142 protein-coding genes and 1 tRNA gene (2 of these 143 cut by a window edge) are annotated in these 111,077 nt (G+C 30.8%); 69 read left to right on the top strand and 74 right to left on the bottom strand.

The window, feature by feature from the left end; translation table 11 throughout:
• Positions 1–1,411, top strand: the 3' portion of a protein-coding gene (locus tag BS621_RS06010; protein ID WP_077142169.1) for a DEAD/DEAH box helicase. The gene continues 1,316 nt to the left of window position 1, outside the view; only the last 1,411 of its 2,727 coding nucleotides appear in the window; its start codon lies beyond the left edge, outside the window; it ends in the stop codon at positions 1,409–1,411.
• Positions 1,412–1,421: 10 nt separating this feature from the next.
• Here BS621_RS06010 and BS621_RS06015 read toward each other — a convergent pair whose 3' ends face one another.
• Together BS621_RS06015 and purB are read right to left on the bottom strand one after the other, a co-directional pair.
• Entirely contained in the window at positions 1,422–2,807 is a 1,386-nt protein-coding gene (locus BS621_RS06015; protein WP_077142170.1) for a class II fumarate hydratase, read from the bottom strand.
• A 48-nt stretch (positions 2,808–2,855) separates the two neighbouring features.
• Entirely contained in the window at positions 2,856–4,151 is a 1,296-nt protein-coding gene (gene purB / locus BS621_RS06020; RefSeq protein ID WP_077142171.1) for an adenylosuccinate lyase, read from the bottom strand.
• A gap of 280 nt (positions 4,152–4,431) precedes the next feature.
• Here purB and BS621_RS06025 point away from each other — a divergent pair, with 280 nt between their 5' ends.
• Entirely contained in the window at positions 4,432–5,244 is an 813-nt protein-coding gene (locus BS621_RS06025) for a TlyA family RNA methyltransferase (protein WP_077142172.1), read from the top strand.
• A gap of 1 nt (position 5,245) precedes the next feature.
• Here the strand turns inward: BS621_RS06025 and BS621_RS06030 are convergent, their stop codons facing one another.
• Both BS621_RS06030 and BS621_RS06035 read right to left on the bottom strand, forming a co-directional pair.
• Entirely contained in the window at positions 5,246–5,584 is a 339-nt protein-coding gene (locus BS621_RS06030) for a P-II family nitrogen regulator (protein WP_011377098.1), read from the bottom strand.
• A gap of 24 nt (positions 5,585–5,608) precedes the next feature.
• Entirely contained in the window at positions 5,609–5,854 is a 246-nt protein-coding gene (locus tag BS621_RS06035) for a hypothetical protein (protein ID WP_077142173.1), read from the bottom strand.
• Between the two features lie 189 nt (positions 5,855–6,043).
• On the opposite strand from BS621_RS06035, the gene queF reads away from it, so the two are divergent.
• Positions 6,044–6,454: a preQ(1) synthase gene (queF, locus tag BS621_RS06040; protein WP_025889331.1), complete on the top strand. Its 411-nt coding sequence runs from the start codon at positions 6,044–6,046 to the stop codon at positions 6,452–6,454.
• Here queF and BS621_RS06045 read toward each other — a convergent pair.
• From BS621_RS06045 to BS621_RS06055, 3 genes are all read right to left on the bottom strand, one after another.
• A complete protein-coding gene (locus BS621_RS06045) occupies positions 6,451–7,737 on the bottom strand; it encodes a cytochrome c biogenesis protein ResB (RefSeq protein WP_077142174.1) in 1,287 nt (428 codons plus the stop codon). The two genes, queF and BS621_RS06045, sit on opposite strands and share 4 nt — an antisense overlap.
• Positions 7,738–8,394 (bottom strand): cytochrome c biogenesis CcdA family protein, encoded by a 657-nt coding sequence (locus BS621_RS06050; protein ID WP_077142175.1) that lies wholly within the window; start codon positions 8,392–8,394, stop codon positions 7,738–7,740. It abuts the gene before it with no gap.
• 82 nt (positions 8,395–8,476) lie between these two features.
• Complete coding sequence (locus tag BS621_RS06055) at positions 8,477–9,712, bottom strand: FtsW/RodA/SpoVE family cell cycle protein (RefSeq protein ID WP_077142176.1); 1,236 nt, start codon at positions 9,710–9,712, stop codon at positions 8,477–8,479.
• Positions 9,713–9,979: 267 nt separating this feature from the next.
• On the opposite strand from BS621_RS06055, the gene BS621_RS06060 reads away from it, so the two are divergent.
• The 11 genes from BS621_RS06060 to BS621_RS06110 all read left to right on the top strand — a co-directional run bounded on the left by BS621_RS06060 (position 9,980) and on the right by BS621_RS06110 (position 17,334).
• Positions 9,980–10,456 (top strand): ATP synthase, encoded by a 477-nt coding sequence (locus BS621_RS06060; RefSeq protein WP_025933969.1) that lies wholly within the window; start codon positions 9,980–9,982, stop codon positions 10,454–10,456.
• A 24-nt stretch (positions 10,457–10,480) separates the two neighbouring features.
• A complete protein-coding gene (gene atpB / locus BS621_RS06065) occupies positions 10,481–11,206 on the top strand; it encodes a F0F1 ATP synthase subunit A (protein WP_011863567.1) in 726 nt (241 codons plus the stop codon).
• A 164-nt stretch (positions 11,207–11,370) separates the two neighbouring features.
• Complete coding sequence (gene atpE, locus BS621_RS06070) at positions 11,371–11,616, top strand: ATP synthase F0 subunit C (protein ID WP_002805169.1); 246 nt, start codon at positions 11,371–11,373, stop codon at positions 11,614–11,616.
• A 68-nt stretch (positions 11,617–11,684) separates the two neighbouring features.
• Positions 11,685–12,146, top strand: coding sequence for a F0F1 ATP synthase subunit B' (locus BS621_RS06075; RefSeq protein WP_025933968.1), 462 nt, complete (start codon positions 11,685–11,687; stop codon positions 12,144–12,146).
• Positions 12,143–12,655, top strand: coding sequence for a F0F1 ATP synthase subunit B (locus tag BS621_RS06080; protein ID WP_077142177.1), 513 nt, complete (start codon positions 12,143–12,145; stop codon positions 12,653–12,655). Before BS621_RS06075 ends, BS621_RS06080 begins: the two co-directional genes overlap by 4 nt.
• Positions 12,655–13,197, top strand: coding sequence for an ATP synthase F1 subunit delta (gene atpH / locus BS621_RS06085; protein WP_025930851.1), 543 nt, complete (start codon positions 12,655–12,657; stop codon positions 13,195–13,197). The genes BS621_RS06080 and atpH overlap by 1 nt, the downstream gene beginning before the upstream one ends.
• 30 nt (positions 13,198–13,227) lie before the next feature.
• Positions 13,228–14,745, top strand: coding sequence for a F0F1 ATP synthase subunit alpha (gene atpA / locus BS621_RS06090; protein WP_011863563.1), 1,518 nt, complete (start codon positions 13,228–13,230; stop codon positions 14,743–14,745).
• A gap of 18 nt (positions 14,746–14,763) precedes the next feature.
• Positions 14,764–15,714, top strand: coding sequence for a F0F1 ATP synthase subunit gamma (locus tag BS621_RS06095; RefSeq protein WP_077142178.1), 951 nt, complete (start codon positions 14,764–14,766; stop codon positions 15,712–15,714).
• Positions 15,715–15,730: 16 nt separating this feature from the next.
• Positions 15,731–16,057, top strand: coding sequence for a 2Fe-2S iron-sulfur cluster-binding protein (locus tag BS621_RS06100; protein ID WP_077142179.1), 327 nt, complete (start codon positions 15,731–15,733; stop codon positions 16,055–16,057).
• Complete coding sequence (locus tag BS621_RS06105; RefSeq protein ID WP_077142180.1) at positions 16,054–16,245, top strand: hypothetical protein; 192 nt, start codon at positions 16,054–16,056, stop codon at positions 16,243–16,245. Before BS621_RS06100 ends, BS621_RS06105 begins: the two co-directional genes overlap by 4 nt.
• Positions 16,246–16,272: 27 nt before the next feature.
• A complete protein-coding gene (locus BS621_RS06110; protein WP_077142181.1) occupies positions 16,273–17,334 on the top strand; it encodes a DUF3326 domain-containing protein in 1,062 nt (353 codons plus the stop codon).
• Here the strand turns inward: BS621_RS06110 and BS621_RS06115 are convergent.
• From BS621_RS06115 to BS621_RS06130, 4 genes are read right to left on the bottom strand one after another with little or no spacing between them, the layout of a single operon-like run.
• Positions 17,328–19,025, bottom strand: a complete 1,698-nt coding sequence (locus BS621_RS06115) for an NAD+ synthase (RefSeq protein ID WP_077142182.1) — start codon at positions 19,023–19,025, stop codon at positions 17,328–17,330. The two genes, BS621_RS06110 and BS621_RS06115, sit on opposite strands and share 7 nt — an antisense overlap.
• On the bottom strand, positions 19,022–19,600 hold the full coding sequence (locus tag BS621_RS06120) for a nicotinate-nucleotide adenylyltransferase (RefSeq protein ID WP_077142183.1): 579 nt from the start codon (positions 19,598–19,600) through the stop codon (positions 19,022–19,024). Before BS621_RS06120 ends, BS621_RS06115 begins: the two co-directional genes overlap by 4 nt.
• Before the next feature lie 8 nt (positions 19,601–19,608).
• A complete protein-coding gene (locus tag BS621_RS06125) occupies positions 19,609–20,850 on the bottom strand; it encodes a GTP-binding protein (protein WP_077142184.1) in 1,242 nt (413 codons plus the stop codon).
• Complete coding sequence (locus BS621_RS06130; RefSeq protein WP_077142185.1) at positions 20,847–21,830, bottom strand: CNNM domain-containing protein; 984 nt, start codon at positions 21,828–21,830, stop codon at positions 20,847–20,849. The genes BS621_RS06125 and BS621_RS06130 overlap by 4 nt, the downstream gene beginning before the upstream one ends.
• 74 nt (positions 21,831–21,904) lie before the next feature.
• Here BS621_RS06130 and BS621_RS06135 point away from each other — a divergent pair, with 74 nt between their 5' ends.
• The 3 genes from BS621_RS06135 (at position 21,905) to BS621_RS06140 (ending at position 24,026) form a co-directional block, all read left to right on the top strand.
• Complete coding sequence (locus tag BS621_RS06135) at positions 21,905–23,230, top strand: aminopeptidase P N-terminal domain-containing protein (protein ID WP_077142186.1); 1,326 nt, start codon at positions 21,905–21,907, stop codon at positions 23,228–23,230.
• A gap of 54 nt (positions 23,231–23,284) precedes the next feature.
• The gene (locus BS621_RS09450; RefSeq protein WP_198025652.1) at positions 23,285–23,443 is read left to right on the top strand and encodes a hypothetical protein; all 159 of its coding nucleotides are present in this window, start codon (positions 23,285–23,287) and stop codon (positions 23,441–23,443) included.
• 106 nt (positions 23,444–23,549) lie between these two features.
• Complete coding sequence (locus BS621_RS06140) at positions 23,550–24,026, top strand: 30S ribosomal protein PSRP-3 (RefSeq protein ID WP_077142187.1); 477 nt, start codon at positions 23,550–23,552, stop codon at positions 24,024–24,026.
• A 3-nt stretch (positions 24,027–24,029) separates the two neighbouring features.
• Here BS621_RS06140 and atpC read toward each other — a convergent pair whose 3' ends face one another.
• Positions 24,030–24,434 (bottom strand): ATP synthase F1 subunit epsilon, encoded by a 405-nt coding sequence (atpC, locus tag BS621_RS06145; RefSeq protein WP_025933956.1) that lies wholly within the window; start codon positions 24,432–24,434, stop codon positions 24,030–24,032.
• A gap of 38 nt (positions 24,435–24,472) precedes the next feature.
• A complete protein-coding gene (gene atpD / locus BS621_RS06150) occupies positions 24,473–25,933 on the bottom strand; it encodes a F0F1 ATP synthase subunit beta (protein ID WP_011863550.1) in 1,461 nt (486 codons plus the stop codon).
• Between the two features lie 218 nt (positions 25,934–26,151).
• Here atpD and groES point away from each other — a divergent pair, with 218 nt between their 5' ends.
• Both groES and groL read left to right on the top strand, forming a co-directional pair.
• Positions 26,152–26,463 (top strand): co-chaperone GroES, encoded by a 312-nt coding sequence (gene groES / locus BS621_RS06155; RefSeq protein WP_002806275.1) that lies wholly within the window; start codon positions 26,152–26,154, stop codon positions 26,461–26,463.
• Between the two features lie 51 nt (positions 26,464–26,514).
• Positions 26,515–28,152, top strand: a complete 1,638-nt coding sequence (groL, locus tag BS621_RS06160) for a chaperonin GroEL (protein ID WP_077142188.1) — start codon at positions 26,515–26,517, stop codon at positions 28,150–28,152.
• Positions 28,153–28,219: 67 nt separating this feature from the next.
• Here groL and secG read toward each other — a convergent pair whose 3' ends face one another.
• Entirely contained in the window at positions 28,220–28,447 is a 228-nt protein-coding gene (gene secG / locus BS621_RS06165) for a preprotein translocase subunit SecG (RefSeq protein WP_011863548.1), read from the bottom strand.
• Positions 28,448–28,470: 23 nt separating this feature from the next.
• Entirely contained in the window at positions 28,471–30,093 is a 1,623-nt protein-coding gene (gpmI, locus tag BS621_RS06170; RefSeq protein WP_077142189.1) for a 2,3-bisphosphoglycerate-independent phosphoglycerate mutase, read from the bottom strand.
• Between the two features lie 137 nt (positions 30,094–30,230).
• Between gpmI and pyrR the strand changes: the two genes are divergently transcribed.
• Positions 30,231–30,767 carry a bifunctional pyr operon transcriptional regulator/uracil phosphoribosyltransferase PyrR gene (gene pyrR, locus BS621_RS06175; protein WP_077142190.1) on the top strand — a complete coding sequence of 179 codons (537 nt, stop codon included), beginning with the start codon at positions 30,231–30,233 and terminating at the stop codon, positions 30,765–30,767.
• Positions 30,768–30,774: 7 nt separating this feature from the next.
• Here pyrR and BS621_RS06180 read toward each other — a convergent pair whose 3' ends face one another.
• Entirely contained in the window at positions 30,775–32,343 is a 1,569-nt protein-coding gene (locus BS621_RS06180; protein ID WP_077142191.1) for an Hsp70 family protein, read from the bottom strand.
• Positions 32,344–32,439: 96 nt separating this feature from the next.
• Between BS621_RS06180 and BS621_RS06185 the strand changes: the two genes are divergently transcribed.
• The 3 genes from BS621_RS06185 (at position 32,440) to BS621_RS06195 (ending at position 33,615) form a co-directional block, all read left to right on the top strand.
• A complete protein-coding gene (locus BS621_RS06185) occupies positions 32,440–32,676 on the top strand; it encodes a DNA-directed RNA polymerase subunit omega (RefSeq protein ID WP_025894961.1) in 237 nt (78 codons plus the stop codon).
• Positions 32,677–32,678: 2 nt separating this feature from the next.
• Positions 32,679–33,050 (top strand): DUF1818 family protein, encoded by a 372-nt coding sequence (locus BS621_RS06190; protein WP_077142192.1) that lies wholly within the window; start codon positions 32,679–32,681, stop codon positions 33,048–33,050.
• Between the two features lie 313 nt (positions 33,051–33,363).
• A complete protein-coding gene (locus BS621_RS06195) occupies positions 33,364–33,615 on the top strand; it encodes a DUF2811 domain-containing protein (protein ID WP_077142193.1) in 252 nt (83 codons plus the stop codon).
• 7 nt (positions 33,616–33,622) lie between these two features.
• Here BS621_RS06195 and BS621_RS06200 read toward each other — a convergent pair whose 3' ends face one another.
• From BS621_RS06200 to BS621_RS06255, 13 genes are all read right to left on the bottom strand, one after another.
• Positions 33,623–34,081 (bottom strand): EVE domain-containing protein, encoded by a 459-nt coding sequence (locus tag BS621_RS06200; protein WP_077142194.1) that lies wholly within the window; start codon positions 34,079–34,081, stop codon positions 33,623–33,625.
• A gap of 334 nt (positions 34,082–34,415) precedes the next feature.
• On the bottom strand, positions 34,416–34,643 hold the full coding sequence (locus BS621_RS06205; RefSeq protein ID WP_072014707.1) for a hypothetical protein: 228 nt from the start codon (positions 34,641–34,643) through the stop codon (positions 34,416–34,418).
• A 61-nt stretch (positions 34,644–34,704) separates the two neighbouring features.
• Positions 34,705–35,025 (bottom strand): hypothetical protein, encoded by a 321-nt coding sequence (locus tag BS621_RS06210; RefSeq protein WP_077142195.1) that lies wholly within the window; start codon positions 35,023–35,025, stop codon positions 34,705–34,707.
• 365 nt (positions 35,026–35,390) lie between these two features.
• Positions 35,391–35,723 carry a hypothetical protein gene (locus tag BS621_RS06215; protein ID WP_225866690.1) on the bottom strand — a complete coding sequence of 111 codons (333 nt, stop codon included), beginning with the start codon at positions 35,721–35,723 and terminating at the stop codon, positions 35,391–35,393.
• A 2-nt stretch (positions 35,724–35,725) separates the two neighbouring features.
• Positions 35,726–35,905 carry a hypothetical protein gene (locus BS621_RS06220; RefSeq protein ID WP_077142196.1) on the bottom strand — a complete coding sequence of 60 codons (180 nt, stop codon included), beginning with the start codon at positions 35,903–35,905 and terminating at the stop codon, positions 35,726–35,728.
• A 42-nt stretch (positions 35,906–35,947) separates the two neighbouring features.
• The gene (hsdR, locus tag BS621_RS06225; protein ID WP_077142197.1) at positions 35,948–38,278 is read right to left on the bottom strand and encodes an EcoAI/FtnUII family type I restriction enzme subunit R; all 2,331 of its coding nucleotides are present in this window, start codon (positions 38,276–38,278) and stop codon (positions 35,948–35,950) included.
• Positions 38,279–38,283: 5 nt separating this feature from the next.
• Entirely contained in the window at positions 38,284–39,471 is a 1,188-nt protein-coding gene (locus BS621_RS06230; protein WP_077142198.1) for a restriction endonuclease subunit S, read from the bottom strand.
• A complete protein-coding gene (locus BS621_RS06235) occupies positions 39,471–40,925 on the bottom strand; it encodes a class I SAM-dependent DNA methyltransferase (RefSeq protein ID WP_077142199.1) in 1,455 nt (484 codons plus the stop codon). Before BS621_RS06235 ends, BS621_RS06230 begins: the two co-directional genes overlap by 1 nt.
• A 141-nt stretch (positions 40,926–41,066) precedes the next feature.
• The gene (locus tag BS621_RS06240; protein ID WP_077142200.1) at positions 41,067–42,653 is read right to left on the bottom strand and encodes a hypothetical protein; all 1,587 of its coding nucleotides are present in this window, start codon (positions 42,651–42,653) and stop codon (positions 41,067–41,069) included.
• 523 nt (positions 42,654–43,176) lie between these two features.
• Positions 43,177–43,602: a hypothetical protein gene (locus BS621_RS06245; RefSeq protein ID WP_077142201.1), complete on the bottom strand. Its 426-nt coding sequence runs from the start codon at positions 43,600–43,602 to the stop codon at positions 43,177–43,179.
• Positions 43,599–43,754, bottom strand: coding sequence for a hypothetical protein (locus BS621_RS09455; protein ID WP_198025651.1), 156 nt, complete (start codon positions 43,752–43,754; stop codon positions 43,599–43,601). The genes BS621_RS06245 and BS621_RS09455 overlap by 4 nt, the downstream gene beginning before the upstream one ends.
• Before the next feature lie 229 nt (positions 43,755–43,983).
• Positions 43,984–44,412 carry a cupin domain-containing protein gene (locus BS621_RS06250; RefSeq protein WP_077142202.1) on the bottom strand — a complete coding sequence of 143 codons (429 nt, stop codon included), beginning with the start codon at positions 44,410–44,412 and terminating at the stop codon, positions 43,984–43,986.
• A 182-nt stretch (positions 44,413–44,594) separates the two neighbouring features.
• A complete protein-coding gene (locus BS621_RS06255; RefSeq protein WP_077142203.1) occupies positions 44,595–45,314 on the bottom strand; it encodes a dienelactone hydrolase family protein in 720 nt (239 codons plus the stop codon).
• 319 nt (positions 45,315–45,633) lie between these two features.
• On the opposite strand from BS621_RS06255, the gene BS621_RS06260 reads away from it, so the two are divergent.
• The gene (locus tag BS621_RS06260; protein WP_025882229.1) at positions 45,634–45,942 is read left to right on the top strand and encodes a hypothetical protein; all 309 of its coding nucleotides are present in this window, start codon (positions 45,634–45,636) and stop codon (positions 45,940–45,942) included.
• A gap of 27 nt (positions 45,943–45,969) precedes the next feature.
• Here BS621_RS06260 and BS621_RS09460 read toward each other — a convergent pair whose 3' ends face one another.
• Positions 45,970–46,140 (bottom strand): hypothetical protein, encoded by a 171-nt coding sequence (locus BS621_RS09460; RefSeq protein ID WP_198025650.1) that lies wholly within the window; start codon positions 46,138–46,140, stop codon positions 45,970–45,972.
• A 297-nt stretch (positions 46,141–46,437) separates the two neighbouring features.
• Between BS621_RS09460 and BS621_RS09465 the strand changes: the two genes are divergently transcribed.
• From BS621_RS09465 to BS621_RS06300, 10 genes are all read left to right on the top strand, one after another.
• Positions 46,438–46,608 carry a hypothetical protein gene (locus BS621_RS09465; RefSeq protein ID WP_198025649.1) on the top strand — a complete coding sequence of 57 codons (171 nt, stop codon included), beginning with the start codon at positions 46,438–46,440 and terminating at the stop codon, positions 46,606–46,608.
• 71 nt (positions 46,609–46,679) lie between these two features.
• Complete coding sequence (locus tag BS621_RS09675) at positions 46,680–46,838, top strand: hypothetical protein (protein ID WP_156860742.1); 159 nt, start codon at positions 46,680–46,682, stop codon at positions 46,836–46,838.
• Positions 46,839–47,620: 782 nt separating this feature from the next.
• Positions 47,621–48,754 (top strand): agmatinase, encoded by a 1,134-nt coding sequence (gene speB, locus BS621_RS06265; protein WP_079337231.1) that lies wholly within the window; start codon positions 47,621–47,623, stop codon positions 48,752–48,754.
• Positions 48,755–48,760: 6 nt separating this feature from the next.
• A complete protein-coding gene (locus BS621_RS06270) occupies positions 48,761–49,117 on the top strand; it encodes a hydrogenase maturation nickel metallochaperone HypA/HybF (RefSeq protein WP_025972507.1) in 357 nt (118 codons plus the stop codon).
• Positions 49,118–49,157: 40 nt separating this feature from the next.
• The gene (gene hypB, locus BS621_RS06275) at positions 49,158–49,841 is read left to right on the top strand and encodes a hydrogenase nickel incorporation protein HypB (RefSeq protein WP_077142204.1); all 684 of its coding nucleotides are present in this window, start codon (positions 49,158–49,160) and stop codon (positions 49,839–49,841) included.
• 101 nt (positions 49,842–49,942) lie between these two features.
• Positions 49,943–50,941: an ABC transporter substrate-binding protein gene (locus BS621_RS06280; protein WP_077142205.1), complete on the top strand. Its 999-nt coding sequence runs from the start codon at positions 49,943–49,945 to the stop codon at positions 50,939–50,941.
• 16 nt (positions 50,942–50,957) lie between these two features.
• The gene (locus BS621_RS06285; RefSeq protein WP_083703284.1) at positions 50,958–51,776 is read left to right on the top strand and encodes an ABC transporter permease; all 819 of its coding nucleotides are present in this window, start codon (positions 50,958–50,960) and stop codon (positions 51,774–51,776) included.
• Positions 51,777–52,538 (top strand): ABC transporter ATP-binding protein, encoded by a 762-nt coding sequence (locus tag BS621_RS06290; protein ID WP_077142206.1) that lies wholly within the window; start codon positions 51,777–51,779, stop codon positions 52,536–52,538. It abuts the gene before it with no gap.
• A gap of 3 nt (positions 52,539–52,541) precedes the next feature.
• Entirely contained in the window at positions 52,542–53,564 is a 1,023-nt protein-coding gene (locus BS621_RS06295; RefSeq protein WP_077142207.1) for an aromatic ring-hydroxylating oxygenase subunit alpha, read from the top strand.
• 115 nt (positions 53,565–53,679) lie between these two features.
• Positions 53,680–53,997 (top strand): hypothetical protein, encoded by a 318-nt coding sequence (locus BS621_RS06300; RefSeq protein WP_025940904.1) that lies wholly within the window; start codon positions 53,680–53,682, stop codon positions 53,995–53,997.
• Positions 53,998–54,025: 28 nt separating this feature from the next.
• Here BS621_RS06300 and BS621_RS06305 read toward each other — a convergent pair whose 3' ends face one another.
• The 9 genes from BS621_RS06305 to BS621_RS06330 all read right to left on the bottom strand — a co-directional run bounded on the left by BS621_RS06305 (position 54,026) and on the right by BS621_RS06330 (position 59,846).
• Positions 54,026–54,880 (bottom strand): LOG family protein, encoded by an 855-nt coding sequence (locus tag BS621_RS06305; protein ID WP_077142208.1) that lies wholly within the window; start codon positions 54,878–54,880, stop codon positions 54,026–54,028.
• 1 nt (position 54,881) lies between these two features.
• Complete coding sequence (locus BS621_RS06310; protein ID WP_077142209.1) at positions 54,882–55,400, bottom strand: hemagglutinin; 519 nt, start codon at positions 55,398–55,400, stop codon at positions 54,882–54,884.
• 79 nt (positions 55,401–55,479) lie between these two features.
• Positions 55,480–55,626 carry a hypothetical protein gene (locus BS621_RS09470; RefSeq protein ID WP_198025648.1) on the bottom strand — a complete coding sequence of 49 codons (147 nt, stop codon included), beginning with the start codon at positions 55,624–55,626 and terminating at the stop codon, positions 55,480–55,482.
• A 202-nt stretch (positions 55,627–55,828) separates the two neighbouring features.
• A complete protein-coding gene (locus BS621_RS06315; protein ID WP_077142210.1) occupies positions 55,829–56,086 on the bottom strand; it encodes a hypothetical protein in 258 nt (85 codons plus the stop codon).
• 354 nt (positions 56,087–56,440) lie between these two features.
• On the bottom strand, positions 56,441–56,581 hold the full coding sequence (locus BS621_RS09475) for a hypothetical protein (RefSeq protein ID WP_002806251.1): 141 nt from the start codon (positions 56,579–56,581) through the stop codon (positions 56,441–56,443).
• A 264-nt stretch (positions 56,582–56,845) separates the two neighbouring features.
• A complete protein-coding gene (locus BS621_RS09480; protein ID WP_198025647.1) occupies positions 56,846–57,001 on the bottom strand; it encodes a hypothetical protein in 156 nt (51 codons plus the stop codon).
• Positions 57,002–57,077: 76 nt separating this feature from the next.
• On the bottom strand, positions 57,078–57,281 hold the full coding sequence (locus BS621_RS06320) for a hypothetical protein (protein ID WP_077142211.1): 204 nt from the start codon (positions 57,279–57,281) through the stop codon (positions 57,078–57,080).
• A gap of 326 nt (positions 57,282–57,607) precedes the next feature.
• Positions 57,608–57,817 (bottom strand): hypothetical protein, encoded by a 210-nt coding sequence (locus BS621_RS06325; RefSeq protein WP_077142212.1) that lies wholly within the window; start codon positions 57,815–57,817, stop codon positions 57,608–57,610.
• A 1,642-nt stretch (positions 57,818–59,459) separates the two neighbouring features.
• A complete protein-coding gene (locus tag BS621_RS06330) occupies positions 59,460–59,846 on the bottom strand; it encodes a DUF3804 family protein (RefSeq protein WP_077142213.1) in 387 nt (128 codons plus the stop codon).
• A gap of 288 nt (positions 59,847–60,134) precedes the next feature.
• On the opposite strand from BS621_RS06330, the gene BS621_RS06335 reads away from it, so the two are divergent.
• Entirely contained in the window at positions 60,135–60,329 is a 195-nt protein-coding gene (locus tag BS621_RS06335) for a hypothetical protein (protein WP_077142214.1), read from the top strand.
• 30 nt (positions 60,330–60,359) lie between these two features.
• On the opposite strand, the gene BS621_RS06340 is transcribed toward BS621_RS06335, so the two are convergent.
• The gene (locus tag BS621_RS06340; RefSeq protein ID WP_077142215.1) at positions 60,360–60,740 is read right to left on the bottom strand and encodes a DoxX family protein; all 381 of its coding nucleotides are present in this window, start codon (positions 60,738–60,740) and stop codon (positions 60,360–60,362) included.
• 197 nt (positions 60,741–60,937) lie between these two features.
• On the opposite strand from BS621_RS06340, the gene BS621_RS06345 reads away from it, so the two are divergent.
• The 3 genes from BS621_RS06345 to BS621_RS06355 all read left to right on the top strand — a co-directional run bounded on the left by BS621_RS06345 (position 60,938) and on the right by BS621_RS06355 (position 63,261).
• Positions 60,938–61,414, top strand: a complete 477-nt coding sequence (locus BS621_RS06345; protein WP_077142216.1) for a carbon storage regulator CsrA — start codon at positions 60,938–60,940, stop codon at positions 61,412–61,414.
• A gap of 1,034 nt (positions 61,415–62,448) precedes the next feature.
• Positions 62,449–62,592, top strand: coding sequence for a hypothetical protein (locus BS621_RS09485; RefSeq protein ID WP_198025646.1), 144 nt, complete (start codon positions 62,449–62,451; stop codon positions 62,590–62,592).
• 84 nt (positions 62,593–62,676) lie between these two features.
• A complete protein-coding gene (locus tag BS621_RS06355) occupies positions 62,677–63,261 on the top strand; it encodes a DUF1543 domain-containing protein (RefSeq protein WP_077142218.1) in 585 nt (194 codons plus the stop codon).
• 72 nt (positions 63,262–63,333) lie between these two features.
• On the opposite strand, the gene BS621_RS06360 is transcribed toward BS621_RS06355, so the two are convergent.
• Positions 63,334–64,539 (bottom strand): LptF/LptG family permease, encoded by a 1,206-nt coding sequence (locus tag BS621_RS06360; RefSeq protein ID WP_077142219.1) that lies wholly within the window; start codon positions 64,537–64,539, stop codon positions 63,334–63,336.
• A gap of 992 nt (positions 64,540–65,531) precedes the next feature.
• Here BS621_RS06360 and BS621_RS06365 point away from each other — a divergent pair.
• Entirely contained in the window at positions 65,532–65,738 is a 207-nt protein-coding gene (locus BS621_RS06365) for a high light inducible protein (RefSeq protein WP_025900842.1), read from the top strand.
• A gap of 432 nt (positions 65,739–66,170) precedes the next feature.
• Here the strand turns inward: BS621_RS06365 and BS621_RS06370 are convergent, their stop codons facing one another.
• Together BS621_RS06370 and BS621_RS06375 are read right to left on the bottom strand one after the other, a co-directional pair.
• Positions 66,171–66,311 (bottom strand): high light inducible protein, encoded by a 141-nt coding sequence (locus BS621_RS06370; protein ID WP_011863505.1) that lies wholly within the window; start codon positions 66,309–66,311, stop codon positions 66,171–66,173.
• Positions 66,311–66,418, bottom strand: a complete 108-nt coding sequence (locus BS621_RS06375) for a high light inducible protein (protein WP_011132751.1) — start codon at positions 66,416–66,418, stop codon at positions 66,311–66,313. Before BS621_RS06375 ends, BS621_RS06370 begins: the two co-directional genes overlap by 1 nt.
• A gap of 582 nt (positions 66,419–67,000) precedes the next feature.
• Here BS621_RS06375 and BS621_RS06380 point away from each other — a divergent pair.
• Positions 67,001–67,618 (top strand): DUF938 domain-containing protein, encoded by a 618-nt coding sequence (locus BS621_RS06380; protein ID WP_083703265.1) that lies wholly within the window; start codon positions 67,001–67,003, stop codon positions 67,616–67,618.
• A 51-nt stretch (positions 67,619–67,669) separates the two neighbouring features.
• Here the strand turns inward: BS621_RS06380 and BS621_RS09490 are convergent, their stop codons facing one another.
• The 3 genes from BS621_RS09490 to BS621_RS09705 form a co-directional block, all read right to left on the bottom strand.
• Positions 67,670–67,831: a hypothetical protein gene (locus tag BS621_RS09490; protein WP_198025645.1), complete on the bottom strand. Its 162-nt coding sequence runs from the start codon at positions 67,829–67,831 to the stop codon at positions 67,670–67,672.
• 107 nt (positions 67,832–67,938) lie between these two features.
• Positions 67,939–69,117, bottom strand: coding sequence for a fatty acid desaturase (locus BS621_RS06385; protein WP_077142221.1), 1,179 nt, complete (start codon positions 69,115–69,117; stop codon positions 67,939–67,941).
• Between the two features lie 220 nt (positions 69,118–69,337).
• On the bottom strand, positions 69,338–69,469 hold the full coding sequence (locus BS621_RS09705) for a hypothetical protein (protein WP_257008834.1): 132 nt from the start codon (positions 69,467–69,469) through the stop codon (positions 69,338–69,340).
• A gap of 189 nt (positions 69,470–69,658) precedes the next feature.
• On the opposite strand from BS621_RS09705, the gene BS621_RS09495 reads away from it, so the two are divergent.
• Complete coding sequence (locus BS621_RS09495; protein WP_198025644.1) at positions 69,659–69,799, top strand: hypothetical protein; 141 nt, start codon at positions 69,659–69,661, stop codon at positions 69,797–69,799.
• Positions 69,800–69,930: 131 nt separating this feature from the next.
• Here BS621_RS09495 and BS621_RS09500 read toward each other — a convergent pair whose 3' ends face one another.
• Positions 69,931–70,083, bottom strand: a complete 153-nt coding sequence (locus BS621_RS09500) for a hypothetical protein (protein ID WP_198025643.1) — start codon at positions 70,081–70,083, stop codon at positions 69,931–69,933.
• Between the two features lie 440 nt (positions 70,084–70,523).
• On the opposite strand from BS621_RS09500, the gene BS621_RS09505 reads away from it, so the two are divergent.
• Positions 70,524–70,676, top strand: a complete 153-nt coding sequence (locus BS621_RS09505; protein WP_198025642.1) for a hypothetical protein — start codon at positions 70,524–70,526, stop codon at positions 70,674–70,676.
• A gap of 3 nt (positions 70,677–70,679) precedes the next feature.
• Here BS621_RS09505 and BS621_RS06390 read toward each other — a convergent pair whose 3' ends face one another.
• From BS621_RS06390 to BS621_RS06395, 3 genes are all read right to left on the bottom strand, one after another.
• Complete coding sequence (locus BS621_RS06390) at positions 70,680–71,786, bottom strand: fatty acid desaturase (RefSeq protein ID WP_077142222.1); 1,107 nt, start codon at positions 71,784–71,786, stop codon at positions 70,680–70,682.
• An 80-nt stretch (positions 71,787–71,866) separates the two neighbouring features.
• The gene (locus tag BS621_RS09510) at positions 71,867–72,022 is read right to left on the bottom strand and encodes a hypothetical protein (protein ID WP_011863497.1); all 156 of its coding nucleotides are present in this window, start codon (positions 72,020–72,022) and stop codon (positions 71,867–71,869) included.
• Between the two features lie 85 nt (positions 72,023–72,107).
• A complete protein-coding gene (locus BS621_RS06395) occupies positions 72,108–72,326 on the bottom strand; it encodes a hypothetical protein (protein ID WP_025956955.1) in 219 nt (72 codons plus the stop codon).
• Positions 72,327–72,535: 209 nt separating this feature from the next.
• On the opposite strand from BS621_RS06395, the gene BS621_RS06400 reads away from it, so the two are divergent.
• Positions 72,536–72,859: a hypothetical protein gene (locus BS621_RS06400; RefSeq protein WP_025956954.1), complete on the top strand. Its 324-nt coding sequence runs from the start codon at positions 72,536–72,538 to the stop codon at positions 72,857–72,859.
• 3 nt (positions 72,860–72,862) lie between these two features.
• Here the strand turns inward: BS621_RS06400 and BS621_RS06405 are convergent, their stop codons facing one another.
• From BS621_RS06405 to BS621_RS06410, 3 genes are all read right to left on the bottom strand, one after another.
• Positions 72,863–73,198 carry a DUF805 domain-containing protein gene (locus BS621_RS06405; RefSeq protein ID WP_077142223.1) on the bottom strand — a complete coding sequence of 112 codons (336 nt, stop codon included), beginning with the start codon at positions 73,196–73,198 and terminating at the stop codon, positions 72,863–72,865.
• A 65-nt stretch (positions 73,199–73,263) separates the two neighbouring features.
• Entirely contained in the window at positions 73,264–73,431 is a 168-nt protein-coding gene (locus BS621_RS09515; RefSeq protein ID WP_198025641.1) for a hypothetical protein, read from the bottom strand.
• Between the two features lie 471 nt (positions 73,432–73,902).
• Entirely contained in the window at positions 73,903–74,085 is a 183-nt protein-coding gene (locus BS621_RS06410) for a hypothetical protein (protein WP_025952046.1), read from the bottom strand.
• Between the two features lie 285 nt (positions 74,086–74,370).
• On the opposite strand from BS621_RS06410, the gene BS621_RS09710 reads away from it, so the two are divergent.
• On the top strand, positions 74,371–74,502 hold the full coding sequence (locus BS621_RS09710; RefSeq protein WP_257008698.1) for a hypothetical protein: 132 nt from the start codon (positions 74,371–74,373) through the stop codon (positions 74,500–74,502).
• Between the two features lie 63 nt (positions 74,503–74,565).
• Here BS621_RS09710 and BS621_RS09520 read toward each other — a convergent pair whose 3' ends face one another.
• Together BS621_RS09520 and BS621_RS06420 are read right to left on the bottom strand one after the other, a co-directional pair.
• Entirely contained in the window at positions 74,566–74,736 is a 171-nt protein-coding gene (locus BS621_RS09520; RefSeq protein WP_011863490.1) for a hypothetical protein, read from the bottom strand.
• A 90-nt stretch (positions 74,737–74,826) separates the two neighbouring features.
• Positions 74,827–75,102 (bottom strand): cupin domain-containing protein, encoded by a 276-nt coding sequence (locus BS621_RS06420; protein WP_025923478.1) that lies wholly within the window; start codon positions 75,100–75,102, stop codon positions 74,827–74,829.
• Positions 75,103–75,221: 119 nt separating this feature from the next.
• Between BS621_RS06420 and BS621_RS09715 the strand changes: the two genes are divergently transcribed.
• Positions 75,222–75,356 (top strand): hypothetical protein, encoded by a 135-nt coding sequence (locus tag BS621_RS09715; RefSeq protein WP_012008254.1) that lies wholly within the window; start codon positions 75,222–75,224, stop codon positions 75,354–75,356.
• A gap of 195 nt (positions 75,357–75,551) precedes the next feature.
• Here BS621_RS09715 and BS621_RS06425 read toward each other — a convergent pair whose 3' ends face one another.
• Both BS621_RS06425 and BS621_RS06430 read right to left on the bottom strand, forming a co-directional pair.
• Complete coding sequence (locus BS621_RS06425) at positions 75,552–76,424, bottom strand: EamA family transporter (protein WP_077142224.1); 873 nt, start codon at positions 76,422–76,424, stop codon at positions 75,552–75,554.
• A gap of 138 nt (positions 76,425–76,562) precedes the next feature.
• Positions 76,563–76,799 (bottom strand): hypothetical protein, encoded by a 237-nt coding sequence (locus BS621_RS06430; RefSeq protein WP_025954851.1) that lies wholly within the window; start codon positions 76,797–76,799, stop codon positions 76,563–76,565.
• 185 nt (positions 76,800–76,984) lie between these two features.
• Between BS621_RS06430 and BS621_RS06435 the strand changes: the two genes are divergently transcribed.
• The 6 genes from BS621_RS06435 to BS621_RS06455 all read left to right on the top strand — a co-directional run bounded on the left by BS621_RS06435 (position 76,985) and on the right by BS621_RS06455 (position 81,229).
• The gene (locus tag BS621_RS06435) at positions 76,985–78,229 is read left to right on the top strand and encodes an NAD(P)/FAD-dependent oxidoreductase (protein ID WP_025952042.1); all 1,245 of its coding nucleotides are present in this window, start codon (positions 76,985–76,987) and stop codon (positions 78,227–78,229) included.
• Positions 78,230–78,348: 119 nt separating this feature from the next.
• Positions 78,349–79,098 carry a GAF domain-containing protein gene (locus BS621_RS06440; RefSeq protein ID WP_025922563.1) on the top strand — a complete coding sequence of 250 codons (750 nt, stop codon included), beginning with the start codon at positions 78,349–78,351 and terminating at the stop codon, positions 79,096–79,098.
• An 88-nt stretch (positions 79,099–79,186) separates the two neighbouring features.
• The gene (locus BS621_RS06445; protein ID WP_025952041.1) at positions 79,187–79,672 is read left to right on the top strand and encodes a DUF2214 family protein; all 486 of its coding nucleotides are present in this window, start codon (positions 79,187–79,189) and stop codon (positions 79,670–79,672) included.
• The gene (locus tag BS621_RS06450; protein WP_077142225.1) at positions 79,669–80,205 is read left to right on the top strand and encodes a DUF1643 domain-containing protein; all 537 of its coding nucleotides are present in this window, start codon (positions 79,669–79,671) and stop codon (positions 80,203–80,205) included. Before BS621_RS06445 ends, BS621_RS06450 begins: the two co-directional genes overlap by 4 nt.
• Before the next feature lie 82 nt (positions 80,206–80,287).
• Positions 80,288–80,416 (top strand): hypothetical protein, encoded by a 129-nt coding sequence (locus BS621_RS09720; RefSeq protein ID WP_011863480.1) that lies wholly within the window; start codon positions 80,288–80,290, stop codon positions 80,414–80,416.
• Positions 80,417–80,497: 81 nt separating this feature from the next.
• Entirely contained in the window at positions 80,498–81,229 is a 732-nt protein-coding gene (locus tag BS621_RS06455) for a pirin family protein (protein WP_077142226.1), read from the top strand.
• Positions 81,230–81,243: 14 nt separating this feature from the next.
• On the opposite strand, the gene BS621_RS06460 is transcribed toward BS621_RS06455, so the two are convergent.
• Positions 81,244–81,558: an MATH domain-containing protein gene (locus tag BS621_RS06460; RefSeq protein ID WP_077142227.1), complete on the bottom strand. Its 315-nt coding sequence runs from the start codon at positions 81,556–81,558 to the stop codon at positions 81,244–81,246.
• An 85-nt stretch (positions 81,559–81,643) separates the two neighbouring features.
• Entirely contained in the window at positions 81,644–83,074 is a 1,431-nt protein-coding gene (gene murD / locus BS621_RS06465) for a UDP-N-acetylmuramoyl-L-alanine--D-glutamate ligase (protein ID WP_077142681.1), read from the bottom strand.
• Between the two features lie 100 nt (positions 83,075–83,174).
• Here murD and BS621_RS06470 point away from each other — a divergent pair, with 100 nt between their 5' ends.
• Positions 83,175–83,441 (top strand): hypothetical protein, encoded by a 267-nt coding sequence (locus tag BS621_RS06470; RefSeq protein WP_025900824.1) that lies wholly within the window; start codon positions 83,175–83,177, stop codon positions 83,439–83,441.
• On the opposite strand, the gene BS621_RS06475 is transcribed toward BS621_RS06470, so the two are convergent.
• Both BS621_RS06475 and BS621_RS06480 read right to left on the bottom strand, forming a co-directional pair.
• Positions 83,436–84,365 (bottom strand): oxidoreductase, encoded by a 930-nt coding sequence (locus BS621_RS06475; RefSeq protein WP_025923470.1) that lies wholly within the window; start codon positions 84,363–84,365, stop codon positions 83,436–83,438. The two genes, BS621_RS06470 and BS621_RS06475, sit on opposite strands and share 6 nt — an antisense overlap.
• Before the next feature lie 107 nt (positions 84,366–84,472).
• Positions 84,473–85,222, bottom strand: a complete 750-nt coding sequence (locus tag BS621_RS06480; RefSeq protein ID WP_077142228.1) for an NAD-dependent DNA ligase — start codon at positions 85,220–85,222, stop codon at positions 84,473–84,475.
• Positions 85,223–85,497: 275 nt separating this feature from the next.
• Here BS621_RS06480 and BS621_RS06485 point away from each other — a divergent pair, with 275 nt between their 5' ends.
• Together BS621_RS06485 and BS621_RS06490 are read left to right on the top strand one after the other, a co-directional pair.
• Positions 85,498–86,646: an FAD-binding domain-containing protein gene (locus BS621_RS06485; protein ID WP_077142229.1), complete on the top strand. Its 1,149-nt coding sequence runs from the start codon at positions 85,498–85,500 to the stop codon at positions 86,644–86,646.
• Positions 86,647–86,791: 145 nt separating this feature from the next.
• Positions 86,792–87,343, top strand: a complete 552-nt coding sequence (locus BS621_RS06490; RefSeq protein ID WP_077142230.1) for a DoxX family protein — start codon at positions 86,792–86,794, stop codon at positions 87,341–87,343.
• Here BS621_RS06490 and BS621_RS09525 read toward each other — a convergent pair.
• From BS621_RS09525 to BS621_RS06515, 6 genes are all read right to left on the bottom strand, one after another.
• Positions 87,335–87,508 (bottom strand): hypothetical protein, encoded by a 174-nt coding sequence (locus BS621_RS09525; protein ID WP_198025640.1) that lies wholly within the window; start codon positions 87,506–87,508, stop codon positions 87,335–87,337. The genes BS621_RS06490 and BS621_RS09525 overlap by 9 nt on opposite strands.
• A 74-nt stretch (positions 87,509–87,582) precedes the next feature.
• On the bottom strand, positions 87,583–88,134 hold the full coding sequence (locus BS621_RS06495) for a pyridoxamine 5'-phosphate oxidase family protein (RefSeq protein ID WP_077142231.1): 552 nt from the start codon (positions 88,132–88,134) through the stop codon (positions 87,583–87,585).
• Entirely contained in the window at positions 88,127–88,744 is a 618-nt protein-coding gene (locus tag BS621_RS06500; protein WP_077142232.1) for a DUF1295 domain-containing protein, read from the bottom strand. The genes BS621_RS06495 and BS621_RS06500 overlap by 8 nt, the downstream gene beginning before the upstream one ends.
• 67 nt (positions 88,745–88,811) lie before the next feature.
• A tRNA-Val gene (locus tag BS621_RS06505) sits at positions 88,812–88,883 on the bottom strand.
• Between the two features lie 49 nt (positions 88,884–88,932).
• A complete protein-coding gene (locus tag BS621_RS06510; protein ID WP_011863468.1) occupies positions 88,933–89,724 on the bottom strand; it encodes a photosystem II S4 domain protein in 792 nt (263 codons plus the stop codon).
• Complete coding sequence (locus BS621_RS06515) at positions 89,725–90,291, bottom strand: hypothetical protein (RefSeq protein WP_032520207.1); 567 nt, start codon at positions 90,289–90,291, stop codon at positions 89,725–89,727.
• 99 nt (positions 90,292–90,390) lie between these two features.
• Between BS621_RS06515 and serA the strand changes: the two genes are divergently transcribed.
• From serA to BS621_RS06535, 4 genes are all read left to right on the top strand, one after another.
• Entirely contained in the window at positions 90,391–91,977 is a 1,587-nt protein-coding gene (gene serA / locus BS621_RS06520) for a phosphoglycerate dehydrogenase (protein ID WP_077142233.1), read from the top strand.
• Positions 91,978–91,995: 18 nt separating this feature from the next.
• Complete coding sequence (prmA, locus tag BS621_RS06525) at positions 91,996–92,907, top strand: 50S ribosomal protein L11 methyltransferase (RefSeq protein WP_032520209.1); 912 nt, start codon at positions 91,996–91,998, stop codon at positions 92,905–92,907.
• 134 nt (positions 92,908–93,041) lie between these two features.
• Positions 93,042–93,341 (top strand): ferredoxin, encoded by a 300-nt coding sequence (locus tag BS621_RS06530; protein WP_011376994.1) that lies wholly within the window; start codon positions 93,042–93,044, stop codon positions 93,339–93,341.
• An 80-nt stretch (positions 93,342–93,421) separates the two neighbouring features.
• The gene (locus BS621_RS06535; RefSeq protein ID WP_077142234.1) at positions 93,422–93,790 is read left to right on the top strand and encodes a hypothetical protein; all 369 of its coding nucleotides are present in this window, start codon (positions 93,422–93,424) and stop codon (positions 93,788–93,790) included.
• Positions 93,791–93,799: 9 nt separating this feature from the next.
• Here BS621_RS06535 and BS621_RS06540 read toward each other — a convergent pair whose 3' ends face one another.
• Both BS621_RS06540 and rnz read right to left on the bottom strand, forming a co-directional pair.
• Positions 93,800–94,360 carry a pentapeptide repeat-containing protein gene (locus BS621_RS06540; RefSeq protein WP_011863463.1) on the bottom strand — a complete coding sequence of 187 codons (561 nt, stop codon included), beginning with the start codon at positions 94,358–94,360 and terminating at the stop codon, positions 93,800–93,802.
• A 74-nt stretch (positions 94,361–94,434) separates the two neighbouring features.
• Positions 94,435–95,373 (bottom strand): ribonuclease Z, encoded by a 939-nt coding sequence (gene rnz, locus BS621_RS06545; protein ID WP_011863462.1) that lies wholly within the window; start codon positions 95,371–95,373, stop codon positions 94,435–94,437.
• 88 nt (positions 95,374–95,461) lie between these two features.
• On the opposite strand from rnz, the gene BS621_RS06550 reads away from it, so the two are divergent.
• Positions 95,462–96,637, top strand: a complete 1,176-nt coding sequence (locus BS621_RS06550; protein ID WP_011863461.1) for a SpoIID/LytB domain-containing protein — start codon at positions 95,462–95,464, stop codon at positions 96,635–96,637.
• 3 nt (positions 96,638–96,640) lie between these two features.
• On the opposite strand, the gene truB is transcribed toward BS621_RS06550, so the two are convergent.
• Positions 96,641–97,558, bottom strand: coding sequence for a tRNA pseudouridine(55) synthase TruB (gene truB / locus BS621_RS06555; protein WP_077142235.1), 918 nt, complete (start codon positions 97,556–97,558; stop codon positions 96,641–96,643).
• Between the two features lie 142 nt (positions 97,559–97,700).
• Here truB and BS621_RS06560 point away from each other — a divergent pair, with 142 nt between their 5' ends.
• Positions 97,701–98,375: a class I SAM-dependent methyltransferase gene (locus tag BS621_RS06560; RefSeq protein ID WP_083703285.1), complete on the top strand. Its 675-nt coding sequence runs from the start codon at positions 97,701–97,703 to the stop codon at positions 98,373–98,375.
• Here BS621_RS06560 and rpmA read toward each other — a convergent pair.
• Together rpmA and rplU are read right to left on the bottom strand one after the other, a co-directional pair.
• A complete protein-coding gene (gene rpmA / locus BS621_RS06565; protein WP_011863458.1) occupies positions 98,368–98,628 on the bottom strand; it encodes a 50S ribosomal protein L27 in 261 nt (86 codons plus the stop codon). The two genes, BS621_RS06560 and rpmA, sit on opposite strands and share 8 nt — an antisense overlap.
• A gap of 9 nt (positions 98,629–98,637) precedes the next feature.
• Entirely contained in the window at positions 98,638–99,078 is a 441-nt protein-coding gene (gene rplU / locus BS621_RS06570) for a 50S ribosomal protein L21 (RefSeq protein WP_077142237.1), read from the bottom strand.
• A 142-nt stretch (positions 99,079–99,220) separates the two neighbouring features.
• On the opposite strand from rplU, the gene kaiB reads away from it, so the two are divergent.
• On the top strand, positions 99,221–99,538 hold the full coding sequence (gene kaiB, locus BS621_RS06575) for a circadian clock protein KaiB (RefSeq protein WP_002807968.1): 318 nt from the start codon (positions 99,221–99,223) through the stop codon (positions 99,536–99,538).
• A 59-nt stretch (positions 99,539–99,597) separates the two neighbouring features.
• Positions 99,598–101,127, top strand: coding sequence for a circadian clock protein KaiC (kaiC, locus tag BS621_RS06580; RefSeq protein ID WP_077142238.1), 1,530 nt, complete (start codon positions 99,598–99,600; stop codon positions 101,125–101,127).
• On the opposite strand, the gene BS621_RS06585 is transcribed toward kaiC, so the two are convergent.
• Complete coding sequence (locus BS621_RS06585) at positions 101,124–103,190, bottom strand: HAMP domain-containing sensor histidine kinase (protein WP_077142239.1); 2,067 nt, start codon at positions 103,188–103,190, stop codon at positions 101,124–101,126. The two genes, kaiC and BS621_RS06585, sit on opposite strands and share 4 nt — an antisense overlap.
• Positions 103,191–103,194: 4 nt before the next feature.
• Positions 103,195–104,526, bottom strand: a complete 1,332-nt coding sequence (gene purD / locus BS621_RS06590; protein WP_077142240.1) for a phosphoribosylamine--glycine ligase — start codon at positions 104,524–104,526, stop codon at positions 103,195–103,197.
• 132 nt (positions 104,527–104,658) lie between these two features.
• Between purD and purC the strand changes: the two genes are divergently transcribed.
• The 7 genes in view from purC to msrA are tightly spaced (at most 36 nt apart) and all read left to right on the top strand, a layout consistent with a single transcriptional unit that may run on beyond the window.
• Positions 104,659–105,396, top strand: coding sequence for a phosphoribosylaminoimidazolesuccinocarboxamide synthase (gene purC, locus BS621_RS06595; protein WP_077142241.1), 738 nt, complete (start codon positions 104,659–104,661; stop codon positions 105,394–105,396).
• A 36-nt stretch (positions 105,397–105,432) separates the two neighbouring features.
• Positions 105,433–107,571, top strand: coding sequence for a BamA/TamA family outer membrane protein (locus BS621_RS06600; RefSeq protein WP_077142242.1), 2,139 nt, complete (start codon positions 105,433–105,435; stop codon positions 107,569–107,571).
• Positions 107,572–108,408, top strand: a complete 837-nt coding sequence (gene lpxC / locus BS621_RS06605; RefSeq protein WP_077142243.1) for a UDP-3-O-acyl-N-acetylglucosamine deacetylase — start codon at positions 107,572–107,574, stop codon at positions 108,406–108,408. It abuts the gene before it with no gap.
• Between the two features lie 17 nt (positions 108,409–108,425).
• Entirely contained in the window at positions 108,426–108,884 is a 459-nt protein-coding gene (gene fabZ, locus BS621_RS06610) for a 3-hydroxyacyl-ACP dehydratase FabZ (RefSeq protein ID WP_077142244.1), read from the top strand.
• A 4-nt stretch (positions 108,885–108,888) separates the two neighbouring features.
• On the top strand, positions 108,889–109,731 hold the full coding sequence (gene lpxA / locus BS621_RS06615) for an acyl-ACP--UDP-N-acetylglucosamine O-acyltransferase (RefSeq protein ID WP_077142245.1): 843 nt from the start codon (positions 108,889–108,891) through the stop codon (positions 109,729–109,731).
• Complete coding sequence (gene lpxB / locus BS621_RS06620) at positions 109,728–110,906, top strand: lipid-A-disaccharide synthase (RefSeq protein ID WP_077142246.1); 1,179 nt, start codon at positions 109,728–109,730, stop codon at positions 110,904–110,906. The genes lpxA and lpxB overlap by 4 nt, the downstream gene beginning before the upstream one ends.
• A gap of 16 nt (positions 110,907–110,922) precedes the next feature.
• On the top strand, positions 110,923–111,077 hold the 5' end (the start) of the coding sequence (msrA, locus tag BS621_RS06625; RefSeq protein WP_077142247.1) for a peptide-methionine (S)-S-oxide reductase MsrA. Its footprint extends 448 nt past the window's final position; 155 of the gene's 603 nt are visible here — the first part of the coding sequence; its start codon is at positions 110,923–110,925; its stop codon lies off the right edge, out of view.

Consider the following 111,077-nt stretch of genomic DNA (forward strand, 5'->3'; position numbering starts at 1 on the left):
TTTACAAAGTTATACTTTAGCGAAGTCCAAAGAATTAATTAAAAGAAGTTTTGGTAGTTTTTTATATTTAGGTGAATCATCAGGTGAGAATATAATTCTTGAAAATTTAGATCAGGATTTAATTGAGTTAAAAAAAATTACATCTAACGTTTCGTGGAAAGATTTTGATGCATACGAAAAGTTAAAAAATCGTCTTAAAGAAGAGAGAAGACTCTTGAAAATTTTAGAAAAACAATCAGCAGAAAAATTATCAGAAGAGATAACCAATGCACTTCCATATATAAAAGATGGAAGCTTAATTTCAATTAAAGCTCCCCAAATTAAAAGAAAAATTGTTCCAGGATTAATTTGTAAGAAAATATATGAATCCCAAAAAATTAAGAGTTTATTGTGTTTGACAATTGATAATTTATTTATTCTTATAAAACCGTCATACATAGTAAGTATTTTTAATGATTTGGATGTAATTGATGTCTTAGGACTTGAAGTGCCAAAGATGTATTTTTCTGGAGAGGTATTTAGGGGAGATGATATGTCGATGTGTTATGCGGATCGAATTTTAGAAGTTTCTAAAAAAAATGATTTACAAACTCCACAATATGATTTGACAACGGAAGTTTTGGCCCAAAAGCAACAAATTAATAATTTAGAAGAAACGGTTACTGATCATCCTGCACACAGATTTGGAGACTCCAAGAAATTAAAGAAATATAGAAAAAGAATTATTGATGTTGAACAAGAAATAAATATTAGAAAAAAACTTCTTGAGGATAAAGAAAATCACAACTGGAGAACTTTTACTGATTTGATTAAAATTTTGAATCATTTTGGTTGTTTAAATGATTATGAATTGACAGAAGTTGGACAAACAGTTGGTGCAATAAGAAGTGAAAATGAATTATGGATTGGTCTTGTATTAGTTAGTGGTTATTTAGACGATTTAGATCCTCCTGAGTTAGCTGCAATTATTCAAGCTATATGTGTTGATGTAAGGAGGCCTAATCTTTGGTGTAATTTCAAGCCTTCTCTAAAGGTAATAGATGTTTTTAATGAATTAGATGGTTTAAGAAAATTAGTCTCTTTTCAACAAACTAAGTTTAATATTGAAATTCCTATCTATTTAGAAACAGAATTGACTGGAATTATTTCTGAATGGGCAAGAGGAAAAAAATGGAAAGATTTGGTTTTTAATACTTCACTGGACGAAGGTGATGTAGTGAGGATTATTAGAAGATCAATTGATGTCCTTTCTCAAGTGCAATACTGTATTGGTGTTAGTAATAAATTAAAAACGAAAGCTAAGCTAGCATTAAAAGCTATCAATCGTTTTCCTGTTTCTGAATCTAATGATCTTATAAAAGTCTCTGAAGATATTAATCCTGCAACAAAAAGAATTGACAATAATTTTTAAATTTTTTTAATCAAATCATTGAATTGAAATTCATTGCTTCATCAAATTCATCTTCGTTTAAATAACCTAATTTAATTGTTGCCTCTTTTAAATTTAATGATTCTTTGAAGGCAAGGTTTGCAATTTCAGCTGCTTTTTCATAACCAACTTTTGGCACTATGGCTGTAACCAACATTAGTGAATTTTCTAAATTTAACTTCATTCTATTTTGATTAGGTTCCATCCCATCAACTAATTTTATTCTGAAGTTTTCTATTACATTTTTAAGTAATTTTAAACTTGTGAGAATATTAAATCCAATAAGAGGCTTATATTCATTCATCTGTAAAGTGCCGCTAGAATTTGCCATTGAGACTGCATATTCAAGACCCATTATCTGTGTACAAACCATTGATAAGGCTTCGCATTGAGTTGGATTAATTTTACCCGGCATAATAGAACTTCCAGGTTCATTTTTAGGAATAATTAGTTCATATATTCCTGATCTTGGACCAGAAGATAGAATTTTTATATCATTTGAAATTTTAAATAATGCACCTGCTAATATTTTTATCTGACTCATTACTTGAGCAAGACGATCATGCGAGGCCATGATAGAAAAGTTATTTTTTGATTTATAGAACATTAGATTAGTATCATAGGAAATTGATTTTATAGACTCTTCACAAAATCCTTTTGGACAATTAATCCCTGTACCAACCGCAGTTCCTCCTAGAGGTAAGAAATACAATTCATTCAGACTTATAATAATTGCATTCTCAGCATCTTTAAGTTGCTCTGACCATCCTGATATTTCTTGCCCAAAAGTAAGGGGAACTGCATCTTGAAAATGGGTTCTTCCTATCTTTATAAGGTCTTTCCATTCTTCACTTTTTTTATCAAGGACCTTAGTAAGTTCTCTGATCGTTGGAACTAAATTTTTGATTATTTCATTAACAACAGATATTTGAATAGCAGCAGGGAAAGTGTCATTTGTTGACTGAGATTTATTTACATCATCATTCGGATGAATTGGTTGATGACTACCAAGCTCTGAATTAGTTTTTAAAGCTGCAATATTTGAAATTACCTCATTAACATTCATATTTGTTTGCGTGCCACTACCTGTTTGCCAAACCTTTAAGGGAAACTGTGAATCGTGAAGCCCATCAAGTATTTCCGTACATGCCTCCACAATCAAATCTTTTTTCTTTTTATCTATTAAACCTAAATTGAAATTCGCAATTGAAGCAGCTTTTTTTATGAGGGTCAGTGAATAAATTAACTCAATTGGAATTAATTCTTCTCCAATAGAAAAATTTATTATCGATCTTTGTGTTTGAGCACCCCACAAAGCTTCCATGGGAACCTCTATTGTTCCCATACTATCTTTTTCAATCCTAAAGTTTTTGGTCATTATTCCTCTGAAAACACTGGTTTAACTTGGATAAGGTTTTCAGTAACCCTAGATACCTAACTTCTCCCATATTACACTTAAATTATTGAGATGAATTGAAGGATTAAAACATTCTTCTAAGTCACTTTGATCAATAAAATCCATAATTTCATTATCTCTCTCTATATTTTGTTTGAAATTCCCATTCTGAGTATTCCAGGCCAGATGCGCATTCTTTTGTACTAAGCTATAAGCTTTTTCTCTAGACAAGCCCTTCTCTACAAGCAAAAGTAAAACTTTCTGACTAAATATTACACCACCATATATATTTAAATTTTTGAGCATATTTTTTGGATAAACTTCTAAATTGCTCACTATATCTTGCATTTCCCTGAGCATAAAATGCAAGCAGATTGATACATCAGGTAGCATGATACGTTCATTTGAACTATGGCTTATATCTCTTTCGTGCCAAAGTGGAACATTTTCAAGTGCTGTTAAGACGTAACTCCTCAAAATTCTTGCTAAACCACTTACTCTTTCACTTCGAATAGGATTTCTTTTATGAGGCATGGCAGAACTTCCTTTTTGCCCTTTTGTAAAGCCCTCCTCAACTTCTAAAACATCAGTTCTTTGTAAATTTCTTATTTCAGTTGAGAATCTATCTAGAGAAGCACCAACTAGTGCAATAGTTTGAACATATTCTGCATGTCTATCTCTCGATATAACCTGCGTGCTTGCTGTATCAGGTTTTAAGCCGAGTAAATCACAAGTTATTTGTTCTACTTTAGGATTCGTATTAGCGTAAGTTCCCATTGCACCACTTATTTGTCCAATTGCTACAGAATCTTTCAGAGTTAACAATCTTTTTTTATTCCTAATTATTTCTGCTAACCATCCAGCAAGTTTAAAACCGAAGGAAATTGGCTCCCCATGAATTGCATGAGATCTACCAATCATTAATGTATTTTTATGCTTCCTTGCTAAAAATCTGATTTCATTTTCTAGGTTCTCAATTTCTTCTAATAACAATTCGCAAGAATCTTTTAACTGAAGAGATAAGCCAGTATCAAGTACATCACTACTGGTCATACCAACATGAATATATCTTCCAGAATCTCCTACAAATTCATTAACGCTTGTAAGAAATGCTATGACATCATGTTTAACTTCTTTCTCAATTTCTGTAATTCTAGTTTCATCAAACTTTGCATTTGAACGTATCTCTTTCATAGCATTCTCAGGAATTTTTCCCAGGGAAAAATTTGCTTCACATGCAGCTATCTCAACCTTAAGCCAACTCTGGAATTTTGCGCTATCAGTCCAGATTTTCCCCATTTCGGGTAATGTGTAACGCTCGATCACAATTTTTATTAATTATCAATTTAAACTTTATAACCAAAATCGAATTATTGCTTTATACCTTAAAGATGTACTTGCCATTGAACATATTTGCCTGGTTTTTATTTTCTTATGTAACATTTTTCTGGCTAATTAAGAAAGCTTAAACATAAAAATGTTTGCATTTATTCCTATCCTAAATAATGGGTAATTTTTTAGTTCTTATTTAAAATTGGAAGGTATTAAAGAATTTAGATCTTAATCTTGTAGAAGTTCATTTTTCAGTCCTTTTATTGATTAATAGATGATTAAAAAAAGTAGATTAGACCTTTATCTTCTAAATAATGGTTTATGTGAAACTCGTCAAAAAGCCCAAGGTTTAATTCTTGCGGGTAAGGTTAGAGATATTAATGGAAAAGTATGGGATAAACCTGGACAACAAGTATTAATTGGATCTGAATTTTTTATTGATTCCGAACCTATGTTTGTATCAAGGGGCGGCGAAAAATTATTGGAGGCATTTAAAAAACTTGAAATTAAAGTAAAAGATAAAATATGTATTGACGCAGGAATCTCTACTGGGGGATTTACTGATTGCTTATTGCAACAAGGAGCAAAGTTAGTTTATGGGATAGATGTTGGTTATGGCCAGACTGCATGGAAGATTAGAAATAATCCAAAGGTCATACTTTTTGAAAGAACCAATATTCGCAATTTAAAACCTAAGGATCTTTTATCTAGAAGTAATGAATTACCAAATTTTGTTGTTGCTGATTTGTCTTTTATTTCATTAAAGTTAGTTTTTAAATCTATTGGTAATTTATTAGAAGGTGATTGTATTGAGGGAATATTTTTAATTAAACCCCAATTTGAGGTAGGTAAAGATAAAGTCAGTAAAGGAGGTGTTGTTCGCAATCCTAAATTCCATACTGAGGCTATACAGTCTGTTATCTATGCTGCTAAGAATTTCCAATGGAATATAAAGAATTTGATAGCTTCTCCGCTGGTAGGTCCTGCTGGGAATCATGAATATTTAGCTTGGATGAAATTAGGAAGTCAATCAAATAAAAGTATTAATAGTGAATATATACAAAATTTAGTAAAAGAAACTCTTTAAATTAAAGAGCTTCTTCGTCTTTGTCGCCAGTTCTAATTCTTACAACTGAATCAATTGATGTGATGAATATTTTTCCGTCTCCTATCTCTCCAGTTTTTGCTGCTTCAGCAATCGCATCTATCACTGAATTAACCTTTTCATCTTCTACTACAACTTCTACTTTGAGTTTTTGAAGGAATTCAACAGTAAATTCGGAACCTCTATATCTTTCAACTTGTCCTTTTTGCCTTCCAAAACCTCTAACTTCACTAACTGTCATTCCAACAATGCCGGAATTTACTAATGCAATTTTTACATCCTCCAGTTTAAATGGACGTATGATTGCTTCAATTTTCTTCATGATTAAAGATTGAACATTCCTATTTTAATTGTTTTTTGGGAAAACATCCAACATTGAAATATCAGACAAACATTCAACATTAAGGCCTGCATTCTTGGCGTCTTCAATTAATAGTTGGGAATTTTCTTCAGAAATTATTACTGTACTATTTGACAGCGCTTCCCACTGATCATTCTCAAAGTGTGTTTGAAGCCATAACATTCCAATTGCAGTTTTGGGTTGAAGGGATTTATTTAATTTGTTATCAATTGTTATCAAACAAATGTCCATTAATTTTCCATTGAACTAAACACATATAAACCTTTCGACTGACATTGTGAATGTTACTATTGATACAAAAATAAGATTTAACATCTTTTGACTTAGTCAATCGTAATACTTAGATTTGTTGATACTTTTGCGAATTTTTATCTTTATATATAGTTTTTATATAGGTTTAGTAAAAAAGTTCTACTAAAAATGAGTACAGCTAAATTAGAAGATTCGACTCAAAGACCGCTATATGGTGAAAGAATTATTGAAGAATCAAAAATAATTTGTTTCGATAATCCAAATAAGAAAAGAATTTATGAAATTTCTATTCAGTTACCTGAATTTACATGTAAGTGCCCCTTTTCTGGTTATCCAGATTTTGCAAAGCTAAATATTATTTATCAACCTAATTTGAAAGTCTATGAGTTGAAGTCTTTAAAACTTTACATTAATAATTTTAGAGACATAAAAATATCACATGAGGAAGTTGTGAATAGAATTATGGATGATTTAGTGAATGAAGGTTCACCTCACTGGATACATTTAAATGCTGCATTTAACCCCAGAGGGAATGTTTCTATGCAGTTAGATATTTTTAGTGGGCAGAAAAGAAATTAAAAATTTTTTATTTCGTCTGATAATTTAAAAAATTCTTTTTTAAAACCAACTAGATTTTTATTACTAAGGCCTCCAATAGATAACTTTTGTGATTCTTTATTTACCAGAATCCATAATTGGTTTGTTGGTATAAGACTTATTATTGTTCCAAAAATTATTAAGATAAAAGAAAAGTAAATAAATGGTATAGACGGATCATTTTTAATTATTAATCCACTGCTAGGGATTATTTTTTTAAGAGATACTTTTGAAGAGTTAACTTCTAAAGGATCGTCATTGATATAGAGATTATTCCCGGAAAAATTTTCTATATTCGAAATTTTAAGTGGACCATTTTCATTATCTATTGTTAATAGGAAATTTTTTTTTGTCTCCGATCCTAATTCAACTAAAACTCCCCAAACTTGATTACCGATTTCTGGAATCTCTTTTAATTGTAATTGATAAAGGAGATTATCTATTTCTAAAACAACATTTGATATTGCCCAATCTGCTTGATAAATCGTTAATCCTTTAAACCTGATTGGGTGATTAACTTTGGTTGTTTTCATTTCATCTAAATTTAAATCTTCAGAAGAAAAATTTAATTTTGAAATAAACTGTTTGGGCACTCCATCACTTTCACGTTCTATAGAAAAATCGACTAATTTTACATTGGCTTTTGAGTTTGTGCTCTCATTAACAAGATCTAAAGTTTCTCCTGGCAGTAAATATTGTTCTTTTGATTGACTTGTAAAACTTCCATATGCTGAACCTATAAGTAAAACTATTAATCCGATATGTACAACTAAAGGGCCGATTTTTCCAATTAACCCCTTTCTTGCAGAAATATGACTATTAAATTTGTATGTTTTCCATCCTTTTTTTTTAAGTAATAAATCTACTTTTGATATATGTTCTCCATCTTGATTGATTGGATGACTTGTCGTTAGTTGCAGTTTTCTAAATTTTTTTTCGCTCTTATATTCAATCCATTTTAATGAAGCTTTTAATGAAGGAATTTGCCTCCTGAAACTACAAGCTGCCAGTGAAATGCAAAGAAGAATTAATGTAAATAAAAACCAAAAGCTTGTATATATGTGATCCAATTGAAGTTTTAAGACTTTTTCTCCATCTAAAAATCCAAAAATGGGAGCTCTATCGAAATTATCAATATAGAATTTATTATTACTACCTTGAGGAATAAAAGTACCTATTCCACTTGTAATAGCAATGAAGATTATCAGCGATATAGCGAATCTTAAACTTGATATTTTTAAAATTAGATTCTTAAAAATAATCATTTAAATCCAATTTGAAAATAAATTTAATAACCCTAGGGAAAGTAAAAATATCCCACTTAAAGTCGGAATTATTTGACTAAATTTTCTAAGAGCTAAAAATTGCTTTAAGTTTTCTGCAGTAGCTCCTGCAATGATTAATGGGGTTACTTGGCCTATCCCAAAGAAAAATAAAAAAATAATAGATATTAGCGGGTTTTTAGCTTGCGATACCCAAGCCAAAAGAGTTGCTAAAACTGGAGTAATGCAAGGTGAAGAAGCTAGTCCAAATGTAGTTCCTATGGCAAAAGGCGCTATAAATGTTGGTATTTTATCTTCAATTATTTTTATATCAGGTCCATTCGGAAACTGAAACTTGAGAATTCCTAATAAATTTAAACCCATTATTATTGCTATTAGGGCAACAAATGAATTGTAATAAGATGGAATTTGCCCATATATTTTTCCTAAGAATCCACTCGCAGCCCCCAGTGCAACAAGCGAAAATACTACACCTCCTGAAAAACTAATAAGTTTAAATTTATTTTTCTCTGTTCCGCCTATATAAGCAATTGTCACTGGTAGTAATGATAATGAACATGGCCCAAGACTTGTTAAAAGTCCCGCGCTGAAAACCAAAAATATAGTAAATAGACCAGGACTATTAAGACCATTCTGCATAAGCAGATTACCCTTTTGAGATAATTCTGAAATAACTAAATTAAATGATTCGATAGCTTGAATTTAATCCTTTAAATTCTAACTAATTAAGAGTCTTTCGTGTACTAATCATACCAATGAATCCTGTTGACTCTAATGAACATCTAACTAACATCCCTGCAATAAAAAAAGACGCTATTAATGAATTGCCACCATAACTAATGAAAGGTAGTGGTAACCCTGTAGTAGGCATTGAACCTGTTGCTACAGCAATATGCATTATTGATTGACCTGTCAACAACACACCACATCCGATAGCAACTAATTTTGTATAGTTGTTCCTGCACTTAAGACTAATTCTTAGGCTTATATAAGAAAATACTGCTAAAAATCCTAAGAATAAAGTACACCCCAACAAACCAAATTCTTCCGCAAAAATGGCAAAAATAAAATCTGTATACATGAACGGCAGATACTGTAATTTTTGTATCGACAGTCCAAAACCTTGGCCAAATAGACCACCTGAACCTATAGCTAATAAACTTTGAATCAATTGAAATCCATTTTCTTGTTGATCTTTCCAAGGATTTATAAATGAAGTAACTCTCAGTTTTTGATATTCGTTATTAAGGATGCTGATGCATCCAGTAGTTAATCCTATTGAAGCAAATGAGCAAAGAGAGCTAAGTTTTACTCCTCCACATAAACCCATTACCCAAAGAAGAATTCCAGTTAATGATGCAGTACTTAAATTAGGCTGTTTAAGTATTAATAAAATTAAAAAACCAAAGGTTATAATTGAAATTAATTTTTTATCATTCTTTACTAGATTCCAATGTGCGAAAAGATTAGAAGCTTCTAGAATTAGAAAAGGTTTAATTAATTCAGATGGCTGCAGACGTAAATTGCCAAGCACTAGCCATCTTGAAGATCCATTAACTGTAATTCCAGTAAGATTGGTAAGGAAAATCAAAAAGAATAAAATATAAAAAATAATTCTTGAAAACTTTAATAGATTTCTAATGTTTGTATTTAGTACGAAATAAAATAAACCAATTCCTGGAATTGTCCAAATGATTTGTTTTTTTAAGAAGTAAGCCCAATTTCCCATTTCCCTACTAGCTACCCACCAACTTGATGATCCTAGTATGCATATTCCTAATATTGACCAAATTCCAACGATGACAATGAGGATTTTTGCTTCATAAGGCCATATCGCCCAAGGTAATGGAAATATATACTCTGTTAAATTGCTGAAATTTTTTTTGTCATTAGAACTAAAGGTTTTTTTTCTTTTAGCAATTCTTTTATATTTTATTTTTTCTTGACTTATCTCCAATTTTTTATATGTATATTTACTATTGAGCCGTTTAATTGAGATTTTGCCAAGTCTTTTATTAACGTTTTAAAGTGTTAACGCAATTATAAATATGACTTTTCATAAATTTTATTTTTGAAGAATCAAGTAAAAAAAAGGTCTACAGATTCATAATAAATCTTAAGAATTAATTTTTTATAAAAAAAAACTAGCTAAAGGTCACCTCTCCGTGATAGATTCCGTGAGTTTATATACTTACTTAAAACCATTCAAAGGGGTTTCTAAACTATGTTCACATCAGTGGACTCAAATAGAAAAAAACTTGAGCATCCTTCTAACGAGAATGTTCAATTTCCTCAATCCCTGAATAATTCGATCATCAAAGAAAGTAAATCTGGCATTGCCAATCAAATAGATCATTTGCTTTCCCAAAATGATGAATACACAAAATTGCAATTAACAATTTTTGGAATTACTTTTATTGTTTCTATTTTATTAGCATCAATAACTGGAATTTTTCTAGGTTTTACTTTTGGTTTTAGTATTTTTATAGGAGCAATAGCCGGCATTTTTTACCTACGTTTGCTTGCCAAAAGTATAGGGAAACTTGGTAAAGAATCATCAGGTGTATCAAAATTGCAACTATTAGTTCCAGTTTGCCTCTTTATTTTTGCAAGCAAGCTAGGATCTTTAGATATTTTTCCTGCGATGATAGGTTTTTTCATTTATAAGCCTTCACTCATTCTTTATTTTTCTCGTTCTTAAGTAAATTTTTTTTATTCAAAACAAATGTTTTTTAATTCCTTGCTAACAAATTTTGCAGCATTAGAAGTTGGTCAACATCTTTATTGGCAAATTGGAAATATCAGACTTCATGGGCAGGTATTTTTAACATCTTGGATTTTATTAGGAGCGTTATTAGTTTTTATTTCTTTAGGAACTAAAAAAATGGAAAATGATCCTAAAGGCCTTCAAAACCTGCTTGAGTTTCTATGGGATTACATAAGAGATCTTGCTAGGACGCAAATAGGTGAAAAAGTATATAGAGATTGGATGCCATTTATAGGTACTTTATTTTTATTCGTCTTTGTTAGTAATTGGGGAGGAGCTTTAATTCCTTGGAGATTGATTAAGTTACCAAGTGGAGAATTAGGAGCACCTACTGCAGATATTAATACAACTATAGCCTTGGCTTTATTGGTTTCACTTTCTTATTTCTATGCAGGTTTAAGCAATAAGGGTTGGAGATACTTCGAATATTATGTTCACCCAACTCCGATTATGCTTCCTTTCAAAATTCTAGAGGACTTTACGAAACCTTTATCACTCTCTTTCAGGCTATTTGGAAATATCTTGGCTGATGAACTTGTTGTTGGTGTTCTAGTCTTTTTAGTTCCGCTAATTCTCCCAATACCTGTTATGTTCCTAGGATTATTTACTAGTGCAATTCAGGCATTGATTTTTGCAACTTTGGCGGCCTATTACATAGGAGAAGCTGTTGAAGAACATCATTAGCTGTCTTCCAATACATTCAGACGCTTTTACAAAGGGTCTGTAATCTGGCAAAATATCTAATCGCGTAGGTCTGAAAAAATCAGACCCATTCTTAAAACAAAGGATGTCCAAGCGTGTATGACAACAAAGATTATCACAAGTATTAAGCTCTTTATTTCAAAATTATGGATTCGATTACTTCCGCTGCATCAGTTGTAGCTGCTGGTTTAGCAGTTGGTCTAGGTGCTATTGGCCCAGGTCTTGGACAAGGTAACGCAGCTCAAGGTGCTGTTGAGGGTATTGCCCGTCAGCCAGAAGCTGAAGGTAAAATCAGAGGAACTCTTCTTTTATCTTTCGCTTTCATGGAGTCATTAACAATTTACGGATTAGTTGTGGCTTTGGTACTACTTTTTGCGAATCCTTTTTCCTAAAAGTTAATATTGCTTCTAATCCTTATTAGCAATATTTAAATTTAATTTTTTAACTTCAACTAAAACATATGTTGGCCTTTAATTTTTTTGGTGCTACAGAAGGTGGATTATTTGATATAAATGCCACTTTGCCACTAATGGCGATACAAGTAGTTGCACTTACTTACATATTAAACTCTCTATTTTTTAAGCCTGTTGGCAATGTTGTAGAAAAAAGAGAAAAGTTTGTAAGTAATAATATTATTGAGGCCAAAAATAAACTTTCTGAGGTTGAAAAATTAGAAGCTGATTTATTAGCTCAGCTTCAAAGTGCTCGTACAGAAGCTCAAAGAATTGTGAGCGAAGCTGAAAATGAGTCTGACAAGCTTTATAAAGAAGCACTAGAACTTGCTAACAATGAAGCAAATGCTTCAAAAGAAAAAGCAAGACTAGAAATTGAAAGTCAGACGTCTGCTGCTCGTGATCAACTTTCTAAACAGGCTGATGATCTAAGCGAACTTATTGTTAATAGATTGATTCTAGAAAAATGAATTTAACTCTTTTAGCTACAGAAGGTTTTGGATTGAACTTCAATTTATTCGAAACTAATATCCTTAATTGGGCTGTAGTAGTTTTCGGCCTTTATAAATTTTTGCCTGGTTTCCTAGGTAAAATGCTTCAAAAAAGAAGAGAAGGAATCCTTCTTGAATTAAAAGATGCTGAAGAGCGATTATTAAATGCAAATCAAGCTTTAGAAAAAGCGAAGAAAGATTTATTTTCAGCAGAAGAAAAAGCTTCTCAAATAAAAGCAGATTCCCTTAAAAGATCTGAATCAATCAGAATGGAAAGTGAGAAAAAAGCTATAGAGGAGATGGCACGAATTAAACAAAGTGCAATTTCTGATGAGAGCTCTGAAGCATCCAGAGCAATTTCTCAACTTCGAAAAGAAGCTGTTGAACTGGCAATTAAGAAAGCCTTAGATTCTCTCCCAAATCGACTTGATAAAACAACACAAGAAAATTTGGTAACTCAATCAATTAATAATATTGAGGTGAACTAATGCCACTTTTAAATTCAGTTACTACACCATACGCAGAGGCATTACTTCAAGTTGTGAATGAAAATTCGCAAACTGAAGAGATGGTTTCTGAGGTTAAACAACTCTTGGAATTAATAAATGATTCCCCTGAATTGGAGAAGGCACTATCCTCCCCCATTTTAGAGACAGATGCTAAGAAGAAAATCATTATTGAAATTTTTTCAAATAAGGTTAATTCTTCTTTACTGAATTTCTTAAAATTATTAGCCGATAGGCAAAGAATTGGAATCCTTACTTCAATTCTTGATAGGTTTTTAGAGATTTACCGAGAGAATAGTAATATTGCTTTGGCAACTGTTACTTCTGCAGTCGAGCTTACTGATGAACAGAAAGGTTTAATTACCAAAAAGATCATCAATATTGCTGGTACAGAAAAATTAGAACTTGTAACTAAAATTGACCCATCACTTATTGGTGGTTTCGTCGCCAGTGTAGGATCAAAAGTAATTGATGCTTCTCTTGCTTCACAAATAAGAAAACTTGGCTTATCTCTTTCCAAGTAACTTTTAAATCAACCTTAAATTCTTAAATCCATGGTATCTATACGCCCTGATGAAATCAGTTCAATCTTAAAACAACAAATAACTGATTACGACCAATCTGTAAGTGTTAGCAATGTAGGAACTGTTCTGCAAATCGGTGATGGCATTGCAAGAATATATGGCTTAGATCAGGTCATGGCAGGTGAGTTATTAGAATTTGAGGATGGTACCGAAGGTATAGCTTTAAATCTTGAAGACGATAATGTTGGAGCCGTTTTAATGGGTGAGGCACTTGGTGTCCAAGAAGGAAGTAACGTTAAGTCCACAGGAAAAATCGCATCTGTTCCGGTTGGTGAGGCAATGCAGGGGAGAGTTGTTAATCCTCTCGGACAACCAATAGATGGGAAAGGAGAAATTCCAACAAGTGATACTAGATTGATTGAAGAAATGGCTCCTGGAATAATCAAGAGAAGATCAGTGCATGAACCAATGCAAACAGGTATCACATCTATTGATGCAATGATTCCTGTTGGAAGAGGTCAAAGAGAATTAATTATTGGTGATAGACAAACTGGAAAATCTGCGATTGCTATTGACACAATAATCAACCAAAAAGGTCAAGACGTAGTCTGTGTTTACGTAGCTATTGGTCAGAAGTCAGCATCAGTAGCAAACATCGTAGAGGTTTTAAGAGAGAGAGGAGCCCTAGACTATACAGTCGTAGTAAGTGCAGGTGCCTCAGAACCAGCTGCTTTACAGTACTTAGCACCTTATACCGGTGCAGCAATTGCTGAACATTTTATGTATCAGGGTAAAGCAACACTTGTTATTTATGATGATCTAACGAAACAAGCTCAGGCTTATAGACAAATGTCTCTTCTTTTAAAAAGACCACCAGGAAGAGAGGCTTATCCAGGAGATGTTTTCTACCTACACAGTAGATTGTTAGAAAGAGCAGCAAAACTTTCTGATGCTATGGGAGGGGGATCTATGACAGCTCTTCCAATTATTGAAACTCAGGCAGGGGACGTTTCTGCTTACATCCCAACTAATGTTATTTCAATTACAGATGGACAAATATTCTTGAGTGCAGATTTATTTAACTCAGGATTAAGACCAGCTATTAATGTTGGTATTTCTGTTAGCCGAGTTGGAGGAGCCGCTCAGACAAAAGCAATTAAAAAAATTGCAGGAACTTTAAAATTAGAACTCGCACAGTTTGATGAACTAGCTGCTTTTTCTCAATTTGCATCTGATCTTGATGAAGCAACACAGCAACAACTTGAACGAGGCAAAAGACTAAGAGAGTTATTAAAGCAACCTCAATTCTCTCCACTGAATCTTGCAGAACAAGTTGCAGTTGTTTATGCAGGAGTTAAAGGTCTTATAGATGAAGTTCCTGTTGAAGACGTTACTAAATTTGCAACTGAACTTAGGGAATACCTAAAGTTAAATAAAGCGGAATTTATAGAAGAGATTCTTAAAGAAAAGAAATTAAATGATGGATTAGAGGCGACGCTAAAAGAGGTGATAAATGAAGTTAAATCATCAATGCTTGCCACAGTTTAAATTTATTTAGGAGATACCATGGCAAATCTTAAAGAGATTAGAGATCGAATAGTTTCCGTTAAAAATACGAGAAAAATAACGGAGGCCATGAGACTTGTTGCAGCTGCGAAAGTTAGGAGAGCTCAAGATCAAGTTCTTAAGAGTAGACCTTTTGCAGATAAACTTGCACGAGTTTTAGAAAATATTCAATCTAGAGTACAATTTGAGGCTGTAGACTCTCCTCTTTTATCAAAGAGAGAAGTAAAGAGTATAACCTTGGTATGCATAACTGCTGATAGAGGTTTATGCGGTGGCTACAACACGAATATTATAAAAAAGGTAGAAATAAGATACGCAGAATTAGTCAAACAAGGGTATGAGCCAAATTTAATTTTGGTAGGGAAGAAAGCTATTGGTTATTTTCAAAATAGAAAGGATAGATATGTAATTAAAAGTACTTTTAAAGAATTAGAACAGGTACCCACAGTCAAGGACTCTGAAGGAGTTACAAATGAGATTTTAGCTCAGTTCCTTTCAGAAAATTCTGATAGGGTGGAAATTATATACACGAAATTCATCACTTTAGTTAGCTGCGCTCCTGTCGTTCAAACACTATTACCACTTGACCCTCAAGGAATTGCTGAGGAAAACGATGAAATTTTTAGGTTGACTACAAAAGATAGTAAGTTACTTGTTGAAAAATCAAATATTGAAAAAAGTGAATCAGAGAAGTTGCCATCAGATATTGTTTTTGAACAAAGTCCTGATCAACTTTTAGATTCGTTATTACCATTATATTTACAGAATCAGGTATTAAGAGCTCTCCAAGAGTCGGCAGCTTCAGAACTCGCTTGCAGGATGACTGCTATGAATAATGCAAGTGATAATGCTAAAGAATTAGCAAGTACTTTGAATCTAACCTATAACAAAGCTAGACAAGCAGCTATTACACAAGAAATATTGGAAGTTGTAGGAGGTTCTGCAGTTTAGCAATAAGATTTAGGATATGCCTGAATACAATATCAAAGTTCAATTTGAGCAACAGACCTTTAGTTTCTCATGTTCTGAAGATCAAGATATTATTTCAGCGGCAAAAATGAATGGAATAGATTTACCAAGTAGTTGTTGTTCAGGAGTTTGTACAGATTGTGCATCCATGATATTGGAAGGATCCGTAGATCAAGAAGATGCTATGGGATTAAATGATGATTTGAGGGAAAAGGGCTTCGCACTTTTGTGTGTTGCATACCCCAAGTCAGATTTGAATATTGTTATTGGTAAAGAAGTCGAAGATGATTTATATAATGATCAATTTGGTAAATATCAAAAATGAAATTAAATTCAGTTGATTATCATTTAGATTGGCCAGTTTCAATAAAATTGAAAAATTTAAGGGAATTCATCATTACAAATTTAGAAAAAAAAGGAGATTTAATCCGATGGTCAATTGTTGATATTCAAGATTCTATTGACTCTTTTGGAACAAAAAAACTTAAAATTAAAGCTGTCTTTGCTAACTAAAAAATATAAATTGAAATATTTTTAATAATGGAAAATTCACCAACAATATTCATTGTTCCAACTGGTATTGGTTGTGAAGTAGGAGGTTTTGCTGGGGATGCGCTTCCTACAGCTAAATTATTAGCATCTGCAAGTGGATGTTTAATTACTCATCCAAATGTTATGAATGGCGGTACTCTTTCTGAAAAAGATAAAAATATTTTTTATGTTGAGGGTTATAGTTTAGACCGATTTGCTAAAGGAGAAATCGCCTTAAAAAGAGTAAAGCAGCAGAAAATTGGGATAATTTTTGATTCAGCCATTGAAAAAGAAATATTAGTAAGACATTTACAAGTTGCTGATGCATGTGTTTCTACTTTAGGGATTAATGTTCATTCTTATGTGATTACAAAAAAGCCATTAAACATAGTTATTGATTCTGATTATTCAAAAATCAGTGGTGGCATAATTGAAAATCCTGATACACTAATTGATGCTGGAAAATGTTTAATAGAAAAAGGAGTTACGGCGATAGCAATTGTGGCAAAATTTCCAGATGATCTAGATTCTTTAGAAACAAATATCTATCGAGAGGGGAAAGGGGTTGATCCTATTGCTGGAGTCGAAGCAGTTATAAGTCATTTAATAAGCAAATTTTTAAAAGTTCCCTGTGCTCACGCACCTGCTTTACATCCAATTGAATTGAATGAAAATTTAGATCCTCGTGCAGCGGCAGAAGAAATAGGATACACTTTTTTACCATCAGTACTAATTGGGTTAAGCAATGCACCTGACATTGTTGAATTGCCGGCTAAAAATGAATCAATCTCACTACACCCTGATCAGATTGAATCTATTGTTGTTCCTAATGGTGCATTAGGTGGAGAAGCAGTATTAGCAGGGATTGAAAAAGGTTTAAATATTATCTCTGTAAAAAATCAAAATACATTAAAAGTGACAAATGAGTTTTTAAATTATTCCAATCTTTTTGAAGTTGATAATTATTTAGAAGCTGCAGGCATAATTCTTGCTATCAAAAAAGGTATCAACCTTAATTCAGTTAAACGGCCTTTAAAAAAAATCCAACAGTGTTCTTATGGTGATCAATAAGATATTGCTATAGGAACTCTCCAGTCACTTCCTAATGATTGACTGCTTAGTTTTAGGATTGGAGGAGCCTGCTTTCTTTTAAATTCCGCTTTTTTTATGAGTGAGATAATTTTTAAAATTAAATCTTTTTTATAACCATCTTCTTCTAGTTGTTCTAAATCTTTTTTCTCTTCAATAATTCCTTTAAGAATATTATCTAAAATAGAATAGGGTGGCAGAGAATCAGTATCTAATTGATCAGGGCCTAATTCGGCACTTGGAGCTTTCGTACGTATATTGTCTCCAATTATATTAAAACTAGTTTCTAACATATATAACTTTCTACTATTAATTGAATCTTCACTATCAAGCCAATTGCATAATTTATAAACATTAGTTTTATATAAATCCCCAATTACAGATAATCCCCCATTCATATCACCATAAAGTGTGCAATATCCTACGGCCAGTTCTGATTTATTGCCTGTTGAGAGTAACAAATGCTTTTCTTGATTTGCTAAAGCCATAAGAAGTGTGCCTCTTATCCTTGACTGAATATTTTGATTTGTTATTTCAGCCATCTCAAAAGATAAGTTTTTTATAAATGATTCTTCAAAAGAGGTCATCAAGTTTTCAATTGGAATGGTCTTTAAACTTATCTTTAATCTTCTTGCTAAATCTTTTGCATCACTCTTTGAATGAGATGAGCTCCACTTAGAGGGCATTGAAACGCAATAAACATTATCACTTCCTAGAGCCGCTGTAGCAATTGCTGAGACAAGTGCTGAATCAATACCACCACTTAATCCAACTAAAGCTGTTTTAAATCCACATTTTTTTGCATAATCTTTAACACCAAGGACTAATGCATCAAAAATTGATGACATTTCGGAGTTTTCAAATTCATTTTTTTCAGTTTTTGTTTGCTCAATTGCCCAGCTGGAGAGATCTTCCGAAAAAGATTTTAATTGCTTAATTTTAGATCCATTCTTATCAAGAATAAAACTATTTCCATCAAAAATTAAATTATCATTTGCTCCAATCTGATTGACATAAATCAGCGGTACTTGAAGATATTGTGCAGCAAAACTGGAAACTTTGGATCTTAGCTCTAATTTTTTCAGAGTAAATGGTGAGGCTGATAAATTTACTAAAATATCAACTTTTTTTTTCTTTAAATCAAAAATAGGATTCTTTTTATGAATTCCTCTACCTTCTATATTTTTGTTGACCCATAGATCCTCACATATAGTAAAGCCAAGTCGCCAAGTTTTGTTTTTGATTTGTTTAATCAATACGGAAACTTTTTCTTCTGATCTAAAGTATCTTTTCTCATCAAATACTTCATAGGTGGGAAGAATAATTTTACGAGCAATTATTTTCCACTCACCGTGCTCAAGCAATGCAATAGAATTATAAAGATTTGGGAAAAAAGAATCATTTATTATCTCAGCTATTCCTACTGTGATACACAAGTTTCCATATTTTTTATTAATATCAAGGGCTAATTGGTCAAGAATTTGATATTGATTTTTGATTAAATTTTTTTTTAGAAGTAGGTCTTTTGCTGGATATCCCCATAGTGATAACTCTGGCGTAAGAACTAAATCAGCAGAAGTTGAGCTAGCTTTCGAAGCAATATTAAGTATTTTTTTTGCATTGCCTTCTAAATCTCCAACAACTGGATTTATTTGGGCAAGTAAAAATTTCATTCAACTAATTTGATGGATTCATATAGATTATTCTTTTTAACTATATCTATTAACGACGACGGTAAATTAGAACAATTAAAATTTAATCTAAATTTAGAACTGGAAATGTTTGGGGTTTTGATGGTTGAAATCTTAAATTTCACTCTATAAGTTTCTAACATTTTAAGAGTATTTGATTCAACAGGATATCCCTCTCTTAAAATTATAAAAAAACTTACCTCTAAAATAATTTTGTCGAAATTTTTCCAGTAGAAAATATCTTTAATTAAATCACTCCCTATAACAAAATCTAAATTATGAAATTTATAAATTTCTTTACATTTTTTGATTGACTCTACTGCCCATTGGCTACTAATTCTTTGATTAAATAAAATTTTCGGATTATCTAAATCATCAATAAGAGTTTTTAATAAATGGCTACGAATTGAGATATCCTCTATGTGCTTTTTTTTGGGGTTATTGCTCACATAGCTAATGGTAAAAGCATAAATTTTGGATAATTCTTCAAGAATTTTTTTATGTCCAATTGTAGGTGGATCAGCACTCGTACCAAATAAAGCAATGCTTTTTTCCATTTTAAGTTTTAAGGTAGAAAACTAACAAAATTATTATTTAAATTTCTATTTGAAAAATAAATATTTATGTAGTTAAAAATCTCTGGGTCATTAAAATTCATATTTTGGATCAAAATAGCAGGTTCTATAAAAGAAGCTTTGCTTCTTACAAAAATCTCTTTTGCTGCTAATTTACCTAGAATTTTTGTAGAGTAAATTGCGATTGCAGCTTGAATAATTGCTATGGGTCCATAGGGTAATAATGAAAGCCCGTTAGTAAAAGGTGCTGTTAAAAGAATTAGTTTCTTAATAAGGTTCAAAGAGGTATTTACGCCGACTTGAGTGATTCCTATACATAAATTATTAATGGATAATTTTTTAAATATTTTCCTTGTAGATTCACCTTTCAACTTTAAGCCGTAAATCTTACTTAATTCGTTAATCAATGCAGTATCTATTGCAAAACTACCAGCAACATCAAATAAAATAAAAGGATTTAGAGCTACTGCCGATGCCTTGATAGTCGAGAATTTACCAATAGTTGATTGAGCTAATTTCTGCCTCCTTTTCAATCTTTGCTCTTTTATTTTTAGAAACAATTTGTCAGCTAATTGAATAGAATTTAGTGTTAATAGTATGTCACCATATTGATTAATTAATTTTGCTACGTAATTTTCAAGATTGTTTTCATTATTAATAATTATTGGAATATTTAAATCTTTTGGAAGCTTAAACTTTATATTTTCAATTATTTCTTTTAATTCATTTTTATTATATAGATCGATTTTGTTTAATATTAAAATAATTTTTTTTCCATCTTTTATAAAAGAGCTGATTTCGTTTAACTCATTTCTATTTAAATCTCCCGAAACTATAAAAAGAATAAGATCTGAATGATTTATGAAAGAGTAAACTTTATCTGGAAATTTAATATTGCAGAAATCAAATCCTGGAGAATCTAGAAGCTCTAAACTATTGAGTGTTTGATCTTTAAGAGTCCATGTTTCCGATTGTATTTCTTTTGTGGTCCCATTAATAATATCTGTTTTGAATATTTCTTTTTTTAATAAAGAATTTAAAACAGATGATTTTCCTACACCTGATTTACCATATGCTCCAATTCTTAATTTTTTTTCTTTGAGTCTTAAAAGTTGTTGATTAAAAGAAATTATTTCTCTATTAAGAAAACTTTTTTCATAATTGGTAAGATCAATAGTCTCCCACCATTTTTTTAAAAGTAAATAATTTTCTTGAATTTTAAAATGTTTCATGATTTATTCTTCCACCAACCGGCTAATACAGATAAAACAGCTTCTGCACCAATAATTCCAACGAATCCCCCGAACTCATCTACTACTACTTTCACTCCTTTATGATTTTTGTCAAATTTAGTTAATAATTGATCTGCTTTAATCATTTCGGGAATGTAGTCCACAGGTTCGCAAATTTCTGATAATAATTTTTTACTCTCCCCATTAATTAACTCTACCAACATTTTTTCACGCTTTACTACCCCTTGTATTTTGTCAACTTTATCTCCCAAAATAACCCACCATGGAGAATTATCAGCCATTATAAGTTTTGAAATTTTTTCAAGATTCGAAGACCCATCAAGACAAGGTGCTGATACTCTAGGGATCATTAAATCTTTAGCTTTTAAATCATTTAATTGAAAAACCTTAAATATCATTGCTGCTTCATCAGCTTCTATCAAACCTTTTTGACTCCCAATTTTTGCCATTTGTCTAATTTCCTCTTCATCTGTTGAAATTTCATTTTCTGCAGTAATAACTGGAAATATTTGTTCAATTAATACTAAAAATGGTCTCATTAAAGTATGCAATACCCTCAAGATAGGAACTGCTAATAATGCTATTTGAACTGAGAATCTTGTACCAAGAGCCTTAGGTAGTACTTCTCCAACTAAGACGACTAGTACATAAAAAGAAATTGAAAATAGGGTTAGGCCATAACTACTATTAATAACCAATGCTCCATATACACCTAAAATAAGACTTCCAATTATGTTAAATCCATTATTAGTAATAGTAATGACAGTTAATGTCCTTCCAAGATGTTTTCTAAGTTTAAGGAGTTGATTTGCAGAACTTTTTGGTTTTTGTTTAGAGGCTATCTCTAGAATACGAATTGAATTAACAGCTAAAAAAGCAGCTTCTACTCCCGAACAACATGCTGACCCAATTAAAATAATAATTATAAGAACAACTAAACCGTAAACACTTGGTTCCATTAAAATAGATTAGATACTAAATCGGTATTAATTCATTCTTCCATTTTTTTTTTAAACACGCCAATACACTATCTATGTTTAAACCTGAAAATAAAGTTTTTGAAGAAAGAAGAGAAATCTTTCTCAATAAATTAAATGGAAAAGCTGCTATTATCCCTGGTGCTAATCTCGTAAAGCATCATGCTGATTGTGAATATCCTTTTAGACAAGATAGTAATTTTTGGTATTTAACCGGTTTCGATGAGCCAGATGCAATCGCTCTTTTCTTATCGCATAAGCCAAAGGGAGAGAGATTTATTATGTTTGTTGCTCCTAAAGATGTTATAAGCGAAGTCTGGCATGGCTTTAGATGGGGTTTAGAAGGCGCTGAAAAAGAGTTTAATGCTGATAAGGCTCATTCTATAAACGAATTAAGAGATTTTCTCCCAGCCTATATCAATGGTTCTGATGAACTCGTTTTTTCTATTGGTAAGCATCCATCAGTTGAGAAAATAATATTGGAAATTTTTTCAAAACAACTTGAAAATCGCTCAAGATTAGGCATTGGTGGAAATTCTATAAAATCTCCAGAAATTTATTTAAATGAGATGAGATTAATTAAAAGTGAATTTGAAATTAAGAGAATGAGAGAGGCTATACGAATCTCGGCCGAAGCTCATGAATTAGTTAGAGAATCTATCTCATCAAAGAAAAATGAAAGACAAATTCAGGGTCTTCTAGAGGGATTTTTTCTGGAAAAAGGGGCTAGAGGACCAGCTTATAACTCAATTGTTGCATCAGGGGATAATGCCTGTATTTTGCATTACACTTCAAATAACTCACCCTTGAAGAAGGAAGATTTATTGTTAGTGGATGCTGGTTGCTCACTTATTGATTATTACAATGGAGACATAACAAGAACTATTCCAATTGGTGGTAAATTTTCTAATGAGCAAAAAGTTATCTATGAAATTGTATTGAGTGCTCAGAAAAATGCAATTAAAAGTGCTGTAAAGGGATCGAATTCTAGTCATGTTCATAATGTTGCTTTAACAATTCTCATAGAGGGATTAAAAGAGATTGGTTTATTGTCAGGAAGTACTGAGGAGATAATTGAGTCTCAATCTTATAAACATCTTTACATGCATAGAACTGGACATTGGCTCGGCTTAGATGTTCATGATGTTGGAGCATACAGAATGGGGGATTATGAAGTGCCATTACAGAATGGAATGATTCTTACTGTAGAACCTGGGATCTATATAAGTGATAGGATCCCAGTACCTGAGGGACAACCCCCTATAGATGAGAAATGGAAAGGCATAGGAATTAGAATAGAAGACGATGTCTTGGTTACAGATACAAACCCAGAAGTTTTAAGTATTGCTGCACTAAAAGAAATTTCCGATTTAGAATTTTGAAATTTGACTTATCAAGTTATTAGATTTATTTTTTATTAAGTTTAAAGCTCAAAAATGAATAAGTCCGATTCATATGATTCGAAACTCTCTCAAGCAAGAGGCTTAGCTAGTCAGCTTGGCATGTTCGCAGAAGAAAACGATATCCCCAAGGATCTTTGGGATGCATTGGAAGCCACTATTTATGATTTTTATGATGTATCTCATGATAGATAAAAATTCTATTTAGAAGATATCGATAACTAAAATCAAGAAATTTTGAATAATTCGATCAAAATGTCTCCATAAACTGATAAATTATTTATTGAATCTAAATAAGTGAATGACTTCATCAGATAAGTTAAATCAAAATTCAATGGAAAAAAAAGAGAAAAACAGTGATGCACCAAACTCTAAAAATTCTTCTCCTAATTCAGGAATGATGGGTGCCACAGCTGTATTGGCAGCCGCCACAATTGATGAAGATGGGGTACCTACGGGTTATACCCCTAAACCTGATGAAGGAAGGTTCATAATTAAAGTATTGTGGTTACCAGATAATGTTGCTCTAGCAGTGGATCAAATAGTAGGTGGAGGCCCTAGTCCTCTTACTGCTTATTATTTTTGGCCAAGAGATGATGCTTGGGAAAAATTAAAAAGTGAACTTGAGAATAAAGGTTGGATTACAGATAACGAAAGAGTAGAAATTTTGAATAAAGCTACTGAAGTGATAAATTATTGGCAAGAAGAAGGTAAGACAAAAAAATTAGAAGAAGCCAAATTAAAGTTTCCCGAAGTAACTTTTTGTGGAACCGCTTAAAGATTAGTTCTTTGCAGCTTGAATTCTAGCCTCAGCCTTGGAAACCTCTTTCAAGGCTTTAATTTTTTCTGGATTTTTTTCATTTTCAGAAAATTTGCTAATTGCTAATTTTGCTTCTTTAAGATCTTGTTCAGCATTTTGAACATTAATTTCAGAACCAATTTCAGCATTATTTACTAAAACTATAACTTCATCTGATTCAATTTCAGCGAAGCCTCCCATAAGAGCTATTGATTTCCACTGGGAATTCATTCTTAGCCTTAAAACGCCAATATCTATAGCAGTAACTAAAGAGATATGCCCTGGGAGTATACCAAGTTGACCAGTAGTACTAGGAAGGATTACTTCTTCAGCTTCGCCTTGATAAACATTTTTATTAGGAGCTAAAACTTTTAGAGAAATTGCCATTAATTTAAGATTATTGAAGGTTAAATATATTTAAGTATTTATTTTTCTGATTTTATTTTTTCAGCCTTTGCTTTAACTTCATCAATATTCCCAACTAAGTAAAATGCCTGCTCTGGTAAGTCATCCAATTCACCTGATAAAATCATATTGAAACCAGCAATTGTATCTTCTAATTTTACATATTTTCCAGACATTCCTGTAAATATTTCTGCTACGAAGAAAGGCTGTGAGAGGAATTTTTCAATTTTTCTGGCCCTGTCGACTGTTAATCTATCTTCTTCAGAAAGCTCATCTAAACCAAGAATTGCGATAATATCTTGAAGTTCTTTGTATCTTTGTAAAGTTGATTGAACAGCTCTGGCTGTTTTGTAATGCTCATCGCCAACAACTGATGGTTGTAGCATGGTGCTCGTTGAGTCTAATGGATCAACTGCTGGATAAATTCCCTTAGCTGCAAGAGCTCTAGCAAGCACGGTAGTAGCATCTAAATGGGCAAAGGTCGTAGCTGGAGCAGGGTCTGTTAGGTCGTCAGCAGGTACGTAAACAGCTTGGATAGATGTTATTGACCCTTCTAATGTAGATGTAATTCTTTCTTGTAATTCACCAACGTCAGTTCCCAGCGTTGGTTGATATCCAACAGCTGAAGGCATTCTTCCCAGTAGTGCAGATACTTCAGAACCAGCCTGAACGAATCTAAAAATGTTATCTACAAAAAGTAGGACGTCTTGTTTATTAACATCTCTAAAATGTTCGGCCATTGTAAGTGCTGATAAGCCTACTCTCATTCTTGCACCAGGTGGCTCATTCATCTGTCCAAAACACAAGGCTACTTTAGATTGAGTTAAATCATCTGCATTAATAACTCCAGATTCTTTAAATTCTTCATATAAATCGTTCCCTTCTCTAGTTCTTTCTCCTACACCACCAAAAACAGAAACTCCACCATGCTCCTTTGCGATGTTATTAATTAATTCTTGAATAAGAACTGTCTTCCCAACACCAGCACCTCCGAATAATCCAACTTTTCCTCCTTGTCTGTAAGGAGCCAAAAGGTCGATAACTTTAATACCAGTTTCAAAAACTTTTGGCTTAGTTTCTAGGTCGGTTAATTTTGGCGCAGCTCTGTGGATTGGAGCGGTATCTTTAGTATTTACTGGACCTTGTTCGTCTACTGGTTCTCCTAAAACATTAAATATTCTTCCTAAAGTTGCTTCTCCAACAGGTACTGATATTGGTGCTCCTGTGTCGATTGCCTCCATGCCCCTTACAAGGCCATCTGTGCCACTCATTGCCACTGCTCTTACCCTATGGTCACCTAGGAGCTGTTGGACTTCTGCAGTGAGCGCTATATCTTGTCCAGCTGGATTTTTAGCTTCAATTCTTAAGGCATTTAATATTTTGGGCAATTTCCCAGCTGGGAATTCTACATCTAGAACTGGACCAATTACCTGACGAACTACGCCTTTTGTTTGTGAAGAAGTTGATGGAGTTGCTACCATTTTTTATTGATTGGTGATGAATAGCTGATTTAAACAGCTGATAATCCGAAAATACTACCACCTAATGGGTAGATTCGTTAAATGGGTTCGGCCACCCGCACAGTTTAAGTATGGTTTAATTGCCGCTTTGCAGATTATGTTGTTGATGATACGGATGGAGAACTTCTCTTTCCTTTTTTATGACGCAAAGCGTCTCAATCATGATCCTCCATTAATCTATGGCAGCTGTTTCACTTACGGTCTCTACAGTAAAACCACTGGGAGATAGAATATTTATTAAAGTTTCCGCATCTGAGGAAAAAACTGCTGGGGGCATTCTTTTGCCTGATTCAGCTAAAGAAAAACCACAGGTTGGAGAAGTTGCTCAGGTGGGCCCTGGCAAACTTAATGACGATGGTTCTCGACAAACTCCAGAAGTGAGTATTGGCGATAAAGTTTTGTACAGCAAATATGCTGGCACAGACATTAAATTGGGAGGAGATGAATATGTCTTGCTCTCAGAAAAGGATATTTTAGCTGTAGTAAGCTAAAATATTTGTTTCAAAAATTATTAAAACTTATTACTAAATTACTGCCTAAACATGGCTAAAAGAATTATTTACAATGAGCAAGCTCGTAGAGCGCTCGAGAGAGGAATTGATATCCTTGCTGAGTCTGTAGCTGTTACGCTTGGACCAAAAGGAAGAAATGTTGTACTAGAGAAAAAATTTGGTGCTCCACAAATTATCAATGATGGTGTCACAATCGCTAAAGAGATCGAATTAGAGGACCACATTGAAAACACAGGGGTTGCTTTAATCAGACAAGCTGCTTCAAAAACTAATGATGCTGCTGGGGATGGTACCACAACAGCCACTGTTCTAGCTCATGCGATGGTTAAAGCAGGGTTGAGAAACGTTGCTGCAGGAGCTAATGCAATTACCTTGAAAAAAGGAATTGATAAAGCGACTGAATTTCTAGTTGGTAAAATTCAAGAGAATTCCAAACCTATTAGCGATAGCAATGCAATAGCACAATGTGGAACTATTGCTGCTGGAAACGATGAGGAAGTTGGTCAAATGATTGCCAATGCTATGGATAAAGTTGGTAAAGAAGGTGTTATCTCCTTAGAAGAAGGGAAATCAATGACTACTGAATTAGAAGTCACTGAGGGGATGCGATTTGATAAAGGCTATATTTCACCTTACTTCGCAACAGATACAGAAAGAATGGAGGCTGTTTTAGATGAACCATATATCCTTCTGACTGATAAAAAAATTGCCTTAGTGCAAGATTTAGTTCCTGTTTTGGAGCAAATAGCTAAAACTGGTAAACCACTAGTCATTATTGCAGAAGATATTGAAAAAGAGGCTTTAGCAACTCTTGTTGTTAATAGATTACGAGGCGTGTTAAATGTTGCTGCAGTAAAAGCTCCTGGATTCGGCGATAGAAGAAAAGCCATGCTTGAAGATATGGCCGTTTTAACTAATGGACAACTTATTACTGAAGATGCAGGCTTGAAACTAGAGAACTCTACCTTAGATATGCTCGGAACTGGTAGAAGAATAACTATCAATAAAGAAACTACAACTATTGTAGCTGAAGGCAATGAGCAAGCAGTTAAAGCTAGATGTGATCAAATCAAGAAGCAAATGGATGAAACAGATTCCTCTTATGATAAAGAAAAGCTTCAAGAACGTCTGGCTAAATTAGCTGGAGGAGTAGCAGTGATTAAGGTTGGGGCTGCTACTGAAACTGAGATGAAGGATAAAAAGCTTCGTCTTGAGGATGCTATCAATGCAACAAAAGCAGCTGTTGAGGAAGGAATTGTACCTGGAGGAGGAACAACTCTTGCTCATTTGTCTCCTATTCTAAAAGAATGGGCAGATAAAAATTTAGAAGGAGAAGAATTAATTGGAGCTAACATTGTTGAAGCTTCACTTACTGCTCCTCTTATGAGAATCGCTGAGAATGCAGGTTCTAATGGCGCTGTGATTGCTGAAAATGTAAAAACTAAACCATTTAATGATGGCTTCAATGCTGCTACTGGAGAATATGTAGATATGTCCTCTGCTGGTATAGTTGATCCTGCAAAAGTTACACGTTCAGGATTGCAAAATGCAGCTTCAATCGCAGGGATGGTTCTAACCACCGAATGCATAGTTGCAGATTTACCTGAGAAAAAGGATTCAGCTGCTCCTGCAGGCGCTCCAGGTATGGGCGGCGACTTTGATTACTAAACTAAACAATAGTTTTCAATAAATTTTTAAAGGGATCATTCAATATGGTCCTTTTTTTATTTAAGTTTTATGAAATCCAACCAGCGCTAAGAATAATTGCTAGAGACAAAAATATCACTAAAAAAGTCCAAGTTATTTTGTTTAGAGAGGCTTCTGCACTACTTGCGCTGTTGAACATAGAGCTTCCACTGGCTGCTATTCCTCCCATTCCATCACCTTTGGGACTATGAAGTAAAACTAACAGAATGAGAAGAACTCCAGAAAATACCCAAATCCAACTAATAATTTGAATCATTGCTTAAAAAACTTTTATATACTTTAAACGTGTTGAACGACCTTATTATAACCCTTCAACTCAATTTCTTGAATAAGCGATTTGCCTGTCATTTCTCTTGGTACTGGTAGATTTAATAATTGCAATAAAGTGGGAGCAATATCTGCAAGGCCCGCGTTTTCTCTTAAATTAATTTCGTTTCCCATATTTGGTATTTTTCTTTTTTCACCTTCAATCAAAATTAATGGAACTTTATTAATTGTGTGTGCTGTCCATGGTTCTCCTTCAGATCCTTTCATTACCTCTGCGTTACCATGATCGGCCGTAATAACAATGCTTCCGCCCATTTCTCCAGTAGCATTCACTATTTGACCTATACATTTATCTACTTTTTCTATAGCTTTAATCGTTGCATCCATGTTGCCTGTATGACCAACCATATCAGGATTGGCAAAATTGATTACAACAAAAGCATAATTCCCGCTTTTAATTGCTTTAGAGCAACTAATAGTTAATTCCTCAGCAGACATTTCGGGTTTCATATCATAGGTTGCGACTCTTGGAGATGGAATCAAATGTCTCTCTTCTCCTGGTAAGGGTATTTCAACTCCTCCATTGAAAAAGTATGTTACGTGAGGATATTTTTCAGTTTCCGCGGTTCTATATTGTTTAAGTCCGTTTTCTGAAACTATTTGGCCTATAAAATTATTGAGTGATTCAGGAGGGAATGCAACTTTAACGGGAAAGTTGGGATCATATTGAGTAAAAGTAACAAAATCTAGATTTGGATAATTTTTTCTTTCAAAGTCTGAGAATTCATTGTCTGAAAGGGATTTGACTATTTGTCTTGCTCTGTCTGGACGAAAGTTAAAGCAAATCAAACTATCTCCATCTTTAAGATAGTTTTCAGACATTCGTATGGGCTCTATAAATTCATCGGTTATGTTTTTGGCATAACTTTTTTCTATGTAATCCTTGGGAGAAAAATTTGTTACTTGAATATCTGGATCAGTCAAATTAGAGTATGCTTTTTCTGTTCTATCCCATAAAAGATTTCTATCCATTATCCAGTATCTTCCGCATATGGAAGCTATTTCGCCTACGTTATATTTTTTTATACATGATTCTATTTGATTTAAATATTTTGAAGCACTTTTTGCAGGAGTATCTCTACCATCAGTAATAATATGGATTGCAACTTTTTTAAGTTTATTATCAGATGCCCATTGTATTAAACCTAATAAATGATCGATATGACTATGAACTCCTCCATCAGAACATAATCCCATGATATGTAAAGTAGAATTATTTTTCTTTAATGAAGCAGCCATCTCTTTTAACTCATTGACCAAGCCTAATTGATTATTTTTTACAATATTCGAAATCCTTACGAGTTCTTGTTGTATTATTCTTCCCGAACCAATAGTAAGGTGCCCCACCTCTGAATTGCCCATTTGACCATCTGGTAAGCCTACATCAGATCCACTAGCACTTATAAGAGTGTGGGGGTAAGCATGCCACAATGAATCCATGATTGGTGTACTGGCACTTTTTATAGCATTATCTGATTTTTCTTTTCGATATCCCCATCCGTCTAGTATTGCAAGAACTACAGGGCTCTGAGGAACACTTAAACTTTTTATATTTTTGCTGCTAATCTTTGACATATTTAGATCAAATTCATTGTTAACTGATCCAACCTTAAATCTAGCTTCAAACGTTACTCTTTAACAATTTATATTTAACATAGTTAGCTTTTGCTAATTTATGAAAATATAAGATTAATTTTATTTCTTGATAAATCATGTCCAAGAAGTCAAAAAAGATTGTAATACTTACTGAAGTTGAACTTAGAAAAACTATTTCGCGTTTAACTTGCGAAATTATCGAAAAAGTAAAAAAACTGGATAACCTTCTATTGATTGGTATCCCAACAAGAGGAATTGCTCTTACCGAAGTGCTAGAAAAGGAATTATTCTCTAGAACAGGTTTAAGAGTTAGAAAAGGAACAATTGATCCAACTTTTTATAGAGATGACCAAAATAGAGTTGGAACTCGCCCAATACAAGCTGCTGATATTCCAACTCCTATTGAGAAAAAAGAAATTCTTTTAATAGATGATGTAATTTACACAGGTAGAACAATTAGAGCTGCAATGGATGCTTTATATTCATGGGGCAGACCTCAAAGGGTGATGTTATTAGTAATGGTAGATAGAGGTCATAGAGAATTACCCATTCAGCCAGATTTTTGTGGTAAAAAAGTGCCAACTAGTAAAATAGAAAGTATTCGTTTACGTTTAAATAATGTTGATAATGAAGAAGGAGTTTTTCTTGAATAGCTATCCTTCAGAAGATATTTCCTAAATTATATTCTCCAAAAAATTCATCTTTAACATCAAAACACTTAACCAATAAATCAGCATTTTTCGTAATTTTAAAAAAAAGTTTTAAAGTATCTTCTCCAATATTAGATTTATTTTTTAAAACTATTTTGAGTGGTTTTTTGTCCCATTTTATAATTTCTTCTTCATTTTGAATCTCTGATAACTTAGGTAATCCATTTTCAAAAATGACATCATATGTTCTTTCTTTTTGTGACTCTCCAATTATTATTTCGAATATTTTTTGATTGTTTTTACTGGCTTGAAGTATCAGTTTAAAGGGTGTTTCTGTTGGCCATGTTTGTCCTTTGCAAAAAATAGGATGCCAAAAGTGTTTTTGCTCTCTTTTATTAAATAATCTTATAGATAACCCTTTGTTTAATATGTCTTTAATTTTTACTCCCGGGGTCATTGCTAAAGCTCCCAAAGCTATTGATTCAATAGGGGGTGGCGACTTTATTTGAATTTTTGGAATTTTTTTTGTTATCCATTCTTTAATTAGTGGTATTTGAGTTCCTCCACCAACCAAGACTATTGCATTTAAGTCTTCAACTGTGCAAAATTTACCTCTTGCTTGATTTAATAAATCTTTTAGTAAAGAGTTAAGGTGATTAAGGAAATTATTTTCAATGAGTATTTTCTCAAATATTTCTTTACTAAGATAAAATTCACTTTCGTTATTTTTTTCAGTAAATAATTTAATTGGATATTTATTTTCATATTTGATTACAGATGAGCTGAGTTTACATTTTATTTTTTCTGCCTTAGAAAGATTATTAATATAATTACTACCTGGAATAAAATAATCAACTATCCATTGATCAATATCTTTCCCACCAATTTTTGAACCTGTTTTGCCAATTATTTCAGCACACCTTATTTTTTGTTTTGAAATTGAGCTTACATCATTACCTTTAAATTTTAATAGTTCAGCTATTGGACCAGATTTTCCTTCTCCTCCCTCTATTTTGACTATATTCATATCGACTGTACTTCCTCCAATATCTAATGTCATAATTTTTGAGCCAAAGGGTACATTTATTCCTAAACTTGCCGCAGTAGGCTCATCAACAAGGGCTATTTCATCTACAGATATTTCCTCGCAAAGGTTAACTAACCATTCTCTGTATCCCTTATATGTATCAATGGGAGCAGTTAAAACAAGTCTTTTGATCTCATACTTGTGCGGAATGTTTGCCCACAAAATTTGAAAAAATTTTTCGCCACATTCATTAGGGTTTAAAATATTTTTTTGGTTAATTTTTTCAATAGAATTTCCAATTAATCTTTTAAAATTCGAATGAAAAAATAAATCAGAATTTGAGTCATCCCTCATCTTTAGAGCACTAACACCAATTTTTGTAATCTTTGAAGGTTCCTCAAACCAAACTGCTGAAGGAATAACACCCGGAGATGATGTAATATTCGGTATTTCAACTAAAACAGAATTTATATCTTTTTGATCTTGAAATGCAACGACAGTATTAGTGTTCCCTAAATCTATAGCAAGTGTTCCAGATAAACTTTCTTCCATATAAAATTATTTAATCAATTAAGTTCTTTTTGTAATTTATGTTTTGAAATGGTCGAATAAATTGTAAAATACATTGTATAGTAAAAAAAATTTTTAATGAACATATCTAACAATGCAGGGGTTGATTCTAATGATCTTGCAAAGAGAGGTGAGAGCTTGATAAGAAAATCAACTAATAGATATTTAACTACAGTGAAAATTGCTTTCAGAGCAAAACAAAGACGTTTTGATGATTTTGATGGCTTATTAGAAGAATCAACTATTAAACCCGTTCAAAGGTCAATCATTGAACTTAGTGATGAGCAAGATCAACCAGATTTACTCCCAGGCTAATTTTGGTAAAAGACCAAAAAAATTGGAGATTACTTAAAGATTTTAAAAAAGGCAAATTTTGCTTTTTGATTGGTGTAAATAATTGGTCAATCGAGTTACAAAAAAGTGAATTCAATTCACTGTATCTTCTACTCTTAAGAATTAATGAACAACTATTAGTTATCAAAGATGAACTAATGGATGAAGAATCTATTACTTTAGAATTAGAACAATTACCTTGGTTTATTCACTTAGAGGGGAAAAAAAATGAATGGAGTTTAAGGTTTGTTTTTGAAAGTCAAGACCAAACTAGATCCTTCGAAATGTATTGGCCGATACCAATAGCACAAAATTTATTTTATGAAATAAAAAACATGTGGGAATCAATGGATTAAAAGATAAATAAAATTGGAAATTTTAGAAAAAATTTCCCCTTTCAAAAAAAATTTTTCACAACTTTTCCACAGTATTTTTATAAAAAATATCTGATGATCTAAAGCATGTGGAAAACTTCTGATTTTATATAAATCTTTATATTTAAGTAAGATTTAAATTTACAAAATTGATTTCCATGACTCCCCTATTTATAACTAAATTCTCATTATTCTATAGCCTGAGACTGTCTCTTAATAATGCTTGTTGACGATTCAGTAATTTTGGAGAAAACTACATTTTGTAGATTTAAATTCCAATAAAGTTTTTTTCAATATGCAAGAATTAAATTACGATGAAAATTCGAAAGCATTAAATCATAAAGATGATGTAATAAGTTTCAAATGTGAACTTCAAGAAAATCTTCAAAAGGCTATGAAAGAATTCGTTGAGGATCATCCTAACTGGGATCAATACAGAATACTACAAGCTGCCATAGCAGGATTTTTGATGCAAAAAGGATTTCAAAATAGGGATTTAACGAGACTTTATATTGGCAATATGTTTTCAATGAATTTTAAGGATTAAAAATTTTTTAAATTTTTTCTAGTAGTATTTTTGCAATATCATTTCTGACAGGTAATATAGATAACCTATTTCCTTTTTTTACGACTAATAACTCATCCTCATCAAATAAAATCTTTAATTCAGGTAAACTTAAAATCTTATCTGATTTAAATTTATATTCTACTTTTACACAATCCCATCTCGGATTATCAGGTTTCGATTTTGGATCAAAATATTTTGAATCTTGATCAAATTGAGTAGGATCAACAATATTTAGATCTATTACCTCCATAAGTCCCACAATACCTGGGGGTTTACAATTCGAATGATAGAAAAAAATTTTATCTCCTTTATTCATTTTTCTCATAAAATTTCGAGCCTGATAATTTCTTATTCCATCCCATAAAGTTACACCGTCATTTTTTAAAGTATCTATGCTGTAAGCATCAGGCTCACTTTTCATTAGCCAGTAGTTAGGTTCAGTCATAGTTTATAGTTTGCGGGAAATAGGGCTGCTGGTATGGTGCTGGTATGGCATTTTGTTAACTTTTTCGAAAGTCAGCTAAATCCAAAGCTTTTTGTTTAGTTTATCGAAGATAGTTAGTCGAAGAAAGTTTAGAAAAAATATAGAAACAGATCGCTAGAGACAGACTTTTTTATTATTTCGAGGTGAAATCAATAAACTTAGTATTTACAATGCTTTTCAGGGAATGAGAGAGTCTTTTATACCAGCAGATTGTCAAATCTATACCAGCTAGGCATCTAAAACCCAGTCGTAGACTAGGTTAAATGCTCTCTCTAAGGAACTGCGAACCTGACGCTTAAGCAGCTTCTGGAGCAAATATTCTGCTGTTCTCTCTCCAGTATCTACATCCCTTAATTAGATGATCTCCTTGAGGAATAAGCTTTTGATGAAACGGACAAGTAAGGATGGTGACACAAGAACTTGTCGTGCTGTACCTGAAGTGATTGCAAGTAATACAAATCTTCCGTCGTTTTCTTACTAATATTTCGTCCTCTAGATAATCCCATTCCTGCCAGTCCTCCATTGCTATATAGTACAAGTGTACTAATATTTATAGCAACTGATAAGGGTAAGAGTCAACAAGTTTATTTGCTCTTCAAAAGGATAGCTCTCGCCCTATTCCATCTCCGCTCGAAAGAGTCTTCTCTACTTGATTCTTCTATCTGATTGCCATACTGATCTACGCCGTTGTAGTACACCTCTAGAACGTACTTTACAAAGGGTTCAATGTCTTTTCTGCTCTTAGATTTAACGATCTTTGAGAACGCTTCCATAGACCTTTCAAGGTAATCTCTCTCGAGGTTCTTTATCCATATTGCACCCTGATGGTGATAAAGAAGAACCTTGAATATGTCTTCAAAAGAAAGCCAAGGATGAGCTTCTTTTATTTGTTGTGTTCTGTTCATCTTTTAATTGTTAATTGTTAGTTATCTATGAGTGGTTTTCGATGGGGTGTAAGGGGGGTAAATCTTTGCGAACTACATTTACAAACCTCAAGAAAGATTTATTTTATTTTTTTCCTATCTCTCTCTCCTCTCCCTTTTCCAACTAATAATACTAATATCATCAATATCATCAATATCACTTATACCTCTTGTTAAAGAGTTGGTGGAGATGCTTAATAAATATCCATTAAGAGGATATTAATAAAGAGAATGTTGTATATTTTGTATTCTTCTCTTCCCCTTTTAAGCACGCCATCGTTTACTCGGTAGTGATATCAATCGATTAGAGATTATCTCTGTATTAATGTTAGATCGATTGTAAATCGTTAAAAAGGTATTTCTTCTTGAGGTATTGATTCAGGATAACCAAGCCTTAATTTTCCTTCTTTATCTCGATGAACTACACCATGTAAACGTCCAAGATTATGTTTTGTATCTTTCCAAAATGCAGCATCACAATTACGACAACCCCAAGTTCTATGCTCTGGAAAATCTGGCATACAACCTGCAATATGCCATTTACCACTTTCCCAAACTTCAGGACTTGGCATACCAAACATTGAAGGTCTAACTTCTTTCTTGCCGCATCTGGGACAAATAATTGGTTTTCTATCACAAATAAACCAATCTTCTCTTTCTGGTATTGGGTTACACTTCATAATTACATCATGTCATTCAACATATAATTCCAATCAACTACTCCTCCTTGTGCCTTAGTTTTTTTATCTAATTTACGCAATTCTTTTCTTATTTCTTGCATTTCTTTTGAATATTTATAGTCATTTTTTGCATAGGGATCACTCGTATAGTTTCCAATATTTTCTCTAGTAAATAATTCCATATTCTTATATTAGCTAAACAATAATTTGATAAAAAAATTATTTTATACTCTAATTTCTTGATAAAGATATTGCTGAAAATCAATGAAAGTTTTTTGAATATTTTGAGCAGTTCCTAGCTTTTCCTGGGCGGCACTTATGCTTCCATATTTTGCTCTTATTACGGTACTTAATTTGCTTACGTCGAGTTCATCTTCACCTACATCAATATAATTTCTTAAAATATATTCAACAAATTCTCTTTCATTTTCATTTAATAAATTCAATATCTTAGATTTATTAGTTTCTACCCTTAATTTCCTAGGGATAGGTTTTTTTGAATAAGCAATGTATTCGAGGACATCAAAAATATCGCTATTTTTTGCATTAATTAGTTCTTGTAATTTCTTTAAATCATCTATATGACAACCTTCTTTTTCAAGCTTTTCTAATAACTCTTTTCTAGTTAGTGGATTCGCCCATAAAGTACGTAATTCAAATTCACTTTTGAATAAGTCTGGGAGTTTTAATTTTTCAAATAAATTCTTGAGGAATTCTTCTGGACTAACAGGTTTTCCATCTAGATAAAAGTATGTACTTTTCATACTTTGAATTTCTCTGAATTTACCATCACTCAACTTTATACGAACTTTTTTTGGTGTATCTTCATGATCATCACCACTATCATTACCACCATCATCTTTCCCTTTATCATCACCATCATCTTTTTTTGTCCTCTTCACAGGGGGGTCTGGTTCTATCGGTTCACCATCCCACTCTGGATCATTAAACAACTTATATGCATTAACAAAGTCGATGATTGTGAAATAATATTTCCCTTCAAATAACCTTGTACCTCTTCCAATTATTTGTTTAAACTCGATCATATTATTTACTGGACGAAGCAAAACTACATTCCTTACATTTCGTGCATTTACTCCCGTACTAAGTTTTCTGCTGGTGGTGAGAATTGTAGGAATTAATTTTTCATTATCTTGAAATTGTTTTAAATATGTTTCTCCAATGGCAGCATCTTTAGCTGTAACACGTACACAATAATCAACTGGTTTATTGTTAGATTCCTGATTTATAAGATTTCTAATTAATCCAGCGTGCGGTTGAGTCGCACAGAAAACTAGTGTTTTTTCATCATGATTTATCACAGAAAGTAATTCTTGTACCCGCTTTCTTTCTCGTTCTTCAATTACAATCGAACGATTAAAATCTTGTTCTTCATAAATACGATCTTCTTCCACTTCTCCTTCAAGAATTTCATCATCATTTGTATATTGATATTCATCGATAGTGGTTTGAATTCTTTTTACTTTGAAGGGAGTTAAAAATCCATCTTTAATACCTTCTTTAAGGCTGTAAACAAATACGGGATCACCAAAATATTTATAAGTATCTGCATTATTATTTCTCTTTGGAGTAGCAGTAAGACCTAAATGAACTGCACTTGAAAAATGCTTTAAAATATCGCGCCAACTACTTTCGTCATTAGCACCACCTCGATGACACTCATCAATAATGACTAAATCAAAGAAATCTTTTTCATATTGACCAAAATAAGGTTCATCTTTTTCTCCACTCATGAAGGTCTGAAAAATAGTAAAGAAAATACTTCCGTTTTTTGGGACCTCTTTATTCTTTGCAATATCTTTTGGATTTATACGCACTAATGCATCTTCTTCAAAAGCTCCAAAATCTAAGAATGCTTGATTAGCAAGAATATTTCTATCAGCTAGAAAAAGGATACGAGGTTGACGATTAGCATTTCTTTGTACAGTCCATCTGCTTTTAAATAATTTCCATGCAATCTGAAAAGCAATAAATGTTTTTCCAGTTCCAGTAGCAAGGGTTAGTAAAACTCTATCTTTATTATTTGCAATCGCATGAACTACACGATTAACTGCAAGTTCCTGATAATAGCGAGCTTGCATTGTTCCATTATTGTCCTCAAAAGGTATTGCATTAAATCGATCAGTCCACTCGTTAGTTTCTTTAAAAGTTCTGTTCCAAAGTTCTTCTGGTGAGGGAAAGGAAGATACTATTCCTTCAGTTTTTGACTCTTGATTTATTTCATAAATTTCTTTCCCATTAGTTGCATAACTATTTTTAATTCTTAGTTTTTGTGCATAAAGTTTTGCTTGAGCTACTCCTTCACCAACTTCTAGTTCATCACTCTTAGCTTCTATTACAGCAAGTTTTATATTCTTATATTCAAGAATATAATCAGCAATTAATTTTCCAGTACGAATACCACCAGCTCTTATTTCTCCATCATTGATTTGATATTCACGACGTACACGAACACACATTGCACTATCAGTTTTCCATCCAGCTTCTAAAAGCTTTGGATCAATAAGTTCAGCTCTGGTATCGGCTTCATTCATGAAGATTAAAATCGCATTGCATTTAAGAGTATGGCTTCTTTTAAATTGAAAAACAGGTTTCGTTTTTGTTGGTAAAGCTTAGCTAACTTTAATTCATCTAAAGTTTCTTTCCAGTTGATAAAAATCTCTTGTTCTCGAATTGTTGGTATTGGAATAGCTATATTTTTCAAGATTTTAACTGCAGGTACGTTAGTCTGAGCCGCTCCGCCAGAAATATCCCAGATAAGTTTTTGAAAGAAATCACTCTCCATAATTATCTGTAAATATTCACTTAAAATTAAATCTGATGGAGTAATTTTCAGTAAGGCTTGATTAATTATCCCTCTAGGGGCAGTTGAAGGAACAACAGTTGTCTTCCCTAAAGTTCCAGAACAACTCATCAGTATATCTCCAGGCTTAACTTCGAATCTTCTCATCTCTTCAAATTTATCTTTATTGATAAAATATCTAAAGAGTTCACATTGATTATTTATTGGATGAGCTTGTTCATAAATTGCAAACCCTTTCTCTACGAAAATAGACTTTTTTAAACTTCCTCCAAATGGTCCTCTTACGAGAGAACACACATCTCCAATTTTCTGGTATGAAGAAGAGGGCAAATCTTTAATTTTTGAGTTTAGAGTTAATTTGTTTAAAAGCTGAGCATTTTTAATTTGATCAGAATTTGAAAGAACTAAATTATCAATCTCAGCAAAAGTATCATCAAGTTTTGCTACTATAATTTTTTGTTTTTCAATTGGGGGAAACGAAATTGGAATTTCTTTTAACTTAGCCTTATTTAAGGTCATGCCTTTAACTTTGATATCTCTACCTGCAAGAGCTACCCAATTAATGGAGGAAAGGAAATAAAATAGATATTTGTTTGTAACTAAATTTTCTTCTTTTATTCGCAATGCAGCTATTGCCTCATTAGTTCTTAATTTACATTTAGTTATCGCCAATTTACCTATTGATAGTTTGAAACTCATTATTAATGTTTCTGAAGGTACTGATTTGAAAAGCTTTGCCCCTTCATCACTTATGTATTCTTTACTATCGTCAATAAATAATCCTTTAGAGGATGTCAAATCTGCAATTGATACCCATATGTTTTTTGTGGTTTTACCCTTATCCCAAAATTTTGGATTCCCTCGGGAAGGAGTCTTCCCAATTGAAATATCAACAATTTCTTCAAGCTTTAATGTCTTCCACATCACAATAATTCCTTAATTTTTTGTAGAGCCTTATCTGCTTGCAAGTCAAGTATTTTAATTTCATCGATAATTTCTTGTGGAGATCTATTATCGATTTTTTCTTCAATATTGGGATTCTTTAAAGTTAAGTCCCAAGTCTTTGAATTAATTTTTTCAATATCCACCATCCAGCTATTTTTAGCTTCTTCTTTAGTCTTAAACTTTTTAACAAAATCTATTAAATCATCTTCATTTAAAGGATTAGTTTTACCCATACTTCTGCCAACATCAAGTTGGTAACACCAAATTTGTTCAGTAGGTTTACCTTTCTCGAAGAAAAGTACTACTGTCTTTACACCAGTGCCAATAAAAGATCCCTGTGGTAAATCTAATACAGCAAAAAGATTGCACTCTTCAAGAAGTTGTTTGCGAAGTGCAATGCTTGCATTGTCACCATTACTTAGGAAGGTGTTTTTAATAACTACTCCGCATCTTCCACCAGGCTTCATCATTTTTATAAAGTGCTGCAAAAATAAGTAAGCAGTTTCTGAAGTTTTAATAGGAAAATTTTGTTGTATTTCTGAACGTTCTTTCCCCCCGAAAGGAGGGTTGGCAAGGATTACATCCACCCTTTCTTTTTCCTGAACATCAGCAAGATTCTCAGCCAGAGTATTTTTATGAACAATATTGGGTGCTTCTACTCCATGAAGAATCATATTCATAATTCCAATTACATAAGCTAGACTTTTCTTCTCTTTTCCAAAGAAAGTATTATTTTGTAGTTGCTGAAATTCTGCTGCATTCAATTCCTTACTTGTACTCATCCAATCAAAGGCTTCACATAAAAATCCTGCACTTCCAACAGCACCGTCATAAACTGTCTCACCTATCTGAGGATTTATAACTTTTACTATGCTTTTTATAAGTGGGCGCGGTGTGTAATATTCACCACCATTGCGTCCTGCATTACCCATGTTTTTGATCTTATCTTCATATAAACTGCTCAATTCAAGCTTTTCTTTATTACTAAGGAATTTCAGATCATTAACTTTATTAATTACATCTCTAAGCGAATAACCACTTTGCAATTTATTTCTTAACTCAGAAAATATTTCGCCAATTTTGTAGTCAATACTTCTTGGATTTTCTGCGCTTTGTTTAAATCCAGCGAGATGTGGGAAAAGCTCTTTATTAACAAACTCAAGTAAGTCATTTCCTGTTAATGCAATATCGTAATTAAGTTTCCCATCAAAAGTCTTTGGATAAGCCCACTCTTTCCATCTAAATTCTTTATCAATAATTCTTTCGTAAGTTTCTCCATTTAAAATTGCTGCTGTTTCTTTCTCCTCTTCATAATCATCTAGATATTTGAGAAATAGGATCCAACTAGTTTGCTCTATATAATCAAGTTCACTGCTGCAACCAGCATCTTTCCAAAAGACATCATCTATATTTTTGAAGGCTTCTTCATACATATATCCGTTGAAATCTTAGATGTTTTTAAAGTTTAACCTGAATTCCCTTATTAAATTTATTGTGTGGAAGAGTCCTGAAAAATGCACACATATATATTTTTCTTTAATCACTTGGTGAGAGCAAAATATGAGTGTGAAATCTTATTCATCAAACAAACTAATTGTCTCTGGGTTACCTCTCTTTGATCCAAATTCAATATCAGTTAATTCTTTTGTTCTTCTTCTAATATCTATTCTTTCGTAAGTCTGCATGATTGTGGCTACAGAGTTACCACATATTCGAGCTAATAAATAAGCATCAGTACCTCTCAAGATATGATTCTCGATAAATGTTGAGCGCATTGAATATAAAGTGTATGGTCTTTCGGAAAACTTATGTCCTTTTAACTTCCCAGAAGACATTAAGTAGTCACATATCCATCTCCAATGTTGACCAATTTTTCTTTGGTTTGGTTGCTTCATTTCGTTGTATAACTGAGCAAAAACATAGTCATCTCCTTTGATTGGTTGATCGGTTTGACTCTTTATGAAATCTCTCCATCTCTTGAATACATGACCTAAGTTACAGGGTATCTCTCTGTAGTCTTGGGTCTTTGCTCTCATTGTTGTTATGTATGAGATAAGCCTTTCTTCTCTACCCCACTCAGTCCCTTTTGGTGCCCATTCGGAGGGGGCTTTAAATTCTGGAGCCTCTAACTCTAGATCTATTCCATCGGCTTGGGCTTCTCCCATGATTTGCTCCCATTCTTCTTGAGCTTTGGTGTTTGAAACTCTTCCAACGTCAACAATTTCTACATTCTTCCATTTGAGTTTGCAGATTTCTTCAGGAGACATGCCGCTATTCTTTGCTACTAATATCCAATGCCAAAACATATTTCTAAACCAGATACTCCTTTTAGTAGTTTTTCTGTCTACTACTTTTACCTCTCCTCTAAATTGATTAGATGAGGGTAGCTTTTTGTTCTCATATGCTTCTTTTCTCCATATGTTACGTACATGGTTGATGATTGTGTCCCAATCTTCAGAATTAATTGCAGGGTTAGCATCTCTATCTGATTGTCTAACTTCAATCTTCGGAAGGAACTGCCCATCTAACCAAAGCCGAGCAGGTATGTATTTGTATTTAACTAAGTAGCTTTTGATAAATTCTCCTAGTATTGAAAGTTCTCTTTGAATCAATATCCTTTTGTCAGTATCTTTTAAACGATAAATACAGTAATCATCAAAACTAGTCTCATTTATTTGAGAGGTCATTGTTATTTTCTTCCAGTTTAAATAACCTCTTATTTTCTTCGAACAATTCTTTTTATGTTCATAACTATTTATGGAGAATGCTCCTGCGTCAACTCTTTTAAGTTGTTGTTTTAACCAATCGTCCATAGCTTTTTCAATAGTCATCTTTGGACTATCCTTTTTCTGCTCAGCTCTAAATAATTTTTCTTTATCTCTTTGCAGCTTCTCTTCTCTAGCTATGAGGTTTAACGGATCGATATTTATTGGGTTTCTAGGTTTGTTTGCTAAGTCTTGTGCTAATTCAATAGCTATTTGAGGAGCCATAGCGATTGCCTCCTCTAAAGATTTAGCTTCCAGAATGTGCTTAGTTCTATAGTTCCTAATGCTGTTATCCCATTCTCGATAGACATAATTTCCTACAGAAGTTCCAGATGCAAATCGGACTACAGAACCTCTCCCATTAAGGACAGTTTGTTTCTCTGCAATCTTTGGCACTAGTTAAAAAATATCTAAAAGAAATATACTCTATTTGCTGGTATGTTGCTGGTATGGGGTCTATAAAATGCTTAAAAACCCTGTTATATTAAACTGGTACATGTTTCATTAGCCAGTAATTAATTTCAGTCATATCAATACTTTAGAAGAAAACTACAATGTGTGAATGGTGAATGAACAGAATACTAAAAATGTTCAATTCTAGGTTAATTATCCATCAAATTATCTATTTAGGAAAGTGATGGGTGGTATGGGGTAATTAATTCTTTTAATAAAATTGTTTTTATAACTTATTTGCGTATAAAAATTTCTTGATAAATCAAAAAAACATGAAATAATTCTGTTTTATTGATTTTTATGGCACTAATCCCTTTTTAAATCCACTGACAAAAAAGGTAAAGCTAATAGTAAAAGTATTCTTAGCCTTGCTCTATTGATGTTCTCATTGGTAACTTGGATGTGCTTATTCAGGTAAAAAAATTATGACTAAAAAAGAAGGAAAAGAATTAGCTACGGTAAAGGTTTATCTTAATACTGGAATTATTGCAGGATTAATTGGGGTAGGATTTATTGCTTCAACTTTAGTTTTTGGAGTATTACTTCTGGTTTTAAAATAATTGTTTAAAAAAGATTTAAATTCTTTTTCATTAGCTTTCGAGAAATCATATGAACAGATTGATTTAAAATCAGATTTGAAAATTTCTAAAAATTTATTCTCGTCTTTTATGTAATTATCAGGAATAGATGAGAAGAAATATTCGTATTTTAAGGTTGATTCTTTATCAAGACCTTTAAATAGATTTTGTTCTAAAGAATCACAATATTTTTTGGCTAAATGATTATTGGATATTTTTTTCTCAGTATATATTTCTCCAAATATAGGCAGAGCATTTATAAGATTTATTTTGATGATAAATCCAATTAAAAATGAAATTAGAACAAATTTCACTGATCTTCTTTTGGATTTAGGAAAGGTCTTATTTTATTTTTTAGTTCACTTAGTGGCTTTTCAATAAAATCAGGTTTTTTTAAGACTGCAAGGAAAATCCATCCTGCACTAATAGCAAGAACCATCCCTAGATAGGCAAAACCATAAATCATAAGTGCTTTAGTTAATTTGTTTTTTTATTATGATTGTTTTTTGACTCCTACAGCTGGCTTAATTTTTTCCTCTTCTTTAACCTTTTCCTTAATAATTAATTTATCTTCGGTTCTTCCAAAATCATCTTTGCCTGCAATAAAGAAAATAAGTGCACTAATAAAAAAAGGAGCTAACTGCTCCTCATTTTAGTTTGAATGTAAATCAAAAAAATTGATTTAAGATTAAAATTTATCCTTCAGCGGGAATTAAAATTGGAACATCTTTTGCTCCAATTGCTGCGAACCAAACTATTGCGTTATCAGTTTTTGCATTACCCATTGTATGTTTTGGTGTCTTTGGGCCAACTATAAAAGTATCCCCTGCTGTATAGGTAAGATCTTCCATCCCCTCTCTTTTGACAACAATCGTACCTTGCTCAACATTGCCTAATAATGGAATTGGATGAGAGTGGAGTGGAACTATTCCTCCTTCAGCCAACTCGACTCTTTGTAATCTTATTTCTGCTTTTCCTTTTGGGTATTTAAGAGCATCTCCATCCATAGTTTCAGAACCTACAAAGACTTCTTGTACATCAACGGGAGATTCTGCAGCTATAGAAATACTAGGGTTGATAAGCATTAATGCAACAGCAAATGCTATGAATAAATTTTTCATCATGAATTTGAATTTCTAAAAAATTATTTAGACTCATAGTATTTATTTTTTTCATTTTTGGCAGTAATTGATTTGACTTTTGAAGTTATTTAATCTGAAGCCATTTTTTAAAAGTTTTTTCATGAAGGTATTGAATTTTAATAAATGATTAGTGCAGACACTAATCAAAATTATTCTCAAGAATTTTAATAATTTAATTCTTTCATCAATAAATTCCAACCAATTAATGATGCATCCTTATGGAAAGATTCTCTTTCCTCACACATAAAGCCATGATCAGCCTCTTTAACTTCGACATAAATAAATCTTTCTTCTAACGGATCTATTTTTTTAAATCTTTTTTTAATTTCTAATCTATCTTGTACGGGAATTAAATCATCTGAAGAACCACATATGAAGTTTAATTTTCCAGAAACTTTTTCTAGTAAATCAATAGGTGCAAAATTAGTATCCTTTCTTGGCGCAGTTATCCCTGCTCCATAAAAACAAAATGTACTATCTATTCCTTTTAAAAAAGAAGCTATAACTGCTGCATGACCCCCAAAACAAAATCCAATAATTGAGATTTTCTTTTTTGGATATTTTTCTTTAACCCAATTCATAGCTGCAGAAATATCTTTAATAATATTTTTTGAAGTGGTTAAATTTTTATGATGCCTGCCTAATTTTAAGTCTGCTTCGCTGTATGATAAATCTAATTTTGGAGCTGTTCTACCGTAAAGAGGTAAGGCTAATACAGTTACATTTTGTTTGGCTAATTTTTCAGAAAAACTTCTTATCCAGTGATTAATCCCAAACACCTCTGGTAAAACTATAGATATATATTTACAGTCACTACCTGAATCTACCCACCAAGATCTAAGAGGTAAATCACCACTATAAACTTTTGTCCATTGACCTTTCATTAGTGATTAAATAAAAAGTTTTTGCCAGAAAAAAAGAGGGTTATGTTCCTCTTAGTTTAGCTTGATTGTAAATGTAAAATTTCCTTATTCGTTTTTATAAATTAAATCTTAAATTAAGTAGAGAAACTTATATGGAACTCATTTTTATATAAGTTATATAAATCAAATTAAGTAGTCTTTTTTACCAAATAAGTGTACCTGTTGCTAAATACATATATTTGTCCTCGAAAAGCCTCTAAAAAATACTTTTTCTTGAAATAAAGATTGACAAGACATTCATAAAAAAAACTTTTATAAATCATTAACTTCTTTTATGAATATGTTTTTAACTAACAAGACTCGTTTAAAAATTAAGGATATTGTAAAGAGGATTTCATTAGATGAACCTGTAGCATTGGAAGAAAGAATTTATGTAGAAAAGCTTGCAAAACATAATTCAACTATATGGACATGGCTTAAGAAAGCTAATAGCTTGAGGAGATATGGCAAGCAAAAATCAGATGGAATAAATGGACTCATCCAGAATCTAGGCCTTGATGGCTTAGAAACTGAAAATCATTTTGATCCCAAAAATGATGATCTTGCTGATTGGTTTAGTGGATCTCCTGATTGGGTGAGGAGGAGCTAATTACCCTTACTTTAAAATGGATTCAAATTAATAATGAAAAAAGGGAACATCCTCAACTTGTCTTGGAGCATAATCGCAAATACCGAATTGCATACATTCCATTTGAGCATCAGTTAGTTTTCTCTTAATTGATAACGTATCAAACAAACCACCAAATGCATGTTGAATTTTATTTTTAATTAGATTTCCGTAAGTCATAATTAACCTTCTTTTTAGAAATTATTTAGTATGAGTTATACACAAGAATCAAGAGTTGTAATACCTAAAATATAAACTATAAATTAATCAGTTTTAAATATTTCACTATATTCACAATCAGTATTTTTGCTCTAGGAAATTTCAATAAGCACCTCTATGTTGGACCAACTGATTGAGGGATAATTACATGAGTACGTTCAAAACGAAATACTTTAAAGACACAAAAAAGATCAACAACACTCTTTGGTTGGATAAATTAATTAATCAACTTGAAAAAAAATCAAAGGGAGTTTGATCATGAATACATTTAGAAATAAACAATTCAAAAATGAATTAGATCCAAAGTATGCCTTTTATGATTGTCTTCGTAGTTGCGAAATTAAGAGTAATACTGAAAAGTCTTTAGAAGAATGCGTCGAAAATTGTGAACCTAGATTATTACCAGAGAATCTCGATGGCCAAAAATAGGAATTTAAACTCTATTCAAAAACTATTTTGACCTTATAGAGTTTTTATATAGATTTAAGGAGGGTAATCTTATGACCAACCTCGCAATTGAGCTACTTCTTCTAATTATAATTTTAGTTAATTTTGGAGCGATCCTTACCGCTAAAATTTATTCACAATCACTAAAAGAAATTCAACTTAAAAGAATATTTTGTAGAGAATCTATAAGTAACCCATATTGTGTTTTTTGATAAATTAATTCCAAAATAATAGATCTCAAACTAGAGATCTATTATTAAAAGTTAAAGTCCACAAAAATTAAAAATAAGGTGTATAGGGTACTTCTGTTTTTAATGAATCTCCGTAGTAACTTTCAGCTGACTTTACCAAGATCCAATAAATGAAATTTAGAAATGATTTTTCCATAGGAATATCTATACCCTTTCCTTATTCAAATCAGAATTTAAAATAAAAACATCGTAGAAAATACTTAAATGAAGAGATTTAGATTTTCTTAGTTAATTTGTGTAGGTTAGGTTTGTATGAAATGCTACTAAAGCTTGTCTTATCAACCGATTTGGTAATATTGCTTATTGATTCCTGTAATTTCAAAAGATATATTAAATGGATAATCTAAATATAAGAAATTTATGAGTACTCAAAAAAGTCAAAGCCATAAAAGACAAGAGCAAAATAATACAGAATGGTTAGATGAATTAATCAATAAAATTGAAAATATGAAAAATAAAATATCTAATACTTTTAACTAATTATTTCTTCTATCATTTATTCCGTTATTAAATATTTGAAATACTTTTGTAATTAAGCCGGCTGGTTTTTTTAATAAAGTAATTTATTTTATTTTTGCGAAAAGTTATTTAACAATGTTTAAATGAGAATCTTTTAAAGCAAGTTTATGGTTCATTTTTATTTTTATTGACAATATTGAAATAAGTGTAAAAAGAATTTTAAATTTGTGACTACTGAATCATCTAAAAATCAAGACTTTATAAGGAAGCATCCCAGTGAAGGAATGGATGCTTTAGAAAAAGAATCAAAATTACCTTTGAAAGGATGGGAAACTGAGGTTGCCCGAGCAAAGGAATATGGTTTAGAAGGAGCAAAAAGTATTGTCGATAGAAATATATCTACATTTTCAAGAGGAGAATTACCCCATTTTGCAGGTATCAATACTTTCATGAAAGCTCCATATGTTGAAAATGTAAATGAAGTGGGAAATTATGATGTTGCGATCGTTGGTGTTCCACATGATTCTGGAACTACTTATAGACCAGGGACAAGATTCGGACCTCAAGGAATAAGAAAAATTTCTGCTCTTTATACTCCTTACAATTACGAAATGGGAGTGGATCTGAGAGAGCAGATATCTATATGTGATGTAGGAGATATTTTTACAATTCCAGCTAATAATGAAAAAAGTTTTGATCAAATTTCAAAGGGTGTTGCTCATATTTTTGCTAGCGGTGCATTTCCAATTATTTTAGGTGGAGATCATTCAATAGGTTTTCCTACAGTTAGAGGAGTTTGTCGCCACTTAGGAGATAAAAAAGTAGGGATCATTCATTTTGATAGACATGTAGATACTCAAGAAACAGATTTAGATGAAAGAATGCATACCTGTCCATGGTTTCATGCAACTAATATGAAAAATGCACCTGCAAAAAATCTTGTTCAATTAGGAATTGGAGGTTGGCAAGTACCAAGAGAAGGAGTGAAAATTTGCAGGGAAAGAAGTACAAATGTTTTAACAGTTACTGATATTTGTGAAATGGGATTAAAAGAGGCCGCTGATTTTGCGATTGAAAAAGCTACGGATGGAACTGACTGTGTATATATTTCTTTTGATATTGATTGTATAGATGCTGGATTTGTCCCTGGAACTGGTTGGCCTGAACCTGGGGGTTTATTACCTCGAGAGGCATTAAAACTTTTGGAGTACATTATCAGAAAAGTTAATGTATGTGGAATTGAGCTTGTTGAGGTTTCGCCTCCATATGATGTAAGCGATATGACAGCTTTATTAGCTACTAGAGTTATTTGTGATTCAATTGCACATCTCGTAGTAAGTGGTCAGCTTCCAAGAAAATCTAAACCAGAATGGATTTCAGATAAATGCAATATGTCAGTTGATCAAAAATGGAGATAGATTTTCGTGCATGAAGTAGATATGACAAAATGCCTTATTCTTTCCATGGAAGAGTGGGCAGAGAAAAAAAATAAAAAAAAAATAGTTGTTGAAAAGATTAATCTTAAGATTGGGGAATTTACTTGTGTAGAACCAATATCATTAATTAATACTTTTAATGCTGCAGTATTGGGTTCTTGGTTAGATTCCTCTGAGATTACAATTGAGACAATACCTTTTGAAGGGAAATGCTCTAAATGCAATAGATTATATTTTCCAAAGAAAGAGAATGGATATAAATCGCCATGTTGTAATTTTAATTTAGAGGAAATTATTAGTGGGAGGGAATTAAAAATCGCATCTATTGATTTTAAAGAAAAGTAGAAATTTAGTATCTAGAATAAAGACGTATTTTCAAATATAAATGCATTTACCAATTTCAGACAAAATTGAATTAAATATTCTTCATCAAAATAGTCATCAAGCTGAGAAAAATAAAATCAAGTTTAATAATTATAATTTGCTTTGCTTGAACATCATGAGTAGTCCTGGTGCAGGAAAAACGAGATTACTTGAAATAACTTTAGAAGATCTTTCAAAAAAATTTCACAGTGCTGTTTTAGAGGGTGATATGACCACTAATCTTGATGCGGCAAGATTAGAAAAATTAAATATTCCAGTAGTGCCAATTACAACTGGAAGAGCATGTCATCTCGATGCAAATATGGTTAGTGGAGGTTTGAAATTATTAGAAAAAAAAATAAATCCTGATTTACTAGATATTTTGTTAGTGGAAAATGTAGGAAATTTAGTTTGTCCTGCAGAATTTGAGATTGGAGAACATTTTAAGGTTGCTCTTTTAAGTATTACCGAAGGTGAGGATAAACCTTTAAAATATCCAATAATGTTTAGAGAAGCAGATTTAATTTTGATAACTAAAGTTGATTTGTTACCCCATTTGAATTTTGATATTAACGAATTAAAATCGAACATAGCTTCAACTAACCCTAAGGCAGATGTGATAGAAATTTCTTCGATAACCAAGTTTGGATTCGATTTATGGCAAGATTGGATTAGTAAAAAGATTCTGAAATTTAAAAATAATTAATATTGATTAAGTAAGAGTAATCTCTTAAAAGTATCAGTCATTACAACTTTAGATTTGCTTTTTCTTGAGTATTGATAATACGTAATATTTTTTTTTCAAAAATGTTTAAAAAATTGAGAATTTTCTTTGCCTCTTTGCTGGCTCTAATATTAGCGATTTCATTAAGTACACTATCAAGTCCTGCAGCTCCAAAAGGTGATCCAATCACTTTGGGATACAGTAACTGGGCAGGATGGTGGCCATGGGCTATAGCTGTTGATCAAAAAATGTTTGAAAAAAATGGAGTTAATGTTCAGATGAAATGGTTTGATGGATATGTCCAATCCATGGAAACTTTTGCTGCTGGTAAAATTGATGGAAATTCACAGACTCTTAATGATACTATTTCGTTCTTGCCAGGAGAGAATGGAGGGGAAGTAGTTGTTTTAGTTAATGATAATTCTGCAGGGAATGACCAAATAATTGCAGATAAATCAATTAAAAGTGTTGCTGATTTAAAAGGTAAAACAGTAGCAGTAGAAGAAGGTGTTGTAGATGATTTTTTACTTGTTTTAGCTCTGAATGATGTTGGATTAACTAGGGATGATGTCATTATTAAAGGTCTTCCAACTGATCAGGCTGCAACTGCATTCGCAGCAGGAAAAGTTGATGCAGTTGGTGCATTCCCTCCATTTACAGGAACTGCAATGAAGAGGCCTGGAGCAAGAGTTATTGCTAGTTCAAAAGAATATCCTGGTGCAATCCCTGATTTATTAGCAGTAAGCGGAGATTTGATTTCTGAAAGACCAGATGATGTTCAAAAAATTGTTAAAACATGGTGGGATGTAAGAGAATTCATGGAAAAAAATCCAAGAAAATCTGAAAAGATCATGGCAAAGCGAGCTGGGATCCCAACACGCGAATACAAACAATATAAAGGTGGAACTAGGTTCTTTTCTTTGGAAGAAAATTTAGAAGCTTTTAGTGATGGGTTCGGTATGAAATATATGCCTTATGCAGCGAAACAAATGGCAGACTTTATGGTAAAGGTAGGATTTATTCCTGAAAAACCAGATATGAGTAAATTATTTGACTCTTCGTTCGTTAAAAACATCAGTTAATCAATACAAAATTAAAATGGTTAGTTCGAAATTAATCAAGAGGGATAAATATTTTTTATCCCTCTTTTCATTTGGTAGTGAACCGAAAAAATTAAATAAAATATTTCTTCAAATAGCCTCACTTTTGCTTCCACTTTTAATTTGGACATTAGTTTGTCAATTAAAACTTGTAAGTGAAATGTTTTTACCATCACCTTTAGCGGTCTTTTATTCTCTTTTGGAAATGGCTGAAAGTGGAATATTATTTGAAGATATTTTTGCAAGTACTGGTAGGGTATTTGCTGGTTTTATAATTGCAACAATTTTTTCAATTCCTTTAGGAATTTTAATGGGTTCTTTCCCTTCTTTTTGTGCATTATGTGAACCATTAATTGCGATGCTTAGGTATATGCCTGCCGCTGCTTTTTCTCCTTTACTTATTATTTATTTAGGAATTGAAGAGGCTCCAAAAATTGCATTAATTTTCATTGGTACCGTTTACTTTAATGTTTTGATGGTTATGGATTCAGTAAAATTTGTACCCAAAGAACTCATTGAAACAACGCTTACTTTAGGAGGTAATACAAAAGATTTATTGATCAGAGTTATAGCCAGATATTCATTGCCAAGTATTATAGATACTTTAAGAATTAATATTGCAACTTCATGGAATTTAGTAATCGTTGCCGAGTTAATTGCAGCAGAAGTTGGTTTAGGTAAAAGGATTCAACTGGCTCAAAGATTTTTTCGCACAGATCAAATATTTGCAGAATTAATAGTGCTTGGATTAATAGGATTTGCTTTGGATATGAGTTTTAGATTGCTACTTAGACGTACATGTAAATGGGCTGTTTAAATGAAATTAGATGTTAATAATATTTCAAAATATTTTGGGGAAGGCTCAAATAGAAAAAAGGCAATTGAGGGAATAAGCTTTTCAATAAGTTCTGGCGAATTTAAAACTCTTGTTGGGAGCTCTGGATCAGGTAAAAGTACTATATTGAGGATTATTGCTGGGCTTGAGAGTCCATCTAAAGGGAACGTAAAAGTAGATGGGAAAATAGTTAGTGGACCAGGATTGGATAGAGGAATGGTTTTTCAGAAATATAGTCTTTTCCCTTGGCTCACAGCATCTGAGAATATTGCCTTTGGAATGAATTTAAATTCTTATAAGTTGAAAGAAATAAAATATAGGACATCTTATTTATTAGAAGTAGTAGGTCTTCAGGATTCGGGAAATAAGTATCCAAAAGAATTATCTGGAGGAATGCAACAAAGGGTTGCAATAGCAAGAGCTCTAGCGACTAACCCTAAAATTTTACTTTTAGATGAACCTTTTGGAGCCTTAGATTTACAGATAAGAGAATCTATGCAGAAATTTCTCTATGAATTATGGAAAAAAACTTCATTGACAGTTTTACTTATAACCCATGATATTGAAGAAGCATTAGCTCTCTCTCAGCAAATATGTATTTTGGCCCCTAATCCTGGAAGAATCATAAAAGAAGTTAAGGTAGATCTACAAAAAGGAGATTTAGATAAATTGAAACTTGATTCGGATTTTGCAAAATTAAGATATGAGTTATCTGATTTTTTAAGAGGCCTCCAAAAAAAATAAATAATGTCAACTAGTTTTTTGCCTACTTGGCTTTATAGCGAACAAAAAATTTTTGAACTTGAATTAGAAAACTATTCAAAAAATTATTGGCACCCATTGATTTTTATAGGAGAAATTAAACCTGGCGAAATATTGGAAAAAAAATTCTTTAATCAATCATTATTAATCTCTTGTTCAGAAAAAAACTTAATAACTGTTTTCAAAAATAGATGCCCTCATCGTGGGTCAAAATTGTGTTTGCCAAAAACAAAATTAAATCCTTCTAAAAATATTTTTTGTCCTTACCATGGCTGGACTTTTGATAGTTTTGGCAAACTAAAAACCTTGCCATTAAAGTACAATTTTGAATCAAAAATAGAAACAGAGGATTATTTTTTAGAAAAAGTTAACTCTTTAATAAATGGACCTTTAATTTGGATTAATTTCAGCAACAAACCAATATCTATAGATGATCAAATTGAGCTTGTTGGGAGAAAATGTAATGATCAATGGGATATGAATTACAGTATTTTTTCTGAATTTTCTGATACCTTAAATTGCAATTGGAAAATTGCCCATGACAATACACTGGACGATTATCATGTAGCAATAGCTCATAAAGATACCCTACATAAAGAACAAGGTCCAATTAAAAACTACAGGTATTTCTTCAGTGAATTTTGTAATGTACTTGTTACCCCTCTTAGTAGTGAAGGAAATCTATATACCTTTGGATTACTCCCATGGACCCATCTAATAATCTGGCCTGGTAAAGGGATTGTTTTAATAAATTATCTTCCTAAAAATATTGGTCAGTGTATTATTGAAATTAAATTAGCCTCTGCTTCTTTATGTAAAAATGATTTAGAAAATTGGAAAAAAAGTATATTAGAATTTCTTGGAGAAGATAAAGTTATTGTCGAATCAGTTCATAAGTCTTATCTCGAAAATTTTAAACTTGGTCCGCCTAATAGACTTGAACAAAGGATTTTACACTGGCAAAATATTTATAAAGATTTTCTAAATGCATCAGGCATTTCTTTCTAAAATAATTACTATTTAGTTCACAAATATTATTAATTAAATTTTTAATTTGGTAGGGATTTGACTATATATTTAATATGCTTTATTGATAATGTAGTTAAGTACAAAAAAGTTGATTATGAAAAATTTTATACTAATAATAGTCTCTTTATCTTTCTTATCTTCTTGCAGTAATGACAAAGATTTTTTTCTTACTAAGGGGAACGCTTTGTTAAGTTGCGGAGGTAAATCTCGTATTATCGAAAATGATAAAGAAGAGATAATTAATACTGAAGTTAAGGATTTAAGAGATGGAATTGGTAAATACGTTGAATTTACAGTTGTTGAGACTGATAAAAAAGGAGGCAAATATAGGATTATTAATTGTTTCCCAAGTGAAGAACCACAAGATTCAATAATAAAAACTGTTAAAACAAATTATAAATTAAGTAATTAAAAGTTATTTAAAAATAATTAGCTTAACTTTAAGCTGAGATTTTTGATGATTTGATAATTTCCCATGCTTCTGATGCGGTATCTGCATATTGGAAAAGATTTAAGTTTTCATCTGAAATTAATCCAAGATCAGCTAGATATTCGAAGTTAATTATCTTATTCCAATAATCTCTACCAAAAAGTATGATTGGGATTTTATTTTTCATTCCTGTTTGACAAAGTGTCAATAGTTCAAATAATTCATCTAGTGTTCCAAAACCTCCAGGGAAAAATACAGCGGCTACAGATCGCATTACAAAATGGATCTTTCTTAATGCAAAATAATTAAACTTAAAGCAAAGACCGGGAGTTATAAAAGCATTTGGGATTTGTTCATTAGGCAGACTGATATTTAACCCTATAGATTTACAATTTGCTTCAAATGCACCTCTATTAGCAGCTTCCATAATTCCTGGCCCCCCACCTGTCACAATCACATGAGAATTACAGTTTTTATTTTGATTACTAATTGAAGCAAGTTTAGAAAACTCCCTTGCGGATTGATAGTAATGACTCATAAGAAGCAAATTTTCTAATCTATTTAAATTTCGTTTTAAAAGGATCGATTTAGGATTTTTTTTAAGCAACTCTTCTATATTTTCAAGTCTCTTTTTTATATTTGCTTCTTCTGTAATGCTTGCGCCTCCAAAAATGATTATTGTTGAAAGAATTTTATTTTCTTCAAGGATTAAATCTGGTTTAGTAATTTCAAGAAGCATTCTGACTCCACGCATTTCATTTCGGCTAAGTAAACCAATATCTTCGTGAGCCAATTTATAAGTATCAGAATTAATAATTAAATTCAGGTTTTTTAAATTATTAATAGTGGATATATTTCTTTTCATTTCAAACAAGAGTTTTAACTTTTCTTTCTAGAGGATTTAAATAGACTCTTTTGATTTTGTTATTTTCGTAAATCCAATAAACAGGCGGACTTTTTCTTGCCTTAATTAAATTAATTTTGTCTAACTTTTGAGGGGTAAATTCTTTAGAAGGATCAAAAAATTTATCTCTCTTGGGTTGGTTTAAAACAATACTACCTTCTTTCCCTGAGATAGATCTGTGATAAGTTCCTACAGGAATTTCTAATGCTCCCATAGATCTATTTAAATAAATCACATGATGAGGTTCATCCCAGGAAGGATTTATTAAAACAAATTTCCTTTCTCCAGTGATAACTAAATTGTGGTCAATTTGATGATTGTGAACGTAATACTGCTCATCTTTTAAATCATCTGGAGGAGATATAGCTTCCCCAGAATGGATCACAACATCAGAACCATTAGAACTATCTATGCTTGCATCAAAGAATGTGACTTTTGGAGTCTCTCTAAAAATATTTATTGGGAAGAATCTTAATTCCATAGTGCTAACTCCCTTTTAGAAAATTTATAAATATAAATAAAAATTTATTTACTTTTAAAAAACAGCTATTTTTTGATTTCTAATTGCAACAAACCAAGCAATCTTCATGATTTGGATAATCTATACATTCTTTGTTTAAAGTTTCTTTTAAGAAATCTACTTTCTTAAAATAATCAAGATCTTTTAATTCTTTTTTTGGAACCGTGAACTGAGTTTGTAGTTTCATTTTCTATTCTCCTAATTAATACTGTTTTTTAAATCCATTCCAAGTTTGAGAAAACCTTAATCCCAGATAAGAAATTAAAATTGTCCAAAATAAAATTTCTATACCTAAATTAGTCATTTGCTTGGCCTCCTTTCTATCTGATTATTCTCTAGTACGGGTATTATGTAAAAATCAAGCGTAAGAATACCTAAAAGTTAAAGTTTTAATCACAAAAAATCTTGCAATGGTTGTTACTAGGATGTTCTGCACATTCGTTATTCCAGTAAGCTTCAATTTCTTTTGGTTTATTGTCATATGAAAGATTTTTTTTATCCAAATTAATTTCTTGGATAGTAAATGTGTCATTTAGTGCCATAAGACTTACCCCTTTACTACAACTATGTTCTAATTCATTTGAATGGTAAATTTCAAGTTGTATGTGTGCGGTAAGAGGAACAAAATTGTACGGATTAAGGATCAAAAAAAAATCTCAAATTATAAATGATTGCAAGGAAAATATCTTCAAAAAATTTATTCTAACTTTAAAAAAATTTGTATAAATTTTGCTTAGAGATTATATTCTCTTAATATTTCTCAGGTTTGCCAGTATCTAACATTCATCTAATCTATCTGCATATTCTCTTAAAATCTCAGCCATCTTCTGAGGTCGAATTTCTTGTTGATATTCTCTACATAAATCAAAAATTTATCTAAGAAATCTTTCATTGAAGAGGACATAAAAATTAGCGTTTCATTTTAAAAGTAAAGTATGCAAACCCACCAAGCAATAAAAGACTCACAACCCCATAAGTAATCGCTATGCCGTACATGTAAGTCATTTATTTATAAAGACATAAGCAGAATATAAATAAACTAAGAAAACTCCAATAGCTATTGAACTTCCATAAATAAGAAAGTTCCAAAATCTATATAATTTAGGTTTTTTAAATTCTTTTTCTTCTTCTTTAGTAATCATTTATTTTCTTTTTCTTTTCTGGCAGCATTACCTTTTGCTCTTAATACCAAAGTTATCGTAAGGGCAGCGCTTAATATCACAGCATCAATTAATAGGTGCGGGGAAATATTCATCAGCTGAAAAGAGAAATAAGAAGAGTCATTATCTTTTCATCAATAAATCTATTAATCATTAAAAAAAGAGGGGTTTATCCCTCTAAGTTTAGATCGATTGTCAATCATAGTCTATTTAGCTTTTTAGCTTCTCTGAAAAAAAGTATTTTATTTAGCCAGAGCAAGAGAAGGCACCTGCAAGAATATTTTTAAAAATTGGTGCTTGACCCAAGGCATATAAAAAGAAAGTTGATGATGCGAGAGTAATAGCTATTTTAGAAGTCCTGTTAACTTTCAAATTTGAGACTTTTGCAAATGCAGAGTTCATTTGTTCCTTAATTTATTAATTTTATAATAGCTGCAAAATTTAAATATTTAGCATCAATATTTACCAAAGAATAATTTTATTGCTCCTTTTTCTCAGCTTGCATTTTTATTAGCTCAAATTCTTTTTTAGAAACTATTCTGATTTTGTATGCTGGATATCTTGTCTTCCACCATTTATTGATCGAAATGGATACTCCTTCTAAATTTTGGGTACAAATATTGACCCATAGAGTTTTAGTTTCAACTTCTTTGTAGAATTCCCAACTTGTAGGTGAAGCCATTAAAAATCTCAAATGAAAAAATTCAATAAATTATGGAAAATGGTCCATAAGCTAAAACTTTTGTTTTTTTAAAAAGAGGATTTAGTTGAAGATATAGAGTTTTCATTAAGTGGTAATAATAAACTGTTAACAAAAGATTTACATCACGTTCGCCTTATAGGAAAGTATTACTTTAATTTTATAACGAGTTTCTATTAAAAAATATCTACGCAAAGAAGGGGCCAAAAATTGACCCCTCTTGGTGAAACTCTTCCAAAGAAACACCATTAAAATATTACTCTGAAAGTTGCAAAGTTAAACAAATTAACAGAATCAAGATTAACAATTTATGCGGCCTTTTTAAAAGGGTTCATATTCCTCAAAAAGTTGTTACTTTTGCAGTTACTCATTTTTCTATATCTTTGATTTATATCCAGGATATACTTTCTAGCTTTCTTATCACTTTCAATTTTCTTTTTTCGAAGACGTAAAGCCCTTAAATCTTCTATGGACATGAGGCCATCATCTTCATTGAAATTTAAATGATCAAATTGCATCAGTTTAAGAAATTAAGTTTCTTCTTTAAGTGCAAGATTAACAACCTTATCTTTATTTGCAATAGAGATAATTAACCAACTTAGCTCAAATTAGTTATTCAACTTTAAGAAAGCTATGAATTTAAGTATTAAAAACTTTCTAAAATCAAGAAAAACTTTTGATTGAATTAGATGGAATTTCTACAGATACAAATGATTCTCCATAATGAGATTCGGCTGATCTTATCAGTAACCAGTAAAAGAAATTTACTAAAGCTTTCTCCACGAGGATTTAGTAACTAATTTAAATAAACTTATCATTTTTGTAATAGCAATATACAAAATAAATTTATTGCGCAATCAAGATATTTATCTTATAAAGCATAGTTGCATATTAATTAAGAAAAATTTGCACCCTCAGGTTCTAGTCAGCGGACTAAATCCTCGTGGAGTATCGGACTTTAGCCCGCTCTATTTTTTTAGCAAAAGAAAAATAGCACAGCAAGGTAACTAGATCTCCAATTATTATATTTAATTCTGAATAAGCCTTTATTGATTAATTGATCAAGAGTATCTGAGCAAATTTCGATGTTGTATATTGTATAATAATGTTACAAAAACTAGTTATATCAATGGATTCAGTATTTTTGCTCATTGATATATTCATTCTAAGAATAATATTATTATTGATGCCTAAAGAAGGTTTAATTGTGAAAAAAATAATTAAATTTTTTAAACTACTTAAGAGAAGAATTGATATTTATAATGCAGAGGCTGAATTAAAATTTATATTGGAAAATAAATAATGGGATTCCCACATTGCCCTATTTGTGTTGTTCTAGCATTTGTTTCAGTTTTTATGGGAGTTACTCGTAGTTATATGCTCTATACTCTTTTTAGGCTGTTTGTGATAGCAGAAACTAATTTTAAATTGAAGTTTAGTTTCTATTAATTGTTGACATCTAAGTATAAATACTTTATAAATAGATTGTAGTGAATACTACAAAATCGTCCGATCTACCATCTGATAGACCGCAGTACGACTCAAGCCATAGGACGGGGACTTGAGCAAGTTCAGGAGCTGCATCATGGTAAACATGTATTTCAATGGAAAGTCATTCGTATATTGTAGAAAACAAGAAGAAAAGATAATAAAGCTCACTTATAGAGGATCTATTTACTTGAAATAAGATTTTTAATTTTTTTTAAAAGTTTGGACATTCGTCAAAGTTTTGAACTCAGTATTTATTAATACCTTATAAGAAAAACTTATTATCAAGATATTATTTACCTATTTAAAAATTTATATATTCGTATATTTAGTAACGAGAAATTAATTTTAAAATAACTAACTTGTAATCAGATTTTTAAAAGGTAATGCAGCCTATTTCCGAAGAACTTTACAAAAAAATAGTTGAGAGTTCTAAAAATGAGTAAGTTACTAATCGCTTTATTAGCATTAGATATAGGGGTTAGTCTGTCTAAAGTTTTCATTTTTTCCTAGAATCAAATTTCTTAACAAAAAAGAAGTACTTGTTTTCTAAAACAAGGAATAGATACTGGGTATTATTTATTTGATTTTTTTATTTTATAAAATAAAGAATTAAACCAATAAAAGAACTACCTACAAGAAGTAGCACCATTAAAAAAGATATTAACTTTGCTAATCCCATAAAGATAAATCAGAATTTCCTGTAGATCTTTGCATCCAGTGAATTTTCCAAACATTATTTACTTTTTTAAAAATTGACGTAACTGTTGGTAAGTCATCATTAGCTGTCCCTCTATAAGTAAATTTTGAACCTAGTGTAAAAATGCACATTACTATATTTTCGCTTAAAAATTCGAATCGGTGAATTTTAGTTATTTCTGCCTTTTCTTGCACTATATCACCAGTGATCATTTGCTCGAACCCTTTTGCATCTATAGGATTACCACTCGGTCTTATGAATAAAAAATCGGGAGTAGCATTGTCTACGAAGAATGAGGCCATTTTTTTGGGATCGGCAAACTCATTTAATAATGAAATTATTGTTTCTTTATCATTCATAAAAAAACGGGACGTAACCCTTCTAGTTTAAATCCACTGTTTAAAATGTACAGATGGAAATAGGATAATTCTAAAAAAGATTCGTTAGGATGTTTAAGTAATTAGATTTTTTAATTTAAATAATGATCAATTCATTAAACAAATTATTGCCCGTTGGCAAAAAGGTCAAAAAATATCTGCCTTTCTTTATTGGATTTAAATTACTTACATTTACTGGCTTTCTTACTTATTTAATGAATCGCTAATTGATATAACCTTAATAATAAAGTTTAACTAAATTAAAATCTAGTGAATAAAGAAGAACGAACCAAAAGATTTAAGTCTATGCCAAGTATGCAAAGACAACAATTGATATTAAAGAAGATGAAAGAAAGAGGTATAGAGGTGGGAAGTGGAGTTCCGAATAAAAAATACGATAGCAAAGAGGTTTATGAATTAATTCATATTGCAAATTGCTTCCCAGAATTAAGAGAGAAAAAATAAAAAATATTTAGGTTTCTTTAATTAAGTAATTTATTTTGGTTCCCTTATTGCAGTAATAATTAATCCACCTATCAATGCGAGATTGAACAATACTGCTTTTTGATGAAAAGGGAATATATGAAAAATTATTGTTGTTGGAATAATAAATAGTAATAAAAAGACTGAACCGATTTTTTGATTTTCCCCAAATATAAAAAATCCAGAACCCAAGATAAGACATATAATTGCTCCCACCAGAAGAATAGATGAAATTGGTTCAGGAATACCTTTTGAAGAAATATATTCAACTGTTCTCTCAAAATCATTTATTTTGCCTGGTATTGCCGAGATAAATATTGCTGAAATTGATAATCTTGAAAAAAAATCTAAAAAAGATTTGATACTTTTATTTTTCAAAAAAGATTTTTTCATAATCTCATTATAAGAATAAAATTTTATGCTTTTTATAAATATTTTATTAGTCCGAAATAGTTTTAAATTTTTCTCAAAGAGGTTCAGCTAAATTAATAGAAATCTTTTTAATTAATGTGAATCTTTTTTAGGTAGTTAATAGTAATTTATGAATTGTCTTTTTATATTTATAAAATAATAAAATTTAATAAAATAAAATGTTTAAAAAATTTATTTTAACTTCTTTTTTACTTTTTAGTTCTCTAATAACTATATATCCTTCAAAAAAAGAAAATACTAATTTTTTGGATTATTGTTATTCTCTAGAAAAAATAATTTCTAGAAATACATTAGAAAAAAGTAAGAATCTATCGAAGAATTTTAAGTCTTTAGCAAAAGATATTACTTTATTTGGGACTAACAAAACTAGAGGTAATTTTGCTAATAAGATAATTGATCAATATAAAAATTCCAAAAAATTATTTATTATAAATGTTGTTCCAAATCAAATTTATTGTTTAGCAGGATATTGGATTGAGCAGGTAAGTCCAGGAAAATTTGAATCCATTTTCTATGAGAAAACCAAACAAAAAATAAATGAATATAAGAATACTAAAAAAGAAGTAGATAAAATTATTAAAGAAATTAATTTAGAATATAAATCCATAAAAAAAGAAATTAATGATTTTTTTTAGAAAATCAAAATCTTTTTTTCTAATAAAATTGATTTATTTGTTATGGTAGATTCATTTTTTTTTAGATTTCGAAATAAAAAATAGCAGTAATCCGAAAATAATTACAAATCCAAAAATTGATAAAGTATAAATTATTTTATTTTTGATATCAAAGTTAAGTGTTTTTTTGGTAATTTTTCCAAGGAACAGAAATTTTTTATTTGATAATGAATCATATTTTTCAGAATTGTTTTTAAAATAATAATTATTAAATAGTTTTTCCCTATTTTCATTAATGTCTATCTGTAAGTTATTTTCAGAGGCCCCAACTTTGTAATTCAATTGCTCATAAAGAAATTCATGTATGTTTGAAATACTTGTTATTTTTAACATTTAATTTATGTTTTTTTTAAATCATTATCAAACTATTCGTCATAAACTATAAAGTTTGGTTTAGCAAAATAAGACAAGACTCTTTTAAAAAAAGTACATTAAAAAGATAAATCAAAGAAAAAAAAGAAAGTTATTTTTTTGGAAAATTTCATAAATCATCATTTATTGACAAGTCTTTATTTAAAGTAATTTATAGATTTCTAAGGCTCTAATTATTTGATTGTTTTTTGCAAATCAGTTTGCATGAAATATTATTATTTTGACTTTCTTGTACCACCGTAGGAATAATTACTATGTTTAGAAATTACATTCCAACATTCTTTACAACAAAAAATCCATTCTCTATGAATTATAGAGTTAACTCTGTAATGAATTTTATCTGGCTTATGACATAAATCACATTTTTTCAATCATCTTTAACTTTGCTAAATTTATTTTATATAAAAATTTGGTTAATTTAAAATATTCACGAAAAAAATTTTATCATGTCATTATAATAATGCACTCTGCGCATCCTGAAGCAAAGCAGTGGTTTTGTCGAGTGCAAATATTTTTAACTGATTAATAAAAATTTTTGATTATACATCTAAATTAGAACTTTAAAAAGAAACTCACGAATATTATTTAATTGATTTTAATATGTTTTTAATAATTTTAATACTATGAACGTTTACTTATTTTGGATATTATTTTTAGCACTATGGGCTATAGTTCCATTAATGATTATTAAAGGTAGAGTAGACGAAGCACCTAAGATTGAAACTTCACCAAAAGTTAAAGCAAAGAAAAAAGGTTGGTTCAATTAAAGAAATTTCCGTCTTAATAAAAATAGTCTTGGGATAATTCTTGAAAATTTAATTCAAAGTTTTTGTAAATTTTTTTTATTAAAAGTGGAAAAATTAGAAAATAACTTTCTTTATTTGGTTGTGCTTGGAGGTAGAGCAAAAAAAGCTAATATTGAACTTCATGATGTTAGATGGGTTGTTGGATCTAAAATTGAGGATACATATGATACTTTGAGAAAGGATTGGTTTGGATCTCCGAAAGGTTTGCATATTGATAGCTATAAAAAAATAAAATATATAGATGGCTATAAGATAATTTTGAAGAATTTTGAAAATGATAAAATTAACAAAAATCAATTAGCTAATAGAACCAAGCATCAAAAGAATTTATGGTTTGTCAATATTGGAGGCTATGATTCAAGCTCTATGCAAGAAAAACATGAGTTTGGTTTAGTTATAGCTTCGAATAAATTAGAGGCAAAAAATAAAGCTAAATCTAAATGGCTTATTGGTTATGAAAAAAAGCATAAAGATGATATTGATTCTATAGAAATATTAAATAGTTGTGATAATTGTGAACTAATAAAAAAGATAGGTAAATGGCAAATAGAATTAACCACAGATAATAATTTTATTGAAGAAAACAATTATCCTGATTGGTATGGTTATCAAAAAATAGATGGTATATAGAGATCAAAGAATTTTATAATTTAAAAAAAGCTCTGATGATTACTTTATATTCTTATTAATTTTTTTAAAGTCTTAAAAAGAACTTGATTTTCTTAACAAATAAATTCCACCTGCTAGAGAAATTAAGACAGGCAACCATGCAGCCAAAATAGGATTTAAAAGTCCTTTCACTCCAAATGAACTAAATATAAATGACATTACATAATAAATTAATATAAGAATTACACTTAATCCAAATCCCTGACTTTTTGAAGATCTTAAATTAGATTTAGATCCTAAGCTGCTTCCTATTAAACCAAATACCAAGCATGCAAAAGGTAGAGTAAATTTTTCTTGAATGCGGACTTTAATTCTTCTTAATTCTTTTAAGTTTCCAGTTTTTTTATAAATTTTTTCTGCTTTTATAGCCTGCTTTAAAGTCATTTCATTAGCATCTTTAGGAACTTGTGCTAATTCCAATGGTCCTTCTCCAAATGGGTATATGTATCTTTTAAATTGAATATTTCCAGTTTGACCATTTCGATCTATAGTTACCATACTTCCATTTATAAAATTCCAAGAAGAATTATTTTTATCAAAAGTTGCACTCTCCGCTTTTAAGATTTGTTGAATATCTGCCCTAGAAAAATCTAATACAGTTACTCCCTCCATAATATTATTCTCAAACCATGATGCATAGAATATATGGGTTAGGAAGTTGTTATGTTTTGTTGGTTTATTAGTCGAAGGATCTATTCGAGAGCCATATCTAGAAAACATAATATTATCTTTACCTGTTTCACTACTAAATGAACTACCAATTCCTGCTCTTAATGTTACCTCTGCTAACTTGTTACTTGCAGGGACTAAATTATCATTGAAATAGAAAGTTAAACCCGTCATAAATATTGAAAGAGCAATGGCTGGAGAAATGATTCTGGAAGTTTTTATCCCTAAAGATTTCAAAGCTAATAATTCTGAATTGCTTGATAATTTTCCATAGGCTAATAATGTAGAAAGCAAAACTGCCATTGGGAATGACAAAACTAAAAAGCTTGGCAAACTAAAAAAAAGAACTTTTAAAGCTAAAAATAGAGGTAAACCAAATTCTACAATTTTTCTTATGAGATCGAACATTACCCCAACAGATAATGAAATAACAGTAAATGCAGAAATTGCAAATATCATAGGAGGGATGATTTGACCTAATAACCATCTATCTATTAACGGTATTGAATACCAGGGAGCAATGATTTTACTGAAAGCTTTTTTAATTACTTGTTGATTTGCAAGTTTCAAAAGAAATTTATTTAATTTGTACTGTCTTTTCTAGCATTATAAAATATGAATGTTGTATAAACCAAAATAAAATTTATTTGAAAAAAAATTTTTAAGTTACCAATATTCAAAAAAAAAATAGTTTTTTACTTGCAGGAAAGCAAAAAATTTGGTTTCTTAAAAAAAAAGGGTTTAGGGATGAAAAATAAAACTTTGATATACGAATGCAATTGCATACACTGTCAACAAAAACAAAATCAAATTAATAATGCAAAACTATATTGGGACAAATTAATTTTAAGAAAAAAGTTTGTATAATTTCTCCACTAAATTCTCTGAAGTTTTCAAACTTTATCATATTAAAGTACTTTTTTTAAGAATCTATTATTTTCAGGAAAAAAATAAGTTTTACGATCTCAAATCTTAAGTACTAAGCTTTTTTTAGAATAATGATATTATTTAACCTTTTGATTTTTTTTGTAGATCATATTTTCTCGATTTAAAAGAAAAATAATAATCAAAATACAGGATGGAATGAGAATAAAATCTAAAGACATACATTTTGTTCAGTCTATTATCTATCTAGCAAATAAATAAATCTTTGACACTAGTAGATAATCTTTAAGATTTAATTCAATAGTCCAAATGATTATATGAATGCTAAGTATATTTGCTTGCTTTTAAAATTGAAAGAGCTTGCAAGTATCCCACCGGCAAGCTCATGACGACCAAGTTAATTCAGATTTTCTGACTTAACCAGCTAAGCACTTCCTAAATGCTTTAATCATCCTACTAAGTAAAATTACTTACCGTGAGTATAAATGCTTATTTTGAAAATTGATTGCGAATTTGATATTAAAAAAGTGATTTTTTTAAAATGCGACTTGTTAAATTTTTAAACAGAAATGTCACATAATGACTTATAAAATGAATTCTTAGAAGAAAACATTGGAAATTTTGGTTTACATAAGTTAATATTTGTGTTACTTTAGTTAACAATTATCATCTTTTTAATGACAAAATCAGGAGTAACTACAGAATCAGGTGGAAGACAGAATATGTTCCCATCAGAAACTAGGCCTTATATTGATGAAACTGTATCTTACGATGGATATCCTCAAAATGCAGAAAAAGTGAATGGTAGATGGGCTATGGTTGGTTTCGTCGCACTATTAGGTGCCTATGTAACAACAGGACAGATCATTCCTGGAATTTTTTAGTACCTAAATAATTGTTTTATAAACTGTTTTTAACCTATTTTTTAAACTTTTTAGAAGAAAATTTAGATTTTTTTATTTTAAATTTGAAAATAAAAAAAACCAAATAAAAGTTATAGCATTTAGGCTAAATATTATTCCTAGAAATATATAAGCAAACTTTTTTCCAATAAATGCCGTTTCGGGTTCAAGCTTTACTCTCATTAGATTATTGAATTATGTCGATAAAGATAGCATTATCTAACAAGTAAATTTAAGTTTTAAAGAAGAAGAAGAATCAAATTAATATTTATTGTAAAAAACTAGTAAATATTATAATTTTCTTATCTTAGATTAAATCGTTTTAGCCAATATAAATTATTAAATTAGAAATAATCCATAAAAAATAGCCTAATTTAATTCTAAATTAGGCTATTTGGAAAATAAAAAATTTATTTAGATAAAACCAGGAATGATTTGACCAGTAGTTAAATATGCTCCAACTAGAGCAACAAAGCCTAACATTGCGAATCTGCCATTAAGTTTTTCAGCAACAATTTTTTCTTTTTCAACTATTTTTGGTTCGTTATTTTTCATTAGAACCAGCCTGGAATAATCTGTCCTGTTGTTACGTAGGCACCAACTGCTGCAACGAAACCTAACATTGCTGCCCAACCATTAAAACGTTCTGCTTCTGGAGTCATTTTTTTTTGTAAATTTGTAAACAAATATAACATATTTGTTTAACAATGTAAAGAAATTCAGGGATTATCCCTTTTTTGTCAGGAAAAGTTAAAAACTGCTACATATATGTGTCGAAATATACCCTTTAGGTGTTTTTATTTTTGTTCTGATTTTTTAAATTTGAAAAAAAAAAATATAAGCTTTTCACCTTGTTTTTTTAGAGGGATGTCCTCATTTAGAGGTAATTTAAATTAATATATTATTAGAGTCAGCTAGTAGGGATACAGGCTGACTCTTTTTTTTGTTTGGAGAAATTTTAGTTTTTGACTAAAAGTAGTTTTTGAATTCAAATAATTGCTATTAATAAATTAGATATATATGAATTCATGTCATTCGCGACTTACTACATGCATTTAATTTTTGGAAGAATTCCTTCTTTAATGAGTTCTGATTTAATACTTTATATCTTGCCTGCTCTTACAATTTCAATATTATTCTTTAGCCTTAAAATAATGTTTTTCAAGACTCCTAAATTGAGAAAAGTTAAATAATCAAGAATTTTATAATTATTCTGGATGATCTAATGCCCAATTTTTTTAATTTTGGATAATAGACTTTTTTTTTCGGCAACTCAAAGAAATAGAGACTGCATTGGTGATGTACTATCCAGAATAATAAAAAAAGGTTCAGTATTGGAAATCGGGAGTGGTAGCGGTGAACATGGAGTGGTTTTTCAAAAACGTTTTCCTGGAATCATTTGGCAAACAAGTGACCCTAAGTTAGTTCATAGAAAAAGTATAAGTTCTTGGATTGAGTATGAAGACCTAACTAAGAAAATGCCCCAGCCTCTTGAAATTGATGTAGAAAAAATTCCTTGGAAAATTCCATTGAGATTAGCTCATTCTTTGCAAGCAATAGTCTCTATAAATATGATTCATGTAGCAAAGTGGTCTTGTACTGAAGCACTCTTTAGAGAGTCAGGAAAATTACTTAATAAGGGGCAATTTTTGATTTTGTATGGGCCATTTAAAATTTGTAATAAGCATACAAGTGAAAGTAATTATTTTTTCGATAATTCCTTAAAAATGCAAAATGATCTTTGGGGTATAAAAAATCTTGAGGAAGTTTGTGATGAGAGTAAGAAAAATGGTTTTTCTCAAGAGGATATTATTAGGATGCCTGCAAATAATTTTTCAATAATTTACAGAAAAGTTTCTTGATAAGGCAAATACAAAAATTAATAAGTTTTTAAAATTCACCTTATTAGATGATCAACCTGATAGTTTTTTGCTCCATTCTTTATGCTTTTGATCTAAATCTGAAATTTTTTCGCCTAAACTCAACTGTCTTTCTAATAATTCAACTTTTGTGAGTGTTATTTTTTCCGAATAAAATTTAATAGGCTGTTTACCATGAAAATTGTCGCCACTCATAGAATTACTAAGTTTGTAATTATTTTCTAAGATGAAAAATTTGTTATTGCTAATTCTTTTATATTTTTTTCAGATTTGCGTAAATTAAAGTGATAAAGAATTGATGCTTATCGTGTTTTTAATCCACCATTTTTGTATGAAGATTGCCATATATATCTTCCTTTCTTGATGTCTGACTCAACAGCAACGCAATTGCAGGCAATATTCCATAAAGCTTTGTGTATTGGATCAGGATTAAAAAGATATGCTTTTTTAAAGGCTTTTTTAATTAAGACAGTTGCCTTTTTTCCATGATAATGAGGGATCGTTGGACATACATGATGAACGACATGGCTAGAACCTATATTATGGTGAAGAAAATTAAGGACTCTACCGTAAGGCCTATCAATAGATAGAAATGCTCCTCTCATAAAGGAAAATTCCGTATTTGAAAGATGAGGCACATCTGAATCTGTATGATGGAGCCATGTATAAACTACTAGCCAACAATTAACCACTAATAAAGGGCCAAAATACAAAGTAATTACTGGAAATAATCCATACTTGAAAACTAAATAAACAATGCCAACTAATGTCAAACCTACGCCAATATCTGATATCCAAACTTTCTTGGCCCATACTGATGGCCATAATGCTTTAGAAAATGGTTTAATTGGCCAAAAATGATTTGAAGTGCCATATTTAACACCTCCTGTACTTCCAGTAAGTAAATAAGCAGGCCAGCCAAATATTAGATGTAAAACAAGTTGAAGAAGTCCATAATTTTTCTTACCTAAGGAATTTGAAAAATGTAATTCTTTTTCTCCGCCAACTTTTTCTGTAACTCCGTTCCCTTTAATGACTAAAGGGACGTGAGTTTCTCCATTGGTTATGTTATTTGTGAATCTATGATGAACTGCATGTGAACGCTGCCAAGAAAAATAAGGCACCAGAAGTAATGAATGTAGTAAATAACCAGTTACAGATTCCAAAGTTTTGTTTTTAGAGAATGCTCCATGCCCACATTCATGGGCAATTACCCAGAATCCCATTGCAGTGGTACCTGATATTAATGCGTAAATTATCCAAATTGGGATCATTTTTGGGGTAAATGGAATAGATAACCCTATTGCAACAACTAATGATTGAATAAAAGCTGATTGTAAAAGATACCTCAAAGAAGTTTTGGTATTGCACCTAAAGTAGTGATCTGGGATAACATCCTGAAATTCTTTTATGCTTGGAATATCTTTATCCTTTATTACAAGCGCTTGGCCTTTAAGACCAGAAAATTTTATATTTCTCAAATTTTTGTTGGTTAAGAATTTTGTTAAATAAAAGTGAATTTATATGATCTATTATCCATCACAGGATCTCATAATGAAAAGAATTTATAAATTTTTTTTCAATAAAGTTTTTAAGATTTTAATTTTATCTTCAAATTAAACTATCTTTGGCAAACATTTTTTATTTTATTCTTTTATCGCAATTGTATTAATTTTTTATTTATTTTATTTATTAATTAATTTAAAGACCGCGTATATACCTCTTAGGTAAACCAGATTGTTTACGTGGCTTTACTAGGATAGGTAAAACAATAACTCCTACTGTAAAAAGACAAATTGGAGCAACTACCATCAATATAGATTCTAGAGACATGAATAATTTTGGATTTATTAATAAATAGCAGGAATTTTTTTTAAAGTCATGCGTATTTATATCTATTTTGTGAGAATAGATTCAAAATTTTTATGAATTATTAAGTAAAAAAGAAAAAAAGGTTAAAAAAAGGCAATTTTTTCAAAATTCATCCTAACTATTTATTCATTATTTAAATAGTGATTAGTTATGGATCAAGAAAAAAATTGGATGCTTATGACTTATTATTGTCCAACTCATGGTAATTCAGGATTAGTAAAACCGATTCAACTAACAAAAAAAGAAATTAGTAAAACATTCTTTAAAAAAGGTAGGAGTTCTAAAAATTAATTTTTAGAATAAAACTATAGTTTTATGAAAATATTCTAAATCTTGATTGAAATCTGATTAATTAAAAACCTACAAAAATCTCATAAGCCGCTTTTTATCAGCAGTATTAGAAATATATTGAAAAACATATCTTAATTATTATCAGAATCGCATGTTAATTCACATTGGCTAAGGTCCTGAGATGATATCTTTTCTAAAATTCTTAACATATCAATTTCCGAAAGCTCTCCATTAGAGTTCCATTTTAAAGTTGTTTTCCTTTGAGGTGAATTTTTTTTATTCATTTTGCTCACCCCCTTTTAAATGCACTTCTAAACAACGAGTAATACATTCTTGATGACCATCCACAATACTGCATTCAGTAATACACTCAAAATATGAATTAATAGAATCTATTTCTGTGTTCTGGTTGGTAGAAACAAATGAATCATTCATAATATTGTTTAATTTATTTGGAATAGAGATATAGCACGAATTTATGTTGAATAATTTAATTTATTAAGTGAATTAGAAAAAATAAGTATTATTTACTAAAGCTATATTTCACCTAGTTTGTCTTTAAAAAGGTAGTATTTTTATTCTTTTAAAAGAAAAAGAGAAAAAAACACTTTTGATTATTTAATATTAATGTATATGGTAATTTTCTAAAAAAATCAGCATAAAGACTGATTTACTTTTCAGTAATTTAGTTAGAAGATAAAAAAGTACACTTTTAAATTTTCAAATGAAATCAGTAATTAATTGGCTTTCGAAAATGTTAGAGAGTATGGCAAATGCTTTTATGCATCCATTAAAGAATGACTTACCACCATCTATTGGTACCCATGCATATAGCAGTATTCCTCTAAAAAGAAAATTGAGAAGAAGGTTGAGTTAACTATTAGCTTATTGGAATTAATTTTTCATTTTTATTATCCCAAATAATATATTTGAAGCAGTTTGAAAAATCGCTTAGTTTTAAGAACTTTGATTTTTGAAGCAAATGAATGTTTGCTTTATGACAAGCTCTTAAGTTGTAATTTGGGATTCTCTCAGAGAGATGATGAATGCTGTGGAAGGATATGTCTGCTAAAAACCAATTTAGCCAATTAGGGATATCTAAATTGCTACTGCCTAAAATTGCTCCATCGATGAGATCCCAATTTTTTGTATTTTTAGCATATGCATTTTCATAGTTATGTTGTACGAAAAAAATACATATTAAAATTGCTGCTGATAAGGTTAATATCACGGAATAAAATGATAAGAAAAAAACTAATCCCAACCATTTGCACATAAAAATCCAACCTATTATTACTACTACGTTATTGATTATTAATTCAAATAGTTCACTGAAATTATCTCCATAATCAGAAAAAGGTGGTTTGACTCTTGAATTAATAGCTAGAAGTTGAGAAATTTCTCTGTTTTTTATTTTGATAAAAGTCTCTTCCAATATATCTTTAGTGAAATTAAAAATAATTATAACCAGTCCCAATCTAGGTTTTAAAACTAAGTAAAAAAACCCTCCAGGGAAAAGCATAATCCAGTTTCGACTTACTTTATAAAAAATTTGCTCTCTTTTTGTAAAGGAATTATAGTCTTCAAGACTTAAAACATCTATCGGTCCTTTGTAAATTTCCCAATTTCCATTATTTCTATGATGAAATGCATGATCAATTGACCACGACTTCTGGGGAATACCATTAACTAAGCCAAGTAAAAATCCAAAAAAGCGGTTTAATTTCCGTTTTGTAAAAAGAGAATTATGTCCGCAATCGTGCATTAATGAGAATGTTCGAGAAGAGAATAGAGTTAGTAGAACTATAAAAGGTACCAATAGAAATCCTTTAATAAATAATGAAAAAGGTTGAATTATTATTTGGTGGACGATTAACCAAATAGAAATTATTGGGAAAATGGTAGTAATAATTTGATAAAAAGCTCTTGTATTATTTCTTTGTAAAAATGGCTTTATTAAAAAATCACCTCTATTAACTTTATGCATATTTCGCTTATTTTTTTGATATTAACAATTTTTAAAAAATATTGATTGTTTAATAAACAATAAAATATTTAAAAATCATACTAAAGAATAAATTCTTTAGACATAGTTCTCAATTGATCTAGATTTAATCTTTCTAAGTAATTTTTAAAGTCACTAAGATTCTTAGTAGAGTCAGAATTTTTACTCTCGTAAAGAAGACTATTAGAAATTAACTCAATAAGATGATCTTTATCCATAATTCCTTATAGACCAAAATTCCCGTTTAAAAAATTAAGGTCTTGAATTCGAGATCATTAACTCATTTCTATTTAAAAGTAATATTTATAAATTTTTTAAATCTTGTTCTATTTTTTCTAATCTTTCATTTAATTCTTTTTGTTCCTTAATTAAGGATTTTTTCTTTTCTGCACGCTCTTTGTTTAAAGGAGAATTGAAATATTTTTGGTAAGAGACAAAAAAAACTGCTATTGCGACTGCAATGCCAAGAGCACCAATAATTAAAATTGGAGACGAAGGAAAATCGTAAAATGGAATTGACAATTTACTTTATTAAAAATAAATTCTAGCTATCTCATGAACAAAAAAATGAGTAATAAATACTTATTTTTTGCTAAGCTTTATGGGTAATTTGCTAGTTATCTTGTAAAAAATAAATAAGGTTTATCTTTATTTAAATTTTAAAAATAAGTAATTGTACAGCTGTCAAAGAATGAATAACTAATAATGATGAAAATAGTAAAAAATTTTTCATGAAGAAAATTATAAATAAAAAAAATAATAAAAATGAACCATGGTTTAAATGGTTAACTAGAGAACTTAATTCTTATGAAGCTTTTAAGGATTTCGAATCAGGAAAGAATCCACGACATGTTGCAGAGGATTTTATTTCTAGAAATAGTATTGCTATTTCTGAAGTTTTCGAAGATTTTGATGAAGAAGATAAAGATACACTAGATCAGTTTCTTAAATTAACAGAATGCGAGATGCATGTGTTTAGAATTCTTGAAAAACAAATAGGGTTAAGAAACAAGGTAAGATTTGTAGATTTTAAAAATAAAAAAATGAAGAGTTAATTTCTATATAAGTTTATTGTTCCCATTACCTTTCTTACCAAATCCTAGCCAGATGAACCACAAGATCCATCCGAAGATAGGTATTAAATTAATAAAGATCCATTTCCAATCTTTTCCAAAATCTCTGATTCTTCTTACATCAATAGCTATTTGAGGAATTATACAAACTATTCCATAAGCATTGAATCCAAAAGTTTTTAGAAATATTGGGATAGTTAGGATAGAAATTATAAGATTTGCTAATTGAACTAACCACCAGTCTGATCGAGATGTATATCCTTTGAAATCTGTAGCTTTAATCCAAAACTCTTTATATGCGTTTAAAAAGTCATTAAACATAAATTAAAAATTCAAAGAATCTAACATTATCAATTTAATCTTCAATTTATCAAAATATTATTTATTTACTTAATAGGATCAAATAAATTCATATCATTTGAATCTTGTTTTGTGATCTCATCTTGATTTGGTAATGAACAGAATCCGTCTTTGCAAATCATCTTTTCTTTTGCAATACTTGAAGTCTCAGAGAATATATTTTTGTTATTGTTATTTGAAGATTCTTTAAGCATTTATATAAAAAATTAAATCCAATATTAAATTAATAACTCAATTTATTTTTATAAGCAACAAAATTAATATTAATTATTTATTTTTTTTGATTTGGCAAGTCTCTCCAAAATAGCGCCATTATATAAATGAATAAAGATATAGAACAAATATAAAGTAAAGAATTAAGATGCATTTTTATTTTTAAAGTAATTAGTAGAAGAGCTCCGTCACAATAAAAAACAAATATGAATTTGTAATTGTTTAACTTGGTAATCTTTCAAATTCTAGTATTTATTTAAGTTTTTTACGATTTATCCTTATTTATATCTATTAAAGCTTTTCTACCTTCTTTAAGGGTTCTCAAGACAAGCCAAGACAGAGAAGAAACTATAAGAATCGTAAGTGTAATTAGGGAAATATAAGTTATATCAATATTGTTAATCAATTTACTGAAATTTTTTCAGAGATTATAATTTAAAATCTAAAAAGTTTCAAACGTCTGATTTAGAGTAAGCAGGTATTAACATTCCACCATCTTGATCGTCATTATTGTCATCATCAAACCCACCCCCCAGAAGTAATTCAATAATTACAAGTACAGCTACTGGGTAAAGGCACCACATTATTGCAGCAAAAGGACTTACTGAGGAAGAAGCTGAGTAAAATTCTGTCATGAACTGATATTAATCTAAAGAAACAACAATTGTGGATCTTCTGGGGAGTGTTTTATTCAATATTTCTATAAATATTTTTTAAAAACTTTTCTCTTTAGCACAAGTAGATCTTTGTTATATATTGATATTTTTATTCTTAAAATCAATTTGAATAATAATTTTTTTTGAACCTACCAAGAAACTAATAATGACATAATGAATCGCGTGATTGTTATTTTTTATACTTAACAATAATTGTACAATTTTGATTCAAAAACTATTATTTATCTTGATTTTATAAATTCTATGTTTTCTTTCACTTTTGATCCTTTGGCTGCGATATTTGGTATATCAGGAATTGTAGGCTTCTTTTTTTTCGTTTCTGCTGCTAAGGGAACTTCCAGTATCAATACAAAACCAAAAAAGGAATTAGATTAGATCTTATTGTCCAAGAAAACTAAATTGAAATTTTAAATTTAGTATTTAAAGGCTTTTTAATTATTACTTATTCCATTGTTTAGAAATAAATTCAAGAAAATCTTTTAGATCCTCTTCGGGACAATTTGTTTGTTTTTGTAAATCAATGCAAATTTGCTTAATATTTTCAAAAGCCTTTTTTACTATTTCGTTTTTTTCAATAACCTCAAAATATTCTTGATCAGTAAAAGGCATAATATTAGTTTCCTTCTTGAAATTATTTATTAATCATATTTTATCTACATTGACTTAACAGTAAAGAAGAAAAAATCATTTTTTTTAAATTTAGCTACCCAATCGATAATGTTTTTTAATACTTTTGGTTACTTCCCATTCGCAGTTAAGTCCAGCAGGAAACTCAACTAGATCTCCAGCTTTAATCACGTAAATGTCACCGTTTTGGGTACTTATTTTCGCTTGACCTTCAATAATTAAGCAAATTTCCTTATCGTCGTAATTCCATTGAAATTTGCTTGGCTCACATTCCCAAATAGGCCAACTTTTTATTCCATACTGAATTATAACGCTTGCACTACAGGGGGAAGTTATTAGAACTTTCACGAAATAGTTCGGATGTGTTTTTTCATTTTACAAATAAAAGAAATATTTATTTTCGAGAATGTGTATTTCTTTACTGTCTTTTATTTTTTTTCGTCTATCATAAAAAAAATTTCTAATTTATGGATGAGCTTTCTGTATTGTCAATTTCGCTATCTATAGCTTCTTTAGGAATATTTTTTTTATTTTTCGCTTCAAATGATGATGATGATCAAGATGGAGGTAAGTTGATTAAATCATTAGAAAGAATTAATTAATTTCAAGTAAATAAAACATTTAATAGAGATTTATAACCTATGAAGCCTGCATAAATGCAGCTTAAAAAAATAACATAAACTTCAAATGTTCCGAGTCTTTTTTTCTTTAATGTTTTCATTTTTTGAGTGTTTATAGGCTAATTTTATTTAATTTGATTTTTATTAACATGAGTATTTTTTACATTAACTAAGAGATTAAAGAATTATTAATGTCAAGCCAAAAAATAAAAAACAAGTAAAAAATATTATTTTTTTGGTAATTTCTCTTTCCTCAGTCTTAGCAAAAAATAAGGAAATTACTGGAGATATGCTTAATAAAGCCCATCCTACTCCTATAGGAAGGGTTTTAAACACAACTTGTTGTAGAAATATTCCTATATTTGTTCCAAGAAGTATTGAAATAAAAAATCTTTTTTGTTGTTTTTTGTCTTTGGTTTTTAAGAAAAAATTAATCTTAAATCCTTTTAGACTAATTAAAAAAATTATTGCACCTAATAATCTTATTTCAGTTGTAAGGAAAGGAGATAAATTGCTTTGAAGGAAAACCATCCTTGATAAAAGACCTCCAAGAACAGCACATAAAACTGATAAAAAAGGAAAAGCAAAAATCTTAAGGTTATTTTTTTTTGAGGAAGAGGAGTTTTCCTCTTTAAAATCGTTACCTTTTCTGAGAATTATGAATAGCGAAATCGTTACTATAATTATTCCAAACCATGATTTAGTTGTTAAATTTTCATTAATAAAAAATTCCCCTGATAAAGCTGCGATTAAAGGAGAAAGAGTTTCTATAGATAAAGTTTTTCTTGTGCCAATTGTTTTTAGTGAATTTAAATAGAAAGTATCACCTAAACCAATACCTATTATTCCACTAATTAGTAGGATAAATATGTTTTTTAATTCAGTTGTAGAACTTAGAGTGGTAAAAGCAGGTATAAAAATTAAAAAAGCTATTATATTTTTTATTAAATTAATATCTATTGATTTATATTTTTGAGTTTGTGAGCGCCAAATAAAACATGCATATGTCCAAGATGTAGCAGCTCCAAAAGCAGAAAGGATTCCAATCAAAACGAATAATTTTTAAAAATTTTATTTTATAAATTGACTAAATGCTAAAAAGAATACATAAATAAGAATCAAAATCCCTGGAAAGTACTGAATTAGTGATTTGAAATTATTTTTTTTCATGTTTCTAAAATAGTTTATTTAAACAGTTTTTTTATTAGTAGGGTACAAACTCTCTAACTTCTTTCTTCTTTGAACTTTCGCATTAATTCTTTCTTCTTTTTCTTTTTTCTTGATCTCATCATTTATCTTATTTTGTCTATATCCAAACCAAAGTAAAACCCAAATAACAGAAGTTATTAAAAGAAGAGCAGTATATTGACCAGTCATAGGAAAACTGGCCTCAGAATATTTAACGTAAGAAAATAACAGACTCATTTAATTAACTTAAAGCATAAAAATAACGACTGTGTTGATTTTTCTAGAAATTTAAAAATTAGCGAATCGTAGCTATTTATTATGTAGTTTTAAAGTTTTATATTTATTTTTTTATGGTTTTTTGACTAATTTTTCTTTATAACTACTTGCTATTATCAGATTGAGGCATATTAAATAATAAGTTTGTGGAACCTTTTGATTTAGCAGTTGTTGGAGGCGGTGCAGCCGGTTTTATGACAGCAATAACTGCTGCTGAAAATGGAGTAAAAAGAATAATAATTCTTGAAGGAACTTCAAAACTTATGGAGAAAGTAAGGATTAGTGGAGGGGGAAGATGTAATGTCACTAATGCAACATGGATACCGAATGAACTAATTGAGAATTATCCCAGAGGTGGAATTCAGCTCTTGGAATCATTTAATCGTTTTGCTGCTGGAGATGTATACGATTGGTTTGAGAAAAAAGGTTTAAAATTAAAAATTGAGGAAGATCTAAGAGTATTTCCAGTGTCTAATTCTTCTTCAGATGTTATTGATTGTTTGAGAAAAAGTGCTTTATCAAAAAACGTAGAGATACTAACAAAATTTTTTGTAAAAGAAATTGCAAAAACTCCAGATAATATATTCAATATTTTTAGTCTTAAAAAAGCAAAGGTAACTGCAAAAAATATTATTCTTTCAACTGGAGGTAATCCAAGCGGATATAAATTAGCTCAAAATCTTGGACACACCATTGTTAAACCTGTACCATCGCTTTTTACTTTTTCCACAAAAGAACCAAATTTGGATGAATGTAGTGGGGTATCGATAAGGGGCATAGATATAGAAATTAATTTAAATAATAAGAATTTTCGAAATAGAGGCGATTTACTAATAACGCATTGGGGGTTTAGTGGGCCAGCTGTATTAAAACTTTCATCAATTGCAGCAAGGGAACTTTATAGTCAAAAATATAAATTTAATTTAATCATTAAATGGTCTTCTTTCAGTTATGAGGAGTTAAAAGAAAAAATTAATTATTTAAGATTAAATAAAGGCAAGGTGAATCTTATTAATAGTAGACCTGTTCCACTATTAACAAAAAGATTATGGATTTTTTTATTAAAGAAAATAGGTATTGATGAAGAGAAAAAGTGGGCTGATTTACTGGCGGATGAAAGAGAGAAAATGATAAATACCTTAATGAGGGATAAATATAAAATTTCGGGTAAAGGTCCATTTGGAGAGGAATTTGTTACTTCCGGAGGCGTAAAAATTAATGAGGTTAATTTTAAAAGTATGGAGAGCTTAATTTGTCCAGGGTTATTTTTTTCTGGAGAAGTTTTGGATGTTGATGGGATCACTGGTGGATTTAATTTTCAACATTGTTGGACAAGTGGATGGATCGCTGGGATGGCAGTCTCAAAGTTAAATCAATCAATAATAAATTAATAAGTAATAAATCAGTAAGTAACAATTCAATAAGTTTATCTTTTTTTTATTAAGTATTAGAAGGAAAAAGTTTTTTGAAGAAACTTTAATTTTAAAGTTTAAATTATTGGTGAAGATTAATGCAGAATCTTGTATCAAAAAAAGAAGAAGAGGAAAGAAGATTAAAAGCTTTAGCAGAATATAGGATTTTGGGAACTAAGCCAGAATCATGTTATGACGATATTACAAAGATTGCTGCTACAACCTGTAATGTGCCTATTTCTTTAATGACATTGGTAGACAAAGACAAACAATGGTTTAAATCCAAAATAGGACTTCAAATATCAGAAACTAGAAGAGATTGGTCTTTTTGTACCCATGCAATAAAAGAAAATAGTCCATTAATTATTCATGATGCTTTCCAAGATGAAAGGTTTATAAATAATCCATTGGTAACAGGAGACCCCAAGATTCGTTTTTATGCAGGTTTTCCCCTTAGAAATAGTGATGGTAATAAACTTGGAACTCTTTGCGTAATAGACAGAAAGCCTGGAAATCTAACTACACAACAATTCAATATTATGGAATTATTATCCAAGCAAATAGTTTCATTTTTAGAGCTTAGAAAAAAGTCATTGAACTTGCTAGATGCTTTGTCTAACTTGCACAAACAGGAAGGTATTTTATCTGTCTGTTCATATTGCAGAGAAGTGAAAAATAAGGAGGGTGATTGGATGCATTTAGAAAAATATCTTTCGAAAATTAGTGATATTAGATTCAGTCATGGGGTTTGTGATAATTGTATGGAAAAACATTTCCCAGATGTAATCGAAGTATGGAATAAAAAGGATTTCTTTGAAGATGGTCAAAAAAGGTTTTTAGAGTCCTAGATTCAATACCTGACTTTTTATTTTTTAATTTATTTTCTAAACAAATTCTTTATTTGGTGGTTAGGATTGTATAAATTTTGACTAGAAAATGTTATTAGGAACTTTATTGACAGGTGAAATTGCGAAAAGTGCATTGGTAGCATATGTTCATTATTTAGGAATAATATTGTGTTTTGGTTCTCTTTTGTTTGAAAGACTGACTCTCAAAGTAGGTCTTAATAGAAATCAGACGATCTCAATGATAATTGCAGATGTGGTTTATGGTTTAGCAGGAGTTGCGATATTAGTTACTGGGATTTTGCGTGTTAAGTATTTTGGTCAAGGAGGTGATTTCTATACAGGCAATCCTGTGTTTTGGATAAAGGTTTCTCTTTATATTCTTGTGGGATTACTTTCTTTATACCCAACAACAACCTATATCTTATGGGCCATTCCATTAAGTAAGAATAAATTACCTGAAATATCTGAAAATCTAGTCAAGAGGTTCAGACTAATCATTACTACTGAATTAGTGGGCTTCGCAACAATACCTTTGTTTGCCACTCTCATGGCTAGAGGTGTAGGTTTAGGTTGAATAATTTATTTCTAGAAAGAGATTGTTTAATAAGTGCAAACAAACTATACAGATGGAGTTTAAGTTATAAGATTTCTAAATTAAAAAAAGAGATTATCTTTATTGGTTTAAATCCCTCATTATCGGATAGAGTTTTCTTGGACAACACAACAAAAAAGATAATCAAAATTTCGAAAAACAATAATTACGGCAAAGTAAAATTAATAAATCTATTTGCTCTGATTTCAAGCAAACCAGAAAAGCTTTTTAAACATAAAAACCCTGTGGGCTATCTAAACAATAATCATATTTATAAAAACTTAAAACACTGGTCTGAAAGTGAAAATTGTGATTTATGGTTAGGTTGGGGTAACAAAGGTAAATTTCTAAATAGAAATAAAAAAATATCAAAAAAAATAATGCAATATAACTCAATTAGGAAAAATAATTTTAATAATTCTCTTGGACCGCTTTTAATAAAGAAAACAATCAAAGATAATCCAATACACCCTCTATACTGTTCTGATAATTCCATCCTTGAATCTTATTTTTAGGTAGTAAGGCTCAAATGCAAACCAGTATTTTTAGCTATTCCATTAAATATGTGTTAATTTCTATTTGTTGAGTTAACCTAATATGAAAATTTCAAAGCAATTAAATAAACTAAAAAACTTGAATGTTGAGGCAGAAAAATGTTCTACAAGAGAAGAAGCAAAAAAAATAATTAATAAAGCAAATAAAGCACAAAGTAAAATCAACAAATAAATAAAAAGTAATTTCACTTAATTTATAATTTTCAAAAATATTTAATTTACACAAATACACCATATTTATTTCTTAGTATTTATGTCTTTGAAAATAATTAAAATAAGGAAATCGCACGAAAGATTTAGATCGACTAGAGAATGGCTTAATTCGATGCATTCATTTTCTTTCGCAGAGCATAGAGATCCAAAATGGGATAATTTTGGGAAAATTAGAGTTATTAACGAAGATATTATTTCTCCTAATGCAGGATTTAATACACATTCTCATGCAAATATGGAAATAATTACTGTCGTAACAAAAGGAGCCATAACTCATAGAGACTCTTTAAATAATCTTGGAAAAATTCACAAAGATGAAATACAAGTTATGTCTGCAGGTACTGGAATATCGCATAGCGAGAAGAATGAAGAAAATGAGAACTGTAAGTTGTTCCAGATTTGGATATACCCTCAAAAAGAAAATATCAAACCTCGATATGATCAAATTTCATTAAATGAAAAGTTGTGGGATAATCTTATATTTAATTACAAAGACGGTAAAAATAATAAGCTTTTTCTAAATCAGAGTATCTCTTTATGGCGTTGTAAATATAAACCAATTAAAGAAAAAAAATTGCCATTAAAAATCGATAAATATAATTGGATACAAATAATAGAAGGTAATCTTTTATTAAAAAGTAAAGACTCTAATTCAAATATATTTCTCGAATCTGGAGATGGTTTGGGTTTTGAAGTTAATTACTATGATGATGTCTCTATAGATACTGAAAAAGACTTAGATTTTCTTTTGTTTTCGATGCCTTCCTTATAATTTATTTGTTATTTTTAACCATCAACTCCTTTATTAAATGCATTCAAGGCTTGCAAAGCCATATTAAGGTGAACTTCCATAGCACCAAGTGCAATTAAAGAATTTGGTGATTTATCTTTTAGTAAATTCTCTTTTCTTTTTGATAACTCATTAACTACCTTCTTAGTTGAAGCTTCCCAATTGTTTATTAACTCTTCAAATTCTCTTTTTTCGGGGCTTTCTATTTCTGCTAATTCATCAGAAAAATGAGCATCCTTTTGTGCCTTAAGCATCAAGTAACTTAATTTTTTATGACTTATTGCTTGAGGTAAATTGTTAGATTCACTCATTGCTAGTAGTTAATTTATAGTCAAAATCTAACTAATTAAGTGAATATTTGCTAGAGGGTAAACGGTTGTGATGACCGACCTGAAATTACGAAATGATACTTGAACAAAAAATGGATTTATTAACCTTTAATTTTTCACTTATTAGTTTCTTAAAATAATCTCCACGCTCTTCATAATTTTTAAATTGATCAAAACTAGAGCATGAAGGTGAGAATAATAATGTTTCAACCCTATTATTTTGTAAATAATGAAAAACAAAATTTAAAAGCTCTTTCAGTTCTGAAAATTCAAAAATATTTTTTTTAAATCCTTCATTAATAAGCGCCATTTTTAGGACTTTTGAGCTTTCTCCAAAAAGGAAAACACATTTAACTTTTTTCTTTAAAACTTTTATCCACTCACTATATTCATTGCCTTTTAATCTACCCCCAGCAATAATTATTATTTGACCTTCAATTGAACTTATTCCTGCAATAGATGAATCAAAATTTGTAGCTTTACTATCATTAATTATTTCCAGATCATTATTTTTATAAATTGTTTCCATCCTATGGGGTAATTGTTTGTAATTAGATAAAGAATCTTTAATCTTCTTTCCAGATAATCCAACTTTTCTTGCTGCTGCAATTACCAATAAAAGATTTTGAAGATTATGCTTTCCTTTTAACGCAAAATGTTCAAGTTTGAATAGTCTCTTGCCTCTCTCAACAATAAATGCTTGATCATCTATCCAATAATCGCATTGAATAAAACTAGATTTATCGAAACTAGTTGTTATCCAAACACCTCTTGATAGCGCACTGTAGTGATTTCTTAAGTTTTTATCGTCATAATTATAAATTCTAAAATCAGATTTTTCTAGCAAGCTTTTTTTTATGTTGAAATAGTTTTCAAGTGTTTTATGCCTTTCAAGATGATCTTCTGTGAAGGTTGTCCATATTCCAATATTAGGTTTTACTTCTGGAGATATTTCTATTTGATAACTGCTTAATTCAGCTACAACCCAATCAATTTTTTCATGTTTTTTGGAGTGAGCATACTTACATAAAGGTGTACCAATATTTCCAGCAAAAGGCGCATATAATCCAGTATCACAGAGTATATGGCTTAATAGATGAGTAACAGTAGTCTTGCCATTAGTGCCAGTAATACCTATCCAATTTGTGTCTTTTAAAATTTCCCATGCAACATTAATTTCTCCAATTACTTTAATTCCCTTTTTTTTTAATTCAATAATAGTTATATGGTCATAAGGTATTGATGGACTAACAACAACAGATTCGATCTCTTTCAAAAAAGGTTGAATTTCTTCAAATACAAATTCTTTATTTAGAGAAACTATGATATTAAGCTCTTCTAATGCTGTTTTTCTTTCTAAGAATTCTATCCCATCTTTACTTTCCCAGACAATTACTCTCTTATTTATGCTTCTCAAATACTTGGCAGCCCAAAATCCAGATTTACCTAATCCAATTACAAGATTAATATTTCTTTTACTTGAATGATTATCTATCATTAAATTTATAATTGCATTTATATTAATTGTGTTTAAAGGGTAATTCAATCATGAGATCTTTCTTCAGTATTTATAGTATTCGCCCAAGAAAAGTTAATTAATGGAAGATAATACTGCAAAATATTGGTTCTCTTGGTTTTATGAAAAGTGGGAGAAAAATGCTCCAGGTGAATTAATTGAACAGGGTTTAACTCCGTCTCAGATTGCTGAGCGCTTTGTTAATGAAAACCATGATAGTTTTATTCAATTGTCAAAAAAAATTGATGAAAAAAATTATGATGCTTTAACTGAATTTATGAAACTCTCAGAGAGTGAATTACATATCTTGAAGTATTTTCTAAAGTTAGTAAAAATGAAAAATTTATAAGAAGTTATTAAGTATTTCGAGGCTTTTTTCCCATAAATTTTTTCTTTCTTTTTTATTCATAGCGAAAGGAGAAGTAGGGGATAGTTTTGGATGACCTCTGAAATTAAATCTAGGACCATAATGATCACCGCCTCTTGCGTCTGGTGAAGTAGCTGCAAAAAGCTGAGGTAAAGCACCCATCTCAGCAGTTTGAAAAATAGGACTAAATAATTCCAATGAGAATGTTTCTAATGGTCCAGGGTTAGGTTTTTGAGCAGTAAAGAGATTTGTTTTTGCAATTCCTGGGTGAGCAGCTAAAGAAAGTATATTTTTGTGCTTTAAGTTCTCATTTAGTTCCAAAGCAAACATTACATTTGCCAATTTGCTATTGGAGTAAGATTCCCATTTGTTGTAATAGTTCTCGGCTTTCAGATTTTTCCAACCGACTTTGCCAAAAAATTGTGCTCCTGAAGTCACCGTCACTATTCTAGATTCTTCTTTTTTTTCAATAATTGGAAGTAGCTTTAGAGTCAAAAGCATATGAGCTAGATGATTAACTGCAAATTGTATTTCATATCCTTGGGCACTAAGAGTTTTAGGCGGATGCATAATGCCTGCATTATTGATTAGTAAATCCAAATTTTCAAAATTATCAAAAATTTTGGACTGAACTTCAACAATATTTTTTAAATCTGACAAATCTAATTCTAAAGGTGTAAATAATCCTTCAGGGTTAAGACCTTTAAGTTTTTTGATAGTTTGATTAGCTTTTTCAAGTGATCTACAAGCTATAACAACATGAGCATTTTTTTCTGCTAAAGCCTTTGCAGTGTAGTACCCAAGACCACTATTCGCACCAGTAATTAGCGCTGTTTTGCCTGTAAGGTTTGGAATATTAGATGTTTCCCAGTTAGAGATTTTAGGTCTTGAAATAGTGGCAGTCATTAGTAATCCTGCAAATTGCTTTGGAATTTAACCAAAATTTAATTACTTTTCTACTGTAAATACTGGAAGTCACTATCGTGAGCTCTTATTGAAGGTACTATTTAATATTATTTTTCAATTGCATATTGCCATTCGTTATTTTGAGATAAACTTTTCTCCCTAAGTAACTGTAATTTCCTACTATTTATTTTTACAACTATCCCATTAGTTGGATATTTCGCAAATATTTTTTTCTCTAACCAATTTTTTTTATATATTTGGATTTCGCTTGTATGATTTGTGAAGTAACTGTCAGGGGTGCTGAAGCCACATTTTTTAAGATAGTTAAGGGTTTCGTATTGATTAAGTCTTCCATTAAGTATTTGGAAACAGCAAAAGCGGAGACTTTCTCCAATCCCTTTCTTATCATTGAGGTATTTTCTTGTAATTCTTTGGGAAATGCCGGCAACTTGGTTTGTAGCATATAGTTCACCTCTAATTTGAAAATCTCGTTTGATAGGAATATAATCGGGGACGTTTTTAATTTGTTTAATTTTGCTTGAGACATCAAATCCTTTTTTTGTAATAGCTTTATTAAACTTGCCATCTAGATATCTAATTGCAATAGCACAGCCATCAATTTTTGGTTGAATGCTTAATCTTGTTTTCGTTAACAAACTTTCCAAAAATTCTTTATAGTTTTCTTTGGCTAATTTTGGCAAAAGTTTATTATTTTTTTGATTAAAATAGTTAGGCTCTTGATCAACAGGAATAAAGAGCTTTTCAAGTTGCTTAAATGCATCATCGGAAATTATGCCTTCACCTATCCTGTATTGTTCATCTAGATACTTAACATCTCTCACTAATAAATTATTCATAATAATTTTGACAAATATTTAAAAATCTTTTAGAAAAAATCATTTAAATAAAGATTTGAAATTAAAATTAGATCTAAAAAGTAATTGACCACTAAATATCCTCCTACGCAGAGAGCGATTTAAGAGTATAAAATGTACTTATAAGACGTTTAAATTAAATACTTTAATCAAACATATTTACTCAAAATTGAAATAGAAAATTTTAAGGATTAATTTAAAGCCAAATTTTTGAAATTCCCATCAATACAAAAAAAATTTTTTAAAGTTATGAGAAAATGTCATTTTTATTAAAAGCTCAAAATACCTGGGAAAATTTTGCGAAATACAAAATCAATGATTATGCAAAATTAAGAAATTTTGATTTTGGGCCAAATAACGAAAGTTCAGTTTCAAAATTATCGCCTTTCATTACTCATAGAATATTGTCGGAATATGAGCTGATTCATGATATTAAAAGTAAGTACAAAATCAAAAATTCAACTAAATTTGTTGAAGAAATATTTTGGAGAGTTTACTGGAAAGGGTGGATGGAAAATAGACCTAAAGTTTGGAGAAATTTTATTTCAGAAAACAATCTCGATTTTGATTATGAGTTATATGAAAGTGCAATTAATGGCAATACAGAATTAGATTATTTTAATTCTTGGGTACACGAATTAAAGCAGTACAACTATTTGCATAATCATACAAGAATGTGGTTTGCGAGTACTTGGATATTTAATTTAGGCCTCCCATGGCAATTAGGAGCAAAGTTTTTCTTTAAATATCTTTTTGATGGAGATGCTTCATCTAATCTCCTTAGCTGGAGATGGGTCGGAGGATTGCAAACGAAGGGAAAACAATATCTTTTTTCATCATCAAACCTCAGAAAGTTTTCAAATAATAGATTTAAAGTAGAAAAAATAAGTAATCAACAAATTTTTCTTGAAGAATCTAATCAAATACCATTTGAAGATGAGATTTATAAAAATGATATGGATCCTAAATCAGATAATCTGATTATGTTTGAAAATGATCTACACCTTGCAACCCTTAAAAATTTACTTCCAAGCTATAAAAAAGTATTTATTATCCTTTTAAAAAATGAACAAAGACAAATTAAATTGTCTGAATCTGTATTGAAATTTAAACAAGATTTGGTCTCTGAATTTTTAGAGCAATTTGATAATGTTGAACAGATTGATCCTTATTCTTTGGAAAATAATTTTAAAAATACTAACGAAATAGACATTATTTATCCTGGAGTGGGAGAAAACTATGATTTCATAACTGAGTTTAAAAATTTACACCATAAAAAAATTTTTAATCTTGTGAGGGATGAAGATTTATTTGCTTGGAAATTTGCTAAAAGAGGGTTTTTTAAATTTAAAGAAAATATTCCAAAAATAAATCAGAGAATATTAGAAAATTTTTCAAAAAAATAATTTTTAACTTAGTTGAATTCCTAATCAGAAAAAAATAACCTCTTTGGTAAGTAAGTATAAATACTTATTTAGGTGCGACTTTTGCTCTTTAATCCACGATGGATACTGTGACTAGTTATTTTTACTTAAGGATAAATTTTTAATAGTGCTTTCAACAATTCTTACCAAGTCGTTCAGCAAAGATACTGCTTTATTAGTTCTTAGAGTTATAACTGGAACTGTTCTTATACATCACGGTTATGAGAAATTAGCAAACATAGAAAATTTCGCTGATGCTTTTGTAAGACCATTACATCTCCCATTCCCAATATTTTTATCATACATAGCGGCATTCTCAGAAATAGGAGGTAGTTGGTTATTAATTATCGGCTTAGCAACAAGATTCGGAGCTTTGGCAATTGTTGGAACAATTTCTGTTGCTATATATCATGCACTTGTTACTTCAGGTTTTAATATTTTCTTACTAGAGCTTTTACTTTTATATTTTGCTTCAGCAACTTCAATTGCATTAACAGGTCCCGGTAATTTTTCCTTAGATGAAGTCATTATCAGAATTTTGAAATCTGAAGATGAGGAAGAAATTATACCTTCAACAAAAGCAAAACCTTCCAAGCAAATTGAAGTTAAAGAAGAAACAAACAAAGGTGGTTTATTTCAATTTCTGCAAGCGAACATACTCTCAGATACTTCAAGCTAATTTTTTAGGATAAAGACTATTTATTAGTTCTAACCTTTTTCTATAACTGTTTCTCTTCTCAAGTTTTATCTTAATCGTTGCTTCACAAAGACTTATAAAAAGCCCTATAGCAGTTACCCAAGATAGAAAAATGAAAGGGTTTTCAGGAATTTCTGAGAAATTCATATAAATATTACTTCTTTTTTTAAACTGACTGATCACTATATGTATTTCAACCTAAATATACAATTTAGAAATATTTAAGGATTAATTTCAACTTTTTCCCATTTTTTAACCTTTTCCCAAAGATATCGTTTATGAACAGGCTGTTCTAATTTAAGAAGATCTACTGAATATATTTCAAAATTAAGAACCACAAAATTTTCTGACTTCGGTAGATTGGATAATCTTTTATGAGTAGATTGGACTTTTGGGTTTATTTTCTCTCCAGGAGACCCCCAAAACCAAGAAGATTTTGATTTTTCTGATAATGAATCCCAATAATTTTTGTTATCACTTAATTCACGTATTTTTCCTTTAAATCTATATTGTGATTTGGTTTTCAAAAAGAACCATAATATTTCTGCATTAGGGTTGGATTTTAAATGCCCAATTTTTTCACTTCTTCTATCTGTGAAAATTATCATTGAACTATCTTTATGCCATCCTCTGAAAACAACTGTTCTTAATCTTGGCTCATTTTCTTCGCTGACTGTTGCAAGCTGTATCCATTTATTAGAGGGTGATTTGCCCTCTTTGTTTCTAGAAGATTTTAAATCTTGCCTCCAACTGGGTAAGTTGTTATCAGGCATTTAATTTAGGCAATATTAGACCACTTTTCTTTTTGTATTCTTCGAATGAATCATATTTTGAGAGCGATTTATCTTTTTTTATCATTCTTGGTAGAAAAACTATAGAGAAAAATATTGCAAGAATTACTAATGGAACGAAACTCATTGAGAGGATGGCGAATGATAGATAAATTAGTATTTCTCCTAAATAATTTGTATTTCTTATATTTTCGAAAAATCCTTCTTTAATTAGATCTTTTTTTAATTTAAGAGAAAAATATTTTTGGGCATCACTAGCAAAGTGTAGAAACACACCAATTATATTTATAGATACAGAAGCAGCTATTACAATATTTGGAACAGATTTCTCAGTTGAGATAAGAATATAGGGAGCTACCCAGTAACTACCAAGGAAAATAAAACCAGTAACTGAAGTTAAAAAATTGATTTTTTCTTTAAAATAAGGATCTGGGAATATCTTTTCTTTTAAAAGCCAAAGTAATCCATAAGTACCATGCAGAGCTAAATAAACGTAGGGAGCGATCGTAAAATTATCAAAAAAAATCATAAGACCTATCACTACAAATGCAGTGAGACCCTTATGGAGATTAATTATTTGATTAAGTTTCATCTTTTTGAATAATCTAAAAAATGAAATTATTTTCTGTGGATCTAACCTAAGTCGTCAAAAGTTTTAATGGGCGATACTGGATTCGAACCAGTGGCCACTACCGTGTCGAGGTAGTGCTCTACCACTGAGCTAATCGCCCAAATTGAAGAAATTTTTATTCCCCTTATAAGAAAATAGCAGGTTGCGTTTCATTTTCTAAGTAATTTAACTTTCCATCGTTCTCTTTTGGTTATTTCTAAATTTAAAATTTCAATAAATCCTTTATTTTCAAGTTCTAGTTTGTCGCCAATTTTTAGATTAATTGTTGGTTTATTAACTTTGCTTCCATTTAATCTGAGCATTCCATTTTCTATCCTTTCAATGATTTTGGTTCGTGATACCCTAAAGCCCGCTGAAGCTATAGCATCTAATCTTGTTGAGGCTTCTACTGTATTGACAAGTTTTTTTGATCTTCCAGAAGGTATTTGTAATTCATCTATACCTACTACATTAATTTTTACTTTTACGTCTCTTAAATAAAAAATCTTTTCATCTAGATGCTCAATATCTAAATTATCAATTATCCCTTGTGCTCCCCTATCGCCAATAGTCCATATATCCCCAACTTTTAATTGATTAACCCCATTTTTAATTAAGAGGGATCTAAAATCGTCTTGAGTAGCATTATCAAATAAAAAATTCCCATTAATTTTTATTCCTTGAGCTGGAAAATTACTTTTTAGCGCATCCTCCTCAGGAATATTATCCCCTCTAAAGCAAGCTATCCTAGATCTTTGAGAAGAGGAGAATCCTCCATAAATAAAAAATTTGAAATCATTTAAATTTTCAAAATCTTTTAAAATCTCTTCGCAAACATAGGTTGAATTAAACCCAGTCCAATAAGTTTCCCAGTGTTTGTAAGCTAAGTTAGCAATATTTATTAATTCCTCAGTTTCTTTTTTGTAGTTTGAATTTATTAAGATTTCTTTTAAGTCAATCATTTAGCCTTCTAAAAAAATTATATCTTTTGCTTCTGATTGTTTTATCAAAGCCCAAGGTAATTCAGTTCCAATTTGATTTTCAAGTAGAACAAGCCATTTACCCTCTTTATTAAAATTAATGATTGATCTTAACTCTTTATTTCTATTAATGTTGATACTTGCAGAAGAGACAATGCTTCCTAAATATCCTGAACCCATTCCTAATACTCCTCCAATGAGAGATTCCCCGATGTTATTTAAACCAAGAAAGCTGAAGGTAGATAAATTTGTCATATTAGAAAAAGCTATTCCTGCTATAAACCCAAACGGCATTAGCCATCTGCTCATATCTTTTTGCCTGATCTTCCTATCAAGTTTAGGATTTAAGATTCTTATATCTTCAAAATTTTGAGATTTGAATAAGATATTTGCTTTCGCATTTAGCAATTCTGTTTCGTCTGATGATATTTTCTCACTTATTGGTGGGATCAAAATAGCTTCAGAGAGCATTACTGATTTTTCGTTGAAAACATCAAATAGCTGGATACATTTATTAATGTCTTCAAATATCACAATACTTTTAGTCAAATTTCAATCCTCAAATGTTTGTGTGTTATTCAAATTAATAAAATAAGATACATACACTATAGATTAAGTTAAAGTAAAAGATTAAAGAACCAATCTTAAATGACAAAAGTTCTCATTACAGATCCAATTGATCAAAAAGGAATCGATATTCTTTCACAAGTTGCTCAGGTTGATCAGAAGATAGGGATCTCAGACTCTGAGTTAGCTTCCATTATTGAAGATTATGATGCCTTAATGATTCGCTCTGGTACTCAAGTGACCGAAGAAATTATTAACTCTTCAAGTAAACTGAGAATCATTGGGAGAGCAGGAGTTGGAGTCGATAATGTAGATGTTAAGGCTGCTACGCAAAAAGGAGTCCTTGTTGTTAATTCTCCAGGGGGTAACACAATAGCAGCGGCTGAACATACTATAGCTATGATGTTGGCCTTATCTAGGCATATTCCAATTGCTAATAGTAGTACTTTGTTAGGTAAATGGGAGAGAAAGAAATTCGTTGGGAATGAGCTTTATAAGAAAAAATTAGGTGTAGTAGGTTTAGGGAAAATTGGTGCTCATGTAGCAAAAGTTGCTAATGCATTAGGGATGGAAGTTTGCGGATATGATCCATTTGTTTCAACTGAAAGAGCTCAACAAATCCAAGTTAAACTATCTGATCTAGAAGATTTATTCCAACAATCCGATTATGTAACTTTGCATTTACCTCGCACACCAGAGACAGAGAATTTAGTCAATATGGATGTGCTTAAAAATATGAAAAGTAGCGCAAAATTAATTAATTGTGCTCGAGGAGGCTTGATTGATGAAGAGGCATTAGCACAAGCTTTAAATCAATCATTGATTGCAGGTGCTGCAATAGATGTCTTTTCTAAAGAACCTTTGGAATCTAATTCACCACTTTTGAAGGTTGAAAAGAATCTTATTCTTACCCCCCACTTAGGAGCATCTACTCGGGAAGCACAAGAAAATGTAGCTGTTGATGTTGCGGAACAAATAAGGGATGTCTTGCTTGGTTTATCTGCTAGAACTGCAGTAAATATTCCAGGTTTGAGCCCTGATATTATGGATAGTCTGAAACCTCATTTGCAGTTAGCTGAAACCATGGGTCTGCTTATAAGCCAGCTTTCAGGTGGACAGATACAGAAACTAGAAGTAAAGCTTCAAGGTGAATTTGTTCAACATCCTTCTCAGCCATTAATAATAGCTAGTCTAAAAGGCCTTCTAAGTAAAGCTTTGGGAGATAGGATTAATTATGTGAATGCTTCGCTAGAAGCAGATTCAAGAGGTATTTCAGTAGTCGAGAATAAAGATGAGGCAAGACCTGAATTTGCTAGTGGTTCGCTTCAGTTAACCACTTATGGAGATAACGGCGACCATAGCGTAGCGGGAAGCATTTTTGCTGATGGGGAATTAAGAATTATTAGTATTGATCAATACCCAGTTAATGTATCACCAAGCAGATATATGTTGGTTACTAGGCACAGGGATATGCCTGGTATTATTGGCAAGCTGGGGTCTTTATTAGGTAGCAATAATGTAAATATTGCCTCAATGCAAGTTGGGCGCAAAATTGTAAGAGGGGAAGCTGTTATGGTTCTAAGTATTGATGATCCAATACCTAATAAGTTGCTTGATACCATTATTGAAGTGGATGGGATAACCAACGCTAATCCAGTTACTCTATGAAGTGGCTTTAACTAGTTAATGGAAACTAAAGATTGGTATAAACTAACTTTTCTGATAGAAAGTGATTCTGAAGAAATTATTATTTGGAAATTAAATGAGCTGGGAATATTTAGTTTTTCATTTGAATATTTAATTAAAAATGAAAATAAAAAAGAAGTTAATATATGGCTTCCAATTGATGATTGGGATGAGAGTTCTAGAAGTAGTTTTGAAAAAATAATTATCAAACTTTTAAACATTAATCCCCCTAAGAATAAATTTTTTGAATGGAGTATTATCAAAGAGGAGGATTGGTTAACAAGTTGGAAGAAATATTGGGCTCCTGAATTAGTAGGAAATCATTTTTTAATATTGCCTTGTTGGATAAATCTAAATAAAAAATTTAAAGATAAACAAATCATAAAAATTGATCCCGGAGCAGCTTTTGGTACAGGAAGTCACCCTTCAACTTATCTTTGCTTGGAAAAAATGGAGAATATTTTATTTTCTGATAAAAAGGTATTAGATATTGGGAGCGGTAGCGGGATTTTGAGTGTCGCCGCAAGATTACTTGGTGCTAAAGAGGTTTGTGCCGTGGATAATGATTATTTAGCTATAAATTCAACAAAATCTAATTTCCAACTAAATTTCGGTAATTTAAACAAATTAAATACATATTTGGGATCTTTTAATGAGGTAATTTTAAAAAATCAACTCGAACAATTTGATTTTGTTTTATGCAATATTCTTGCTGAAGTAATAAAAGGAATGATTCCAAATATCTATAAGTGCTTGAGAAACAATGGGGAAGTCATTTTCAGTGGAATTCTGAATTCACAAAAGGATGAAATTATAAAAATATTAATTCAGCATGACTTGAAATTATTGGATGTATCAACTAGAAAAGATTGGGCATGCATTTCTGCGCAAAAAGCCAGCAATTCAACCTAAGTATAAGTTTTTCTTATAGATACTCTTTCATACATTTTATTGTGTCATTTTTTACTTCAAAATCTCACATATCGACCTAATCGATGTTAAAAATGTATTTGATAGGTATTAATTACCAACAATTTTTTATTTAAATGGCTTCTTACAAAGTTACTCTCATCAGCGAAGGTGAAGGTCTCAATTCAACTATTGAAGTACCTGATGACCAATACATCCTCGATGCGGCTGAAGAACAAGGTATCGACCTTCCTTATTCCTGCAGAGCTGGTGCATGTTCAACATGTGCTGGAAAAGTTACTTCAGGTAGTGTTGATCAGTCTGATCAAAGTTTCTTGGATGACGACCAACTAGAAGCTGGTTTTGTTCTTACTTGTGTTGCTTATCCAACATCTGACGTAACAATTACAACTCATGCTGAGGAAGAATTGTACTAATTATAAAAATTTAACTTTTCTAAGTTGATTATTGATAATTTCTCTGCCACCCTCTATGAAGGTGGCTTTTTTTTTTGTGAATGGATAAATTTGAATTTTTCAAGACTGGCAGTGTTCAATCAAGTTATGGTGGTCAGTACAGTTATAAGGTAATTGGCCCATGTTGCAGACTTTATGATAGGGAAGAGTTACCATGGCCCTGCTCTAGGCTTGCTTGGAGAAGTAAGGAGCCTAGTTGGAGGAGAATAGGGTCTAGGTTCGTTGCTGATATGTCTTCAAGAAAATGTCCATCTTACTCAGTTCAGATTTTGGAGCCTGGATCAAAACCTGTTGAGACAGTAATAACTCTTTTTTCAAAGAAATTTTCTTCTGATATACAAGAATGGTGGTATAGCAAAAAACCAGGCTCAAAAGAACCTGGTAATATCTTCCCTTCTGAAATTGGTTAGCTTTAAATATTATGCTTTTGGCTTTGGTGGCATGTAACCTTTTAAGCCAGTGCATTCAAGACTATCAATTGTATTAACTCCAGTTTGTGAGTTAGTTCCACTAGCTCTTTCACATAATGATTTTCTCTGAGAAAGATCAAGATTCGCATCTGTAAAGTCTGCCCCATCAATAATTGCCCCATCAAAAACACTTTTCATTAGCTCGCCATTGGTAAGATTTGCATCTGTAAAATCGGCATTATCAAAGCGTGTTGCATATGCAATAAGGTCCGTCATATTGGCTCCTTTAAAACTAGAGTTTTTTGCAGTCGTCACACTCATATATGCACCTTGAAGATTAGCTTCTCCTAAATCTTGATTAGATAAATCATATTTAACATATTCAGTATTATGAAGGTCAGCACCGTGAAGATCATCTTTTAGAACGTCAACTGATGAAGGATCACTAGGATAGAGTGCATTTGCAGATATTGGATTAATAAGTAACCCAATAATTAATGGAAGAAAAATAAATAGTCTTTTACAAGACTTATGTAGTGATGAAAAAATAGAGACCATTTCGATCGACATCAAATAGAAAAACCTAAGACTATTATTTCATGGGTTGGTCATTTACAACGCTCCTGCTAACGAACTGTTGCAGTTTATTTTATTTCTGCCGTTAGAAAATCTTTGGCAAGGTAAGTATTTGGAAAAACTTTTTGAGCCTCTTTAAGCAAATCGCTTGGAGTAATTGCGTTTTTATTAGTATATCTTGGACTTAAATGAGTAATAATTAATTTTTTTGTGTTAGATAATAATGCTGTTTTGGCAGCCATTATTGTTGTGGAATGTAATTTTTCGTATGCCATACTTTCATCCTCCACTGAAAAAGTCGATTCATGTACGAGTAAATCAGCATTTTTTGATAGTGAAACAGCTGATTCGCTAAACACTGTATCTGTGCAATAAACAAAACTTTCACCTTTTCTAGGAGGTCCACAGAATTCTTTCCCATCGAATGTCCTACCATCCGCTAATACGACTTTTTTACCTTGTTGCAGTTCTGAATAAATTGGTCCAGGTGCTATTTTTAGAGACTCTGCTTTTTTGATATCAAATATACCTGGTTTATCTTTTTCACTCACCCTATAACCATAAGCAGGTATTTTATGTTTAAGGCAGGCACAATTTACTTTTATTTTGTTGTTTTCAAATAGGATTTTATTTTCTGATGCAAAATTTTCAACTTCCACAAAATTTAATGGAAAAGACAATTTGCAAAAACTACTTTTAAGTGATGAATTTATAAAACTTCGCAACCCTGAGGGACCGTAAATTTGAATACCCTCACTATTTCCTGATAAACCTAAGGTAGCTAAAAGTCCAGGCAAACCATAAATATGATCGCCATGCATATGAGTAATAAATATTTTCTTGATTTGCGAAGATTTAATATTGCTTTTCATTATTTGATGTTGCGTTCCTTCTCCGCAATCAAAAAGCCAAACTTCTGATGACTGTGATAATTTAAGTGCTAGGGAAGAAACATTTCTCGTTAAGGATGGGACACCTGAGCTTGTTCCTAAGAAGGTGATATTCACTTATTTATGATATTTTTATTGTTATATCTGGATTAAATTTAGACTTTTAGTCAAACTTAGGCAAATTAAGCATTTGTTTTTAAACAAAGTGATACTTAAATTTAAAAATAACTATAGAAAATGTTGCCTGATAAGTATTTTATTTATTTGTATTTTTCAGAGTGAAAGTGTTTTTGCATCCAGAGAACCAATCATTAGAGTTTTGATATCAAAAAATAACAATTTAAGGATCAGATCAGATAGATCAATTCCTTTAACAATAGAGGGTAAATTTTTTTCACGCAAAAGAATAAAAGGTCTAACTTTGAAAAATGAGAAAAATAAAAAAATTTTATATTTTGATAGAAATAAACAAAAAAAATATGACTTAAAAAGTAATCAAAAATTTCAAGTGAGTTCTTCCGATGGAAGAGGTATTTGGGTAGGTCAGAAGAGATTTGCTGGTAAGCTTAATCTCTTTGTACTTGATTCTGAAATATTGGTAGTAAATGTTTTAGGAATAGAAAAATACCTTAATAGCGTAGTGGGTTCAGAAATGCCAACAAAATGGCCTATTGAAGCATTAAAGGCACAAGCAATTGCCTCGAGAACTTATGCTTTAAAGCAAAAGGGAAATAATTTATTTGATATAGATTCAACTCAGAAAAATCAAGTCTATAATGGCTTGGAATCAAGAACTTATAAAACTATCAGAGCCGTTAAAAGTACAAGATCTTTGGTTTTAACTTATAAAAATAAATTAATTAATGCTTTGTTTCATAGCAGCTCAGGTGGAATGACAGAAAATAGTCAAGATGTATGGAAAAATAAATATCCATATTTATCAAGTGTGAAAGATTTTGATAAAAATAATCCAAAATTTAGATGGCAAAAAAAAATTTCGAGTAATGAATTAATAAATTTATTTCCAAAGATTGGAGGTTTAAAAAATATAGAGATTCTAGATATTACTAGTACAGGGAGGGTAAAAAATATAAAACTTATTGGGGCTTATGGTTCTGATCAAATATCTGGGGTAGATTTTAGAAAAAGAGTAGGCCTGAACAGTAATTTTATCAGATTTAAATTTTTTGAGGAAGAATTAAACAACAATACTCCTCAAAAGAAAGGGTTGATAGTTTTTGGACAAGGATCAGGTCATGGAGTCGGAATGAGTCAGTGGGGGGCTAAATATCTGGCGTCTAGAGGCCAAAAAGCTGAAAGAATATTAAAGCATTTTTATAAGGGTGTGCAGGTTAAACCTTTTAGAAAAGATTACCTATAGAAGTTATTTAGCATTAAGGACTAATTTTGGATTTATATTAGATTGCTCTTCATTTAAGAAACCTATCCCAAGTAGTATTTGTTTTTTATCTATTACTTTTATGGGTTTTTTGTAGTCAAAAGATTTATTTTCCTGAAAGTAATTAATATCAACTCTAATTGCTCTTCCTGTTTGCCAAAAATTGATTTGTTCTTCGGTACTTAAGACAAATGATGAAATGTGATTAAGAGCAGAAATTGTTGGAATAATGAAATTTTTCGAGTTTTTTTTATCTTTTTCGATATCAGATATTTTTATCGAGTTTTGTTCATCAAAGCCACAAGCTGAAATTCTTTTTAGCTGTAGAAGGCAACCCTCGGAATTAAGAATTTCTCCTAAATCTCTTGCAATTGCTCTTATGTATGTGCCAGCTGAACATTTAACTTTTATTTCTAATATTCCGTTTATTTGGTCCCATTTCATTAAAGTAAGTTCGTCTATTTTTACTTCTCTTGGTGCTAATTCAAAAACTTCATTCCTGAAAGATTTTTTATAAGCCCTCTCACCATTGATGTGCACACTAGATACTTTCGGCGGAATTTGTTTAATAATTCCCCTAAATCTATTTAAGTATTGATCTAATTTTTCATCACTGATTTTAGGCCAACTTTTTTGATTAATTATTTCTCCGTGAATATCATCAGTGTTAGTTCTTATCCCTAATTTAATTTGTCCTATGTAAGTTTTACCCTGAGGTAGATATTGAATAAATCTTGTTGCACTTCCTATCGCGATTGGTAATATTCCTATAACTTCTGGGTCAAGAGTTCCTGTGTGACCGACCTTTTTTGTATTTAGTAACTTCCTTATTTGTTTAACACAATCATGTGAAGTACATCCTTTATCTTTATTAATTACTAAGAATCCATCTTTAGTTTGCATTTTTAATATTAAGAATACTTTGAGAAAGATTTATAACCATCCTATGATTTTGATATTGGAAATTTAGAGAAAGAAATTGAAAAACAATAATTTTATTTTAAAAGAGTTTTTAGACAATGCTTTTAATTTGAAATCACATTTAATGGAATACTTATCTATTAGAGAATGTGATTTAGATGGATTCCTTGCAAATGCAAAGATGAATTTGGCAAATTCACATCCTGGAGATGCTTTGAATGATGTTTCGGATTTTTATACTGAAATAGTTGGAGATCGGCATGTAGCTGATCTAGCTGCTTGGCATATTACAAGCAAGGACTACATCGCTGATACTTTAAAACTTCAGCAGAGATTTTCTAGAGATTTGGTTTTAGATTTTGGAGGAGGCATTGGAACGCATGCCTTAGCTAACGCTATGTCTTCAAAAGTTGAGCATGTTTTTTTTGTAGATATTAATGAGACAAATAGAAACTTTGTTGAATACAGGGCTAAGAAATTAGGAGTCGAAAAAAAACTTACTTTTTGCAAGACAATTCAAGATACACAAATATCTAAATTTGATACGATAATTTGCCTTGATGTTTTGGAACATCTTGCTGATCCAGCTTCACAAATTGAGATTTTCAATGAGTTTATGGATCCTAATTCTATTGCTTTATTTAATTGGTATTTTTTCAAAGGAGAAAAAAATGAATATCCGTTTCATATCGACGACATTCAAATTGTTGAAAAATTTTTTGAGACTCTTCAATCAAATTTTTTAGAAGTTTTTCATCCTATTCTTATAACTACAAGAGCTTATAAGAAAATTAGATAACTATATTAACTCTTTTTCTATTTCTTAAATTTCTTTTAATGCTTTCGAAACTTACGGTTCCTTCTTTGAGCGCAAAAAGGGTGTCATCTTTACCTTTTCCGACATTGATACCAGGCAAAAAGGATGTACCTCTTTGGCGAATTAAAATTGATCCAGCAGTTACTTTTTCTCCGCCATAAGCTTTCACACCTAATCTTTTGGAATTTGAATCTCTTCCGTTTCTAGTAGAACCTGTTCCTTTTTTATGTGCCATTAGAATTGTTTAATTTGTAGATTTTTCGGATTTTGGTTTAGTTTCCTTTTTAACAGTTTCCTTTTTAGAAGAAGACTTAGGAGCGCTTTTACCTATTGTAATAGATTTTACCATAACTCTTGTAAGTTCTTGTCTGTGTCCCATCTTCCTTCTTGTCTTTTTTTTCGGACGCATCTTGTAAACAAGAATCTTCTTATCTCTTTTATGAGAGACCACTTCTAATTCAATTCTTGCATCTTTAACGTAAGGCTTACCAATAGTTATAGACTCTTTGTCTTTTAAAACCAAAACTTTATCAAGTGTTATCTTGTCTTTCTCTTTTGCATTTAACCTGTCTATGTCATAATACCTATCAACTTCGAACCAAAATTGTTGGCCTGAAGTTTCTGCTATTGCATACAATTCATTACTTTTAGAAGAATTGTTTGAGGATTTTTTAGAGTTTGTCATATCTTAAAGACGCTACTAGGCTCAAATTAATAATTTGATTAAGCCCAACAAGCAATCATAATTGTTTGTTTATTTTCTTATTTTGTAGTGTAATAAGTCAAGGGTTTTTTAAATCTTTTATATCAAATCAGGAACTATAACGATGGCTGCAAGGAAAACATATATTTTAAAACTCTATGTTGCTGGAAATACTCCTAATTCGATGAGAGCTTTAAATACCTTAAGAGAAATTTTAGAAAATGAATTCAAAGGAGTTTATGCTTTGAAGGTTATCGATGTACTTAAGCAACCACAACTTGCAGAAGAAGATAAAATTCTAGCTACTCCAACGTTAGCTAAAATTTTACCGCCACCAGTTAGAAAAATAATAGGTGACCTTTCAGATAGGGAGAAAGTTTTAATTGGTTTAGATCTACTTTTTGATGAATTAACTGAAACTGAATATAGTGGAGATAAATAATATATATAAAACTTCTAAAAAAAATTTAAAATTTATTTCTGTTTAATTAGTACAAAACTATGAATGATAAGAAAATTGGCAAATCAAATAAAATGCAAGTACAAAAATTACCAACTGGAATAGAGGGTTTTGATGATGTTTGTAGGGGTGGATTGCCTGTATCTCGAAGTACTCTAGTTAGTGGCACTTCAGGAACTGGTAAAACTGTTTTTTCTCTGCAATATTTACACCATGGAATTTGTAATTTTGATGAGCCTGGAATCTTTGTAACATTTGAGGAATCACCCTTAGATATTATTAGAAATGCCGCAAGTTTTGGTTGGGATTTACAAGAATTAATTGATCAAAATAAACTTTTTATTTTGGACGCATCTCCTGATCCTGATGGTCAAGATGTGGCTGGTAACTTTGACTTGTCTGGTCTTATTGAGAGAATTAGTTATGCAATTAGAAAATATAAAGCTAAAAGAGTTGCAATAGATTCAATAACTGCTGTCTTTCAACAGTATGATGCTATTTACGTAGTTAGAAGGGAAATATTTAGATTGATTGCAAGATTAAAAGAAATAGGTGTGACAACAGTTATGACTACAGAAAGGGTGGATGATTACGGACCAATTGCTAGATATGGTGTAGAAGAATTTGTATCTGATAATGTTGTCTTATTAAGAAACGTTCTTGAGTCAGAGAAGAGAAGAAGAACTTTAGAAGTTCTGAAGTTAAGAGGTACTGTACATATGAAAGGTGAATATCCATTCACTATGGGAATGGATGGAATAAGTGTGTTTGCCTTAGGAGCAATGAGATTAACTCAGAGATCTTCAAATATTAGGATTAGCTCTGGAGTTAAAGATCTTGATGATATGTGTGGTGGAGGATATTTTCAAGATTCCATTATTCTCGCAACTGGAGCAACTGGTACGGGTAAAACAATGCTTGTATCGAAATTTGTTGAGGATGCTTATAACAATAATGAAAGAGCAATACTTTTTGCATATGAAGAATCTAGGGCTCAATTGCTTAGAAATGCTACTAGCTGGGGTATAGATTTTGAAAAAATGGAAAGTGATGGATTATTAAAAATTATTTGTGCATATCCTGAATCAACTGGTTTAGAAGATCACCTACAGATTATAAAAACGCAAATTAATCAATTTAAACCAAAAAGAATGGCAATTGATTCTCTCTCTGCATTAGCTAGAGGTGTAAGTTTGAATGCATTTAGACAATTTGTAATTGCTGTTACCGGTTATACCAAACAAGAAGAAATAGCAGGCTTTTTTACTAACACTGCAGAAGAATTTATGGGAAGTCATTCTATAACTGATTCTCATATCTCAACTATTACAGACACCATATTGTTGCTTCAATATGTAGAAATAAAAGGTGAGATGGCAAGAGCTTTAAATGTTTTTAAAATGCGGGGATCATGGCATGATAAACGAATAAGAGAATTTATTATTACAAATAGTGGCCCAGAAATAAGGGATTCTTTTTCTAATTTTGAACAAATATTTAGTGGTGCGCCTCACAGAGTTGTGCCTGATCAAAATGTTCAAAATGTTTTTAAAGGATTAGATAATAATTAGATAATTTCTTTAATTTCAGAACCTGAAAAAGAATCGGAATTATTAATAGCTCTTGTCAATAGTTCATCTTTATCAGATTGAGCTAAGGCTAAATCAAACCAGAAAGTTGTTCCTACTCCTAATTCACTAGCCATGCGAATTTCCCCACCGTGTTTTTCTATTATTCCCCGAACTATAGATAAACCTAAACCGGTACCTTGCTCAGTATGAACAGAATTCTCTACTCTATAAAAACGATCAAATATCTTTTCTTGATCAGCCTGCGATATTCCTGAGCCAGTATCAGCAATCTCAATTCTTACTTTTGGAAGTGGTGAAACTAATTCACATTGAGGGGCTGCATCATTAGTAATACTTGGGGGGAAAGCTGGACAGGAATCTGGCCAAGTATAAGCTCTTATAATAAGGGAGCTGTTTTTTGGACTAAATTTCAATCCATTACCCAGTAAATTATCAAAAACCTGTAAAAGTAAATCAAAATTTCCAAGAATTGGAGGAATAGTCTCCTCTATATCATGAGCTAATGATACATTTTTTTCTGTAGCATTAAGTCTATAATTTCTAAGAGTCTGTTCTATTGCTGGTTTAATGTCCATTTGCTCTAGTTGAACAATTTTCCCAGACTCCAATCTTGATAAATCTAATACATCATTTACAAGTCTTGTTAACCTATCAGTCTCTGAATTTGCAATACCTAAAAATTCTATTTGTTCTTCATCAGAAAGCTGATCTTTTAAATCGTGTAAGGTCTCTACATAACTTTTGATATTAAAAAGTGGTGTCCTTAATTCGTGCGAAACATTACTAATAAATCTATTTTGTGCTGCGTTCAGTTCAACTTCTCTAGTTAAGTCTTGGATTGTTACAGCAATTCCTTTTAATTCAACTTTATTTGTATCTAAAACTGATTGCAAGACAATTCTTAAAGTTCTTGCTGGTTCTCCTAAACTAAACCTTAAATCGTCCTTCTCCTTTTCCCTGTTTAAAATAGATTCTATATTCGTATGTAAGTCGTTAGATAAAATTTCCGGTATTTCATTTAAAAAATACTTACCCTCTAAGAATCTTCCTTCCCAACGAAATAGTCTCTTAGCTGTTGGATTAGTAAGTACTATCTTGCCTTGAGAGTCCAATAATATAGCACCATCAGCCATTGTAGCTATAAGGGATTGTTGTTTGATTTGTGCAGCTTTTAGTTCTTCTATATTAGCCTCGTCATAATTTTCTAACTGTGTGGCCATTCGGTTAAATCCATTTAAGAGTTCTCCAAGATCACCTGTCATAGGCAAAGAAATTCTCGATTTAAAATTCCCTTTTGAAATTTCTCTAACACCTCTTACTAATTCTCTGACGGGTCTTGTAATAGTTAGTGCATTAAATACAGCGCCAAGTATTACTAAAACCCAAATAGAAATAAAAACTGCAATAGTTACCTCTCTAGTTAAGGCGGCACTGGCTAGTGCTTTTTTATTGGGGGTGACTCCCAAAGCTAAAGTTCCAAGATATTTGCCTTTCCACAACATTGGGACAAAAACATCTGTAACTTGACCTTGAGGTGTCGCATGCTGTCTAACTAATGGGAATTGTGGTCTTTTTTTTAATTCTGAGGGTAGTTTTAGTCTTCGCGTGAGCTGAAACTGACTATCTGAGCTTGACGGTGTCGCGCTGATCGGTATCCCAAGTTGCACAACATCTTCAGCATCAGTAAAGAATATATAACGGAGGTTTCGACTTGATCTCCAAAATTTTTCAGCGACATTTGAAATTTCTTTTTTCTGGTTATTAGCGACTAATTCTGTAACATTCCCAGATAACAATAAACCAAGATCTCGAGCATATCTGGTATCATTCATTCCTGCATCTCTTTGGATACTATTTAATGCAAAAAAAGTTATTCCTGTCATTAGGAGGCTTACGACAAGAGTTGCTATAGCTAACAACTTTGTTCTTAAACTGAATCCACCCCACCAAGCGATAAGTCCATTAATCCAATAGTTACTATTCATACCTTCGTTTTCAGTGATGTTATATTTTCTATTTTCTCGCTTATTGCTATCTACCATTAGCTTAATTCTCCTTAGAATATTTTTTTCTGACTTGATAACCTATGTCATTTCTGAAGTAAATCCCCTCAAAATGAATTTTTTTTAAATTCTTATATGCTTTTTCAAAAACCATATCGAAATCTTTATCTTGGCAGACAATACTTAAGACTCTTCCACCATTAGTTAATAATTTTCCATCTTCACTTAAAGAAGTACCTGAGTCAAAAATTTGGCAATCATTTGTGTCAATATTATCTATATTTATTTGAAAGCCAGTTTTATATTCGTGTGGGTAACCTTTAGAGGTGGCTATTACACAACCACTAACTTTATCAGAAGTATTAATTATTTCATCACCAGTTAAGTTTCCCATTGAGCATTTTTCTAAAAGAAATACAAAATTTTGATCCATCAAGGGCATTATTGTTTGGCATTCTGGATCACCAAATCTGCAATTATATTCTATAACTTTGGGCCCAGATTCTGTGATCATTAATCCAAAGTAAATTACGCCTCTATAGTCAATATTTCTTTTATTTAGTTCATTTATTGTGGGTTCAATTATCTCTTTCATAATTCTATTAAGGTAATCTTCTGTTAATAATGGGGCAGGAGAATAAGCCCCCATACCTCCTGTATTCGGCCCTTTATCTTTCTCATTAAGTCGTTTGTGATCTTGGGCGGTTGGAAGTAATGTATATCTCTTTCCATCGCATAAAGCAAAAACTGAAACTTCTGGCCCTTGAATTCTTTCTTCTAGAACAACTACATTCCCAGAGTTCCCAAATCTACCATTCAAAATTGACTCTGCTGCTTTAAAGCATTCATCTTTTGAATTAGGAATAAAAACACCTTTACCTGAAGCTAGACCATCAGCTTTTACTACCAGTGGAATTGATACTGAATTGATGATTGTTTTTGCTTCTTCAATAGAATTGACTTTCCAAAAGTTTGCAGTTGGAATATTTGCGTCTTGCATAAATTCCTTTGCCCAAGATTTACTAAATTCTAATTTTGCTCCATCTTTATTAGGGCCAAATACTTTAAAATCTTTTTGGCGAAGAAAATCAGCTAATCCATTTGCTAGAGGTATTTCTGGTCCAATTACAACTAAATCTATTTTAAGAGAATCAAGCTTTTCTAAAAGTTCATTTTTATTATTTACATCAATTTTTATTCTTTCACATTTATTTATTCTTTCTGAACCAGCGTTACCAGGTATTAAATAAACTTTTTTAACTAATTCATTTTTTTGAATAGCCCAGGCTAAAGAGTTTTCTCTTCCGCCATTTCCAATAATTAAGATATTTTCTAATCTAATTAAGCTCCTAGAACTTGGTGAATGAATTCCCATATATTTGTTTTAAAGGTTATGAGGTTTCGATGAATAATCAGTTAAAATGAATTAAAATCATTTGAAGTTGATCTCTAATAATTATGTTAATTACAAAAAGTACTTTAGTAATCATAATGAGGTTTTAAATTAATGAATAATAAATATGAGTTGATATATGAAGGCAAAGCGAAAAAAGTATTTACTCATAATGATCCAAATAAAGTAAAAATTGAATTTAAAGATGATGCTACAGCGTTTAATGCGTTGAAAAAAGAAAAGTTTGAAGGTAAAGGCAAACTTAATTGCTTAATAAGCGCAAGAATTTTTGAGATTCTCATTAAGAAAAATATTCCAACTCACTTTATTGAACTTGAAAATGAAAACACAATGATTGCAAAAAAAATGCAAATAATTCCATTAGAAATTGTTCTAAGAAATACTGCTTATGGTTCTTTGTGCAAACAAACCACTATTAAACCTAAAACTTTGTTATCAAAACCATTAATTGATATCTATCTAAAAAATGATGAACTTAATGATCCCCTCGTTACAAAAGATAGAATTGAATTAATGAATATATTAAGCTCTCATGATTTAGAGTTAATAATAAATTTAACCTTAAAAATTAATGTAATCTTGAAAAGTTTTTTTAAAAATATTCAACTTCAACTTGTAGATTTTAAATTGGAATTTGGTTATGATTCTTATAATAATATTATTTTAGGTGATGAAATAAGTCCTGATAATTGTAGATTGTGGGATCTAAATCAAAAAAATGATATTATTGTAAGTCTTGATAAGGATAGATTTAGAAATGATTTAGGAGGCCTGATTGAAGCTTATAGTGAAATCCACAGAAGAATAAACGATTTTCTTAAACCTAATTGAATAAATCATGACTTATTTATCTTAATCACAAGTACCATGCAAAAACATTTTTTAAAAATTGGAAAGGTTTTCATAAATGTTGCCTGCTCTCCCTTGATTTTGATATCAAATAATTCAGAACTGGCTGCAAAATATTTGCCAAATGAAGTTGATCAATCAATAAAAACCTTAGAAATACCAAGTATTAATAATATTTTATTTCAAGGGATTGAAATTAAAAAAGAGAAAAAATTTCTTCTTGCAGAAAATAATAATGATATTAATGAAGAAAGTGTTCTTATCTCAGAAATAATTATCGAAGGTTGGGAAAATCATCCTGAGGGTAGAAAACTTGAATTGGCTGCATATGATTCCATGAGCATAAAGCCTGGAAGTATTGTTGATAATAAAATTTTAAATCAAGACCTTAATGCAATATATGCTAGTGGTTGGTTTTCAGGAGTTAAAATAAAGTCTCAAGATGGGCCACTTGGTGTGAGGCTAATAGTGAATGTAGTGCCTAATCCAATCTTGAAGAAAGTTGAACTTAACCCAATAAATTCCATTGTCTCCAATGAATACGTAGATGATATTTTTAAAAATTATTATGGGACAACTCTTAATTTAAAGGAATTTCAAAATAAGATAGAAATAATAAAAGAACGTTATGAAAAAGCTGGTTATTCTTTAGCTAGAATTAATAGCCCAGATAGGATCTCTGAGAACGGAGTAGTAATATTAAAAGTTTCTGAGGGAATTATATCTGACGTAAAAATAAGATTCCCAAATTCTGATGGTGATTTTATTATTGATGGAAAACCTAGAAAAGGAAAAACAAAAGACTGGGTTATTAAGAGAGAATTAAAAACACAACCTGGTACCATTTTTAATAGAAAAATTTTAGAAGCTGATATCGGAAGACTCTATGCCACTTCATTATTTGATGATGTAAAGGTTTCTCTTGGCCCTGATAATTTAAATCCTGGTCAAGTCATAATTTTTTTAGACTTGAGTGAACAAAGAACAGGGTCGTTAACGGGTGGACTTGGTTATAGCAATAGTTCAGGTATCTTCGCATCAATTGGTTTGCAGGAAACAAATGCTCTAGGAAGAGCATGGTCTACAAATTTAAATCTAAATTTTGGAGAATATTCAACCACCTATAATTTTTCTTTATCTGATCCATGGATTAAAGGAGATAAACATAAAACATCTTTTAGAACAAATATTTTTTTAAGTAGAGATTATCCACAAGAATTTAAAAGTGAAAATAATGGGAAATTATATGCAGTAGATGATCAAACACCATCTAGCTCAGATACTTTTTCATCAATAGTTTTAGAAAAAACAGGAGGTGGATTTTCTTTCTCAAGGCCATTAAATGGTGGAGACCCATTTAAGGTCGCTAAATGGAGAGTCCTTGCAGGAATGAATTTTAAGAAAGTAAAGATGATTGATGGTGATGGAAACAAAAAACCCTATGGTGACCGAACGCCAACCACAACCAAAAATAATATAAGCGATATTATTTGTATTGGATTTACGCCAAATGATGGTTCATGCCCTGATGAAAATACATTAGTGAGTGTTATTGCAAGTACTTCTAGAAATAATTTGAACAATCCCATCAACCCAACAGAAGGAAATAAATTTAGCTTTGGTACCGAACAATTTATTTCAGTCGGGAAAAACTCCCCAACTTTTAATAGAATGAGAGCCTCATATTCATTTTTTGTGCCAACAAAAATAATAAATTTAACGAAAGCATGCAAGTCTAGTAATGCTAATAGCGAAGATTGTCCTCAAGCGATTGGATTTCAATTTAAAGCCGGAACTATTATTGGAGAATTGCCTCCTTACGAAGCATTTTGTATGGGAGGAACTTCCTCTATTAGAGGTTGGGCATCTTGTGATTTGGCAGTAAGTAGAAGTTTTGTTGAGGGCACAGCAGAATATAGATTCCCTGTTTGGAGAATGATATCTGGAGCTTTATTCGTCGATGCAGGAAGTGATCTAGGCTCTCAAGAGCAAGTTCCTGGAAAACCCGGTAAATTATTGCAAAAATCAGGCTCTGGTTTTTCTCTTGGAGGGGGAGTTGGGGTAAAAACGCCAATAGGTCCATTAAGATTAGATGTTGCTAGCAAGGACCTAAGTGGTGATTGGAGATATACACTTGGAGTTGGATGGAAGTTTTAAGTGTTTTCCTGGCCTTCTAATTATGATTCTTGCTATACCTTGGCTGGTGTTATCTCCAGAGAGGGTATAGGCCTACATAGCGGAGAAAAAACAAGAGTTACAATTTCTCCATATGAGAAAGAAGGATATTATGTCTCTTTTAGGGATAAACCTAACGAGATTTTTAAATTAACTCAGGATTTAATTGGGAGTACGATGCTTTGTACTGCGGTTAAATTAGGAGGGAGAAATTTGTACACTATCGAACATTTATTATCTTCAATGGCAGGGTGCGGGTTGAGTTATATACATATTGAGGTTGATGGGAAAGAGATTCCTCTTTTAGATGGGTCGGCAATCCAGTGGGTTAGGGATTTTGAGGAAGTGGGGATAAAAAAGGCACCTAGACCAGATAATTTTTTTCGAGAGATTAATAAATCAATAATCCTAAATAAAGAAGGCTCAGTTATAGCAGCAACTCCTTCTGAAAAAACCACAATTATATCCACCATAAGTTTTGCCTATAAAGCAATTGGAAATCAAACTTTTGTAATTGATTTAAATCCAAAAAGTTTTGTTGAAATGATTGCGCCTGCCAGAACATTTGGTTTTAAAGATCAATTTCAAGAGTTAAGTGAACTTGGATTAATAAAAGGTGGAAGTTTGGAAAATGCCCTCGTTTGTGATGGTGATAAATGGGTTAATCCACCATTAAGATTTGATAATGAACCAATAAGACATAAAATTTTAGACCTAATTGGGGACTTGGCTTTGGTAGGGTTACCTAAGGCTCAAATTTTAGTTTATAAAGGATCACATTCTTTAAATGCTTTATTGGCCTCATCGCTAAAAAATTAACTTTATCTTTAATTGTTTTGGAAAATAAATTATCCAATGAAAATAATCAACTTTCCTCTGAGCACATACTAGGTTTATTACCTCATAGATACCCCTTTGCCCTAGTGGACAAAGTTATAGAGAATATTCCTGGGGAGAGAGCTGTTGCAGTAAAAAATGTAACTATCAATGAGCCTCAATTTCAGGGACACTTTCCTGAGAGACCCTTGATGCCAGGGGTTCTTATTGTGGAATCAATGGCCCAAGTTGGTGGAATAATTGTAACGCAAATGCCCGATCTTCCTAAAGGACTTTTCGTCTTCGCTGGAATCAATAATGTTAAATTCAGAAAACCAGTTGTACCTGGAGATCAATTGATAATTTCTTGTGAGTTATTATCTATTAAAAGACAAAGATTTGGGAAGGTTAAAGGTGAGGCGCATGTTGATGGGAAGTTGGTTTGTTCTGGAGAATTAATGTTTTCATTAGTTGAATAGGAATATGGATTATAAAAATACTGAATTAAATGCAAGCTTTAGTGGTGTAAAAGTTCATCCAAATGCTTATGTTGATCCAAGTGCCGAATTACATGATGGAGTTATTGTTTCTCAAGGAGCTATTATCGGTCCTGATGTGACTATCGGGAAAGGAACAGAAATAGGCCCCAACGCGGTTATTTCAGGAAGAACTCAAATTGGTCAGAACAATAAAGTTTTCCCAAGTGTTTTTATAGGTCTTGATCCTCAAGACCTCAAATATAAAGGGGCCCCTACTGAAGTAATTATTGGAGATAATAATACTTTCAGAGAATGTGTAACTATTAATAAAGCAACAGATGAAGGAGAAAAAACTATTATTGGCAATAATAATTTGTTGATGGCTTATACTCACATCGGACATAATTGTGAACTAGGTAACAGGATAGTTCTATCAAATAGTGTTCAAGTTGCGGGCCATGTGAAGATTGAAGATAAAGCTATTATCGGTGGTTGTTTAGGTATTCATCAATTTGTACATATTGGATATTTAGCAATGATTGGAGGGATGACTAGAGTAGATAGAGATGTACCTCCTTTTTGTTTGGCGGAAGGGCATCCAGGAAGATTGAGAGGTTTAAATAGGATTGGAATTAAGAGAAGTGGTTTAATGGAAAATAAAGATTTTGACTTAAAGTTACTTCAAAGTACTTGGAATCTACTTTTTAAATCTAATGATGCGATTTCAAATTCATTAGAAAAAGTAATGAAAGGAAAATTAGATATTTCATCTTCAAGATTATGTAATTTTTTAAAAGAGTCAATATCTAAAGAAAGACGAGGACCTATGCCTGTAGTGAATTTATGAATAAAAAGATATTTATAAGTACTGGGGAAGTCTCTGGAGATTTGCACGGAAGTTTGTTATCAAAAGCATTATTAGATGAAGCTAAAAAAAAATTTATAGATTTAGAAATTTGTGGATTAGGCGGAGAAAGGATGAAGAAAGAAGGTGTAAAAATTCTTCAAGATACTACATCAATTAGTGCAATAGGAATTTGGGAGGCTTTACCTCTTATTATCCCAACAATAAGAATTCAAAAAAGGTTCTATAGATTATTAAAAAAATATCCTCCTGATTGCTTAATTTTGATTGACTATATGGGACCTAATATAAAAATTGGTACAAAATTAAAAAGATCGAAGACTAAAATTCCAATTTTCTACTATATTGCTCCTCAAGAGTGGGCTTGGAGGGTTGGCAATAATACTACAACAAATCTAATAAAGTTTTCTGATAAGATTTTTGCAATTTTTAAGAAAGAAGCAGCTTTTTACAAAAAGAGGGGCGGAAATGTTTTTTGGGTTGGACATCCAATGATTGATTTAACAAAAAAACTTCCTCTAAAGAAAGATGCTAGAGCTATGTTAAACCTTCGCCCAGATCAAAACATCATACTTTTAATGCCCGCATCAAGACCTCAAGAATTGCGTTATATATTACCTACTTTTATGAAATCGGCTAAAAAATTGCAACAAAAATATCCAAGTTTGGTTGTTTATATTCCCTCCTGTCGAGATGCTTTTGATGAAATATTCAAAAAAGCCTTTAGAAAATATCAAGTTAAAGGACTTGTTATTTCTCAAAAAGATAGTACAAAATTAAAGCCTTATATTTATTCCCTAACTAAAATTGCTCTTTGTAAATCTGGAACAGTTAATATGGAGTTAGCTTTGTATGGTATCCCACAGATTGTTGGTTATAGAGTAAGTAGGGTAACTGCTTTTATTGCTAAAAAAATTCTCAATTTTAAAGTAAAATTTATTTCCCCTGTAAATTTGTTAGTTAATAAATTAATCATCCCTGAGTTTGTACAAAAGGAGTTTGATGAAAAGAAAATTTTCTATAAATCTTGTAGGCTTCTTGATGGGAAGTCAGAAAAAATGAAAATTAAAAAAGGTTATGCTTTTTTAAAAAAAGAATTAGGAGAAGAGGGCGTAGTCCAGAGAGCTGCTAAGGAGATTATTAATTCTATTATTTGAACTTTATAATAAAAAAATGAAATATTTCTTACCTCTAATAATTGCTCTTTCAATATTTGTTAACCCTGTAAACGCTTTTGCTGAGGAATTGATTCTTGGAGGAGGTTGTTTTTGGTGCTTAGAACATGATTTAGATTCATTAAAGGGGATAAATTTTGTTCAAAGTGGCTA

The sequence above is a fragment of the Prochlorococcus sp. RS04 genome (assembly GCF_001989455.1).
GTDB lineage: Bacteria > Cyanobacteriota > Cyanobacteriia > PCC-6307 > Cyanobiaceae > Prochlorococcus_A.

Excerpts from the sequence above, each read along its gene's own strand:
- BS621_RS06015 (WP_077142170.1), bottom strand. The coding sequence starts at position 2,807 with ATGACCAAAAACTTTAGGATTGAAAAAGATAGTATGGGAACAATAGAG.
- BS621_RS06025 (WP_077142172.1), top strand. The coding sequence starts at position 4,432 with ATGATTAAAAAAAGTAGATTAGACCTTTATCTTCTAAATAATGGTTTA.
- BS621_RS06030 (WP_011377098.1), bottom strand. The coding sequence starts at position 5,584 with ATGAAGAAAATTGAAGCAATCATACGTCCATTTAAACTGGAGGATGTA.
- BS621_RS06035 (WP_077142173.1), bottom strand. The coding sequence starts at position 5,854 with ATGGACATTTGTTTGATAACAATTGATAACAAATTAAATAAATCCCTT.
- queF (WP_025889331.1), top strand. The coding sequence starts at position 6,044 with ATGAGTACAGCTAAATTAGAAGATTCGACTCAAAGACCGCTATATGGT.
- BS621_RS06045 (WP_077142174.1), bottom strand. The coding sequence starts at position 7,737 with ATGATTATTTTTAAGAATCTAATTTTAAAAATATCAAGTTTAAGATTC.
- BS621_RS06050 (WP_077142175.1), bottom strand. The coding sequence starts at position 8,394 with ATGCAGAATGGTCTTAATAGTCCTGGTCTATTTACTATATTTTTGGTT.
- BS621_RS06060 (WP_025933969.1), top strand. The coding sequence starts at position 9,980 with ATGTTCACATCAGTGGACTCAAATAGAAAAAAACTTGAGCATCCTTCT.
- atpB (WP_011863567.1), top strand. The coding sequence starts at position 10,481 with ATGTTTTTTAATTCCTTGCTAACAAATTTTGCAGCATTAGAAGTTGGT.
- atpE (WP_002805169.1), top strand. The coding sequence starts at position 11,371 with ATGGATTCGATTACTTCCGCTGCATCAGTTGTAGCTGCTGGTTTAGCA.
- BS621_RS06075 (WP_025933968.1), top strand. The coding sequence starts at position 11,685 with ATGTTGGCCTTTAATTTTTTTGGTGCTACAGAAGGTGGATTATTTGAT.
- BS621_RS06080 (WP_077142177.1), top strand. The coding sequence starts at position 12,143 with ATGAATTTAACTCTTTTAGCTACAGAAGGTTTTGGATTGAACTTCAAT.
- atpH (WP_025930851.1), top strand. The coding sequence starts at position 12,655 with ATGCCACTTTTAAATTCAGTTACTACACCATACGCAGAGGCATTACTT.
- atpA (WP_011863563.1), top strand. The coding sequence starts at position 13,228 with ATGGTATCTATACGCCCTGATGAAATCAGTTCAATCTTAAAACAACAA.
- BS621_RS06095 (WP_077142178.1), top strand. The coding sequence starts at position 14,764 with ATGGCAAATCTTAAAGAGATTAGAGATCGAATAGTTTCCGTTAAAAAT.
- BS621_RS06100 (WP_077142179.1), top strand. The coding sequence starts at position 15,731 with ATGCCTGAATACAATATCAAAGTTCAATTTGAGCAACAGACCTTTAGT.
- BS621_RS06105 (WP_077142180.1), top strand. The coding sequence starts at position 16,054 with ATGAAATTAAATTCAGTTGATTATCATTTAGATTGGCCAGTTTCAATA.
- BS621_RS06110 (WP_077142181.1), top strand. The coding sequence starts at position 16,273 with ATGGAAAATTCACCAACAATATTCATTGTTCCAACTGGTATTGGTTGT.
- BS621_RS06115 (WP_077142182.1), bottom strand. The coding sequence starts at position 19,025 with ATGAAATTTTTACTTGCCCAAATAAATCCAGTTGTTGGAGATTTAGAA.
- BS621_RS06120 (WP_077142183.1), bottom strand. The coding sequence starts at position 19,600 with ATGGAAAAAAGCATTGCTTTATTTGGTACGAGTGCTGATCCACCTACA.
- BS621_RS06125 (WP_077142184.1), bottom strand. The coding sequence starts at position 20,850 with ATGAAACATTTTAAAATTCAAGAAAATTATTTACTTTTAAAAAAATGG.
- BS621_RS06130 (WP_077142185.1), bottom strand. The coding sequence starts at position 21,830 with ATGGAACCAAGTGTTTACGGTTTAGTTGTTCTTATAATTATTATTTTA.
- BS621_RS06135 (WP_077142186.1), top strand. The coding sequence starts at position 21,905 with ATGTTTAAACCTGAAAATAAAGTTTTTGAAGAAAGAAGAGAAATCTTT.
- BS621_RS09450 (WP_198025652.1), top strand. The coding sequence starts at position 23,285 with ATGAATAAGTCCGATTCATATGATTCGAAACTCTCTCAAGCAAGAGGC.
- BS621_RS06140 (WP_077142187.1), top strand. The coding sequence starts at position 23,550 with ATGACTTCATCAGATAAGTTAAATCAAAATTCAATGGAAAAAAAAGAG.
- atpC (WP_025933956.1), bottom strand. The coding sequence starts at position 24,434 with ATGGCAATTTCTCTAAAAGTTTTAGCTCCTAATAAAAATGTTTATCAA.
- atpD (WP_011863550.1), bottom strand. The coding sequence starts at position 25,933 with ATGGTAGCAACTCCATCAACTTCTTCACAAACAAAAGGCGTAGTTCGT.
- groES (WP_002806275.1), top strand. The coding sequence starts at position 26,152 with ATGGCAGCTGTTTCACTTACGGTCTCTACAGTAAAACCACTGGGAGAT.
- groL (WP_077142188.1), top strand. The coding sequence starts at position 26,515 with ATGGCTAAAAGAATTATTTACAATGAGCAAGCTCGTAGAGCGCTCGAG.
- secG (WP_011863548.1), bottom strand. The coding sequence starts at position 28,447 with ATGATTCAAATTATTAGTTGGATTTGGGTATTTTCTGGAGTTCTTCTC.
- gpmI (WP_077142189.1), bottom strand. The coding sequence starts at position 30,093 with ATGTCAAAGATTAGCAGCAAAAATATAAAAAGTTTAAGTGTTCCTCAG.
- pyrR (WP_077142190.1), top strand. The coding sequence starts at position 30,231 with ATGTCCAAGAAGTCAAAAAAGATTGTAATACTTACTGAAGTTGAACTT.
- BS621_RS06180 (WP_077142191.1), bottom strand. The coding sequence starts at position 32,343 with ATGGAAGAAAGTTTATCTGGAACACTTGCTATAGATTTAGGGAACACT.
- BS621_RS06185 (WP_025894961.1), top strand. The coding sequence starts at position 32,440 with ATGAACATATCTAACAATGCAGGGGTTGATTCTAATGATCTTGCAAAG.
- BS621_RS06195 (WP_077142193.1), top strand. The coding sequence starts at position 33,364 with ATGCAAGAATTAAATTACGATGAAAATTCGAAAGCATTAAATCATAAA.
- BS621_RS06200 (WP_077142194.1), bottom strand. The coding sequence starts at position 34,081 with ATGACTGAACCTAACTACTGGCTAATGAAAAGTGAGCCTGATGCTTAC.
- BS621_RS06205 (WP_072014707.1), bottom strand. The coding sequence starts at position 34,643 with ATGGAGGACTGGCAGGAATGGGATTATCTAGAGGACGAAATATTAGTA.
- BS621_RS06210 (WP_077142195.1), bottom strand. The coding sequence starts at position 35,025 with ATGAACAGAACACAACAAATAAAAGAAGCTCATCCTTGGCTTTCTTTT.
- BS621_RS06215 (WP_225866690.1), bottom strand. The coding sequence starts at position 35,723 with ATGAAGTGTAACCCAATACCAGAAAGAGAAGATTGGTTTATTTGTGAT.
- BS621_RS06220 (WP_077142196.1), bottom strand. The coding sequence starts at position 35,905 with ATGGAATTATTTACTAGAGAAAATATTGGAAACTATACGAGTGATCCC.
- hsdR (WP_077142197.1), bottom strand. The coding sequence starts at position 38,278 with ATGAATGAAGCCGATACCAGAGCTGAACTTATTGATCCAAAGCTTTTA.
- BS621_RS06230 (WP_077142198.1), bottom strand. The coding sequence starts at position 39,471 with ATGTGGAAGACATTAAAGCTTGAAGAAATTGTTGATATTTCAATTGGG.
- BS621_RS06235 (WP_077142199.1), bottom strand. The coding sequence starts at position 40,925 with ATGTATGAAGAAGCCTTCAAAAATATAGATGATGTCTTTTGGAAAGAT.
- BS621_RS09455 (WP_198025651.1), bottom strand. The coding sequence starts at position 43,754 with ATGATTTATGGTTTTGCCTATCTAGGGATGGTTCTTGCTATTAGTGCA.
- BS621_RS06250 (WP_077142202.1), bottom strand. The coding sequence starts at position 44,412 with ATGATGAAAAATTTATTCATAGCATTTGCTGTTGCATTAATGCTTATC.
- BS621_RS06255 (WP_077142203.1), bottom strand. The coding sequence starts at position 45,314 with ATGAAAGGTCAATGGACAAAAGTTTATAGTGGTGATTTACCTCTTAGA.
- BS621_RS06260 (WP_025882229.1), top strand. The coding sequence starts at position 45,634 with ATGTTTTTAACTAACAAGACTCGTTTAAAAATTAAGGATATTGTAAAG.
- BS621_RS09460 (WP_198025650.1), bottom strand. The coding sequence starts at position 46,140 with ATGACTTACGGAAATCTAATTAAAAATAAAATTCAACATGCATTTGGT.
- BS621_RS09465 (WP_198025649.1), top strand. The coding sequence starts at position 46,438 with ATGAATACATTTAGAAATAAACAATTCAAAAATGAATTAGATCCAAAG.
- BS621_RS09675 (WP_156860742.1), top strand. The coding sequence starts at position 46,680 with ATGACCAACCTCGCAATTGAGCTACTTCTTCTAATTATAATTTTAGTT.
- speB (WP_079337231.1), top strand. The coding sequence starts at position 47,621 with ATGGATGCTTTAGAAAAAGAATCAAAATTACCTTTGAAAGGATGGGAA.
- hypB (WP_077142204.1), top strand. The coding sequence starts at position 49,158 with ATGCATTTACCAATTTCAGACAAAATTGAATTAAATATTCTTCATCAA.
- BS621_RS06280 (WP_077142205.1), top strand. The coding sequence starts at position 49,943 with ATGTTTAAAAAATTGAGAATTTTCTTTGCCTCTTTGCTGGCTCTAATA.
- BS621_RS06285 (WP_083703284.1), top strand. The coding sequence starts at position 50,958 with ATGGTTAGTTCGAAATTAATCAAGAGGGATAAATATTTTTTATCCCTC.
- BS621_RS06290 (WP_077142206.1), top strand. The coding sequence starts at position 51,777 with ATGAAATTAGATGTTAATAATATTTCAAAATATTTTGGGGAAGGCTCA.
- BS621_RS06295 (WP_077142207.1), top strand. The coding sequence starts at position 52,542 with ATGTCAACTAGTTTTTTGCCTACTTGGCTTTATAGCGAACAAAAAATT.
- BS621_RS06300 (WP_025940904.1), top strand. The coding sequence starts at position 53,680 with ATGAAAAATTTTATACTAATAATAGTCTCTTTATCTTTCTTATCTTCT.
- BS621_RS06305 (WP_077142208.1), bottom strand. The coding sequence starts at position 54,880 with ATGAAAAGAAATATATCCACTATTAATAATTTAAAAAACCTGAATTTA.
- BS621_RS06310 (WP_077142209.1), bottom strand. The coding sequence starts at position 55,400 with ATGGAATTAAGATTCTTCCCAATAAATATTTTTAGAGAGACTCCAAAA.
- BS621_RS09470 (WP_198025648.1), bottom strand. The coding sequence starts at position 55,626 with ATGAAACTACAAACTCAGTTCACGGTTCCAAAAAAAGAATTAAAAGAT.
- BS621_RS09475 (WP_002806251.1), bottom strand. The coding sequence starts at position 56,581 with ATGATTACTAAAGAAGAAGAAAAAGAATTTAAAAAACCTAAATTATAT.
- BS621_RS09480 (WP_198025647.1), bottom strand. The coding sequence starts at position 57,001 with ATGAACTCTGCATTTGCAAAAGTCTCAAATTTGAAAGTTAACAGGACT.
- BS621_RS06320 (WP_077142211.1), bottom strand. The coding sequence starts at position 57,281 with ATGGCTTCACCTACAAGTTGGGAATTCTACAAAGAAGTTGAAACTAAA.
- BS621_RS06325 (WP_077142212.1), bottom strand. The coding sequence starts at position 57,817 with ATGCAATTTGATCATTTAAATTTCAATGAAGATGATGGCCTCATGTCC.
- BS621_RS06330 (WP_077142213.1), bottom strand. The coding sequence starts at position 59,846 with ATGAATGATAAAGAAACAATAATTTCATTATTAAATGAGTTTGCCGAT.
- BS621_RS06340 (WP_077142215.1), bottom strand. The coding sequence starts at position 60,740 with ATGAAAAAATCTTTTTTGAAAAATAAAAGTATCAAATCTTTTTTAGAT.
- BS621_RS06345 (WP_077142216.1), top strand. The coding sequence starts at position 60,938 with ATGTTTAAAAAATTTATTTTAACTTCTTTTTTACTTTTTAGTTCTCTA.
- BS621_RS09485 (WP_198025646.1), top strand. The coding sequence starts at position 62,449 with ATGAACGTTTACTTATTTTGGATATTATTTTTAGCACTATGGGCTATA.
- BS621_RS06365 (WP_025900842.1), top strand. The coding sequence starts at position 65,532 with ATGACAAAATCAGGAGTAACTACAGAATCAGGTGGAAGACAGAATATG.
- BS621_RS06370 (WP_011863505.1), bottom strand. The coding sequence starts at position 66,311 with ATGAAAAATAACGAACCAAAAATAGTTGAAAAAGAAAAAATTGTTGCT.
- BS621_RS06375 (WP_011132751.1), bottom strand. The coding sequence starts at position 66,418 with ATGACTCCAGAAGCAGAACGTTTTAATGGTTGGGCAGCAATGTTAGGT.
- BS621_RS09490 (WP_198025645.1), bottom strand. The coding sequence starts at position 67,831 with ATGAGTGGCGACAATTTTCATGGTAAACAGCCTATTAAATTTTATTCG.
- BS621_RS09705 (WP_257008834.1), bottom strand. The coding sequence starts at position 69,469 with ATGTCTCTAGAATCTATATTGATGGTAGTTGCTCCAATTTGTCTTTTT.
- BS621_RS09495 (WP_198025644.1), top strand. The coding sequence starts at position 69,659 with ATGGATCAAGAAAAAAATTGGATGCTTATGACTTATTATTGTCCAACT.
- BS621_RS09500 (WP_198025643.1), bottom strand. The coding sequence starts at position 70,083 with ATGAATAAAAAAAATTCACCTCAAAGGAAAACAACTTTAAAATGGAAC.
- BS621_RS09505 (WP_198025642.1), top strand. The coding sequence starts at position 70,524 with ATGAAATCAGTAATTAATTGGCTTTCGAAAATGTTAGAGAGTATGGCA.
- BS621_RS06390 (WP_077142222.1), bottom strand. The coding sequence starts at position 71,786 with ATGCATAAAGTTAATAGAGGTGATTTTTTAATAAAGCCATTTTTACAA.
- BS621_RS09510 (WP_011863497.1), bottom strand. The coding sequence starts at position 72,022 with ATGGATAAAGATCATCTTATTGAGTTAATTTCTAATAGTCTTCTTTAC.
- BS621_RS06400 (WP_025956954.1), top strand. The coding sequence starts at position 72,536 with ATGAAGAAAATTATAAATAAAAAAAATAATAAAAATGAACCATGGTTT.
- BS621_RS06405 (WP_077142223.1), bottom strand. The coding sequence starts at position 73,198 with ATGTTTAATGACTTTTTAAACGCATATAAAGAGTTTTGGATTAAAGCT.
- BS621_RS09515 (WP_198025641.1), bottom strand. The coding sequence starts at position 73,431 with ATGCTTAAAGAATCTTCAAATAACAATAACAAAAATATATTCTCTGAG.
- BS621_RS06410 (WP_025952046.1), bottom strand. The coding sequence starts at position 74,085 with ATGACAGAATTTTACTCAGCTTCTTCCTCAGTAAGTCCTTTTGCTGCA.
- BS621_RS09710 (WP_257008698.1), top strand. The coding sequence starts at position 74,371 with ATGTTTTCTTTCACTTTTGATCCTTTGGCTGCGATATTTGGTATATCA.
- BS621_RS09520 (WP_011863490.1), bottom strand. The coding sequence starts at position 74,736 with ATGCCTTTTACTGATCAAGAATATTTTGAGGTTATTGAAAAAAACGAA.
- BS621_RS09715 (WP_012008254.1), top strand. The coding sequence starts at position 75,222 with ATGGATGAGCTTTCTGTATTGTCAATTTCGCTATCTATAGCTTCTTTA.
- BS621_RS06430 (WP_025954851.1), bottom strand. The coding sequence starts at position 76,799 with ATGAGTCTGTTATTTTCTTACGTTAAATATTCTGAGGCCAGTTTTCCT.
- BS621_RS06440 (WP_025922563.1), top strand. The coding sequence starts at position 78,349 with ATGCAGAATCTTGTATCAAAAAAAGAAGAAGAGGAAAGAAGATTAAAA.
- BS621_RS06445 (WP_025952041.1), top strand. The coding sequence starts at position 79,187 with ATGTTATTAGGAACTTTATTGACAGGTGAAATTGCGAAAAGTGCATTG.
- BS621_RS09720 (WP_011863480.1), top strand. The coding sequence starts at position 80,288 with ATGAAAATTTCAAAGCAATTAAATAAACTAAAAAACTTGAATGTTGAG.
- BS621_RS06455 (WP_077142226.1), top strand. The coding sequence starts at position 80,498 with ATGTCTTTGAAAATAATTAAAATAAGGAAATCGCACGAAAGATTTAGA.
- BS621_RS06460 (WP_077142227.1), bottom strand. The coding sequence starts at position 81,558 with ATGAGTGAATCTAACAATTTACCTCAAGCAATAAGTCATAAAAAATTA.
- murD (WP_077142681.1), bottom strand. The coding sequence starts at position 83,074 with ATGATAGATAATCATTCAAGTAAAAGAAATATTAATCTTGTAATTGGA.
- BS621_RS06470 (WP_025900824.1), top strand. The coding sequence starts at position 83,175 with ATGGAAGATAATACTGCAAAATATTGGTTCTCTTGGTTTTATGAAAAG.
- BS621_RS06475 (WP_025923470.1), bottom strand. The coding sequence starts at position 84,365 with ATGACTGCCACTATTTCAAGACCTAAAATCTCTAACTGGGAAACATCT.
- BS621_RS06480 (WP_077142228.1), bottom strand. The coding sequence starts at position 85,222 with ATGAATAATTTATTAGTGAGAGATGTTAAGTATCTAGATGAACAATAC.
- BS621_RS06485 (WP_077142229.1), top strand. The coding sequence starts at position 85,498 with ATGTCATTTTTATTAAAAGCTCAAAATACCTGGGAAAATTTTGCGAAA.
- BS621_RS09525 (WP_198025640.1), bottom strand. The coding sequence starts at position 87,508 with ATGAATTTCTCAGAAATTCCTGAAAACCCTTTCATTTTTCTATCTTGG.
- BS621_RS06495 (WP_077142231.1), bottom strand. The coding sequence starts at position 88,134 with ATGCCTGATAACAACTTACCCAGTTGGAGGCAAGATTTAAAATCTTCT.
- BS621_RS06500 (WP_077142232.1), bottom strand. The coding sequence starts at position 88,744 with ATGAAACTTAATCAAATAATTAATCTCCATAAGGGTCTCACTGCATTT.
- BS621_RS06510 (WP_011863468.1), bottom strand. The coding sequence starts at position 89,724 with ATGATTGACTTAAAAGAAATCTTAATAAATTCAAACTACAAAAAAGAA.
- serA (WP_077142233.1), top strand. The coding sequence starts at position 90,391 with ATGACAAAAGTTCTCATTACAGATCCAATTGATCAAAAAGGAATCGAT.
- prmA (WP_032520209.1), top strand. The coding sequence starts at position 91,996 with ATGGAAACTAAAGATTGGTATAAACTAACTTTTCTGATAGAAAGTGAT.
- BS621_RS06530 (WP_011376994.1), top strand. The coding sequence starts at position 93,042 with ATGGCTTCTTACAAAGTTACTCTCATCAGCGAAGGTGAAGGTCTCAAT.
- BS621_RS06535 (WP_077142234.1), top strand. The coding sequence starts at position 93,422 with ATGGATAAATTTGAATTTTTCAAGACTGGCAGTGTTCAATCAAGTTAT.
- BS621_RS06540 (WP_011863463.1), bottom strand. The coding sequence starts at position 94,360 with ATGTCGATCGAAATGGTCTCTATTTTTTCATCACTACATAAGTCTTGT.
- truB (WP_077142235.1), bottom strand. The coding sequence starts at position 97,558 with ATGCAAACTAAAGATGGATTCTTAGTAATTAATAAAGATAAAGGATGT.
- BS621_RS06560 (WP_083703285.1), top strand. The coding sequence starts at position 97,701 with ATGGAATACTTATCTATTAGAGAATGTGATTTAGATGGATTCCTTGCA.
- rpmA (WP_011863458.1), bottom strand. The coding sequence starts at position 98,628 with ATGGCACATAAAAAAGGAACAGGTTCTACTAGAAACGGAAGAGATTCA.
- rplU (WP_077142237.1), bottom strand. The coding sequence starts at position 99,078 with ATGACAAACTCTAAAAAATCCTCAAACAATTCTTCTAAAAGTAATGAA.
- kaiB (WP_002807968.1), top strand. The coding sequence starts at position 99,221 with ATGGCTGCAAGGAAAACATATATTTTAAAACTCTATGTTGCTGGAAAT.
- kaiC (WP_077142238.1), top strand. The coding sequence starts at position 99,598 with ATGAATGATAAGAAAATTGGCAAATCAAATAAAATGCAAGTACAAAAA.
- BS621_RS06585 (WP_077142239.1), bottom strand. The coding sequence starts at position 103,190 with ATGGTAGATAGCAATAAGCGAGAAAATAGAAAATATAACATCACTGAA.
- purD (WP_077142240.1), bottom strand. The coding sequence starts at position 104,526 with ATGGGAATTCATTCACCAAGTTCTAGGAGCTTAATTAGATTAGAAAAT.
- purC (WP_077142241.1), top strand. The coding sequence starts at position 104,659 with ATGAATAATAAATATGAGTTGATATATGAAGGCAAAGCGAAAAAAGTA.
- BS621_RS06600 (WP_077142242.1), top strand. The coding sequence starts at position 105,433 with ATGCAAAAACATTTTTTAAAAATTGGAAAGGTTTTCATAAATGTTGCC.
- lpxA (WP_077142245.1), top strand. The coding sequence starts at position 108,889 with ATGGATTATAAAAATACTGAATTAAATGCAAGCTTTAGTGGTGTAAAA.
- lpxB (WP_077142246.1), top strand. The coding sequence starts at position 109,728 with ATGAATAAAAAGATATTTATAAGTACTGGGGAAGTCTCTGGAGATTTG.